Annotated in this window: 86 protein-coding genes and 1 pseudogene; 46 read left to right on the forward strand and 41 right to left on the reverse strand. The window is 72.8% G+C overall.

Going from position 1 to position 98,376, the window contains the following annotated elements; all coding sequences use genetic code 11:
• Positions 1-295: pseudogene (locus ACZ62B_RS19260) on the reverse strand (M23 family metallopeptidase); the annotation flags it as partial.
• A gap of 351 nt (positions 296-646) precedes the next feature.
• A complete protein-coding gene (locus ACZ62B_RS19265) occupies positions 647-1,909 on the reverse strand; it encodes an SLC13 family permease (RefSeq protein WP_468719260.1) in 1,263 nt (420 codons plus the stop codon).
• A 99-nt stretch (positions 1,910-2,008) separates the two neighbouring features.
• Here ACZ62B_RS19265 and ACZ62B_RS19270 point away from each other — a divergent pair, with 99 nt between their 5' ends.
• Positions 2,009-5,191, forward strand: a complete 3,183-nt coding sequence (locus tag ACZ62B_RS19270) for a sacsin N-terminal ATP-binding-like domain-containing protein (protein WP_469691274.1) — start codon at positions 2,009-2,011, stop codon at positions 5,189-5,191.
• A gap of 491 nt (positions 5,192-5,682) precedes the next feature.
• Here ACZ62B_RS19270 and ACZ62B_RS19275 read toward each other — a convergent pair whose 3' ends face one another.
• Positions 5,683-8,085, reverse strand: a complete 2,403-nt coding sequence (locus ACZ62B_RS19275) for a cation-translocating P-type ATPase (protein ID WP_469691276.1) — start codon at positions 8,083-8,085, stop codon at positions 5,683-5,685.
• Positions 8,086-8,214: 129 nt separating this feature from the next.
• Positions 8,215-8,517, reverse strand: a complete 303-nt coding sequence (locus ACZ62B_RS19280; RefSeq protein WP_344555334.1) for a DUF2530 domain-containing protein — start codon at positions 8,515-8,517, stop codon at positions 8,215-8,217.
• Between the two features lie 205 nt (positions 8,518-8,722).
• On the opposite strand from ACZ62B_RS19280, the gene ACZ62B_RS19285 reads away from it, so the two are divergent.
• On the forward strand, positions 8,723-10,174 hold the full coding sequence (locus ACZ62B_RS19285) for an NCS2 family permease (RefSeq protein WP_468719245.1): 1,452 nt from the start codon (positions 8,723-8,725) through the stop codon (positions 10,172-10,174).
• Between the two features lie 16 nt (positions 10,175-10,190).
• On the opposite strand, the gene ACZ62B_RS19290 is transcribed toward ACZ62B_RS19285, so the two are convergent.
• Complete coding sequence (locus tag ACZ62B_RS19290; protein ID WP_344555332.1) at positions 10,191-10,373, reverse strand: ribbon-helix-helix protein, CopG family; 183 nt, start codon at positions 10,371-10,373, stop codon at positions 10,191-10,193.
• A gap of 155 nt (positions 10,374-10,528) precedes the next feature.
• Between ACZ62B_RS19290 and ACZ62B_RS19295 the strand changes: the two genes are divergently transcribed.
• Genes ACZ62B_RS19295 through thpR form a run of 3 tightly spaced genes read left to right on the forward strand, consistent with a single transcriptional unit; the run spans position 10,529 to position 12,955 of the window.
• Complete coding sequence (locus ACZ62B_RS19295; protein ID WP_073934432.1) at positions 10,529-10,966, forward strand: MarR family winged helix-turn-helix transcriptional regulator; 438 nt, start codon at positions 10,529-10,531, stop codon at positions 10,964-10,966.
• Positions 10,967-10,999: 33 nt separating this feature from the next.
• Entirely contained in the window at positions 11,000-12,367 is a 1,368-nt protein-coding gene (locus tag ACZ62B_RS19300) for an MFS transporter (protein WP_344555331.1), read from the forward strand.
• A 15-nt stretch (positions 12,368-12,382) separates the two neighbouring features.
• Positions 12,383-12,955: an RNA 2',3'-cyclic phosphodiesterase gene (gene thpR / locus ACZ62B_RS19305; protein ID WP_344555329.1), complete on the forward strand. Its 573-nt coding sequence runs from the start codon at positions 12,383-12,385 to the stop codon at positions 12,953-12,955.
• A 127-nt stretch (positions 12,956-13,082) separates the two neighbouring features.
• Here the strand turns inward: thpR and ACZ62B_RS19310 are convergent, their stop codons facing one another.
• The 3 genes from ACZ62B_RS19310 to ACZ62B_RS19320 all read right to left on the reverse strand — a co-directional run bounded on the left by ACZ62B_RS19310 (position 13,083) and on the right by ACZ62B_RS19320 (position 15,492).
• The gene (locus ACZ62B_RS19310; RefSeq protein WP_468719259.1) at positions 13,083-14,072 is read right to left on the reverse strand and encodes an aldo/keto reductase; all 990 of its coding nucleotides are present in this window, start codon (positions 14,070-14,072) and stop codon (positions 13,083-13,085) included.
• Positions 14,073-14,102: 30 nt separating this feature from the next.
• Positions 14,103-14,705 carry a Uma2 family endonuclease gene (locus ACZ62B_RS19315; protein WP_468881049.1) on the reverse strand — a complete coding sequence of 201 codons (603 nt, stop codon included), beginning with the start codon at positions 14,703-14,705 and terminating at the stop codon, positions 14,103-14,105.
• Positions 14,706-14,814: 109 nt separating this feature from the next.
• Positions 14,815-15,492 carry an SGNH/GDSL hydrolase family protein gene (locus ACZ62B_RS19320; RefSeq protein WP_344555323.1) on the reverse strand — a complete coding sequence of 226 codons (678 nt, stop codon included), beginning with the start codon at positions 15,490-15,492 and terminating at the stop codon, positions 14,815-14,817.
• 98 nt (positions 15,493-15,590) lie between these two features.
• Here ACZ62B_RS19320 and ACZ62B_RS19325 point away from each other — a divergent pair, with 98 nt between their 5' ends.
• Positions 15,591-16,568 (forward strand): WD40 repeat domain-containing protein, encoded by a 978-nt coding sequence (locus ACZ62B_RS19325; protein ID WP_344555321.1) that lies wholly within the window; start codon positions 15,591-15,593, stop codon positions 16,566-16,568.
• Here ACZ62B_RS19325 and ACZ62B_RS19330 read toward each other — a convergent pair whose 3' ends face one another.
• Positions 16,569-17,360 carry a TetR/AcrR family transcriptional regulator gene (locus ACZ62B_RS19330; protein ID WP_344555319.1) on the reverse strand — a complete coding sequence of 264 codons (792 nt, stop codon included), beginning with the start codon at positions 17,358-17,360 and terminating at the stop codon, positions 16,569-16,571. It abuts the gene before it with no gap.
• Positions 17,361-17,446: 86 nt separating this feature from the next.
• Here ACZ62B_RS19330 and ACZ62B_RS19335 point away from each other — a divergent pair, with 86 nt between their 5' ends.
• The 4 genes from ACZ62B_RS19335 to ACZ62B_RS19350 all read left to right on the forward strand — a co-directional run bounded on the left by ACZ62B_RS19335 (position 17,447) and on the right by ACZ62B_RS19350 (position 21,011).
• Positions 17,447-18,409: an ATP-binding cassette domain-containing protein gene (locus tag ACZ62B_RS19335; protein ID WP_344555317.1), complete on the forward strand. Its 963-nt coding sequence runs from the start codon at positions 17,447-17,449 to the stop codon at positions 18,407-18,409.
• Positions 18,406-19,227 carry an ABC transporter permease gene (locus ACZ62B_RS19340; RefSeq protein ID WP_344555315.1) on the forward strand — a complete coding sequence of 274 codons (822 nt, stop codon included), beginning with the start codon at positions 18,406-18,408 and terminating at the stop codon, positions 19,225-19,227. The genes ACZ62B_RS19335 and ACZ62B_RS19340 overlap by 4 nt, the downstream gene beginning before the upstream one ends.
• 597 nt (positions 19,228-19,824) lie before the next feature.
• Positions 19,825-20,796 carry an RICIN domain-containing protein gene (locus ACZ62B_RS19345; RefSeq protein ID WP_469691286.1) on the forward strand — a complete coding sequence of 324 codons (972 nt, stop codon included), beginning with the start codon at positions 19,825-19,827 and terminating at the stop codon, positions 20,794-20,796.
• Positions 20,797-20,870: 74 nt separating this feature from the next.
• Entirely contained in the window at positions 20,871-21,011 is a 141-nt protein-coding gene (locus ACZ62B_RS19350) for a hypothetical protein (protein WP_469691288.1), read from the forward strand.
• Here the strand turns inward: ACZ62B_RS19350 and serC are convergent.
• The 7 genes from serC to ACZ62B_RS19385 all read right to left on the reverse strand — a co-directional run bounded on the left by serC (position 21,008) and on the right by ACZ62B_RS19385 (position 28,155).
• Positions 21,008-22,126 (reverse strand): phosphoserine transaminase, encoded by a 1,119-nt coding sequence (gene serC / locus ACZ62B_RS19355; RefSeq protein ID WP_344555311.1) that lies wholly within the window; start codon positions 22,124-22,126, stop codon positions 21,008-21,010. The two genes, ACZ62B_RS19350 and serC, sit on opposite strands and share 4 nt — an antisense overlap.
• A gap of 125 nt (positions 22,127-22,251) precedes the next feature.
• Complete coding sequence (locus tag ACZ62B_RS19360; protein ID WP_469691291.1) at positions 22,252-23,502, reverse strand: cytochrome P450 family protein; 1,251 nt, start codon at positions 23,500-23,502, stop codon at positions 22,252-22,254.
• Entirely contained in the window at positions 23,499-24,734 is a 1,236-nt protein-coding gene (locus tag ACZ62B_RS19365) for a cytochrome P450 (protein ID WP_344555307.1), read from the reverse strand. The genes ACZ62B_RS19360 and ACZ62B_RS19365 overlap by 4 nt, the downstream gene beginning before the upstream one ends.
• A complete protein-coding gene (locus tag ACZ62B_RS19370; RefSeq protein ID WP_344555305.1) occupies positions 24,731-25,348 on the reverse strand; it encodes a GTP-binding protein in 618 nt (205 codons plus the stop codon). The genes ACZ62B_RS19365 and ACZ62B_RS19370 overlap by 4 nt, the downstream gene beginning before the upstream one ends.
• Entirely contained in the window at positions 25,329-25,676 is a 348-nt protein-coding gene (locus ACZ62B_RS19375) for a DUF742 domain-containing protein (protein ID WP_030835307.1), read from the reverse strand. The genes ACZ62B_RS19370 and ACZ62B_RS19375 overlap by 20 nt, the downstream gene beginning before the upstream one ends.
• Positions 25,673-26,080: a roadblock/LC7 domain-containing protein gene (locus ACZ62B_RS19380; RefSeq protein ID WP_004986664.1), complete on the reverse strand. Its 408-nt coding sequence runs from the start codon at positions 26,078-26,080 to the stop codon at positions 25,673-25,675. The genes ACZ62B_RS19375 and ACZ62B_RS19380 overlap by 4 nt, the downstream gene beginning before the upstream one ends.
• Positions 26,077-28,155: a sensor histidine kinase gene (locus ACZ62B_RS19385; protein ID WP_469691294.1), complete on the reverse strand. Its 2,079-nt coding sequence runs from the start codon at positions 28,153-28,155 to the stop codon at positions 26,077-26,079. The genes ACZ62B_RS19380 and ACZ62B_RS19385 overlap by 4 nt, the downstream gene beginning before the upstream one ends.
• A gap of 300 nt (positions 28,156-28,455) precedes the next feature.
• Here ACZ62B_RS19385 and ACZ62B_RS19390 point away from each other — a divergent pair, with 300 nt between their 5' ends.
• The gene (locus ACZ62B_RS19390; RefSeq protein WP_469691296.1) at positions 28,456-31,320 is read left to right on the forward strand and encodes an FAD-binding and (Fe-S)-binding domain-containing protein; all 2,865 of its coding nucleotides are present in this window, start codon (positions 28,456-28,458) and stop codon (positions 31,318-31,320) included.
• Between the two features lie 288 nt (positions 31,321-31,608).
• Here ACZ62B_RS19390 and ACZ62B_RS19395 read toward each other — a convergent pair whose 3' ends face one another.
• On the reverse strand, positions 31,609-32,061 hold the full coding sequence (locus ACZ62B_RS19395) for an NUDIX hydrolase (protein WP_344555298.1): 453 nt from the start codon (positions 32,059-32,061) through the stop codon (positions 31,609-31,611).
• Between the two features lie 337 nt (positions 32,062-32,398).
• Here ACZ62B_RS19395 and ACZ62B_RS19400 point away from each other — a divergent pair, with 337 nt between their 5' ends.
• The 12 genes from ACZ62B_RS19400 (at position 32,399) to ACZ62B_RS19455 (ending at position 44,909) form a co-directional block, all read left to right on the forward strand.
• Positions 32,399-33,355: an EamA family transporter gene (locus tag ACZ62B_RS19400; protein WP_344555296.1), complete on the forward strand. Its 957-nt coding sequence runs from the start codon at positions 32,399-32,401 to the stop codon at positions 33,353-33,355.
• Positions 33,356-33,467: 112 nt separating this feature from the next.
• On the forward strand, positions 33,468-33,830 hold the full coding sequence (locus tag ACZ62B_RS19405; protein WP_073934452.1) for a DUF6247 family protein: 363 nt from the start codon (positions 33,468-33,470) through the stop codon (positions 33,828-33,830).
• Positions 33,827-34,087: a hypothetical protein gene (locus ACZ62B_RS19410; protein ID WP_469691299.1), complete on the forward strand. Its 261-nt coding sequence runs from the start codon at positions 33,827-33,829 to the stop codon at positions 34,085-34,087. The genes ACZ62B_RS19405 and ACZ62B_RS19410 overlap by 4 nt, the downstream gene beginning before the upstream one ends.
• 140 nt (positions 34,088-34,227) lie before the next feature.
• Positions 34,228-35,022: a TIGR03084 family metal-binding protein gene (locus ACZ62B_RS19415; RefSeq protein WP_468890695.1), complete on the forward strand. Its 795-nt coding sequence runs from the start codon at positions 34,228-34,230 to the stop codon at positions 35,020-35,022.
• Positions 35,019-36,704 (forward strand): acyclic terpene utilization AtuA family protein, encoded by a 1,686-nt coding sequence (locus ACZ62B_RS19420; RefSeq protein WP_469691303.1) that lies wholly within the window; start codon positions 35,019-35,021, stop codon positions 36,702-36,704. Before ACZ62B_RS19415 ends, ACZ62B_RS19420 begins: the two co-directional genes overlap by 4 nt.
• On the forward strand, positions 36,701-38,299 hold the full coding sequence (locus ACZ62B_RS19425) for an acyl-CoA carboxylase subunit beta (RefSeq protein ID WP_344555288.1): 1,599 nt from the start codon (positions 36,701-36,703) through the stop codon (positions 38,297-38,299). The genes ACZ62B_RS19420 and ACZ62B_RS19425 overlap by 4 nt, the downstream gene beginning before the upstream one ends.
• Before the next feature lie 7 nt (positions 38,300-38,306).
• Positions 38,307-40,151 (forward strand): acetyl/propionyl/methylcrotonyl-CoA carboxylase subunit alpha, encoded by a 1,845-nt coding sequence (locus tag ACZ62B_RS19430; RefSeq protein WP_468719236.1) that lies wholly within the window; start codon positions 38,307-38,309, stop codon positions 40,149-40,151.
• Positions 40,152-40,205: 54 nt separating this feature from the next.
• A complete protein-coding gene (locus tag ACZ62B_RS19435; RefSeq protein ID WP_469691309.1) occupies positions 40,206-41,345 on the forward strand; it encodes an acyl-CoA dehydrogenase family protein in 1,140 nt (379 codons plus the stop codon).
• Positions 41,346-41,379: 34 nt separating this feature from the next.
• Entirely contained in the window at positions 41,380-42,960 is a 1,581-nt protein-coding gene (locus ACZ62B_RS19440) for a 4-coumarate--CoA ligase family protein (RefSeq protein ID WP_468890672.1), read from the forward strand.
• Positions 42,957-43,691 carry an enoyl-CoA hydratase family protein gene (locus ACZ62B_RS19445; RefSeq protein WP_344555280.1) on the forward strand — a complete coding sequence of 245 codons (735 nt, stop codon included), beginning with the start codon at positions 42,957-42,959 and terminating at the stop codon, positions 43,689-43,691. Before ACZ62B_RS19440 ends, ACZ62B_RS19445 begins: the two co-directional genes overlap by 4 nt.
• Positions 43,679-44,293, forward strand: a complete 615-nt coding sequence (locus ACZ62B_RS19450) for a TetR/AcrR family transcriptional regulator (protein WP_344555279.1) — start codon at positions 43,679-43,681, stop codon at positions 44,291-44,293. Before ACZ62B_RS19445 ends, ACZ62B_RS19450 begins: the two co-directional genes overlap by 13 nt.
• A 34-nt stretch (positions 44,294-44,327) precedes the next feature.
• Entirely contained in the window at positions 44,328-44,909 is a 582-nt protein-coding gene (locus tag ACZ62B_RS19455) for a hypothetical protein (protein WP_469691314.1), read from the forward strand.
• Positions 44,910-44,922: 13 nt separating this feature from the next.
• Here ACZ62B_RS19455 and ACZ62B_RS19460 read toward each other — a convergent pair whose 3' ends face one another.
• Positions 44,923-45,081, reverse strand: coding sequence for a hypothetical protein (locus ACZ62B_RS19460; protein ID WP_344555277.1), 159 nt, complete (start codon positions 45,079-45,081; stop codon positions 44,923-44,925).
• Positions 45,078-45,746 (reverse strand): pyridoxamine 5'-phosphate oxidase, encoded by a 669-nt coding sequence (gene pdxH, locus ACZ62B_RS19465; protein WP_344555275.1) that lies wholly within the window; start codon positions 45,744-45,746, stop codon positions 45,078-45,080. The genes ACZ62B_RS19460 and pdxH overlap by 4 nt, the downstream gene beginning before the upstream one ends.
• A 286-nt stretch (positions 45,747-46,032) precedes the next feature.
• Here pdxH and ACZ62B_RS19470 point away from each other — a divergent pair, with 286 nt between their 5' ends.
• From ACZ62B_RS19470 to ACZ62B_RS19480, 3 genes are all read left to right on the forward strand, one after another.
• Entirely contained in the window at positions 46,033-47,133 is a 1,101-nt protein-coding gene (locus tag ACZ62B_RS19470; protein ID WP_344555273.1) for a citrate synthase 2, read from the forward strand.
• Positions 47,134-47,448: 315 nt separating this feature from the next.
• Positions 47,449-47,904, forward strand: coding sequence for a GNAT family N-acetyltransferase (locus ACZ62B_RS19475; protein ID WP_469691319.1), 456 nt, complete (start codon positions 47,449-47,451; stop codon positions 47,902-47,904).
• Positions 47,905-48,057: 153 nt separating this feature from the next.
• Entirely contained in the window at positions 48,058-49,452 is a 1,395-nt protein-coding gene (locus ACZ62B_RS19480) for a PAS domain-containing protein (RefSeq protein ID WP_344555269.1), read from the forward strand.
• Positions 49,453-49,640: 188 nt separating this feature from the next.
• Here the strand turns inward: ACZ62B_RS19480 and ACZ62B_RS19485 are convergent, their stop codons facing one another.
• A complete protein-coding gene (locus ACZ62B_RS19485; RefSeq protein ID WP_468719231.1) occupies positions 49,641-50,396 on the reverse strand; it encodes an SIS domain-containing protein in 756 nt (251 codons plus the stop codon).
• A gap of 237 nt (positions 50,397-50,633) precedes the next feature.
• Here ACZ62B_RS19485 and ACZ62B_RS19490 point away from each other — a divergent pair, with 237 nt between their 5' ends.
• Positions 50,634-51,326, forward strand: a complete 693-nt coding sequence (locus ACZ62B_RS19490; protein ID WP_344555265.1) for a metal-dependent transcriptional regulator — start codon at positions 50,634-50,636, stop codon at positions 51,324-51,326.
• 528 nt (positions 51,327-51,854) lie between these two features.
• Entirely contained in the window at positions 51,855-52,733 is an 879-nt protein-coding gene (locus tag ACZ62B_RS19495) for an alpha/beta fold hydrolase (protein ID WP_469691326.1), read from the forward strand.
• 8 nt (positions 52,734-52,741) lie between these two features.
• Here ACZ62B_RS19495 and ACZ62B_RS19500 read toward each other — a convergent pair whose 3' ends face one another.
• The 3 genes from ACZ62B_RS19500 to ACZ62B_RS19510 form a co-directional block, all read right to left on the reverse strand.
• Positions 52,742-54,340 carry a transporter gene (locus ACZ62B_RS19500; protein WP_468887501.1) on the reverse strand — a complete coding sequence of 533 codons (1,599 nt, stop codon included), beginning with the start codon at positions 54,338-54,340 and terminating at the stop codon, positions 52,742-52,744.
• A gap of 5 nt (positions 54,341-54,345) precedes the next feature.
• A complete protein-coding gene (locus ACZ62B_RS19505) occupies positions 54,346-55,137 on the reverse strand; it encodes an ABC transporter ATP-binding protein (RefSeq protein ID WP_344555350.1) in 792 nt (263 codons plus the stop codon).
• Between the two features lie 113 nt (positions 55,138-55,250).
• A complete protein-coding gene (locus ACZ62B_RS19510) occupies positions 55,251-55,904 on the reverse strand; it encodes a bifunctional DNA primase/polymerase (protein ID WP_469691329.1) in 654 nt (217 codons plus the stop codon).
• A gap of 315 nt (positions 55,905-56,219) precedes the next feature.
• Here ACZ62B_RS19510 and ACZ62B_RS19515 point away from each other — a divergent pair, with 315 nt between their 5' ends.
• Together ACZ62B_RS19515 and ACZ62B_RS19520 are read left to right on the forward strand one after the other, a co-directional pair.
• A complete protein-coding gene (locus tag ACZ62B_RS19515; RefSeq protein WP_344555260.1) occupies positions 56,220-57,605 on the forward strand; it encodes a tetratricopeptide repeat protein in 1,386 nt (461 codons plus the stop codon).
• Positions 57,606-57,782: 177 nt separating this feature from the next.
• On the forward strand, positions 57,783-59,507 hold the full coding sequence (locus ACZ62B_RS19520) for a hypothetical protein (protein WP_468719229.1): 1,725 nt from the start codon (positions 57,783-57,785) through the stop codon (positions 59,505-59,507).
• 46 nt (positions 59,508-59,553) lie between these two features.
• Here the strand turns inward: ACZ62B_RS19520 and ACZ62B_RS19525 are convergent, their stop codons facing one another.
• Positions 59,554-60,867, reverse strand: coding sequence for an ABC transporter substrate-binding protein (locus ACZ62B_RS19525; RefSeq protein ID WP_344555256.1), 1,314 nt, complete (start codon positions 60,865-60,867; stop codon positions 59,554-59,556).
• A 172-nt stretch (positions 60,868-61,039) separates the two neighbouring features.
• Between ACZ62B_RS19525 and ACZ62B_RS19530 the strand changes: the two genes are divergently transcribed.
• Positions 61,040-61,486, forward strand: coding sequence for an SCO4402 family protein (locus tag ACZ62B_RS19530; RefSeq protein ID WP_085572226.1), 447 nt, complete (start codon positions 61,040-61,042; stop codon positions 61,484-61,486).
• A gap of 47 nt (positions 61,487-61,533) precedes the next feature.
• Complete coding sequence (gene purU, locus ACZ62B_RS19535) at positions 61,534-62,415, forward strand: formyltetrahydrofolate deformylase (protein ID WP_344555253.1); 882 nt, start codon at positions 61,534-61,536, stop codon at positions 62,413-62,415.
• Between the two features lie 262 nt (positions 62,416-62,677).
• Here the strand turns inward: purU and ACZ62B_RS19540 are convergent, their stop codons facing one another.
• Together ACZ62B_RS19540 and ACZ62B_RS19545 are read right to left on the reverse strand one after the other, a co-directional pair.
• Positions 62,678-63,811 (reverse strand): maleylpyruvate isomerase N-terminal domain-containing protein, encoded by a 1,134-nt coding sequence (locus ACZ62B_RS19540; protein WP_344555251.1) that lies wholly within the window; start codon positions 63,809-63,811, stop codon positions 62,678-62,680.
• Positions 63,808-64,386, reverse strand: coding sequence for a sigma factor (locus ACZ62B_RS19545; RefSeq protein ID WP_344555249.1), 579 nt, complete (start codon positions 64,384-64,386; stop codon positions 63,808-63,810). Before ACZ62B_RS19545 ends, ACZ62B_RS19540 begins: the two co-directional genes overlap by 4 nt.
• A 368-nt stretch (positions 64,387-64,754) precedes the next feature.
• Here ACZ62B_RS19545 and ACZ62B_RS19550 point away from each other — a divergent pair, with 368 nt between their 5' ends.
• The 3 genes from ACZ62B_RS19550 (at position 64,755) to ACZ62B_RS19560 (ending at position 66,757) form a co-directional block, all read left to right on the forward strand.
• Complete coding sequence (locus ACZ62B_RS19550) at positions 64,755-65,135, forward strand: STAS domain-containing protein (protein WP_344555248.1); 381 nt, start codon at positions 64,755-64,757, stop codon at positions 65,133-65,135.
• A 148-nt stretch (positions 65,136-65,283) separates the two neighbouring features.
• Positions 65,284-65,796, forward strand: a complete 513-nt coding sequence (locus ACZ62B_RS19555) for an EF-hand domain-containing protein (RefSeq protein WP_344555246.1) — start codon at positions 65,284-65,286, stop codon at positions 65,794-65,796.
• Positions 65,797-66,316: 520 nt separating this feature from the next.
• Complete coding sequence (locus ACZ62B_RS19560; protein WP_468881108.1) at positions 66,317-66,757, forward strand: ATP-binding protein; 441 nt, start codon at positions 66,317-66,319, stop codon at positions 66,755-66,757.
• Between the two features lie 596 nt (positions 66,758-67,353).
• On the opposite strand, the gene ACZ62B_RS19565 is transcribed toward ACZ62B_RS19560, so the two are convergent.
• The gene (locus tag ACZ62B_RS19565; RefSeq protein ID WP_344555243.1) at positions 67,354-68,373 is read right to left on the reverse strand and encodes a GlxA family transcriptional regulator; all 1,020 of its coding nucleotides are present in this window, start codon (positions 68,371-68,373) and stop codon (positions 67,354-67,356) included.
• A 71-nt stretch (positions 68,374-68,444) separates the two neighbouring features.
• Between ACZ62B_RS19565 and ACZ62B_RS19570 the strand changes: the two genes are divergently transcribed.
• Positions 68,445-69,761, forward strand: coding sequence for an MFS transporter (locus tag ACZ62B_RS19570; protein ID WP_468719227.1), 1,317 nt, complete (start codon positions 68,445-68,447; stop codon positions 69,759-69,761).
• Between the two features lie 168 nt (positions 69,762-69,929).
• Here ACZ62B_RS19570 and ACZ62B_RS19575 read toward each other — a convergent pair whose 3' ends face one another.
• A complete protein-coding gene (locus ACZ62B_RS19575) occupies positions 69,930-71,135 on the reverse strand; it encodes a flavin-containing monooxygenase (protein ID WP_469691349.1) in 1,206 nt (401 codons plus the stop codon).
• Between the two features lie 102 nt (positions 71,136-71,237).
• Here ACZ62B_RS19575 and ACZ62B_RS19580 point away from each other — a divergent pair, with 102 nt between their 5' ends.
• Positions 71,238-71,855, forward strand: coding sequence for a GNAT family N-acetyltransferase (locus ACZ62B_RS19580; RefSeq protein WP_344555238.1), 618 nt, complete (start codon positions 71,238-71,240; stop codon positions 71,853-71,855).
• Between the two features lie 210 nt (positions 71,856-72,065).
• Here the strand turns inward: ACZ62B_RS19580 and ACZ62B_RS19585 are convergent, their stop codons facing one another.
• The 3 genes from ACZ62B_RS19585 to ACZ62B_RS19595 form a co-directional block, all read right to left on the reverse strand.
• Entirely contained in the window at positions 72,066-72,734 is a 669-nt protein-coding gene (locus tag ACZ62B_RS19585; RefSeq protein ID WP_468719226.1) for a pyridoxine/pyridoxamine 5'-phosphate oxidase, read from the reverse strand.
• 27 nt (positions 72,735-72,761) lie between these two features.
• A complete protein-coding gene (locus ACZ62B_RS19590) occupies positions 72,762-73,187 on the reverse strand; it encodes a pyridoxamine 5'-phosphate oxidase family protein (protein WP_344555234.1) in 426 nt (141 codons plus the stop codon).
• Positions 73,188-73,426: 239 nt separating this feature from the next.
• On the reverse strand, positions 73,427-74,062 hold the full coding sequence (locus ACZ62B_RS19595; protein WP_344555348.1) for a TetR family transcriptional regulator: 636 nt from the start codon (positions 74,060-74,062) through the stop codon (positions 73,427-73,429).
• A gap of 134 nt (positions 74,063-74,196) precedes the next feature.
• Between ACZ62B_RS19595 and kbpA the strand changes: the two genes are divergently transcribed.
• From kbpA to ACZ62B_RS19610, 3 genes are all read left to right on the forward strand, one after another.
• Positions 74,197-74,934: an AfsK-binding protein KbpA gene (gene kbpA / locus ACZ62B_RS19600; RefSeq protein ID WP_344555232.1), complete on the forward strand. Its 738-nt coding sequence runs from the start codon at positions 74,197-74,199 to the stop codon at positions 74,932-74,934.
• 206 nt (positions 74,935-75,140) lie between these two features.
• Positions 75,141-77,519 (forward strand): protein serine/threonine kinase AfsK, encoded by a 2,379-nt coding sequence (afsK, locus tag ACZ62B_RS19605; protein ID WP_469691360.1) that lies wholly within the window; start codon positions 75,141-75,143, stop codon positions 77,517-77,519.
• A gap of 172 nt (positions 77,520-77,691) precedes the next feature.
• Positions 77,692-78,210: a hypothetical protein gene (locus tag ACZ62B_RS19610; RefSeq protein WP_469691362.1), complete on the forward strand. Its 519-nt coding sequence runs from the start codon at positions 77,692-77,694 to the stop codon at positions 78,208-78,210.
• A gap of 63 nt (positions 78,211-78,273) precedes the next feature.
• Here ACZ62B_RS19610 and ACZ62B_RS19615 read toward each other — a convergent pair whose 3' ends face one another.
• The 4 genes from ACZ62B_RS19615 to ACZ62B_RS19630 all read right to left on the reverse strand — a co-directional run bounded on the left by ACZ62B_RS19615 (position 78,274) and on the right by ACZ62B_RS19630 (position 82,479).
• Positions 78,274-78,420: a hypothetical protein gene (locus ACZ62B_RS19615; RefSeq protein ID WP_469691364.1), complete on the reverse strand. Its 147-nt coding sequence runs from the start codon at positions 78,418-78,420 to the stop codon at positions 78,274-78,276.
• 182 nt (positions 78,421-78,602) lie between these two features.
• Entirely contained in the window at positions 78,603-78,785 is a 183-nt protein-coding gene (afsS, locus tag ACZ62B_RS19620) for a regulatory protein AfsS (protein ID WP_469691368.1), read from the reverse strand.
• Between the two features lie 215 nt (positions 78,786-79,000).
• Positions 79,001-81,958, reverse strand: a complete 2,958-nt coding sequence (gene afsR, locus ACZ62B_RS19625; protein ID WP_469691371.1) for an SARP-family global regulator AfsR — start codon at positions 81,956-81,958, stop codon at positions 79,001-79,003.
• 125 nt (positions 81,959-82,083) lie between these two features.
• Positions 82,084-82,479, reverse strand: a complete 396-nt coding sequence (locus ACZ62B_RS19630) for a nitroreductase/quinone reductase family protein (protein WP_073934494.1) — start codon at positions 82,477-82,479, stop codon at positions 82,084-82,086.
• A 105-nt stretch (positions 82,480-82,584) separates the two neighbouring features.
• On the opposite strand from ACZ62B_RS19630, the gene ACZ62B_RS19635 reads away from it, so the two are divergent.
• The 4 genes from ACZ62B_RS19635 (at position 82,585) to ACZ62B_RS19650 (ending at position 87,081) form a co-directional block, all read left to right on the forward strand.
• Positions 82,585-82,791 carry a hypothetical protein gene (locus tag ACZ62B_RS19635; protein ID WP_468881131.1) on the forward strand — a complete coding sequence of 69 codons (207 nt, stop codon included), beginning with the start codon at positions 82,585-82,587 and terminating at the stop codon, positions 82,789-82,791.
• 104 nt (positions 82,792-82,895) lie between these two features.
• Positions 82,896-83,756 carry an LLM class F420-dependent oxidoreductase gene (locus tag ACZ62B_RS19640; RefSeq protein ID WP_344555219.1) on the forward strand — a complete coding sequence of 287 codons (861 nt, stop codon included), beginning with the start codon at positions 82,896-82,898 and terminating at the stop codon, positions 83,754-83,756.
• A gap of 46 nt (positions 83,757-83,802) precedes the next feature.
• Positions 83,803-86,391, forward strand: coding sequence for a bifunctional FO biosynthesis protein CofGH (locus ACZ62B_RS19645; protein ID WP_468881133.1), 2,589 nt, complete (start codon positions 83,803-83,805; stop codon positions 86,389-86,391).
• 126 nt (positions 86,392-86,517) lie between these two features.
• Positions 86,518-87,081 carry a hypothetical protein gene (locus ACZ62B_RS19650; RefSeq protein ID WP_344555215.1) on the forward strand — a complete coding sequence of 188 codons (564 nt, stop codon included), beginning with the start codon at positions 86,518-86,520 and terminating at the stop codon, positions 87,079-87,081.
• Positions 87,082-87,123: 42 nt separating this feature from the next.
• Here ACZ62B_RS19650 and ACZ62B_RS19655 read toward each other — a convergent pair whose 3' ends face one another.
• The 3 genes from ACZ62B_RS19655 to ACZ62B_RS19665 are packed head-to-tail and all read right to left on the reverse strand — an operon-like array spanning position 87,124 to position 88,486.
• Positions 87,124-87,477 carry a hypothetical protein gene (locus ACZ62B_RS19655; protein ID WP_344555213.1) on the reverse strand — a complete coding sequence of 118 codons (354 nt, stop codon included), beginning with the start codon at positions 87,475-87,477 and terminating at the stop codon, positions 87,124-87,126.
• A complete protein-coding gene (locus ACZ62B_RS19660) occupies positions 87,474-87,935 on the reverse strand; it encodes a prevent-host-death family protein (RefSeq protein WP_344555212.1) in 462 nt (153 codons plus the stop codon). The genes ACZ62B_RS19655 and ACZ62B_RS19660 overlap by 4 nt, the downstream gene beginning before the upstream one ends.
• A 32-nt stretch (positions 87,936-87,967) precedes the next feature.
• A complete protein-coding gene (locus ACZ62B_RS19665; RefSeq protein WP_344555211.1) occupies positions 87,968-88,486 on the reverse strand; it encodes a DUF2165 domain-containing protein in 519 nt (172 codons plus the stop codon).
• Between the two features lie 109 nt (positions 88,487-88,595).
• Between ACZ62B_RS19665 and ACZ62B_RS19670 the strand changes: the two genes are divergently transcribed.
• Positions 88,596-91,133, forward strand: coding sequence for a tetratricopeptide repeat protein (locus tag ACZ62B_RS19670; RefSeq protein ID WP_469691630.1), 2,538 nt, complete (start codon positions 88,596-88,598; stop codon positions 91,131-91,133).
• A gap of 139 nt (positions 91,134-91,272) precedes the next feature.
• Positions 91,273-92,391 carry an ADP-ribosylglycohydrolase family protein gene (locus ACZ62B_RS19675; protein ID WP_344555208.1) on the forward strand — a complete coding sequence of 373 codons (1,119 nt, stop codon included), beginning with the start codon at positions 91,273-91,275 and terminating at the stop codon, positions 92,389-92,391.
• A 116-nt stretch (positions 92,392-92,507) separates the two neighbouring features.
• Here the strand turns inward: ACZ62B_RS19675 and ACZ62B_RS19680 are convergent, their stop codons facing one another.
• From ACZ62B_RS19680 to ACZ62B_RS19690, 3 genes are all read right to left on the reverse strand, one after another.
• The gene (locus ACZ62B_RS19680) at positions 92,508-94,064 is read right to left on the reverse strand and encodes a sodium:solute symporter family protein (protein ID WP_344555207.1); all 1,557 of its coding nucleotides are present in this window, start codon (positions 94,062-94,064) and stop codon (positions 92,508-92,510) included.
• A gap of 219 nt (positions 94,065-94,283) precedes the next feature.
• Positions 94,284-96,161, reverse strand: coding sequence for an MFS transporter (locus ACZ62B_RS19685; RefSeq protein WP_469691380.1), 1,878 nt, complete (start codon positions 96,159-96,161; stop codon positions 94,284-94,286).
• Between the two features lie 121 nt (positions 96,162-96,282).
• Positions 96,283-98,376, reverse strand: a 2,094-nt coding sequence (locus ACZ62B_RS19690) for a D-alanyl-D-alanine carboxypeptidase (protein WP_469691382.1), incomplete at its 5' end; no start/stop codon positions are given.

The raw sequence follows: 98,376 nt of genomic DNA on the forward strand, positions 1-98,376 counted from the left end.
CGGTCGGGACGGCGTAGTCCTGGCCGCTGTGCTTGTGCGCCCACATGCCGCCGTTCTGGGCGAAGCTCGCGGACAGCTTGTAGCTCTTGACCGGGGAGACCCAGGAGGCGGTCGCCTTCTTGGCGGCGGCCTGCGCCTGGGCGGTGGTGGTGGCGCCGGGCGCGGCCGTGTTCTCGGCGGCGACCGCGGCCCCGACTCCCAGGACGACCGTGGCGCCCATGCCGGCGGCCAGGACGGCCGCGCGGGTCTGGGTCAGGGACGTGCGGGGGAGACGGGACGTGACGCGCTGGAGCATGGAGACCTCATGGGTGAGGGGACAGGGAAGCCATCGGCGGAACGGGTCCGTGCCGCGCTGGCCGTTCCTTGGTAACCGGAACCGGACAGAAGCCGCAAAGGTGTGACCTACGACGAAAGGTCGTACATCGGGCGTGAGACGCACGTCTCTTGACCGGTGGGTCCGGACGGGGCGGAACCCCCCATTTCAAGCTGATCGATCAGCCCTGCGCCCCAAATGTCCCTTTTGGATTCAACCGCTTTTCCACTATTCCGGGTAGTACCGGACAGAGCGCCTGTGCCGCTTGTCACCGGGAGCCCGATCCGGGGACTGTCCGAATGTGGCGTGGGTCTCCGGTGTCCCCGTCCGGAATCACCCGCCCAGCAGCTCCAGCGACCCCCACAGCGCCACCGTCGACGCCACCAGCGCCGTCGGGACGGTGGCCAGGCCCAGCAGCGTGAAGCGCTTCAGGCTGACCTCGTGGGCGTGGTGGTGGGCGATGCGGCGCCACAGGAGGGTGGCCAGGGAGCCCGCGTAGGTGAGGTTCGGGCCGATGTTGACGCCCAGCAGGACCGCGAGGACCGCGCCGGGGCCGGACGGTGCGGCCAGGGGGACGAGGGCGAGGACCGCCGGCAGGTTGTTGATCAGGTTGGCGAGCAGTGCCGCCAGGCCCGCGATGGCCAGGAGAGCGGGGAGGGACGTGCCGTCGGGGAGGACCGCGCCGAGCGCGTCGCCCAGGCCGTGGTCCAGGACCGCCCGTACGACCACGCCGAGGGCGAGGACGAAGGCGAGGAACGGCAGGTCGGCCGCGCGGAGGATCGCCGCCGGGGTGGTGCGGCGGCGCGACAGGGCGCGTACGGCCAGCACCGTCGCGCCGGCCGCCGCCGCCCACGCCGGGTCGACGCCCAGCGCGGACGCCACGGCGAACCCGGCGAGCGTGGCGGCCACCGTCACCAGGGCGAAGAGCGGCGGCTTCGCCGGCTTCTCCGGCACCTGAGGAGCGGTGGGCGCCGTGTCCAGGTCGGCGGCGAAGAAACGGCGGAAGACGGCGTACTCCACGGCGATCGCCGCCAGCCACGGCAGGGCCATCAGCAGCGCGAAGCGGGTGAAGCCCAGCCCCGTGGCGGTGAACGCGAGCAGGTTCGTCAGATTCGACACCGGCAGCAGCAGCGACGCCGTGTTCGACAGGTGCGCGCCCGCGTAGACGTGCGGGGCCGGACGGGCGCCCATACGGGTGGCGGTGGCGAACACCACCGGCGTCAGCAGCACCACGGTGGCGTCCAGACTGAGCGCGGCGGTGATCAGCGAGGCGAGGGCGAAGACCGCGCCCAACAGCCTGCGCGGCCGGTGGCGGGACCAGCGGGCCATCCAGCTCCCGCAGGCGTGGAAGAGGCCCTCGTCGGCACAGAGCTTGGCCAGCACCAGCACGGCGGCGAGGAAACCGAGCACCGGCCCGAGCCGGACGGCCTCCTCGCGCACCGCCTCCAAGGGGATCGCGCCGGTCGCGATCACGACGCCGGCCGCGGGCACCGCGAACGCCGCCTCCGGCCAGCGGAAGGGACGGACGACGGCACACACCAGCACCACGGCCAGCGCGGCGACGGACAGCGATTCGAGCAGCACGGTCCTGATCATCCACAGGGGGCGGCGGGACGTGGACACCGCGTCGCCGGAATGTCGCGGGGCGGTACCTTCGACCTCACGCCGATGTGGGGCCGATGAGGAGAGATGAACGTGAGCAAGTTCGTACGGCCCGCCGCCGAGGGTGCCGATCCGTTCGGTACGGCGCGTCTGCGGCGTGGGGTCCTGGACGCCTGGGTCACCAGCCCCGCCCGTTTCCGCGAGGACGCCAACGCCGAGGAGGACCTCGTCCTCGGCGGCTACCGGGACCGCCTCGTCGTCGAGCTCGCCCAGAACGCCGCCGACGCCGCAGCCCGGGCCGGCGTACCGGGACGGCTGCGGCTCACCCTGCGCGACGGGGTCCTCGTCGCCGCGAACACCGGGGCCCCGCTGGACGCGGCCGGTGTCGAGTCGCTGTCCACGCTGCGCGCCTCCGCCAAGCGGGACGCGCCGGACCGGGCCGTGGGACGCTTCGGCGTCGGCTTCGCCGCCGTCCTCGCCGTCACCGACGAGCCCGCCGTCGTCGGACGGCACGGCGGGGTCCGCTGGTCGCTGGCCGAGGCGCGGGACCTCGCGGGCGACACCGCACGGCACAGCCCAGGGCTCGGGGACGAGATCCGGCGGCGTGACGGGCACGTACCCCTGCTCCGGCTGCCGTTCGCCGCCGAGGGCACCGCGCCCGGCCCGTACGACACCGCCGTCATCCTCCCCCTGCGCGACACCGCCGCCGCCGACCTCGCCGAGCGGCTGCTGAACGCCGTCGACGACGCCCTGCTGCTCACCCTGCCCGGCCTGGAGGAGGTGGTCGTCGAGATCGGGGACGCGGAACCCCGTACCGTGAGCCGCCGCACCGACGGCGCGCTCACCGTCGTCGAGGACTCCCGCGAGGGCACCACCCGCTGGCGCACCGCCGCCGCACACGGACCGCTCACCCCCGAGCTGCTCGCCGACCGGCCCGTCGAGGAGCGGCTGCGCCCGTACTGGTCGGTCACCTGGGCCGTCCCCGTGGACACCGACGGCACCCCCGCCCGGCCCCGCACCAGCCCCGTCGTGCACGCGCCCACCCCCAGCGACGAGCCGCTCGGCGTGCCCGCGCTGCTCATCGCCTCCTTCCCGCTGGACTCCACCCGCCGGCACGCCGCCCCCGGCCCGCTCACCGACTTCCTCGTGCAGCGCGCCGCCGACGCCTACGCCGGGCTCCTCGCCGACTGGCGCCCGGTGACCGCCGGGATCATCGACCTCGTGCCGGGCCCGCTCGGCAAGGGCGAACTGGACGGCGCCCTGCGCCGGGCGGTCCTCGAACGGCTGCCCCGTACGTCCTTCCTGCCGCCCGCCGTCGAGCAGGCCGAGCAGGCCGAGCAGGCCGAGCGGCACGACGAATCCGAGCTGCCGCGGTCGCTGCGGCCCCGTGACGCCGAGGTCGTCGAGGGCGCGGGCGCCGACACCGTACGGGTGCTGGCCGAAGTCCTCCCCACCCTGCTGCCCGCCGGTCTCGAACGCCGCACGGAGCTGCGCACGCTGGGCGTCGCCCGGGTCCCGCTCACCGACGCGGTCGACCGGCTGGCCGGACTGGAGAAGTCCCCCGAGTGGTGGTGGCGGCTGTACGACAGCCTCGCCGGGGTCGACCCCGACCGGCTGTCCGGACTGCCCGTGCCGCTCGCTGGGGGTACCTCCCAGGCTTTCGGCTCTGGGGGAGGGCGGACGACCATCGGCCCCCGGCAGGTGCTGCTGCCCGGAGCGGAGGCCACCCGGATCGACCCCGAGGTGCTGGCCCGGCTCGGGCTCAAGGTCGCCCACCCGGACGCCGCCCACCCCCTCCTGGAGAAGCTGGGCGCGCTTCCCGCCACCCCGCGCGCCGTCCTCACCACCCCGCAGGTGCGGGCCGCCGTCGCCGCGTCGCTCGACGACGAGGGTCCGGTGAACTGGGAGGAGGAGGACACCCCGGACGCCGAGGAACTCGCCGATACCGTGCTCGGTCTGGTGCGCGACGCCGCCCTCGAACCCGGTGACGAGCCGTGGCTGGGTGCCCTCGCCCTCCCCGACGAGGACGGCGAACTCTCCCCGGCCTGCGAGCTGGTCTTCCCCGGCGGACCGTTCGCCCAGGTCATGCGCGAGGGCGAACTCGCCTCCGTGGACGGCGAACTGGCCGACAGGTGGGGCGAACAGCCGCTCGCCGCCTGCGGGGTCCTGGTCGACTTCGCGCTGATCCGCGCCACCGACGTCGTCCTCGACCCGGACGAACTGGAGCCGCGCGAAAGCGACTTCGCCGAACCCGACGACGCGGGCCTGCTCGACGCCGTGGACGTGTGGAGCGAGGACGTCCTCGACCGCTTCCCGGACAGCCCCGTCCCGCCCGTCGCCACCGAGATCGTCGCCGTGCGCGACCTCGACCTCGTGGACGACGACCAGTGGCCGCGGGCCCTCGCCCTGCTGTCCCGGCCCCCGCTGCGCGACGCGCTCGTCCAGCCGGTACGGATCCTGCTGCACGACGGCACCCACGAGGTCGTACGGCCGTACACCGCGTGGTGGCTGCGCGGGCACCCGGTGATCGGCGGGCGCCGCCCCGCCGGACTGCGCGCGGCCGGCGGCGACCCGCTGCTGCGGGGCCTGTACGACGAGGCCGACGCGACCGGGTTCGAGGACGAGCAGGTGCTGCGGGCGCTGGGCGTACGGACCTCGGTGGCCGCGTTGCTCGACGAGCCGGGAGGCGCCGCCGAACTGCTGGACCGGCTCGCCGACCCCGACCGGCCGGTCACGGCGGCCCAGTTGCACGCGCTCTACGGGGCGCTGGCGGAGCTGGATCCCGAGCAGGTGACCCTGCCGGACGATCTGCGGGCCGTGGTCGACGGGCGGGTGGAGGTGGTGGACGCCGCGGACGCGGTGGTCGTCGACTCGCCCGATCTGCTGCCGTTCACGTCCGGTGTGCCGCTGCTGCCGGTGCGGCCGGCGCGGGCCGCCGAACTGGCCGAGCTGTTCCAGGTGCGGCGGCTGAGCGAGTCCGTCACCGGGGAGGTGGACTCCGAGGGCACGGAGCACGACGTACCGGAGCCGGTGCGGGTGCTGCTGGGGTCGCGGACCCCGGCCGTGTACGTGGAGCACGAGGAACTCGTCGTCGACGGTGTGGAGATCGACTGGCGGCTGACGAACGACGGCGTGCTGCACGCGGCGACGCTGGAGGGTGTGGCCGCGGGCCTCGCCTGGGCGGCGGGCCAGTGGCCCCGCCGCTTCGAGGTGGCGGCCCTGCTGGAAGACCCGTCCCGGACGGAGGAACTGGCCCGCGACCGCTGGTTCGACTGAACGACGACTTGCCGCGCAGTTCCCCGCGCCCCTGGGGGTGGTCCGGCCCGTGGTCCCGTGCGGGTGCGTGGTGGCTTGTCGCGCAGTTCCCCGCGCCCCTGAGGGGGTGTCCTGCCGTGGTCCCGTGCGGGTGCGTGGTGGCTTGTCGCGCAGTTCCCCGCGCCCCTGAGGGGGTGTCCTGCCGTGGTCCCGTGCGGGTGCGTCGTGGTTGCTCGCGCAGTTCCCCGCGCCCCTAGGGGGTTGCGAGCACTGCCAGCCGATACCTGCACCCCCACCGGCCCGCGGGGACATTCGGCCGGTGCGCCCCTGTAGGGGCGCGGGGAACTGCGCGAAGAACCCCCACCGGCCCGCGGGGGTGTTCGGCCGGTGGCCCCTGTAGGGGCGCGGGGAACTGCGCGAAGAACGCCCACCGGCCCGCGGGGGTGTTCGGCCGGTGGGCCCTGTAGGGGCGCGGGGAACTGCGCGAAGGACTCGCTACGCAGCCGCAGGCGTCACGCCGGGACCCGCCGGTCCACCCACCGCCACAAGAACTCCAGCACCCCCGCCGCAAAGACCGCGATGCCGATCGCGACCCACGGCATGGTCATGCCCACCAACCGCAACGCGAAGAACTCCTGCAGCCACGGCACCACCAGCACCACCAGGAACCCCGCCCCCATCGCCGCCACCAGCCCGATCCGCCACCACGTGTACGGCCGGGCGATGATCGCCAGTACCCAGATCGAGATCAGGAACAGCGTCAGCGTCGCCGCGCTCGTCTCCGCCTCCAGCGCGCCCGCACCGGTGTAGTACTCCCGCGCGACCAGGTACGACGCGAACGTCGCCAGCGCGGCCAGCACCCCGCCGGGGATCGCGTACCGCATGACCCGCCGTACGAAGTTCGGCCGCGCCCGCTCCTTGTTGGGGGCGAGCGCCAGGAAGAACGCCGGGACCCCGATGGTGAGCGTCGACAGCAGGGTCAGATGGCGCGGCAGGAACGGGTACTCCACCTGCGAGACCACCACCAGCACCGCCAGCAGCACCGAGTACACCGTCTTCACCAGGAACAGCGTCGCGACCCGGGTGATGTTGCCGATCACCCGCCGCCCCTCCGCCACCACCGACGGCAGCGTGGCGAAGCTGTTGTTCAGCAGCACGATCTGGGCGACCGCCCGCGTGGCCTCCGAACCGGAGCCCATCGCCACGCCGATGTCCGCGTCCTTCAGCGCCAGCACGTCGTTCACGCCGTCCCCGGTCATCGCGACCGTGTGGCCGTTCGACTGGAGCGCGCCCACCATGTTCCGCTTCTGCTGCGGGGTGACCCGCCCGAACACCGTGCCGTCGTCCAGCGCCTTCGCCATGCCGTCCGGGTCGGCGGGCAGCCGGCGCGCGTCCACCGCCGTACCGGACAGGCCCAGCTTGGACGCGACCGCCCCGACCGACACCGCGTTGTCCCCGGAGATGACCTTGGCCCGTACGTCCTGCTCGGCGAAGTAGCGCAGGGTGTCGGCCGCGTCCGGGCGCAGCCGCTGCTCCAGCACCACCAGCGCGGCCGGCCGTACGCTCTCGGCGGCCGCGGGGTCGTCGACGTCCACGCCGTCGCGGGCACGGGCGAGCAGCAGCACCCGCAGCCCCTGCTCGTTCATCCGCCCGGTCTCGGCCAGCGCCGGGTCGCCGGGGTCCAGCAGCACGTCGGGCGCCCCCAGCAGCCAGGTGACGGACTCGCCGCCCGCGCCCTCCTCGAACGTCGCGCCGCTGTACTTCCGGGCGGAGGAGAAGGGCAGCGTGTCGGTGAGGCGCCGGCCCCCGCCGTCCGGGTACGCCTCGATGATCGCCTTCAGGGACGCGTTGGGACGCGGGTCCGCCGCCCCCAGCGCGCCCAGCACCCCGCGCACGTACGTCCCGTCGCCGTCGCCGAGCACCCGCAGCTCGGTGACGTCCATGCCGCCCTCGGTGAGCGTGCCCGTCTTGTCCAGGCAGACCGTGTCGACGCGGGCCAGTCCCTCGATCGCCGGCAGCTCCTGCACCAGGCACTGCTTGCGGCCCAGCCGGATCACCCCGATCGCGAAGGCGACGGAGGTGAGCAGCACCAGCCCCTCGGGGACCATCGGCACGATCCCGCCGACCGTGCGGGCGACGGAGTCCTTCAGCTCGTTGTCCTTGACCACCAGCTGGCTGATGATCAGGCCGATCGCGGTCGGGACCATCATCCACGTCACGTACTTGAGGATCGTGGAGATGCCCGAGCGCAGCTCGGAGTGGACGAGGGTGAACCGGGACGCCTCCTCGGCGAGCTGCGCCGCGTACGCCTCGCGTCCCACCCGGGTCGCCTGGAAGGAGCCGCCGCCCGCGACGACGAAGCTGCCGGACATGACCTGGTCCCCGGGCCGCTTCACCACGGGGTCGGCCTCGCCGGTGAGCAGCGACTCGTCGATCTCCAGGCCGTCCGCCTCGGCGCACACCCCGTCGACGACGACCTTGTCGCCCGGCCCGATCTCGATCAGGTCGTCCAGCACGATCTCGGAGGTGCCGACCTCCGCGGCCCTCCCGTCCCGGCGCACCGTGGGCCGTACCTCGCCGATCACCGCGAGGGAGTCGAGGGTCTTCTTCGCCCGCCACTCCTGGACGATGCCGATGCCGGTGTTGGCGAGGATCACGAAGCCGAACAGGCTGTCCTGGATGGGCGCGACGATCAGCATGATCACCCAGAGCACGCCGATGATCGCGTTGAACCGGGTGAAGACGTTCGCGCGGACGATCTCGGTGAGGGACCGGCTGCTGCGCACCGGTACGTCGTTGACCTGTCCGCGTGCCACCCGTTCGGCCACTTGCGCGGCCGTCAGCCCGGTCACCGGCGAGGTGACCCCGGCGGGGTGTTCGGCATCGATCCGGTCGCCCGCCTCGAGATGCGTCATGCATTCGACGGTACGTGCGGATTCAGGGGTTCACCCCCCGATGGCCGGAAGATCCGACCGGGGTAGGAGGGCCGTCGGGGCGGTCGTAGTGCCGTGGTCGTACGGCGGTGGCGCCCGGGCCCGTCGGGCTCAGTCGGCCGAGGGGGCGGGGGAGCGGTCCGGTTCCGGCGTCCCGTCGGCCGACCGGGCCCGCTTGATCGCGGCGTCGCGCCTGCGGACGTACCAGATGCCGATGAAGCCGAGTCCGCCGCCGGCCAGGCAGGTCCACAGCCACCAGGTGTGGCCGTGGTCGTCGAACCAGCCGTAGAACGGCAGCTGCACCAGGAACAGGACGAACCAGATGATCGTGCCGCCGACGATGGTGGCGACCACGGGGCCCTCCAGGGGCTCCGGCGCCTCGTGCTCGGGGGATCCCGAAAAAAACCCGGCCATGCGGACAGCTTACGAGGGGTTCCGCGTGTGACGGGGACCGCGTGGACCACGTGACGGGGACCGCAGGGAGCCACGCGGGTCTACGCGCGGAGATAGCGTGGACGGCGTTATATCTTCATACTGAATCCGTTTGTCTCTGACCACTTTCATTCGTAGAAAACACCAAAGGGCTTCGGGGGGCGCCCACCGGTGATGAGGTCCCCGCATGTCCCCGTCGGCCACGACCAAGGCCCCCACCCCCGAGCAGCCGGGGTCCGGTGCCGCGTCCGGCGCCCTCGACCGCTACTTCCGGATCTCCGAGCGCGGCAGCACCCTGTCCCGTGAGGTCCGCGGCGGTTTCGCCACCTTCTTCGCGATGGCGTACATCATCGTGCTGAACCCGATCATCCTGGGCAGCGCGAAGGACATGTACGGCCATCAGCTCGACAACGGCCAGCTCGTCACCGCGACCGCCCTGACCGCCGCGTTCACCACGCTGCTCATGGGCGTCATCGGCAACGTCCCGATCGCGCTGGCCGCCGGTCTGGGCATCAACTCGGTCGTCGCGCTCCAGCTCGCGCCGCGCATGTCGTGGCCGGACGCCATGGGCATGGTGGTGCTGGCCGGCTTCATCGTGATGCTGCTGGTCGCCACCGGTCTGCGCGAGCGCGTGATGAACGCCGTCCCCTACGGTCTGCGCAAGGCCATCGCCATCGGCATCGGCCTGTTCATCATGCTGATCGGCCTGGTCGACGCCGGGTTCGTCTCCCGCATCCCGGACGCCGCCCACACCACCGTCCCGCTCCAGCTCGGCGGCACCGGTCACCTCACCGGCTGGCCGGTCCTCGTCTTCGTCCTCGGCGCGCTGCTCACGCTGGTGCTGATCGCGCGCCGGGTGCCCGGCGCGATCCTCATCTCGATCGTCGCGATGACGGTCCTCGCGATGATCATCAACGCCGTGGCCGACATCCCCTCCTGGGGCCTGACGACCCCCGAGTGGCCCGGCAACCCGGTCGCCACCCCCGACTTCGGCCTGATCGGCGAGGTCAGCCTGTTCGGCGGCTTCGAGAAGGTCGGCGTGCTGACCGGCATCCTGTTCGTCTTCACCGTGCTGCTGTCGAGCTTCTTCGACGCGATGGGCACGATCATGGGCGTCTCGGACGAGGCCAAGCTGACCGACGCCCAGGGCCAGATGCCCGGCGTCAACAAGGTCCTGTTCCTCGACGGCGTCGGGGTCGCCGCGGGCGGTGCCGCCTCCGCCTCGGCCACCACCGCCTTCGTGGAGTCCACGGCCGGCGTCGGTGAGGGCGCGCGCACCGGCTTCGCCAACGTCGTCACCGGCTCCCTGTTCGCGGTGGCGCTGTTCCTCACGCCCATCGCCACGATGGTCCCGTCCCAGGCGGCCACCCCGGCGCTGGTCGCGGTGGGCTTCCTGATCCTGGCCGGTTCGATCAAGGAGATCGACTGGGCGGACCACACGATCGCCATCCCGGCCTTCGTGACGATGGTGATGATGCCGTTCACCTACTCGATCACCAACGGCATCGGCATGGGCTTCGTCACCTTCGTGGTGCTGCGCCTGGCGGCCGGGCGCGGCCGGGAGGTCCCGGCGGCGATGTACGTGGTGTCGGCGGTGTTCGCCTTCTACTACCTGATGCCGGCGCTGGGTCTGACCTGACCGTGCCCGCGGGGGCTCACGTGACCCCGTAGAACTTCTCCGTCTCCTCGACGGCGGTCCGGAACCGCTGGTCGAAGTCATCGCGCATGAGCGTCCGGACGACATAGTCCTGGACGCTCATGCCGCGTTTCGCGGCGTGTTCCCGGAGCCGTTCGAGCAGTTCGTGGTCGATACGCAGGCTGAGCACGTCGGTCCCCATGCCCATGAGGGTCCCTGCACACCACGGTGCGCCGCGCCGCGATTCGCGAATGGATCACTCGTACGGGTGATACGGCGTGACGGTGGCGGGAGTCACGGGCGCGTACGTGCCTTCCGGGTGGTATTTAGCGAGAGTAATGAGTTACGCTAAAGAACATGCCGGACTTCAGCCATGGCGACGACGCAGCCGCCGTGAACGCCCTCCGATCCGCCGTGATGCGGCTGTCCCGTCGGCTCAAGCACCAGCGCGTCGACGAGTCCCTCAGCCCCACCGAGATGTCGGTGCTGGGCACCCTGGCCCGCTGCGGCCGGGCCACCCCGGGCGAGCTCGCCCGCAAGGAGCACGTCCAGCCGCCGTCGATGACCCGCATCGTGGCCCTGCTGGAGGCCAAGGGACTGGTCCGCCTGGAGCCGCACCCCGACGACCGCCGCCAGAAGGTCGTCACGCAGACCGAGCGGGCCGAGGCGATGCTCGAGGAGAGCCGCCGCAAGCGGAACGCGTTCCTGGCCACGCTGGTCGAGGAACTCGACGACGACGAGTGGGCGAAACTGCGCGCCGCCGCCCCCGTACTGGAGAAACTGGCACACATCTGAACACAGCAGCAGCAAGCCAGGAGGCGAACCCCTTTGAGTACGGGATCCGGAGCAGCTTCCGCCCCCGCACCTGACCCCCACGACACCCTGCCCGCCCCCGACACCACCCCCGCCCGCAAGACCTCGATGTTCGCCTCGCTGAGGGTCAGGAACTACCGCCTGTTCTTCATCGGCCAGGCCGTCTCCAACATCGGCACCTGGATGCAGCGCATCGCCCAGGACTGGCTGGTGCTCAGCCTCACCGGCTCCTCGGCCGCCGTCGGCATCACCACGGCCCTGCAGTTCCTGCCGATGCTGCTGTTCGGCCTGTACGGCGGTGTCCTCGTCGACCGCCTGCGCAAGCGCCCCACGCTGCTCGTCACCCAGACCGCGATGGCCCTCACCGCCCTCGCGCTCGCCGCCCTCACCCTGACGGGACGGGTCGAGGTCTGGCACATCTACGTCGCCGCCTTCGCCCTCGGTCTGGCGACCGTCGTCGACAACCCGGCCCGCCAGTCCTTCGTCTCCGAACTCGTCGGCCCCGGCCAGCTCCAGAACGCGGTCAGCCTGAACTCCGCGAACTTCCAGTCCGCCCGCCTGGTCGGCCCCGCCGTCGCGGGCCTGCTGATCACCGGCGTCGGCACCGGCTGGGCGTTCCTCCTCAACGGCCTGTCCTTCGTCGCGCCGCTCGCCGGCCTGATGATGATGCGCGCCCGCGAGCTGCACGCCGTCGAGCGCGCCCCGCGCGGCAAGGGACAGCTCCGGGAGGGCCTGCGCTACGTCACCGGACGGCCCGAACTGCTCTGGCCGATCGTCCTGGTCGGCTTCATCGGCACCTTCGCCTTCAACTTCCCCGTCTACATCTCGGCCTTCGCCGACGACGTCTTCCACGGGGACGCGGGCGTCTACAGCATGTTCAACACCCTGATGGCGGTCGGCTCCGTCTCCGGCGCCCTGCTCGCCGCCCGGCGCGGCACGGCCCGGCTGCGGCTGCTGATCCTGGCCGCGCTGGCCTTCGGCTCGCTGGAGATCGCCGCCGCCGCGTTGCCGCAACTGTGGATGTTCGCCCTGGTCATGGTCCCGCTGGGCCTGTTCTCGATGACGGTCAACGTCACCACCAACACCAGCCTCCAGATGGCCACCGACCCGGCGATGCGCGGCCGCGTCATGGCCCTCTACATGATGGTCTTCCTCGGCGGAGCCCCGGTCGGCGCCCCCGTCGTCGGCTGGATCACCGACACCTACGGCGCCCGCGTCGGCTTCGCGACGGGTGGCGCGGTCGCGGTGGCCGCGGCGGTCGTCATCGGCCTGATCCTGGCCAGGGTCGGCGGCCTGCGCCTGTCGGTGGGCTGGCACCGGGGCCACCCCAGCATCCGCTTCGTACGGCGTGAGCGCCAGGAAGCCCTGGCTCCCGCGGTCTGACGGCAGACTGGCCCCATGAGACTCTTCGCCGCCGTGCTGCCCCCCGTGGAAGTGGTCCGTGAGCTCGCCGCCGAGGTGGCTCGGTTGCGGAGGCTGCCCGGCGCGGACGGGATGCGGTGGACCGAGCGGGCCGGGTGGCACTTCACGCTCGCCTTCTACGGCGAGGTCGACGACGAACTCGTACCGGAGCTGACGGCGCGGCTGGGGCGGGCCGCGTCCCGGACCGAGCCGTTCCGGCTGGCGCTGCTCGGCGGCGGCCAGTTCGGGCACGGCAGGGCGCTGTGGACCGGTGCGGAGGGGGATCTGCGCACGATGCGGCTGCTGGCCGAGCGGGCCGAGGCGGCGGCGCGGAAGGCGGGCGTGCCGATGGACGAGCACCGCCGCTACAAGGCCCACCTGACGGTGGCCCGCAGCCGGGACGCCGTCGACGTACGGCCGTACGTGGAGGCCCTGCACGCGTTCCGCAGCCGCATCTGGACCGTGGACGAGGTGGTGCTGGTGCGCAGCAACCTGCCGACGTCCGGGGTGCCGGGCGAGCAGCCCCGCTATGAGGCGGTCGCCCGGCGGGCGCTGGGCGCGGCCGGTTAGGCTCGATGGCGTGGACCCGAAGACCCGTAACCGGATCATGGCCGGTGCGCTCGTGCTGATGTTCGTCGTGGTGGCGCTGGCGGCGGCACTGGGCAATTAGCGCCGCCGCCCGCCCCCGTGCGCGCCGCTACCAGGCGAAGGCCTCAGGCGACGGCCCCGGACCCGGGAAGATCTCGTCCAGTGAGGTCAGCAGCTCCTCGCTCAGCTCCAGCTCGACCGCGCGCAGCGCGGAGGCGAGCTGCTCGGCCGTGCGCGGACCGACGATCGGGCCGGTCACGCCGGGCCGGGTGAGCAGCCAGGCCAGCGCGGCCTCGCCGGGCTCGACGCCGTGCTTGTCGAGCAGGTCCTCGTACGCCTGGATCCGCGCGCGGCCGGCGGGATCGGCGAGCGTCTCGGCGGCCCGCCCGGAGGCACGGCGCACGCCCTGGGCCTCCTTCTTGAGCACACCGCCCAGCAGCCCGCCGTGCAGCGGCGACCACGGGATGACCCCGAGCCCGTAGTCCCGCGCGGCCGGGACGACCTCCATCTCGGCGCGGCGCTCGGCGAGGTTGTACAGGCACTGCTCGCTGACCAGGCCGATGGTGCCGCCGCGCCGGGCGGCGATCTCGTTGGCCTGGGCGATCTTGTAGCCGGGGAAGTTCGAGGAACCGGCGTAGAGGATCTTGCCCTGCTGGACCAGGACGTCGACCGCCTGCCAGATCTCCTCGAACGGGGTGCTGCGGTCGATGTGGTGGAACTGGTAGACGTCGATGCGGTCCGTCCCCAGCCGCTTCAGGCTGGCGTCGACGGCCCGGCGGATGTTCACCGCGGACAGCTTGTCGTGGTTGGGCCACGTCTCGCCGCCGACGGTCATGTTCCCGTACACCTTGGTCGCGAGGACCACCTTGTCGCGGCGCTCGCCGCCCTTCGCGAACCAGTTCCCGATGATGCTCTCGGTACGGCCCCTGCTCTCGCCGCCGTACGTGTTGGCGGTGTCGAAGAAGTTGATGCCGGCGTCCAGCGCGGCGTCCATGATGGCGTGGCTGTCGCCCTCGTCGGTCTGCGGACCGAAGTTCATCGTCCCGAGGACGATCCGGCTGACCTTGACTCCCGTGCGTCCGAGCTGCGTGTACTTCATGGTCGTCAAGCCAACGGCTTGGAGTGCGCTCTATGCAAGGGGGGACCGGTCCCGGGGGAAGGCGCTGGTGTTCACGGTCAGGTCGGCCACGGTGCCGGTCAGATCGATGTCGTCGCCGAAGTCCACCCGCGTCCGCGTGACGTAGTCGCCGTTCTTCGGGTCGGTGTAGACGTAGCAGCGGCCCTGGTAAGGGTCGACGATGACGTAGAGGGGCACTTCGGCGGTCGCGTAGGCGGCCTTCTTCGGGCCGTAGTCGTTGGCGGCCGTGCCTTCGGAGATGACCTCGAAGACGAATTCGACGTCCTCGTAGCGCCAGTGGCCCTCGTCGTCCTTCTCGGCGGAATCCCGGAGCATGGCCACGTCGGGGCAGAGGCCGTTCTCGTGGCCCGGGAAGTCGATGCGGACGTCCGAGAACACCTGGACATCCATCCCGAACCTGTCCTCGACGGCCCGCACGATCCGACGGATGATCCCCCAATGAGTGTCACGCTGCGGTGTCATGTAGACGGTGCCCCCGACGATCTCGACCCTGAATCCTTCGGGGACGGGCATCCGCTCCAGCCGCTCGAACCACTCGTCCAAGCGCTGCGTGTTGACGTCGGCCATGGCGATCCTGTCTTCAAGGACGGTCATCGTGGCGCTCCTCCCCGGCCGCCCACGGACGAGTGCGGCCGCGCGGTACAACGATACGCACGGCGCGCAGGACACGGGGCGGGGCGCATATGCCAGAACTCCCCGGCAGCTACGCCGCCCCGTACGGCCCGCCCAGCCCCCACTCCCGCCACATCGCCTCCGCGAACGCACCCGCGATCCTGTGCTCGCCGCTCTCGTTGGGGTGCGTGCCGTCGTACGTGTCCGTGTGGAAGTCGTACGACGCCGGCGGCGGGACCAGCAGCAGGGGCGAGCCCGCGTCGTCCAGGTCGGCGACCGCCTTCGCCAGGAGTTCGTTGAAGTGGGCGACCTGTTCGGCGAAGGTCGGGTCGGCCTCCACCCGGATGTTGCGGATCACCGGCATGACGGCCACGCGGACGCGCGGGTTGGCCGCCCTCGCCCCGGCGATGAAGGCACGGACGTTCTCCGCCGTCTGCTCGGCGTTCGTGTAGAAGCCCAGGTCGATCAGGCCCAGCGACACCAGCAGCACATCCGCGCGGCAGGAGCGCACGGTCTCGCCGATCAGCGGGGCCATGTGCTGCCAGCCCTCGCCCCAGCCGGCCAGGTGGGCGCGCGGGAAGTCGGGATCGGCGTACGCGTACGAGGTGGGGGCGTCCGTCACCGGGTCGTGCAGCGTCTCGCGCGGGCCGACCAGCGTGAAGGGACCGCCGTACGCCGTGCACAGGTGCTGCCACAGCCGGTAGCGCCAGGTGTGTTCACCCGCGCTCCCGATCGTCATCGAGTCACCTACGGGCATGAACCTGAGCACACGGTCATCATGGACGATCGATCCGGCCGCCGCGATCCGTCGCGATGTGAGTCCGGACACCCACCGTGAAGTGCGCTGATTAATGGCACTCTTGGCACATGCGCCGACCCTTCGCCCTGATCGCCGCGACCCTCCTCACGGGCGCGCTCGCCGTGCCCGTCGCCTCCGCAGCCGACGGCGACGAGGGCTTCACCATCAAGGACCCGCGCATCACCGAGTCCAGCGGACTCGCCGCCTCCCGCCTCCACCCCGGCGTCTACTGGACCCACAACGACCAGGACGAAGGGCCCTACCTGTACGCCGTCGACGGCGGCACCGGCGAGACGGTCGCACGCGTCGCGCTCTCCGGCGTCGGCACGCCCCGTGACGTCGAGGCGATCGCCGTCGGACCGGGCAACCGGATCTTCGTCGGTGACATCGGGGACAACCTCGGCGGTACCTGGCCCCACGTGTGGATCTACGAGCTGCCCGAGCCGACGGAGCTGAAGGACCAGACGGTCCGGGCGACGCAGTACGTCGTGAAGTACGAGGACGGTCCCCGCGACGCGGAGTCGATGGTCGTCCACCCGAAGACCGGACGGGTCTACATCATCGACAAGAACGAGGACGGCGGACACCTCTACGAGGGCCCGGAGAAGCTCTCCGCCTCCGGAACGAACGTCTTCCGGCCCACCGTCCCCGTCGGCCTCTGGGCCACCGACGCCGCGCTCTCCCCGGACGGCGAACGGCTCGCCGTGCGCGGCTACCTCGGAGGCATCTGGTACGACTGGAACGGCGGAAAGATCCGGCGCGGGGGGCGGATCAGCGTGCCGCTGGGGCAGGGCGAGTCCGCCACCTACACCACCGACGGCAGGAAGCTGCTGCTCGGCATGGAGGGTGTCGAGAGCCCCGTCAAGGCCGAGGACGCGCCCGGACCCGACGGAGAGCCGGGTGGTGCGGGCGCCGAGGGCGGGAAGAGCGGTACCGGGAGCGCCGCCGACGACGGCACCGGGGGCGACATCAAGATCGGCGCCGCCGCGGCGGCGGCCCTCCTCTGCGTGCTCCTCTTCCGGCTGCTGCGCCGCCGCAACCGCTGATCAGCCGTCCGATCCGCCGCCCCGCCCCTCCGGGGACCGCCCGGCGACGAACACCTCCAACCCGTCCAGGATGCGCTGCAACCCGAACTCGAAGTGGTCGAAGCCGGTGCCGAAGGTGTCCTCGGACAGCCCGGCCAGGACGGGGTAGCGCCCGCTGAGCATCGCCTTCTCCAGGGCCGGCCGCTGGGCCTCCCAGAACTGCGCGTCCGTCAGCCCGGAGCCGCGTTCGGCCTGTTCCTGGTAGAGCTGGGTCCGGGCGGCCCCGACCACGTATCCGTCGATCATGATGATCGCCGACAGCAGCTCGGGGTCGGACAGGCCCATCGGCTTGATCCGGGAGAGCACCTTCTCCATGCCGTCCAGCGCGCTCGGGCCGAGGACCGGGCGGGACTGGTTGACCTCCATCAGCCACGGGTGCCGGCGGTAGAGGGCGAGGGTGGCGTGGCCGAGGGCCTCCAGCGCCGCGCGCCAGCCGCCGTCGCCGAGGTCCGCGGGGTCCTGTGAGGGGCGCTGCACCCGGTCCAGCATCAGGTCGAGCAGCTCGGCCTTGCCGGGGACGTAGCGGTACAGGGACATCGTGCCGGTGCCGAGTTCCGTGGCGATCCGGCGCATCGACAGCGCGCCCAGCCCGTCCCGGTCCGCGACGTCGACGGCGGTCTCCACGATGCGGTCCAGCGTCAGCCCCGGCTTCGGCCCCCGGCTGGGCCGCGGGCCGGTGTCCCACAACAGGTCGAGGGTGCGGGCGATGTCGCCGCCGCCACTGGTCTCCGTACCGCCCGAACCGCTGCTCATGGAGGCAGTTTAAAACCGCCCGCGAAAACTGGGTACGGTGTACGCGCAATCGGGTACGGTGTACCCAGTTCTTGGAAGGGGGACTCATGGACGACGGCTACGCGGTCCGGGCGGAGGGCCTGGAGAAGCGCTACGGCGAGAAGCGCGCCCTCGACGGCTTCGACCTCGCCGTCCGCGAGGGCACGGTGCACGGACTCCTCGGGCCGAACGGCGCCGGCAAGACCACCGCCGTGCGCATCCTGTCGACGCTGATCCGGCTCGACGGCGGCCGGGCCACGGTCGCCGGGCTCGATGTCACCCGGCGGGCGCGCGAGGTGCGGGCGCGGATCGGGCTCACCGGGCAGTACGCGGCGGTGGACGAGGTGCTCACCGGGCGGCAGAACCTGGAGATGTTCGGCAGGCTGTTCCATCTGGGCGGCAAGAGGGCCGCGGCGCGGGCGGTCGAGCTGCTGGAGCGGTTCGACCTGACCGACGCCGCCGACAAGGGCGTGGGCGGTTACAGCGGCGGCATGCGCCGGCGCCTCGACCTCGCCGCCTCGATGATCCTCGCCCCGTCCGTGCTCTTCCTGGACGAGCCGACCACGGGACTCGACCCCCGTAGCCGCGGCGAAGTCTGGGAATCCGTACGGGCGCTGGTGGCGGACGGTACGACCGTGCTGCTGACCACGCAGTACCTGGAGGAGGCCGACAGGCTGGCCTCCCGGATCACCGTCATCGACCAGGGCCGTGCCATCGCCGACGACAGCCCGGACGGGCTGAAGAACCTGGTCGGCGGCGACCGCGTCGAGGTCGTGGTCGCCGAGCGCTCCGACATCCCGCGCGCGGTGAAGGTGGTCGCGCGGGTCGCCGAGGGCGAACCCGAGACGGACGACACCGAGTTGCGGGTGCACGCGCCCGTGACCGACCGGGTGGCCGCGCTCACCGAAGTGGCGCGCACCCTTCAGGACGAGGGCGTACGGGTGGAGGACCTCGGACTGCGCAGGCCCAGCCTCGACGACGTGTTCCTGCGCCTGACCGGACACCGCACGGAGAAGGAGGCGGCGGCGTGAGTGTGCTCGACCCGACCGGCCCGGCCACGCACGGCCGCACGTACTGGGCGTTCGCGGACTGCTGGAACATCGTCCGCCGGGGCCTGACCCACTACCAGCGCCAGCCCGTCAACATCGCCTGGCAGCTGGGCTTCCCGATCCTGTCGGTCCTCCTCTACGGCTATGTCTTCGGCAGCGCGATGAAGGTGCCCGGCGGCGGGGACTACAAGGACTTCCTGATGCCGGGCATGTTCGTGATGACCATGGCGTTCGGCTTCATCAACACCGCGACCGTCGTCGTCCACGACTCCACCAAGGGGGTCATCGACCGCTTCCGCTCCATGCCGATGTCCCCCTCGGCGGTGGTGTCCGGGCGCGGGGTGACCGATCTGGTCATCGCCTGCGCGGAGTTGGGCATCCTGGTGCTGACCGCGCTCGCCATGGGGTGGCGGCCGGACGGCGGCTGGGGCTTCCTGGCGGCGTTCGGGCTGCTGCTGTGGCTGCGGTTCGCGCTGATCTGGCTCGGCGTCTGGCTGGGACTGCTGGTGCCCAACCCGGAGGCGGCGGGCGGGCTGTTCGCGGTCGCGTTCCCGCTGACGATGATCTCCAGCATCTTCGTCGCCCCGCAGCTCATGCCGGACTGGCTGGGCTGGGTGGCGGCCTGGAACCCGATCTCCTCGACGGCCGCGGCGACCCGCGACCTGTTCGGCACGCCGGTCGGCGGCGGCGACTCCTGGGTCGAACAGCACGCCCTGCTGATGGCGGGGGTGTGGCCGCTCGTACTGACGGCGGTCTTCCTGCCGCTGGCGGTGCGCAGGTTCCAGCGGCTCAGCCGGTGAGCTTCGGCTTTTCGGGGGTGCTTCGGACATGAAGAACGCCCTCCTGCTTCCCGGCGTCCGGGAAGCAGGAGGGCGGGCTCGGCGAGGATGTCGCGGCCGGCCTCGCTCTTGATGGATCTCGCCGACGCCGCCGATACGAAAGAATACGGTTGCCCCACTCCACCGGAGCCACCCACTCCTGGTGGGGCCCGACTTTCGACAAGTCACCGCGGTGATCGAGGTCCGACACTCGGACCGGGTTGTGGTCGAGCAGCCCCGTGAAGTCCGCACTGTCGTCACACACACCGGCGCCGCACCAGGGCGCGCGCAGCCCGGCGGACAGCCGAAGGTCCCTTCCCGGGGTGAACGGCGCTTCCCGGCACGCCGGTTCACCGTGCAACGCCGCCGCTGCCTTCGTCGGACACGGGCAGGATTCCATCACCAATGTGCTTAAACTGGCAACGATGATCAGGAAATGATCTGTCAGGTGTTCGCGGAGTATGCGAGGACCGCAGTCGGCCCGGAACGGGCCTGGGCCCCACCGCAACCGCACCGCTCGCCCTCTCCCGGAACGCGGGTTCCGGGCGCACTCGACCCCTGCACGAGGAGTACGGCAGAATGCCGGAACTGCCCAAACGGAACACAGGCCAGGACCGACGCGTGGACTTACCACCGGACAGACCTTCCGGTGTCAACGACGCGGCGAAGCTGGCGGCAGCCCGTGCCGCTCTCGCCCGTGCGGCTACGGCTCACCGAGCCGACATCGAGGACGGCAAGGCAACTGCACGACCGGAGCCGCCCGTCAGTATCACCGGCCGCGACGAATCCGCCACTGGCCCGGCGGCGGCACCGGACGACAGCCCTCGGTCCGGTCCACGCCGCCCACCCGCGAAGTGGATCGCCATCGCCTCCGTGGCCGTCGCGGTGGTGATCGCCGGAGCGGTCGTCACGATCAGCGGGTCCCAGGGGGAGGACGATCGGCAGTCCAACGTCGCGGGCGAGCCGTACCAGTCCGATGCGAACGAACCCGAAGTCCCCGATGTGGAACCGTCTTTGAGCGCTTCGGCGAGCGCGGCCGCGTCGTCTCGGCCTCCTTCCACCGGCTCCCCCACGCCCTCCGGCCGGGAAACGGAACCGGGTACGGACAAGGCGGCGAAGAACGACGCGGAGCCCACCGTGAGCAAGGCGCCGGACAAGGACGGAACCGGCCGGGCAGGCGGCTCGGCTCCCGACCCCGGGAGGGCGCTCGCGGTCGAAGCCTCCGGCAACTGCCTGACAGGCGCCGGTTCGGGGTCCGAACTCGTGGTCGCGGCCTGCACCGGCGCAGCCTCCCAGTCGTGGAACACCGGGTCCAACACGGCACTCCAGCAGGGTGACCTCTGCGCGACCGTCACCGGCACCGAGGACCGCGCGCCGGTGGTCCTCGCACCGTGTGACCAGTCGGCAGCTCAGCGGTTCAGCCTGTCGGGAAAATCGTTGCTGTCCGCGTCGAGCGGCAAATGCCTGGACCTCTTCGGAGGGGCGTCCGGCACCCAGGTGGTGCTCTGGGAATGCAACGGCCGTGACAACCAGCGGTGGAGCACCACCTGACCACTGCGCAGGGAGGGCCGGCCGCCGGCCCGCAGGCCCAGGCGGTCGGCGGGCCCCCGGGCACACCGGTCCCGATGTGCGGGACCTGGCTGGACCGCTCCCCGAGCGCGGCGGACGCCGAGGAGTTGTTCGTCGAGGAGCAGGGCGTGCGGATGAGCGAGGGGCGCCCGGTGGATCGTCCACCGGGCGCCCCTCACTCGCGTACGACCGTCTAGAGCTGCTCGATCACGTAGTCCACGCACTTCGTCAGGGCCTCGACGTCCGCCGGGTCGATCGCCGGGAACATCGCGACGCGGAGCTGGTTGCGGCCGAGCTTGCGGTAGGGCTCGGTGTCGACGATGCCGTTGGCGCGCAGGACCTTGGCGACGGCGGCGGCGTCGACCTCGTCCGTGAAGTCGATCGTGCCGATGACCTGGGAGCGCTTGGCCGGGTCGGTGACGAACGGGGTGGCGTGCTTGGACTCGTCCGCCCAGGCGTACAGGCGGGTCGAGGAGTCCTTCGTACGGGCCGTGGACCAGGCGAGGCCGCCCTGGCCGTTGATCCACTCGAGCTGCTCGTTGAGCAGGAACAGGGTGGCCAGCGCCGGGGTGTTGTACGTCTGGTTCTTGCGGGAGTTGTCGATCGCCGTGGGGAGGCTGAAGAACTCCGGGACGTGGCGGCCGGAGGCGTGGATCCGCTCGGCGCGCTCGATCGCGGCCGGGGAGAACACGCCGATCCACAGGCCGCCGTCGGAGGCGAAGGACTTCTGCGGGGCGAAGTAGTAGACGTCCGTCTCGGCGATGTCGACCGGGAGGCCGCCCGCGCCGGAGGTGGCGTCCACCAGGACGAGGGAGCCCTCGTCGGCGCCGGCGACGCGCTCGATGGGCATGGCGACGCCGGTGGAGGTCTCGTTGTGGGTGAAGGCGTAGACGTCCACGCCGGCTTCGGCGGCCGCCTCGGGGTGCGTGCCCGGGTCGGCGGAGACGACCGTGGGGTCGGCGAGCCAGGGGGCGAGCTTCGCGGCCTTGGCGAACTTGGAGCTGAACTCGCCGAAGGTGAGGTGCTGCGACTTGTTCTCGATCAGGCCGTGGGTCGCGACGTCCCAGAACGCGGTGGAGCCGCCGTTGCCGAGGATCACCTCGTAGCCGTCGGGGAGCCGGAACAGCTCGGAGATGCCCTCGCGCACCTTGCCGACCAGGTTCTTCACCGGGGCCTGGCGGTGGGAGGTGCCGAGCAGGGACGTGCCGGTCGCGGCCAGGGCGTCCAGCGCCTCCGTCCGCACCTTGGAGGGACCCGCGCCGAAACGTCCGTCGGCGGGCTTGATGTCAGCGGGAATCTGGATATCAGCCACGACCGGAGCCTAGCGGCTGCGGGAAACCCCGGCGAAACATCGTCCGTCCGCTGAGACGGGGAGCGAGTGAGGACGAGACGGGTGGCGGACGGGCCGGGGGGAGGTCCGGCCGCCACCCGCGCCGGTCACCCGCCGAGCTTCACCGGAAGCTCGAACAGGTCGTTCTGGGTGACCACCGGCTTGTTGCGCAGCTCGCTCGCCGGGACCGCCAGGTCCAGCTTCGGGAAGCGGGCGTACAGGGCCGGAAGCGCCACGCCCGCCTCCAGGCGGGACAGGGCCGCGCCGGGGCAGACGTGCGGGCCGTGGCCGAAGGAGATGTGCCGGTTGGTGATCTCGCGGGTGATGTCGAAGTCGCCGGCCGTCGGGCCGTGCGCCTGCTCGTCGCGGCCGATCGCGGCGTACGACACGATCAGCGCGTCACCCGCCGGGAGGACCTTGTCGCCCACCGGTATGTCCTCGGTCGCGAACCGGATCAGCACGTGGGACGTCGGCGTGGCGTACCGCAGCGTCTCCTCGACCACCGCCGACCAGTCCGCCTCGCCGGACAGCACCAGTTCCCGCTGCTCGGGGTGGAGTGACAGGTTGGCCACCGCGTTGACGATGAGGGAGATCGTCGTCTCGTGGCCGGCCGCCACCATGAGCTGGAGCGTGGCGACGATCTCCTCGTCGGTGAGGCTGTCGCCGTCCTCCGACGCCTGGATGAGCGCGGAGGTCAGGTCGTCGCCCGGGTTCTCACGCTTGTGCGCCACCGTCTCGGCCATGATCCCGGCCAGCTCGGTCAGCGTCGCGACGACCTCCTCGGGCGGGGTCTGCGTGGAGAAGAACTTCTCGAAGAGTTCCTTCAGGCGCGGCAGCCGCTCCTCCGCGAGACCCATCAGGTCGGCGATGACGTACATCGGCAGCGGGTAGGCGAACGTCGCCTTCAGGTCCACCGTGTCGCCGGGCTGCGCGGCCACCTGGTCCAGCAGACCCTCGGTCAGCTCCGTGATCCGCTCCCGCATCCGCTCCACCCGGCGCGGGGTCAGCGCCTGCGCGACCAGGGTGCGCAGCCGGCGGTGGTCGGAGCCGTCCACGGTGAGCATGGAGCGGGGCGGGTTGGCCAGCCCGATCAGCGGCCAGTCGGGGGCGATCTCGCCGCGCTGCCAGGCGGTCCAGACGTTGATGTCCTTCACCACGCGCGGGTCGGTGAGCAGCTTCTTCGCCTCGGCGTGGTGGGTGACCGCCCACACCGGCACGCCACCCGGCAGCGTCACGGCGGCCAGCGGCCCGGCGGCCCGCAGCGCCGCGCTCTCCCCGTCCAGGTCGGAGACGAAGGGGTCGAGGGGGATACGGGTCTGTCCGGTGTCGGTCGTCATGGTGTCCGTACCAGCCGTCATGCGAGCGAGCCTCCAAGGGCGGGAGTGGGTGTGAACGTGACCGGGAGTTCGGACAGTCCGCGCAGCCACGGCGACGGGCGGCGGGTCAGCTTCGCGGCCGGCACCGCGAGGTCGATGTCCGGCAGCCGGTCCAGTACGACCTCGATGCCGGTCCGGGCGATCACCTCGGCGATCTCCTGCGCCGGGAACGGGCAGCGGTGCTCCCCGTGGCCGAAGGAGAAGTGCGCGCTGTTGCCGCCGGTCAGCGCCGAGCCGTCGGTACGCACCTGGGGGTCGGAGTTGGCGCCCTGCAGGCCGAGCAGCAGCATGTCGCCGGCGCGGACGCGGCGACCGCCGAGCTGGGTGTCGCGGGACGCCCAGCGGGCGGCCACGTTCTGGGTCGGCGTGTCCTCCCACAGCACCTCGTTCATCGCCTCGGCGATGCTGTTGCGGCCCCCGAAGAGGGAGGCGGCGAACCGGGCGTCGGTGAGCATCAGGTGCAGCGAGTTGCCGATCCAGTCGGCGGTCGGCTGGTGTCCGGCCGCCATCATCACCATCAGGTCCTGGCCGATCTCCTCCTCGGTGAAGCCCGAGGTGTCGGCGAGCATCCGGGACACGACGTCCTCGGCGGGCGTCTCCTTCCGGGAGGCCACCAGCTGCGTCATCGACGTGAACAGGTGGGTCTGGCCGGCGAGGGCCCGCTCCCGCCCGTCGATCATGTCGTTGAGGGCGGTGACCAGGGCCGGGCCCTCCTCGTCGGAGAAGCCGTAGAGCCGGGCCAGCACCCGCACCGGCAGCAGCATCGCGAACTCGCCGATCAGGTCGGCGGTGCCCTTGGGACAGATGCCGTCGATCAGCTCGTCCGCGAACTTCTCGGCGAACCCGCGCAGTTCGAACGGGTCGACCGCCTCCAGCGCGTTCCCCAGCATCCCGGCCCGCTCGCGGTGCCGCTCGCCGACGGTGTAGAGGATCGACGGCTGCTTGCGGCCGATCATCGGCAGCAGCGGCCAGTCGTCGGGGATGTTCTCCCACTGGTTCCACAGGTCGGAGTCGCGGCTGAACAGCACCGGGTCGCCGGTGATCTGGTGCAGCTCGCGGTAGCCGAGCACCAGCCACGCCGGCGCGTCCCCGTCCAGCACCACCGGGACGACGCTGCCGTGCTCGCGCCGCATCTCCCGGTACACGCGGGACGGGTCGTCCTGGAGCAGGGACCCCTGGAAACGGACGGCGTTGGGGACGGAGGCGGGACTCACACCAGCTCCTGACGGGGGGCTCGGGCCGGGTCGGCGTACAGGGCCTGGATGTGCTCCACCAGTGTGATCAGCACGATCTTGCTGGACTCCCGGGAGCGCGCGTCGCAGTTGACCAGCGGCACGTGCGGGTCGAGGTCGAGGGCCTCGCGGATCTGCTGGGGGGTGAAGGTGGCGCCGCCGAAGTCGTTGCACGCCACGATGAACGGCGTGCCGTGCTTCTCCAGCCGGTCGATGGCGTACCAGGAGTCGTCGATGCGCCGGGTGTCGACCAGGACGACCGCGCCGAGCGTGCCGGAGAACAGCCGGTCCCACAGGAACCAGAAGCGCTCCTGCCCGGGCGCCCCGAACAGGTACAGCACGTTGCGGGTGTCGAGGGTGATGCGGCCGAAGTCGAAGGCGACGGTGGTCGCGGTCTTGCCGCTCACCCCGCTGGTGTCGTCGACGGCCTCCCCGGCCTGGGTCATCGTCTCCTCGGTGTTGAGGGGACGGATCTCGCTGACCGAGCGGACCATCGTCGTCTTGCCGGCGCCGAAGCCGCCCACGACCACGATCTTCAGGCCGTTGTCGGCCGACGCGTCCAGCGGCGTACGCGTCTCAGAGGTTGCGGAGTCCAACGAGCACCTGCTCCAGGATGTCGGGGTCGGGTACGGCGGCCTTGCGGGGGTGACGGGCGCTGACCCGGCCCGCCGCCTGCAGGTCGGAGAGCAGGATCCGGGTGATGCTCACGGGCAGCTTCAGCTCGGCCGCGATCTCCACGACCGCCGTGGGGCGTTCGGTCAGCCGCAGGATCGCCGCGTGCTCGGACTGCATGCCGGGCACCGGATCGCACTCGGCGACGACCAGGGTCACCAGGTCGAAGGGGTTGTCGGGACCGGACCGGCTGCGCCCCCCGGTGAGGGTGTAGAGCCGGTCGGGGGAGTCGTCCCTGCCGGGCCTGCTCATGAGGTGCGGGGCCGGGCGGTCAGGTGCTCGCCGAGCTGCTCGACGAGTTCGCTCATGTTGTGCCCGACGAGCCCGGCGTCCGCGTCCTCGGTGGTGACGACGGCCAGGTGCGCGCCCTCGCCGGCCTCCACGATGAACAGCACACCGCCGTAGAACTCGGTCATCGCCGAGCGCACGCCGCCGCTGCCGTCGCCGAACTCGACGGACGCGCCGTGCGACAGCGACTGGATGCCGGCGGCGATCGCGGCGAGCTGGTCGGCCTGGTCGGCGGAGAGCTCCGGGGTGCGGCACAGTTTCAGGCCGTCACGGGAGAGCACGAGCGCGTGCCGTGCGCCCGGCGTTCGCTCCAGCAGGCCCTCTATCAGCCAGGTGAGCTTCTCGTCGGCGGTCGTCGTGCCGGTCATGAGGTGGGGTCGCCTTCCGGGGTCGCGGGGGTGGGTCGTGCTTCGGGGGTCTGGTCGGCGGTGGTGCCGGTGTCCGGGGCGGCCGCGTCGTCCGGGGTGGGCGGGCGGACGGCCTGGCGGAAGCTGCTGAAGCGGGCGGTGCGCGCCTTGGTCTCCTCGGCGGTCGGGGCGGGCCGGGGCGTGGTGTCACGGCCGCTCGGACGCGTGCGCTCCGCCTCGGCGAGGGTCCGGCCCCGGCGGCGGCGGGGCAGCACGAGGGGCGGGGCGTCGGCGGTCCGGTCCGGGGACTCGTGGGTCGGCACCGGGTCGGGGTCGAGGTCGGCGCCCGCGCGGGAGGCCGCGTAGGAGGGGGCGGGGCGGGTGCTCCCGGGGGGCGTCGGGCGGTCCGCCGGGGTGGTACCGGTGCCGGTGCCGGTGCCGGTGTCGCTTTCGCCCGCGCCGCCGTGGCTGGTCTCCGGTTCCGGCCGGTCGGGGGCGGCGCCCGCGCGGTGGTCGCGGCGCTGGGGGAGACCGCCGGACGCCTCGTCCGCCGGGGCCATCGGGGCCTTCAGGGCTTTCGGGGCCTCGGAGCCGAGTGCCTCGACGAGTGCGGCGGGGGTCGCGGGGACGGACGGAGCACCGGCCGGAGCGGTGGTGCGGGGCGCCGACGCGGTGCTGCCGCCGGTCGCCGCGGCTCCCGCCGCCGGGGCCGTGGGCGCGTCCGGCGGTACGAGGATGTCCTGCGGGACGAGCATCAGGACGCCCGTGCCGCCGCGGGCCGAGGGCCGGTAGGAGACCCGGAGCCCGTACCGCCGGGCCAGCCGGCCGACCACGCCGAGCCCGAGCCGGGTGCCGGTGAGGCCGCCGAGCCCGGCGGACTCGCCGGAGACCGCTCGCTCGGCGCGACGCAGCTGCGCCTCGCCCATGACGAGCCCGCTGTCCTCGACGGAGACGATGACCCCGGCCGGGACCTCCTCGACGTACACGTGGACCTCGGCGGTCGGCGGCGAGAAGTTCGCGGCGTTGTCGAGGAGTTCGGCGAGCGCGTGCATGACGCCCTCGGCGGCGTGCCCGGCGACCGCGGTGTCGCTGGCGGAGTGGACCCTGACCCGCTGGTAGCCGCTGATCCGGCCCATGGCGCCGCGCAGGATGGACTCCATGGCGATGGGCCGGGCCCAGCGGCGGCCGGAGCGGGCGCCGGTGAGGACGGCGACGGAGTCGGCGAGCCTGCCCGCCTGCGCGGTGCGGTGGTCGAGGTGGAGCAGGTCGGCGAGGACCTCCTCGTCGTGGTGCTTCTCCTCCATCGCGCGCAGGTCGGCGAGCATGCCGGTGGAGAGGGCCTGCATGCGTCCGGCCGCGTTGGCGGTCGCGGACAGCGCGGCGGCCCGGGCGCCGTCGGCCTCGCGCAGCCGGGTGGTCAGCCGCGCGATCTCCGCGGTGAGCCGGTCCCGGTCGGCCTCGAACCGGTCCCGCTCCTCGGACAGCCGGTCGCGCTCCTCCGCGTGGTCGCGGGCCGTCCGGGCGGTGTGGGCGCCGTGTTCCTCGGTGATGAGGCGCAGTTTCTCGGCGTGTTCCTCGGCGAGCCGCTTCAGCGCGGCGGCGTGGTCGTCCGTGAGCCGGGCCCGCTCGTCGGCGTGCTCCCGCGCCAGGCGGGCGGTGTCGGCGGCGTGCTGTTCGGTGAGGCGGTCGCGCTCCGCGGCCAGGGTCTCGGCGAGGTGGGTGCGCTCCTGGTCCAGCTCGGCCGACAACCGGGCGCGTTCACGGTTGAGTTCACCGGTCAGCCGCTCGTGCTGGCGGCGGGACTCCTCCGCCAGCCGGGCGCGTTCCTGGAGCAGCCGGCCGACGTCCTGGGTGACGGCGTCCAGCCGAGCCCGGGCGGCCCGTGCCGACAGGACGGTGTACGTGGCCACCGTGGCGGCCGCGCACAGGAGCACGGCGGCGATCGTCCCGACCACGGTGACGGAGCCGATCGCCTCGTCCGGGGCGAGGAAGAGGGCGGCGAGGACCCCGGTCGCGGTGACCGCCGCGGTGAGTACCGGGACGGGCAGCAGGCTGCGGGGGGTGGGGCGGTCGCCGGGGAGCAGGGGGGAGGTCATCAATCAGGGTCCTCGGTCGTTTCCTCGGTCAGTCCGCGGGCGTGCACCGTCGTGTCTGCGCGGCCCTCGGGCGGTTTCACGGGAATGCCGGACTCGGTTTTCGGGGTCGCTTTCGAACGAGGCCGACAACTGCGCGCAACTCGCGGTCACTATATGAGAGTTCGTGTTCGACTTGGGAAGATTCCGCTTCCGTTTTCGTCAATCACCCCATCCCGGGCGCATGTCGGGGTCTTCCGCGACGCGGTGGGACGCGGGGGCGCCGTCTCCTGCGCCCGGCCTCCGCGGAGGCATCCTGAGGGCATGACGGATCACCGGGAACTGCTGACCGGACTGCGGGCGGCCGTGCGTGGCGAGGTCGACTTCACCGCGACCGCACGGGCGCTGACCACGATGGACGCCTCCAACTACCGCCGGGTACCGCTCGGCGTGGTGGCCCCGCGGGACGCCGACGACGTGGCGGCGGCGCTGTCGGTGTGCCGGACGTACGGCGTTCCCGTGGTGCCGCGCGGCGGCGGCACGTCGATCGCGGGGCAGGCGACCGGCACCGGTGTGGTGCTCGACTTCACACGGCACATGAACCGTCTGCTCTCCCTCGACCCCGAGGCGCGCACGGCCGTCGTCCAGCCGGGCCTCGTCCTCGACCGCCTCCAGGAGGCCGCCGCGCCGCACGGACTGCGCTTCGGGCCGGACCCCTCCACCCACAGCCGCTGCACCCTCGGCGGCATGATCGGCAACAACTCCTGCGGCTCCCACTCGGTGGCCTGGGGCACGACGGCCGACAGCGTGCGCGAACTCGCGGTCGTCACCCCGCGCGGGGAACGTCTGCGCCCGGGACGGGGCTGGGCGGGCGCCCCGGCCGGGCTGCGGGACCTCGTGGACGGCGAACTGGCCCGCCTGCGCACGGCCTTCCCCGACCTCCCCCGCCGCATCTCCGGATACGCCGTGGACGCCCTGCTGCCCGAGAAGGGCGCGGACGTCGCCCGCTCCCTCTGCGGCTCGGAGGGCACGCTGGGCGTGCTCACGGAGGCGGTCGTGGACCTCGTACGGGCTCCCCGCGCGCGGGCGCTCGCCGTGCTGGCGTACGCGGACGAGAGCGGGGCCGCGGAGGCGGCGGCGGGGCTGCTGGAGCACGGCCCGCTGACCGTGGAGGGCATGGCGGCGGACCTCGTGCCGTCCACGGAGGACCTCCCGCGCGGGGGCGCCTGGCTGTTCGTGGAGACCGGCGGGGACACGGAGGCGGAGGCACGCGCGCGTGCGGAGACGATCGTCCGCGCGGCGGACGTCGTGGACGCCCTGGTGGTCACCGACCCGGCGCGGCAGCGCGCGCTGTGGCGCGTCCGAGAGGACGCGAGCGGTACGGCGACGAGGATGCCCGACGGTACGGAGGCCTGGCCCGGCTGGGAGGACTGCGCGGTGCCGCCCGCCCGGCTCGGCGCGTACCTGCGCGACTTCCGGTCCCTCATGGCGGACCACGGGCTGCGCGGCACCCCGTACGGGCACTTCGGGGACGGCTGCATCCACGTCCGTATCGACTTCGACCTGCTGACCGGGCCGGGCGTCGCCCGCTTCCGGCGCTTCTCGGAGGAGCTGGCCGACCTGGTCGTGGCGCACGGCGGCTCGCTCTCCGGCGAGCACGGCGACGGGCAGGCCCGCGCGGAGCTGCTGCCGCGCATGTACGGCGCTCGGACGGTCGCCCTCTTCGAACGCGTGAAGGCCGTCTGGGACCCGGACGACCTGCTCAACCCCGGCATGCTGGTCCGCCCCGCGCCGCTGGACGCCGGCCTCCGCTTCTCCGTCCTCCCGCGCGAACCGGTCGACGTCGCCTTCGGCTACCCCGCCGACGGCGGCGACTTCTCTGCGGCGGTACGGCGCTGCGTGGGCGTCGCCAAGTGCCGTACGGCGTCCGTGTCGGGGCCGGCGGTGATGTGCCCGTCGTTCCGCGCGACGGGCGAGGAACAGCACTCCACGCGGGGGCGCGCCCGCCTGCTGCACGAGATGCTCGCGGGCGAGCTGGTGACCGACGGCTGGCGCTCCACGGAGGTACGGGACGCGCTGGACCTGTGCCTGTCCTGCAAGGGCTGCCGCTCCGACTGTCCGGTCGAGGTCGACATGGCCACGTACAAGGCGGAGTTCCTGCACCACCACTACGCGGGCCGTCGCCGCCCGGCCGCGCACTACGCGATGGGGTGGCTGCCGGTGTGGCTGGGCTGGGTCGCGCGGACGCGGGCCGCGGGGGCGGTGAACGCCCTGGCCTCGGTGGGTCCGCTCGCGAGCGCGGCAAAGCGGCTGGGCGGGATCGCGGGGGAGCGGGAGATCCCCCGGGTGGCGGGGGAGACGTTCACGCGGTGGTGGCGGGGGCGGGGAGGGCCCTTCGGCGAGGGCGAGCTGGTGGTGCTCTGGCCGGACACGTTCACCGAGCACCTGTCGCCGTCGGTGGGCCGAGCGGCGGTACGCGTGCTGGAGGCGGCGGGTCTGCGGGTGGCGCTGCCGCCCACACTGCGGCCGGGGAGCCGCCCGGTGGGCGACGCCCGCAGCCGCTCGGCCCTGTCCCTGCTGACGGCCCGCAGGGGCCGGGTCTGCTGCGGCCTGACGTACATCTCCACGGGCCAGCTCGACCGCGCCCGCGCGGTGTTGCGCCGCACCCTCGACCTCCTGGAGCCGGTCCTGGCCACGGACGCCCCGCTGGTCGTCCTGGAACCGAGCTGCGCGGCGGCCCTGCGCACGGACGCCCCGGAACTCCTCCACGACGACCCCCGCGCGGCGCGGCTCGCCGCACGGGTGCTGACCTTCGCGGAAACCCTGGAGCGGCACGCCCCGGACTGGACCCCGCCCGTGCTGAACCGCCCGGTCACCGGCCAGACCCACTGCCACCAGCACGCGGTGCTGGGCGAGGCCCCCGACCGCCGACTCCGCGCGGCGGCCGGCCTCACCGGCGAACCGGCGGGCGGCTGCTGCGGCCTGGCGGGCAACTTCGGCTTCGAGAGGGGCCACTACGAGGTCTCGTCCGCCTGCGCCGAGGACCAGCTCCTCCCGTCGGTGCGCGAGGCCCCGGAGGACGCGGTGGTCCTGGCCGACGGCTTCTCCTGCCGGACGCAGTTGGAGCAGCTGGCGGGCGTACGGGGACGGCACCTGGCGGAGGTCCTGGCGGCCGCCCTGGAGAAATAGGCGAGCAGTCGCCGCCCCGGTGTCCTTGACGCGCTCAATTGAGCCGCCCCAGCCTCCGCCCCCGGCTCTCCGCCACCCGCAGCGCGTCGCCGACGGCACCTGCCCGCCGCGTACGCGCGTCCCCTCCGTCGTGCAGCTCACGGCGGAGTTCGGGATCGCCGACGCGACAGCACACAAGGTGCTCCGGGCGTTGCGTGAGGAAGGACCGACCTGCACGGAACCCGGCCTCGGGTCCTTCGTCGCCGAGCGGCCTGAGACGTAAATCCGCGTGTACGGGCTCGACGTCCGTCAGGGCGCCGTCTCGCCCCGTACCAGCGGCCCGCACACCGGCTGGGCGCCCTCCGGGAGGTCGTCCGGTGCGCACCAGCGGGCCTCCAGGATCTCGAAGGGGTCCAGGCGCAGTTCGCCGCCCAGCAGGCGGGCCTCGTAGGCCACTTCCACACGCGTACGGAAGCCACTGTTCAGCATCACCAGGCGACCCACCTCCACGTCGAGGTTCGTCTCCTCCTTGACCTCGCGCACCACCGTCGCCCGGAAGTCCTCGCCCTTGCGGGCGAAACCGCTCGGCAGGCCCCACTGGCGGCCCGGGGGCCACATCCGGTGCTTCAACATCAGGACCCGCCCCTCGTCGTCGCGCACGACGCCGGTCACGCCGACGACGAACTTGGCGTTCAGGAACCACATGACGCGGCTCTGGAAGGGGCGCAGGAGCCGCCAGAGACGGGCAAGGAGTCGTCGCACGGGACCTCGGGAGATGTGGTGGGGCGGGCATCGGCGTTCGCCATGGGGACGGTACCCGCCCCGGTGTTCGGCCGACCGGCCGCTCCTTTCCCCGGCGTCGGCCTCCGCGGCTCGACCCGACGCCCGGCTTCCCGCCCGTCCCGGTCCGTGAGGAGCGGGGTCCGCATGACGGAATCGAGTTGACCCGGGCGGGGAGGGGGACTCATCGTCAGGCACATAGATGCTTTACGGTCCTGTCCTGAAGGGTTGAAGGCCATTACTCTGGACTGGAGAGTTCAGTGTGATGCACTATGCCCGGCAGGAGTCCGCTCCCCGTACCGAGTCCCCAGGAAGCCCCGTGACCATCCCCAGCGCAGCCACGCCGTCCACCGCACCCGGTACGGGGCAGCCCGGCCATGTGTCCGCCCCGGCCGGCGCCCCGCGCGGACGGGGCTCCCTCGGGCCGGTCGGGCTGGTGCTCGCCGGTGGGATCTCCGTGCAGTTCGGCGGGGCGCTGGCCGTGACGCTGATGCCGCGGGCCGGTGCGCTCGGGGTCGTGACGCTGCGGCTGCTGGTGGCGGCGCTCGTGCTGATGGTGCTGTGCCGGCCGAAGCTGCGCGGGCACTCCCGCGCCGACTGGGGCACGGTGATCGTCTTCGGCGTCGCCATGGCGGCGATGAACGGCCTCTTCTACCAGTCCGTCGCCCGCATCCCGCTCGGCCCGGCGGTCACGTTGGAGGTCCTCGGCCCGCTCACGCTGTCCGTACTGGCCTCCCGGCGGGCGGTCAACCTCGTGTGGGCCGCCCTGGCCCTCGCCGGTGTGTTCCTCCTGGGCGGCGGTGGCTTCAGCAGTCTCGACCCGCTGGGTGTGGTCTTCGCACTGGGCGCCGGCGCCATGTGGGCGGCGTACATCGTTTTCAGCGCGCGTACGGGGCGCCGCTTCCCGCAGGCGGACGGTCTCGCCCTCGCGATGGCCGTGGCGGCGGTCCTCTTCCTGCCGCTGGGCCTCGTCGAGTCCGGAACGAAGCTCCTCGACCCGACGGTCCTCGGCCTGGGCGCGGCGGTCGCGGTGCTGTCCTCCGTCCTCCCGTACACCCTCGAACTCCTCGCCCTGCGCCGCCTGCCCGCCTCCACCTTCGCGATCCTGATGAGCCTGGAACCGGCCCTCGCCGCGGCCGCCGGCTTCCTCATCCTCGACCAGGCCCTCTCCGCCACGGAGGCCGCCGCCATCGCCCTGGTCATCGCGGCGAGCATGGGGGCGGTGCGGACGCAGGTGGGGCGGGGGAGGGCGAAGGGGGCGGGGGCCGTCTCCTGACGATCGCCGGGCGCGGCGAGGCGCGTCAGGGCTAGAGTCGCTCTCGTCTCTCGAAACAACCGGCCTCGTCGCGTGACCGGCACGTCCCCGGAGACACGAAGGGAACAGCGCCATGAGCGTGCAGCACAGTGAGACCGTCGGCGATCGTCCGCTGATCCCTCGCCCCGAGCGGACACCGGGCGCCCTGCGAGCCGCCTGCACGGTCGTCGCCCCTGGCCTTCTGGCGGCGTACGACCAGGCGAAGGACCAAGCGCTCGCGGAGGCCGTGGAGCACGGTTCGCTCAAGCCGGTACACGCTTACCTCAGCCATTGGGCCGCTCTGATCGAGATCGAGCGCCACCCGGCCATGGCCCAGGCCTACCACCGCGCCGAGTACCTCGCCCGGATCGCCACTACGGCGGACGAGGCACGCACACATCTGGCGACGGCGAGTTCCCTGTACCGCGACGCCGCCAAGGCGGTGCACGCGGAGTGACCTGGCGTTGGGGATACGTCCCCGACGAGGAGACCGTCGCGGACGGTGCTCCGCCGGAATTCCTCGGCGAGGTGAAGAAGGCGGCTGACGAACTGGTCAGAGCGGCGGAAGCGCTCTACCTTCACGGGCCCACGTACCAGGGAATGGACGAAGGGGCGAAGCACGCCTTCGTCTCCGGCGGATTCTTCGTCTACATGGTCACGCCACGTTCGGAGCTGGTCACCATCTGGCAGGTCACGCCCGATCCTCTCGCCTGACGGCTCGGCGGGAGGGAGTGGCCGGTATCCGGGCGGCCGGAAAATTCATGCAAGCATGCTTGCTTGTTTATGGTCCCGCTGCCATGCTCCACGCAACCGCGCCGCACACCGCCGTGTCCGTGTACCGAGGGGAGCGCCTCGTGGCCGATCCGACGCCCGTGATCGACGATCTGCGTGAGGAGAGCGAGGAGCTCGACCGGCTGGTGGCCGGACTCGACACCGAGCAGTGGGCGCTGCGGACGCCCGCCGCCGGCTGGACCCTGGCCCATCAGATCGCCCACCTCGCCTGGACCGACCGCTCCGCGCTGCTCGCCGTCACCGACCCGGACGGGTTCCGGGCGCTGGTGGAGAAGGCCCTCGCCGCACCGCGCACCTTCGTCGACGAGGGTGCCGAGGAGTACGCCCGGTCCGCGCCCGCCGAGCTGCTCGCGCGGTGGCGGGAGGGGCGTGCGGCGCTGGAGAAGGCGCTGCGGGAGGCTCCGGCCGGGGCGCGGTTCCCCTGGTACGGGCCGCCCATGTCGGCCGCCTCCATGGCCACCGCCCGTCTCATGGAGACCTGGGCCCATGGACAGGACGTGGCGGACACGATCGGTGTGACGCGGCCACCCGGCGACCGGCTCAGGCATGTGGCCTGGCTCGGGGTGCGGACCCGGGACTTCGCCTACGGGACGCACGGGCTCACCCCGCCGACCGACCCCTTCCGGGTCGAGCTCGTCGGACCGGGGGGTGAGGTGTGGGCGTACGGTCCCGAGGACGCGCCCCAGCGGGTCACCGGGCCCGCGCTCGACTTCTGCCTCCTCGTCACCCAGCGCGCCCACCGCGCGGACCTCGCCCTCACCGCCGACGGCCCCGACGCCGACCGCTGGCTGGACATCGCCCAGGCCTTCGCCGGGCCGCCCGGTGGTGGACGCCCGTCGAAGGAGGGCACCCGGTGACCCTGCGCGTCGGGAACTTCTCCGGCTTCTACGGCGACCGCTTCGACGCCCCGCGCGAGATGCTCACCGGCGGTGAGGTCGACGTCCTCACCGGCGACTACCTCGCCGAGCTGACCATGCTCATCCTCGCCCGCGACCGGCTGAAGGATCCCTCCGCCGGGTACGCGCGCACCTTCCTGCGGCAACTGGAGGACTGCCTCGGACTCGCCCATGAGCGGGGGGTGCGCATCGTCACCAACGCGGGTGGGCTGAACCCCGCCGGGCTCGCCGACGCCGTACGCGCCCTCGCCGGCCGGCTCGGCATCCCCGTACGGGTCGCCCACGTCGAGGGCGACGACCTCACCGCGCGGTACCCCGGCAGCCTCGCCGCCCACGCCTACCTCGGCGGGTTCGGGATCGCGGAGTGCCTCCGCGCGGGCGCCGACGTGGTCGTCACCGGGCGGGTCACCGACGCGGCCCTCGTCACCGGGCCCGCCGCCGCCCACTTCGGCTGGGCGCCGACGGAGTACGACCGGCTCGCGGGGGCCGTCGTCGCCGGGCACGTGCTGGAGTGCGGGGCGCAGGCTACCGGCGGGAACTACGCCTTCTTCGGCGAGCGCGACCCTCGTGATCTCCGGCGGCCCGGATTCCCGCTCGCCGAGATCCACGCCGACGGCGGCAGCGTCATCACCAAGCACCCCGGCACCGGCGGCTTCGTCGACGTCGGCACGGTGACCGCGCAGCTGCTCTACGAGACCGGCGGCGCCCGGTACGCCGGGCCGGACGTCACCGCGCGCCTCGACACCGTGCGGTTGCGGCAGGACGGGCCCGACCGGGTGCGCGTCGAAGGCGTCCGGGGAGAGGCCCCGCCGCCCACGCTCAAGGTCGGGCGCAACCGGATCGGGGGCTTCCGCAACGAGGTCGTGTTCGTGCTCACCGGGCTCGACATCGAGGCCAAGGCCGACCTCGTGAAGGAGCAGATGAGCGACGCGCTCGCCAAGTCGCCGCCCGCCGAGGTGCGCTGGGAGCTGGCCCGCACCGACCGGACCGACGCCGGCACCGAGGAGACCGCGAGCGCGCTGCTGCGTCTGGTCGTACGGGACCCCGCGCAGGAGGCGGTCGGGCGGGTGCTGAGCGGGGCCGCCGTCGAGCTGGCGCTGGCCAGCTACCCCGGATTCCATGTGATGGCGCCACCGGGCAAGGGCTCCCCCTATGGGGTCTTCGAGGATGTGTACGTCCCCCATGGCGACGTCGACCATGTGGCCGTCCTCCACGACGGACGCCGTGTCGCCGTGGACGCACCTCACGACACCGCCGTACTCGCCGATGCACCGGACCGCCCCGCGCTCCCCGAGCCGCTGCCCACGGGACCCACGACAAGGGCTCCCCTCGGCCTCGTCGCCGGCGCCCGCAGCGGCGACAAGGGCGGGAACGCCAACGTCGGCGTCTGGGTCCGCTCCGACGACGCCTGGCGGTGGCTCGCGCACGAGCTGACCGTCGAGCGGCTGCGGGAACTGATCCCCGAGGCCCGCGACCTGCCCGTCACCCGGCACGTCCTGCCCCACCTGCGCGCCCTGAACTTCCTCGTCGAGGGGATCCTCGGCGAGGGCGTCGCCGCGCAGGCCCGTTTCGATCCGCAGGCCAAGGCGCTCGGCGAATGGCTGCGCTCCCGGCACCTCGACATCCCGGAGGCCCTGCTTTGACGGTCCTCGAATCCGCCCTGAACACGGCCGACCCGGAGTACCGCGCGCACCGCGACGCCATGCTCGCCAAGCTGGCCGAACTCGACGCCGAGCACGCCAAGGCCCTCGCGGGCGGCGGCGAGAAGTACGTCGAACGGCACCGCACGCGCGGCAAGCTGCTCGCCCGTGAGCGCATCGAGCTGCTCCTCGACCCCGACACGCCCTTCCTGGAACTCTCCCCGCTGGCCGCGTGGGGGAGCGACCACACCGTCGGCGCCTCGCTCGTCACCGGCATCGGGGTCGTCGAGGGCGTGGAGTGCCTGATCACCGCCAACGACCCGACCGTGCGCGGCGGCGCGAGCAATCCGTGGTCGCTGAAGAAGGCCCTGCGCGCCAACGACATCGCGCTCGCCAACCGGCTGCCCGTGATCAGCCTCGTCGAGTCCGGCGGCGCCGACCTGCCCTCCCAGAAGGAGATCTTCATCCCCGGCGGCGCGATCTTCCGGGACCTCACCCGGCTCTCGGCCGCCGGAATCCCCACCGTCGCCGTCGTCTTCGGCAACTCCACCGCCGGAGGGGCGTACGTCCCCGGCATGTCCGACCACGTGATCATGGTCAAGGAACGGGCGAAGGTGTTCCTCGGCGGCCCGCCGCTGGTGAAGATGGCCACCGGGGAGGAGAGCGACGACGAGTCCCTGGGCGGCGCCGAGATGCACGCGCGCGTGTCGGGCCTCGCCGACCACTTCGCCGTCGACGAACCGGACGCGCTCCGCCAGGCCCGCCGGGTCGTCGCCCGCCTCAACCACCGCAAGGCCCACGACGACCCGGGACCGGCCGCACCGCCCGAGTACGACGAGGACGAACTCCTCGGCATCGTCCCGGGCGACCTCAAGATCCCCTTCGACCCGCGCGAGGTCATCGCGCGGATCGTCGACTCCTCCGACTTCGACGAGTTCAAACCCCTCTACGGCACCAGCCTCACCACCGGCTGGGCGGCTCTCCACGGTTATCCCGTCGGCATCCTCGCCAACGCCCAGGGGGTCCTCTTCAGCGAGGAGTCCCAGAAGGCCGCCCAGTTCATCCAGCTCGCCAACCAGCGCGACATCCCGCTGATCTTCCTGCACAACACCACCGGCTACATGGTCGGCAAGGAGTACGAGCAGGGCGGCATCATCAAGCACGGCGCGATGATGATCAACGCGGTCTCCAACTCCCGCGTCCCCCACCTGTCCGTCCTCATGGGCGCCTCCTACGGCGCCGGCCACTACGGCATGTGCGGCCGCGCCTACGACCCCCGCTTCCTCTTCGCCTGGCCCAGCGCCAAGTCCGCCGTCATGGGCCCGCAGCAGCTCGCCGGCGTGCTGTCGATCGTCGCGCGGCAGTCGGCGGCGGCGAAGGGACGGCCGTACGACGACGAGGCGGACGCGGCGCTGCGCGCCATGGTGGAGCAGCAGATCGAGTCCGAGTCGCTGCCGATGTTCCTGTCCGGGCGGCTCTACGACGACGGCGTCATCGACCCGCGCGACACCCGCACCGTCCTCGGCCTGTGCCTGTCGGCCGTCCACACCGCGCCCTACGAGGGCGCGCGCGGCGGCTTCGGCGTCTTCCGGATGTGAGGGACCGATGATCACTTCCCTGCTGATCGCGAACCGGGGCGAGATCGCCTGCCGTATCGCCCGCACCTGCAGTGAGTTGGGGATCCGAACCGTCGCCGTGCACTCGGACGCCGACGCGAACGCCCGCCACGCGCGCGTGGCGGACACCGCCGTACGGCTGCCGGGGTCGGCGCCCGCCGACACCTACCTGCGCGGCGACCTGATCGTGAAGGCCGCCCTCGCGGCCGGCGCGGACGCCGTGCACCCCGGCTACGGCTTCCTCTCCGAGAACGCCGACTTCGCGCGAGCCGTCCGGGACGCGGGCCTGGTGTGGATCGGGCCGCCCCCGGAGGCGATCGAGGCCATGGCGTCCAAGACGCGCGCCAAGGAGCTGATGGGCGTCGAGCCCCTGCGGGACGTCACCGAGTCCGACCTGCCGGTGCTGGTGAAGGCGGCGGCGGGCGGCGGCGGACGCGGGATGCGCGTCGTACGGCGCCTCGCGGACCTGGACGGCGAACGGGACGCCGCCCGCGCGGAGGCCGCGAGCGCCTTCGGCGACGGCGAGGTGTTCGTCGAGCCGTACGTGGAGGGCGGCCGGCACGTCGAGGTGCAGGTGCTCGCCGACACGCACGGCACCGTGTGGGCGCTGGGCACCCGCGACTGCTCCCTCCAGCGCCGCCACCAGAAGGTGATCGAGGAGGCTCCGGCGCCCGGCCTCACCGGCCCGCTCACCGAGGAACTCCACGTCCTCGCCGTACGCGCCGCGCGTGCCGTCGCCTACGTCGGCGCCGGGACCGTCGAGTTCCTCGTCGCCGACGGCCGGGCGCACTTCCTGGAGATGAACACCCGCCTCCAGGTGGAGCACCCGGTGACGGAAGCCGTGTTCGGCGTGGACCTCGTCGCCGAGCAGATCCGCGTCGCCGAGGGCCACGCGCTGGGCGACGGGCCGCCCCTCCCGCGCGGACACGCCGTCGAAGCCCGCCTCTACGCCGAGGACCCGTCCCAGGAGTGGGCACCGCAGACCGGCCGCCTGCACCGCCTCGCCGTCCCCGGCGCCGTACGCCTGGACACCGGCTACACGGACGGCGACGACATCGGCGTCCACTACGACCCCCTGCTCGCCAAGGTCGTCGCCCACGCGCCCACCCGCGCGGAGGCGATCCGCAAGCTGGCCTCCGCCCTGGACCGCGCGGTGATCCACGGCCCCGTCACCAACCGGGACCTCCTCGTCCGCTCCCTGCGGCACGAGGAGTTCACCGACGGGCGCATGGACACCGGGTTCTACGACCGGCACCTGCCCGCACTGACCACCCCCGCCCCCGACCCGTACGCCCCGCTCGCCGCCGCCCTCGCCGACGCCCACGGCCGCTCCCGCTTCGGCGGCTGGCGCAACGTCGCCTCGCAGCCGCAGGTCAAGCGGTACGCGATGGCCGGCGAGGAACACGAGGTCCGCTACCGGCACACGCGCGACGGCCTCGCGGCCGACGGCGTGCAGATCGTCCACGCCGACGCGGGGCTCGTGATCCTGGACGTGGACGGCGTACGCCGCCGCTACGAGGTCAGCCGCTACGGCGACCGCGTCCACGTCGGCACCACCGCCCTCACCGCCCTGCCCCGCTTCCCCGCCCCCGCCACCCAGCACGCCCCCGGCTCCCTCCTGGCCCCCATGCCCGGCACGGTCGTCCGCATCGCGGAGAACCTGACCGAGGGAGCACCGGTGGAGGCCGGACAGCCCCTGCTGTGGCTGGAGGCGATGAAGATGCAACACAAGATCACCGCCCCGGTCACGGGAACCCTCGGCACCCTCCGTGTGACACCGGGACAGCAAGTGGAGGTCGGCACCCTTCTGGCGGTCGTGGAAGCAACCCCTTAGGGGCGCGGGGAACTGCGCGACCAGCCACACACAACCCGCAGTCGAAGGAGCCACATGACCACCCTCATCGAATCCGAAGAGCACAAGGCCCTCCGCGAAGCGGTCGCCGCGTTCGCGAACAACCACCCCCGAACCCCCGGCACCGACAACCGCCTCTTCTGGCAGGAAGCCGCCAAGCTCGGCTACATAGGCGTCAACCTGCCGGAGGCGTACGGCGGCGGAGGCGGCGGCATCGCAGAACTCTCCCTCGTCCTCGAAGAGATGGGCGCCGCCGGCAACCCCCTGCTGATGATGATCGTCTCCCCGGCGATCTGCGGCACCGTCATCTCCCGCTTCGGCACCGAGGCCCAGAAACGGGAGTGGCTGCCCGCCCTGGCCGACGGCAGCCGCCTGATGGCCTTCGGCATCACCGAACCCGACGCCGGTTCCAACAGCCACCGCATCACCACGACGGCACGCCGCGACGGCGCCGACTGGCTCCTCACCGGCCGCAAGGTGTTCGTCTCCGGGGTCGACATCGCCGACGCCACCCTCGTCGTGGGCCGCACCGAGGACGCCCGCACCGGGAAGCTCAAACCCTGCCTGTTCATCGTCCCGCGCGACGCCGAGGGCTTCCAGCGGCGCCCCATCGACATGGAACTCAACGCCGTCGAGAAGCAGTTCGAGCTGGTCCTCGACGACGTACGGCTGCCCGCCGACGCGCTCGTCGGCGACGAGGACGCCGGTCTGCTCCAGCTCTTCGCCGGCCTCAACCCCGAACGCGTCATGACGGCCGCCTTCGCGATCGGCATGGGCCGCCACGCACTCGCCCGCGCCGTCGAGTACGCGCGTGAACGCACCGTCTGGAACGCCCCCATCGGCTCCCACCAGGCGATCGCCCACCCCCTCGCCCAGGCGCACATCGACCTCGAACTGGCCCGCCTGATGACGCAGAAGGCCGCCCACCTCTACGACGCCGGTGACGACACGGGCGCGGGCGAGGCCGCCAACATGGCCAAGTACGCGGCGGCCGAGGCCTGTGTGAAGGCCGTCGACCAGGCCGTGCACACCCTCGGCGGGAACGGCCTCACCCGCGAGTACGGGCTCGCCTCGCTGATCACCGCCGCGCGCGTGTCCCGTATCGCCCCGGTGAGCCGGGAGATGATCCTCAACTACGTCTCCCACCAGACCCTGGGCCTTCCCAAGTCGTACTAGGCCCTCATGGCCCCTCGGCCGTCCTGGAGGAACCATGTTCCGAAGCGAGTACGCAGACGTCTCCCCCGTAGAACTCCCCATCCACGACGCGGTGCTCGCGCGGGCCGCCGAGTTCGGCGGCGCCCCGGCACTGATCGACGGCACCGACGGCACCACCCTCACCTATGAGCAGGTGGACCGGTTCCACCGGCGGGTCGCCGCCGCCCTCGCCGAGGCGGGCGTGCGCAAGGGGGACGTGCTCGCCCTGCACAGCCCCAACACGATCGCCTTCCCCACCGCGTTCTACGCGGCCACCCGCGCGGGCGCCTCCGTCACCACCGTGCACCCGCTCGCGACCGCCGAGGAGTTCGGCAAGCAGCTGGGGGACTGCGCGGCCCGCTGGATCGTCACCGTCTCACCGCTGCTGGAGACCGCGCGGAGGGCCGCCGAACTGGCCGGCGGGATCGAGGAGATCTTCGTCTGCGACAGCGCGCCCGGACACCGCTCCCTGATCGACATGCTGGCCTCCACCGCGCCCGAGCCGGTGGTCGGCATCGACCCGGCCGAGGACGTCGCCGCGCTGCCGTACTCCTCCGGCACCACCGGTGTCCCCAAGGGCGTGATGCTCACCCACCGGCAGATCGCCACCAACCTCGCGCAGCTCCAGCCGCTGATCACGGCGGGCCCCGGCGACCGCGTCCTCGCCGTGCTCCCGTTCTTCCACATCTACGGCCTGACGGCCCTGATGAACGCCCCGCTCCGGCAGGGCGCCACCGTCGTCGTCCTGCCGCGCTTCGACCTGGAGACGTTCCTCGCGGCCGTCCAGAACCACCGCATCACCGGCCTGTACGTGGCCCCGCCGATCGTCCTGGCCCTCGCCAAGCACCCGCTGGTCGACCGGTACGACCTGTCGTCCCTGAAGTACGTCGTCAGCGCCGCCGCACCCCTGGACGCGAGCCTCGCCGCCGCCTGCTCGCGGCGGCTCGGGCTGCCGCCCGTCGGGCAGGCGTACGGCATGACGGAACTGTCGCCGGGCACCCACGTCGTCCCCCTGGACGCCATGAGCGACGCGCCTCCCGGCACCGTCGGCAAGCTCATCGCCGGCACCGAGATGCGGATCGTCTCCCTCGACGACCCCGGCAAGGACCTCGGCCCCGGCGAGTCCGGCGAGATCCTCATCCGCGGGCCGCAGATCATGAAGGGCTACCTCGGCCGCCCCGACGCCACCGCCGCGATGATCGACGAGGCCGGCTGGCTGCACACCGGCGACGTCGGCCACGTCGACGACGAGGGCTGGCTCTTCGTCGTGGACCGGGTGAAGGAACTGATCAAGTACAAGGGCTTCCAGGTCGCCCCCGCCGAACTGGAGGCGCTGCTCCTCACCCACCCCGGCATCGCGGACGCCGCCGTCATCGGCGTCTACGACGAGAACGGCAACGAGGTCCCGCACGCCCACGTCGTCCGCCAGCCGTCCGCCCCGGAGCTCTCCGCGGGCGAGGTCATGGTGTACGTCGCCGAGCGCGTCGCCCCGTACAAGCGCATCCGGCACGTCACCTTCATCGACGGCGTCCCGCGCGCCGCCTCCGGAAAGATCCTGCGCCGCGAGCTCCGCGCGGCGCACGAGGAGCCCTCGTGACCCTGATCGGCCGCACCCGCGCGCGGGGCGTCGAGACGCTCCGTCTCGACGCCCCGGAGCGCCGCAACGCCCTGTCCGCCGCCCTCGTCGGCGAACTGGCCGCCGCGCTCGCCGACGCCGGTGAGGACACCGGCGTCCGCGCGGTGGTCCTCACCCACACCGGCAACACCTTCAGCGCGGGCGCCGACCTGCGCGACCCGCCCGCGCCCGAAGCGCTGGTGGGCCTGTTGCGGCAGATCGTCGAACTGCCCAAACCGGTCCTCGCGCGGGTCACCGGGCACGTCCGCGCGGGCGGCCTCGGCCTGCTCGCCGCCTGTGACGTCGCCGTGGCCTCCCGCGCGGCGACGTTCGCCTTCACCGAGGTCCGCATCGGGGTCGCGCCCGCCGTGATCTCGCTGCCGCTGCTGCCCCGCACCGACCCGCGCGCCCTGACCCGCTACTACCTCACCGGCGAACGCCTCGACACCGCCGAGGCCGCCCGCATCGGCCTGCTCACCGCCGCAGGCGACGACGTGGACGAGGTCCTCGCGCCCATCCTCGACGGCCTGCGCAGATCCGCCCCCGAAGCCCTGGCCGAGACGAAACGGCTGCTCACGGCTAGGGTGCTGGAGACCTTCGACCGGGACGCGGCCGACCTGACCGCGCTCTCGGCGCGCCTCTTCGCCTCCGCCCACGCGCGCGAGGGAATGACGGCCTTCCTCGAACGACGGGATCCGGAATGGGTGGTGTGAGCACGGCCGACCGTGCGGAACGAGTCCCCAAGCAGGACCGCAGCCGGGCCACCCGGCAGCGGCTCCTGGAGGCCGCCGTGGCCTGCCTCGCCGAGCACGGCTGGGCGGGCTCCACGGTCTCCGTCGTCGCCGAACGCGCGGGCGTCTCCCGGGGGGCCGCCCAGCACCACTTCCCGACCCGCGAGGACCTCTTCACGGCCGCCGTCGAGTACGTCGCCGAGGAGCGCTCCACCGCCCTGCGCGCCCTCTTCCCGGAGGGCGCCGCGGCCGGCGACCGCCGCGCGGTGATCGCGGCGCTGGTCGACCTCTACACCGGCCCCGTCTTCCGCGCGGCGCTCCACCTCTGGGTCGCCGCCTCCAACGAGGAACAGCTGCGCCCGCGCGTGACCGAGCTGGAGCTGCGCGTCGGCCGCGAGTCCCACCGCATCGCCGTCGAACTCCTCGGCGCCGACGAGTCCCGCCCCGGCGTCCGCGAAACCGTCCAGGGCCTGCTGGACATGGCCCGGGGCCTGGGCCTCGCCACCCTCCTGACCGACGACGGGGCCCGCCGGGAACGGGTGGTGGCGCAGTGGGCGGTGCTGCTGGACGAGGCGCTGGGCTGAGGGCGTTGTCAGTGGCGGGGCCTACGGTTTCCGCATGGGTGATCACTTCCAGACGATCGTCGACCTCGACGCCGGTGCCGACGAGGCGGCGCGGCTCGCCGACCGCGCGGTCGCGTGGCTGGTGGCCGAGGGCATCGTCCTCGCCGAGCGCACCGGCTGTGTCCTCGGCGAGCCGCTCGGGCATCCGCCCGGTCCGAACTGGCACCGGGCCGTGGCGGAGGAGGACGCCGACCGGGAGCCGTCGGACGGACTGGCCGTGGAGGTGGGGCGCACGGTCTTCGACAGCGGCCAGGGCGAACCGGAGGCGGTGACCTGCCCGCGCTGCGCCGTCACCACGCCCCTGGTCACCGGCGGCTGGGAGCCGATCGACGAGATCTGGCAGCCCTTCGGCGACGCCATGGACGAGTGGCAGCGGACCGGATCGGCGGAGGTCGCCTGCCCGGCCTGCGCCGAGCCCGTCCCGCTCCCCGAGTGGCGCTGGGCCGACGACTGGTTCACCTTCGCCCACCTCGGCTTCAAGTTCTGGAACTGGCCCGAGTTCACACCGGAGTTCCAGTCCCGGTTCTCCCGCGCTCTCGGCGGCCACCGCACCAGGCTGGTGTGGGGCAAGCTGTGAGGCCCCGCCCGCCTCACGCTCGTTCGCGGGCCTCGCGCACCTCACGGAGCGCGTCGACGACGCCGTCCGCCGTGACCTCGGCGCGTACAGCGATGGCCCGGGCCTCTTCCGCCGCCTCGGGCGGTGACAGCGCCGCTTTTTCGCCCGGCCCGCCGGGTGCCTGCTCGTTCACGGGCTCAGCCGCTCCACCCGCCAGGTCCCGCCCGTCTCGGTGACGTACCGCAGGCGGTCGTGCAGGCGGTTCTCCCTGCCCTGCCAGAACTCCACCGACTCCGGGACCACCCGGAAGCCGCCCCAGTGAGGCGGTACCGGTACCCGCTCGTGCTCCGGGTAGCGGGCCGTCAGATCGGCGTACGACGCGTCCAGCTCCGCGCGGCCGCCGATCACCGACGACTGGCCGCTGGCCCACGCGCCGAGCTGGGAGCCGTGTGGGCGGGTGCGGAAGTAGGCGGCCGTCTCGTCGCGGCCGGTGCGGCGCGCGGTGCCGGTGACGATGACCTGCCGGGCCATCGGGTGCCAGGGGAAGAGGAGCGAGACGTGCGGGTTCTCCGCCAGGTCGCGGCCCTTGCGGGAGTCGTAGTTCGTGTAGAAGACGAACCCGTCGTCGTCGAAGTGCTTCAGCAGCACCGTGCGTGAGCTGGGCCGGCCCGCCGCGTCCGCCGTCGAGACGATCATGGCGTTCGGTTCGAACAGCCCGCCGTCCGTCGCGGCCTGTTTGAACCAGCGCGCGAACTGTTCGACGGGGGTGGCGGCCAGGTCGGTCTCGGAGAGCCCCTCGGTCCGGTACTGCTTGCGCATCGAGGCGAGATCGAAGGGGACGGCGTCTCGGTCGGTCACGCCGCCATCCTGCCGTACGCGCGCGGCCCCCGGGAGTGCGGTGTCCTTCGTCACGTGGTGGCACTGAGTGCCGCGAACTCTCCCCAAAGATGGCACTCGGGGATATCGTGCTGCCACTGATCCGGTTGGGTGACCGCCAGCCGGGCATCACAGGGGTGACGTCCCGGACCGCGAGCCCGTTCGACACGGACCGTGGATCCACCGGACGTCCGCCCACGCTTCTGCCGACACATGGTCGTCCCACCCCACAACACCATCTGTCACCCACCTCACGAGGAGCCGCCAGATGTCCGACTTCGTACCCGGGCTCGAAGGAGTCGTCGCGTTCGAGACGGAGATCGCCGAACCCGACAAGGAGGGCGGCGCCCTGCGGTACCGGGGCGTCGACATCGAGGATCTGGTCGGGCACGTCTCCTTCGGCAACGTGTGGGGGCTGCTCGTCGACGGGGCGTTCAACCCCGGACTGCCGCCCGCCGAGCCGTTCCCGATCCCCGTGCACTCCGGCGACATCCGCGTCGACGTGCAGTCCGCGCTGGCCATGCTGGCGCCCGTGTGGGGCCTGAAACCGCTCCTCGACATCGATGCCGAGCAGGCCCGCGACGACCTCGCCCGCGCCGCCGTCATGGCCCTGTCCTACGTCGCCCAGTCCGCGCGCGGCCAGGGCCTGCCCATGGTGCCGCAGCGCGAGATAGACAGGGCCGAGTCCATCGTCGAACGCTTCATGATCCGCTGGCGCGGTGAGCCCGACCCCAAGCACGTCGCGGCCGTCGACGCGTACTGGACGTCGGCCGCCGAGCACGGCATGAACGCCTCCACGTTCACCGCCCGGGTCATCGCCTCGACCGGCGCGGACGTCGCGGCGGCCCTCTCGGGAGCCGTCGGCGCCATGTCGGGGCCGCTGCACGGCGGCGCCCCCTCGCGCGTGCTGGGCATGATCGAGGAGATCGAGCGCACCGGGGACGCCGAGGCGTACGTGAAGCAGGCCCTCGACAAGGGTGAGCGCCTCATGGGCTTCGGCCACCGCGTCTACCGCGCGGAGGACCCCCGCGCCCGCGTCCTGCGCCGCACCGCCCGCGAACTCGGCGCCCCGCGCTTCGAGGTCGCCGAGGCCCTGGAGAAGGCCGCCCTGGCCGAGCTGCACGCCCGCCGCCCCGACCGGGTGCTCGCCACCAACGTGGAGTTCTGGGCGGCCATCGTGCTGGACTTCGCGGAGGTCCCGGCGCACATGTTCACCTCGATGTTCACCTGCGCCCGTACGGCGGGCTGGTCGGCGCACATCCTGGAGCAGAAGCGCACGGGCCGCCTGGTCCGGCCCTCGGCCCGCTACGTCGGGCCGGGCACGCGCGACCCGCGCGAGATCGAGGGGTACACGGACATCGCCCGCTGAGGAAAGGCCCCGAAACGCAGGCGACCCGCGAGTCTGGTTCCTCCCTGGGGAGGAGCCGGCCGGACGTTACCGGCGACTCGCGGGTCGGGTGACTGCGTTGGGTTAGGCCGGCTGCGTGTATCTCGCACACGCTGGCCCGGCGCCGAACCGAGTACGACGGCGGGCCACTAGCCCGCAGCCACCTCTTCCGTCCGGTTGTCATACATCTGCCGAACCACCTCCTTTCCGAAGTACTGCCACCCTAAGAAGCGATCGGCGCCGTATCAACCACTTTTTTTCGTTGACCCCCGCGCGGGGGCGCGGTTGGCTTGCCGGATGAGTGATCTTCGTATCGACGTCGTGGACGGCGACGCCATGCTGGAGCAGTGGCGGCACGTCCACAACGTGATCGTGCCGCCCGCCGCGATGACACCCGACGAGGTGCGGGAGCGGCTCACGCGCGGGTACCGGCTGGAGAACGCGTACGACGGTGACGTGCTCGTCGGCTGCTCGACGGTGCGGCCCCCGCAGGGCGAGGAGGCCGTGGCGACCGTCATCGCGCGGGTGCTGCCCGGGCACCGGGGCAGGGGGATCGGCGCGGCGCTCTACGAGAAGGGGCTGGCGCACGCGCGCGGGCTCGGGGCCGGAGCGGTCGAGACCGTGGTGCTGGCGGCCAACGCGGAGGGGCTGCGGTTCGCCGCGGCGAAGGGTTTCGTCGAGCGGGAGCGGTACGTGCTGGACGGCGAGCGCGACGAGTGGGTCGACCTGCGGCTGGTGGCTTCCGCCGCGTAGGGAGAGCGGCCGCTTCGCGGGAAGGCGACCGCGTACAACGATTCTCTCAATCTTGCGGGAACCCGATGTGCGCTGAGTCACGTTCAAGTTGAATGATTGCAAGTGAGTGAACCGTCGTGCCGTACGTGCGGACGCAGCCTGCAGGGGGTCCAGGTGAGTGCTTCCCGGCGTAGTGGGACCACCGACGAGCTGGGGCCGGACGAGCCCGAGCCCGCGCGGGAGGGGTCGGACGGCTCCGACCTCCTCGCCGCGCTGCTCGACGGCATGGACGCCGCCCTGTGCGCCTTCGACGCGGACGGGACGGTCACGCACTGGAACCGTGAGGCGGAGCGGATCCTCGGCTGGAGCGCGGAGGAGGCGGTGGGCCGGGCCGGGTTCGCCGGGTGGGCCGTGCGCAGCGCGGACGCCGAGGAGGTCGAGGCGCGGCTGATGTCGGCCATGGACGCGCCGGGCCGGCAGGTCAACGAGTTCGCGCTGCTGACGAAGGACGGCGGCCGGGTGCTGGTGCGGACGCAGTCCGCGGCCGTGCGCGGGCCGGACGGCAAGCCGGCGGGGGTGTACTGCGCGTTCAGCGAGGTGCACGCGCAGATCGACCTGGAGCGGTCGATCGCGCTGAGCGAGGCGCTGCTGGAGGACGCGAGCTGGGGTGTCGTCCTGGTCGACGCGGACCTGCGGCCCGCGGTGGTGAACGCGCACGCCGCGCGGGCGCTGGGGGCGGGGCGCACGTCGGTACTGGGCCGGCCGCTGGGGGAGCTGCTGGCGCAGGGCGTGGAGGAGCTGGAGAGCGCGCTCACCCATGTCCTCGCGGAGGGCGCGCCGCCCGCGCCGGCCGAGCTGTGGGTGAGTGTGCGCACGCCGGAGGGCGAGCGGCGGCGGTGCTGGCGGAGCGGGTTCGTGCGGCTGTCGTCACCGCTGGCGGAGGAGCCGGTGCCGCTCGGGGTCGGCTGGCTGTTCCAGGACGTGACCGAGGCCCGGCAGGGCGAGCAGGAGGCGTCGCTGCTGCGGTTCCGCGCGCAGCAGCTGCACCGCGCGGCGCGCGCGGCGGCGGAGTGCGAGGATCCGGCGGAGGCGGCGACGGTCCATCTGGACTTCGCGCTGGCCGGGTTCGCCGATCACGCGCTGATCGACCGGGTGGCCGACGGCGCGGAGGACGTCGAACGGGTGAGGCTGGTGCGGATCGCCGCCACGCCGTCCGGTGCGCCGGGGCCGAGCAGGCTCGCCGGGCGGGCGGGGCTGCCGGTGCGGTACGGGGAGGGGCATCCGGCGGTGCAGTGTGTGGAGCGGGTCGGGACGGTGCGTGCGGATGTCGGGTCCATGGGGGCCGAGGAGGCGCGGGCGTGGGCGCTGGCCCGGCAGTGGCCGGGGGACGCGGTGCACGCCTTGTGCGTGGTGTTGCGCAGCCGGGGGCGGACGCTTGGTGCTGTGACGTTTCTGCGGGGGGTGGGGCGTAGCGCGTTCGAGCGCTCCGACGCGATGTACGCGGAGGACGTGGCGGTCCGCATCGCCACGGCCCTGGATCTGGCGGGGCTTCTCGGCGACGACCGCTGACATGTGTCTCTCGCCCCCGCCGCCCTTACCCGTCCCCTCCCGGGGGCGCTGCCCCCGGAACCCCCGCTCCTCAAACGCCGGAGGGGCTGAATCCCAGCCCCTCCGGCGTTTGAGGAGCGGGGTCTGGGGCGGAGCCCCGGGTTCGGGACGGGAAGGGGCGGCGGGGGCGAGGAAACCGTCGTCCCGGGTCAGTGGCGGTAGAAGATCCGGTCGCCGTACTCGTCCATGATGCGGGCGTTCCATTCGTGGCCGCCGTCCACGTTGCCGGAGCGCAGGAGCGGAGGCTCGATGCCGCGGTCGGCGAGGACCGCCGCCGCCGTGGCCATGACGGACTGCAGAAGCGCCGTGGTGACCACCGTGGACGCGGGAGCGAAGGGCGCCGGCACGTTGTCGAGGGTGAGCTCCGCGTCACCGACCGCGATCCGGGAGTCCAGCACGAGATCGCAGTGGTCCTTCAGGAACGTCCCGGAGGGGTGCCGGGACGTCGTCTGCGCCGCGTACGCCACCGACGTCACGCCGATCACCCGTACGCCCCGTTCCCGGGCCTTCAGGGCCATCTCCACGGGCAGCTCGTTGCGCCCGGACAGCGAGATGATGATCAGCGCGTCACCCGCGCGGAGGGGTGAGGAGTCGAGCACGACGCCCGCGAGGCCGCCGACCCGCTCCAGGGCGGAGCCCAGCGTGGCCGGCATCACGTCGACGCCGACGACCCCCGGGACGACGAGCAGGTTCATCAGGGCGAGTCCGCCGGCCCGGTAGACGAGGTCCTGCGCGGCCAGCGAGGAATGCCCGGCGCCGAAGGCGAAGAGCCGGCCGCCGTCCGCGACCGTGTCGGCGAGCAGCGTGCCCGCCGCCGCGACGGACTCGGCCTCCTCGTCGCGGATCCGCTGCAGCAGGTCGATCGCGGCGTCGAGGAACCGGTCGGCCGGCGTGCGGTCGCTCATGCGGCATCCCTTCGGGCACTTCGTGCAGGAGTGTTGCGGATCACCGTGCGGTCTGGACCAGTGTCGTGTCAATACGGCGCCCGGCGGCGGGGTTTCCCCTCCGGGCGGCCCCTCGTTTCCACTGCGCGGCCCGGTTGTCGGTCCTATGCGTCAGAATTGGTTCCTGGGCCAGCGCACGCGCCGGTGAGCCGTCCAGCCTCCGGCAGAGCCATCCGCAGATCTCATCGAGGGGCATGTATGTCCGGACTGATCGACACCACGGAGATGTATCTCCGCACCATCCTCGAGCTGGAGGAGGAAGGTGTGGTCCCCATGCGCGCCCGGATCGCCGAGCGGCTCGACCAGAGCGGCCCGACGGTCAGCCAGACGGTGGCGCGGATGGAGCGCGACGGCCTGGTGTCCGTCGCCCCCGACCGGCACCTGGAGCTCACCGACGAGGGTCGCCGACTGGCCACGCGCGTGATGCGCAAGCACCGCCTCGCCGAGTGTCTCCTGGTCGACGTGATCGGCCTGGAGTGGGAGCAGGTCCACGCCGAGGCCTGTCGCTGGGAGCACGTGATGAGCGAGGCCGTCGAGCGCCGCGTGCTGGAGCTGCTGAGGCACCCCACCGAGTCGCCGTACGGCAACCCGATCCCGGGCCTGGAGGAGCTGGGCGAGAAGGACGGGGCCGACCCGTTCCTGGACGAGGGCATGGTGTCCCTGGCCGACCTCGACCCGGGCGCCGAGGGCAAGACGGTCGTGGTGCGCCGGATCGGCGAGCCGATCCAGACGGACGCGCAGCTCATGTACACGCTGCGCCGGGCGGGCGTGCAGCCCGGCTCGGTGGTCAGCGTGACGGAGTCGGCGGGCGGGGTGCTGGTGGGCAGCAGCGGCGAGGCGGCCGAGCTGGAGTCGGAGGTGGCCTCGCACGTGTTCGTCGCCAAGCCCTGACCGACCGGCGGGCGGGGCGGGACACCGGGGGCCGGGCGGGCGGTTCGCGCCCGCCGGTGTGAGGTGTGAACGCGCCGAATCCGAGATCCACTGCGGCGAATCGCAGCGCTCACCGGATTCGCGTGCGAGGCTGTCGCGTGAGGCATATGACCTGAGTGGCTCTGGCCGGGCCGACAGCGATGTCACCCCGGCAGGGGAGGGGCGGGACGATGTGCCGTGACCACGTGAGGAGCCCCGGCGCCGCACGGCGCCGGGGCCTGTCCTCCCCTGTGCTGACCCGGAGCCCCGAGCTCTCAGGGTCATTCCCCTCGGACCGTTTTCCCCGAGCGGTCCGCCTCCCGATGAAGATCTCCCCCGGGCCGCGGCGATCAATCCCCGCGGGGGGTCACTCGAACGAGGGGTGTTGCCGGGCAAGAAGCCATTTTCGAATCTTCATTCGATAATCTGCGGGCAGTGGTAACAGGCGGCAACAGGCAGGGCCAGTACACAGGCAGCGGGCAGGCAGCGAGCTTGGGGGGTGCCAGGACCATGGCGCGACGCATCGACGTGACCGGGGCGGACGGCGTACGGCTCGCCGCCTGGGAGTTCGGCGACCCGCCCAAGAACGGGGCCGACCCGGCGGAGAGCGCCGCGCAGAACGCCCCCAGCGTGCTGTTACTGCACGGCCTGATGGGCCGCGCCTCGCACTGGGCGTCCACCGCCCGCCGGCTCTCCGGGCGGTACCGCGCGGTCGCCCTCGACCAGCGCGGCCACGGCCGCAGCGACAAGCCCCCGCAGGCCTCCTTCACCCGTGACGCCTACGTCGACGACGCCGAGGCCGCCCTGGAACAGCTCGGCCTCGGCCCCGCCGTCCTCATCGGCCACGCGATGGGCGCGCTGACCGCCTGGCAGCTCGCCGCCAAGCGCCCCGACCTGGTGCGCGGGCTGGTCATCTGCGACATGCGGGCCTCCGCCCTCGGGGCCGCCTCGCAGCGCGAGTGGGCGGAGTGGTTCAAGGCCTGGCCGGTCCCGTTCGCCACGCTCGCCGACGTACGCAAGTGGTTCGGCGAGGACGACCCCTGGGTGGAGCGGCCCAACCCGGCCCGCGGCGCGTTCTACGCCGAGGTGATGGCCGAGTCCCCGGACGGCTGGCGTCCGGTGTTCGACCCGGACCAGATGCTCCGCTCCCGCGAGACCTGGGTCTTCGACGCGCACTGGGAGGAACTGGCCCAGGTGCGCTGCCCCGCCCTGGTGGTCCGCGGCCTCGACGGCGAGCTCGGCCGCGCGGAGGCACAGGAAATGGTCCGCGTCATGCCCCACGGCCGGTACGCGGAGGTCGCCGACGCCGGCCACCTGGTCCACTACGACCAGCCGGAGACCTGGCTCACGGCGATCGAACCTTTCCTGGACTCACTGGACGACCGCTGACCGCCGGCTCACCCCTTGCTCACCGCCGTCAGGATCTCCGGCAGCCGGCGGGCCGTCTGCGGGGCCGCCAGCCGCAGGCCGAGGAACGTCAGGGCCGCGCCGTACGCCGTGCCCACCGGCAGCAGCAGCCACAGCCGGTCGTCGCCACCCTCGGCGACGTTCAGCCAGACGGTGAGGGCGATGACCGGGACGCACAGCACCGCCGCCGCGACCATGCCGCCGAAGATGGAGATCCAGGCCAGCCCCACCTGCCCCGGGGCGACGTTCTTGTGGCCCTCCTGCGGGATGGAGTACGGGAAGCGGGCCGAGGTCCACGCGCCCGTCGAGAGCATCGCGCCGAGCAGCGCGAAGGACAGGCCCAGCGCCTCCGGCAGCCGCGCCCAGTCGCCCAGCATCGCCGTCGTCAGCACGGTGACGAGCGCGGCGTACGGCAGGGTGACCAGCAGCAGCGCCAGCGCGCGGGCGCGCAGCTCGACGTACGCGTCCCGGGTCGACGAGATCGTCATCGCGACCATCCAGAACGCCGAGGTGTCCTGCCCGAACTGGTTGTACATCTGGAGGCCGAGCATCCCGGCGGCGAAACAGGCGAAGTAGACCGAGCCGGTGCCCTGCCAGGCGTTGAACACCGGCACGATCAGCCCGATCGCCAGCGAGGTCACCCACGCGGCCTTCGTCTTCGGATCGCGCCAGACGTAGCGCAGGCTGCGCTCCATGGCCGTACCCGTGCGGCCCGGCGGCAGCAGCCGGGACAGGCCCGTCGACGACCGGTCGCGGACCGCCGTGTCCCCGGCCGCCTGGAGGGTGGAACCGTCCGGCGAGGTCATCAGCCGCGTCAGGGACCGCGACCACAGCGCGAGCAGCCCCGCCAGCGCCGCCGCGCTCAGCGCCAGTTGCGCCAGCGCGACCCCGTACGCCCCCTCGCCCGCCGTGTGCACCGCGGCGACCGCCGACGCCGGCGGGAACCACCGCAGCACGTCCGCCGCCGGGTCGAGCTGCTCCAGGCCGGAGGAACCCAGCCGCTGCGCCCCGAAGTTGACCACCTGCGCCCCGACGGCGATCACCAGCCCGCTGAGCACCGCGAGGTCCCGGCCCCTGCGGCTGGTGAGCAGCCGTACGTTGGCGGTGGCCACCGCCCGCGCGAGCGCCACGCACACCAGCAGCGCCAGCGGCACGGCGAGGACGCCCACCGCGAACGCCGCCCCGCCGTGCGCGACGGCGATCACGGAACCGGCGAGCAGGCACAGCGTGAACAGCGGCCCGATACCGACCAGCGAGGACACGAGCAGGGCCCGCACCAGCGGCCGCGGCCGCAGCGGCAGCATCACCAGCCGGGTCGGGTCGAGGGTCTCGTCGCCCCCGGGGAAGAACAGCGGCATCACCGCCCAGCCGAGCCCCAGCACCGCCACGAGCAGCACCACCAGCGACTCGACGTGGCCGAAGCCGCGCAGCGCGATCAGCCCGAGCAGCTGCAGCGCGGCGAACAGCAGGACGACGACGGCGGAGGCGATGTACGCGGCCTTCCGCCCGCCGGACTGCCGCAGCCCGTTGCGCAGCAGGGACAGTTTCAGCCGGACGAAGACGGAGGTGAGGGCGGCGGGAGTGCTCACGGCGCTCACCGGGACCCCCCGCCCAGCCAGTCCAGATCCGAACCGGCGTCCCGGCTGTCCGCGCCGACCAGCTCCAGGAACGCCCGTTGCAGCGAGGGCGCGTCCCCGCGCACCTCGGCGAGCGGACCGTGGGCGCGGATCCGGCCGGCGGCCATCACGGCCACCCAGTCGCACAGCGACTCGACGAGCTCCATGACGTGGGAGGAGAACACGACCGTGGCGCCGGACGCCGTGTACCGCTCCAGGACACCCCGGATGGTCTGCGCGGAGACCGGGTCGACACCCTCGAACGGCTCGTCCAGGAAGAGGACTTCGGGATTGTGCAGCAGGGCGGCGGCGAGCCCGGTCTTCTTGCGCATGCCGGTCGAGTAGTCGACGACGAGCTTGTGCTGGGCACCGGCCAGATCGAGGACGTCGAGCAGCTGCGTGGCCCGCTTGTCGACCTCGGCACCGGGCAGCCCCCGCAACCGCCCCGTGTACGCGAGCAGTTCACGCCCCGACAGCCGCTCGAACAGCCGCAGACCCTCCGGCAGCACCCCGATCCGTGCCTTGACCTCCACCGGGTCCCGCCACACGTCGTGCCCGACGATCTCGACGGTGCCCTGATCGGGCCGCAGCAGCCCGGTCACCATGGACAAGGTGGTGGTCTTCCCGGCCCCGTTGGGCCCGACCAGCCCGACGAACCGCCCCGCGGGCAGCTCCAGATCGATCCCCCCGACCGCGACCTGTTCCCCGAACCGCTTCCAGAGCCCCCGCACACGCACGGCGCTGACACCCACCACGTCTCCCTCCGTCAGCCGAAAGCCTACGGGGAGTGCAGCGCCCTGAAGGGGCGCGGGGAACTGCGCGATCAGCCGCGACGGCGCCGCAGTCGCCAATGAACAGCAACCACGCACAACACATAGGCGCCCTACCGATCCCGGCCGCACGCATACGCCAACGGCGAGACCAACTCCTCCACATCCGGCAACCACCGGTTCACAGCCGTGGGCCGGCAGGCCCACTGCACGGCCCCCCGGCACCCGACCCGCGTAGGCGGCGCGGCCACGTACGCCCCCTCCCCGAGGACCGTCAGGTCGAGCGACGACAACGACCACCCCAGCTTGCGCAGCAACTCCGGCACCTTCGCCGAAGCCCCGGGCAGCACGAAGAACTCCATCCGCCGGTCCGGCGTCACCGTGACCGGCCCCAGCGTCAGCTCCATCCGCTCCATCCGCGCGAGCGCCAGGAACCCCGCCGTCTCCGGCACGGACACCGCGTCGAACGTCCGCCCGGTGGGCAGCAGGACCGACGCGTCCGGCTGCTTCTGCCACATCCGGCGGGCGACGGTCGCGCTGCCGGTCGCCTGGGCCGCCCAGTCCGGGCGGGCCGGGTGCGCGCCGGGCGAGGGGCACGCGGCGTCACCGCACGAGCAGCGCTGCACCCCCTCGACGGCCTCCAGCCAGGTGCCCGGGAACACGTCCCAGTGCCGCTCCTCGGCGTAGCGAACGGCGGTGTCCAGCAGCGATTCCCCGCGCTGCTTCGGGATCTGTACGGCGTCGGCGCCCGCGATCGTCTCTTCCATGATGAACACAACTACGGCCGTCACCAGGGGTTACGCCCGCGCGCATGCGCGGGGGAGGAGCACCGGTTCCGTGTCCGGGGCGCATGGGTGCATCCATGGGGGCGCGCGGGAGGATCCGCGTCCCCCGGTGGGTAACCAGGAGGGGGGCCGGCATCCGCCGTTACCCCGGCAATCCTCACATGTCCCGCATTGTCGGTACTTCGACGGGGCATTGATCTTCCCGGCCGTATGTGTCGCCGGGACGCGAGACGTACGGCCGCGGAAGACACGTCAACTCGGTGCGTGGCAGGGCACCGCAGCCTCAGGGGGTACGCCATGGCCGCAAGGCCTCTCGTCGCGCGGCAGCCGAACGAACGGCTGCAGGCGCTCATCCAGGAAGCCGGATGCTCCAACGCCGGGCTGGCCCGCAGGGTCAACATGTGCGGCGCCGAGCACGGCCTCGACCTGCGCTACGACAAGACGTCGGTGGCGCGCTGGCTGCGCGGGCAGCAGCCGCGGGGCCGGGCGCCGGCGATCATCGCGGAGGCACTGGGCCGCAAACTGGGCCGTACGGTCACGATCGACGAGATCGGCATGGCCAACGGCAAGAACCTCGCCTCGGGCGTCGGCCTCCAGTTCTCGCCGACGGTACTGGGGGCCATCGAGCAGGTCTGCGAGCTGTGGCGCAGCGACGTGGGCCGGCGGGACTTCCTGTCCGGGTCCTCCGTCGCCGCCTCCGCGCTGGTGGAGCCCAGCCGCGACTGGCTGATCTCCGCGCCCGACGGGCAGGTGGCGCGCTCCGCCGGGCCCCGCGTGGGACAGTCCGACGTGGCGGCCGTACGGTCCATGACGCAGGCGCTGGTGGACCTGGACCACCAGTACGGCAGCGGGCACGTGCGCCCGGTCGTGGTCCACTACCTCAACAGCGTCGTCTCGGGGCTGCTGGCGGGGTCGTACCGCGAGGCCGTGGGGCGCGACCTGTTCGCGGCGGTCGCGCGGCTGACCGAACTCGCCGGGTACATGGCCGTCGACACCGGGCAGCCGGGCCTCGCCCAGCGCTACTACATCCAGGCGCTGCGGCTGGCGCAGGCGGCCGGGGACCGCGGGTACGGCGGGTACGTGCTCGCCGCCTCCATGAGCCACCTGGCCGCGCAGCTCGGAAACCCGCGTGAGATCGCGCAGTTGGCGCGCGCGGCGCAGGAGGGCGCGCGGGGGCGCGTGACACCCCGCGCGGAGGCGATGTTCCACGCGGCGGAGGCGCGCGGGCACGCGCTGATGGGCGACGCGCACGCCGCGCAGACGGCGGCGGGGCGCGCGGTGAGCGCCATGGAGGCCGCCGACCCGGCCTCGGGCGACGACCCGGTGTGGATCGCGCACTTCGACGAGGCCTATCTGGCCGACGAGTTGGCGCACTGCCACCGGGACCTCGGCCAGGCGGACGCCGCCGCGCGGTGCGCCCGCCAGGCGCTGGACGGACACCCGGCGTCGCGGGCGCGGCGGCGGGCGATCGGCCTCGTGCTGCTGGCCACCGCGCAGGTGCAGCAGCGCGAGATCGAACAGGCCTGCAGCACGGGCCTGAAGGCGGTGGAGCTGCTGGGCGGGCTCCGCTCCGACCGGGGCGCCGAGTACCTGGAGGACCTCCAGCAGCGCCTCGAGCCGTACCGGGAGGAGTCGGTGGTACGGGAGTTCGGGGCGCGGATGGAGCTCCGGACGGCGGCGTGACGTCCACGAGGTGACGGGCAGGGGCGAAGGGGGTGACGCAAGCGGGTTGCGGTGACACGGTTTTGTTACCGCGCTCACAGGGCAGGAGGTCAGGTCCTGTGCTGCGTGGCACCGGGCTCCGGGGACCCGGTAGCGTGAGCCGACGATTCACAAGGTCCCCCATTGGTAGGAGTCCCGGTGACGCAGAGTGGACAGGGCGAGGAGCCCTCGGCGCGCCCCGCGCGCGAAGGCATCGTGCTGCCCTCCGACGGTGGTGAACCCCTGCTGCCGGGCGTGACGGCCGGACCGGCCGCCCCCGGCGGCAGCGCGGGCGGCCGGACCTCCGGCGGAGAGTTCCCCGCCTCGGCCCCGCCCGGCGGCCAGACCTGGGGCACGCCGTGGGGTCCCGGGCAGCAGGACCCGGCCGCACCGACCGGCCAGGACTGGCAGTCCCCGTCCGACGGACAGTGGGGCACCCCGGAGCCGTCCCCGTGGGGCGCGCAGAACCCGCCCGCCCCGGCCCACGGAGGCGGCCCCGGCCCGCTCCCGCCCGAGGGCGCGCAGACCCACGGCGGCCACCCGCCGTACGGCGCGAACGGTGCCGCACCGCTGCCCGAGTCCGCCGGATACGGCGGCCACCCGGGACCGAACGGCCCGGCCGCCCCGTACGGCTCCGCCGCCGGATACGGCGGGAACACCCCGCCCGACCCGCACGGAAACGTTCCGCACGGCGCCGCCGGGCCCTACGGCGGCGCTCCCGCCCAGAACGGCTACGGCGCCCCCCACTACCCGCCGGCCGCCGCGCCCGACGGGTCGGAAGGGGTCACCCAGTACATGCCGCCGGTGCCCGCCGCCGCCGGCGGCGACGAAGGGGCGACGCAGCTCATACCCCCGGTGAGCCCGGGCGCGCTGCCGCCCGAGATGCCCGCCCACGGCTCCGAGGCGGGCGGCTACCCGGGCATGCCCCCGCAGAACGCGCCCGGCGCGGGACACCTGCCGCCCGCAGGCGGTCCCGACGCCGAGGCCACCCAGTACATCGCCCCCGTCACCGACCAGCCCCCCGGGCAGCCCTACGGCACCCCGCCGCCCGGTGACGGCAACCGGCAGCCGCCCGCCGAGTTCGACAACCTCTTCCGCGACGACGCCGCGGGACCGGCCGGATCCACCCAGCAGCTCCCGCGCGTCGACTACGGCCCGCCCGCCCACACCCCGCCCGGCGGTCCGGCCGGCCCGGTCGGACCCGCCGCCCCGACCGGCGGCCGGGGCGGACGCGGCGGTGGCCGCACCGGCTCGCGCGTGCCGCTCATCGCGGCGGTCGGCATCGGTATCGCTGTGCTCGGCGTCGGCGCGGGCGCGCTGATCGGCAGCCCGGGCGGCGACGACGGCGGCGACGACAACCAGAACGTGTCCGCCACCGCGCCCGCGAGCGCGGAGGCCTCCGCCTCCGCCTCCCCCTCCGTCGACCCCGCCCGTGAGCAGGCCGTCGAGCTGGACAAGCTGCTGGCCCACAGCGGCAACAGCCGCACCGCCGTGATCAACGCGGTCGCCGATGTGAAGGCCTGCCGCGACCTCGGCCAGGCGGCCAAGGACCTGCGGGAGGCGGCCGGGCAGCGCACCCAGCTCGTGACCGACCTCTCCGGCCTGGCCGTGGACAAGCTGCCGGACCACCAGGCGCTGACCACCGCGCTCACCAAGGCGTGGCAGGCGTCGGCGTCGGCCGACAACCACTACGCCGCCTGGGCCGACCAGGTCGCCGGCAACAAGAAGCTGTGCAAGAAGGGCCAGGCCCGTTCCACCGGCCAGACCCAGGCCGGCAACCGGGCCAGTGGCACGGCGACCGCCGAGAAGAAGGCGGCCGCCAAGGAGTGGAACGAGATCGCCAGGCAGTACGGCCTGACCGAGCGCCAGCCGACCCAGCTCTGACCGGGCACTGAGAACCCGCGGTCGCGCCCGGGCGTGACCGCGGGTGTCAGCCCAGATCCGCGTCCCGCAGCGTCTTCGTCACATCGGTGAAGCCCTTGCGGGCCGCGACCAGCCGGCCGTCCCGGACCACCTGCAGGGTCACGTTCGCGTTGACCAGGCGGGGGAAGCCGACGGCGGCGAGTTCGTCCTGGAAGTTCCACCGCAGGGTGGGGGTGAGCCCGCCCGTGGTGACCTTCAGTCCGCCGTCCAGTGCCCCGCTCACCGTGTCGGCGCTCACCTCGCCGTCGCCCAGCGACTCGACGACCTGCTTGAACACGGTGTAGGCGATCCAGGTGGTCTGCACCCCGGCGTCCGCGGCGTCGATCCGGTTGTCCCCGAACGCCTCCTTCTCGATCACCTTCTTCATCGGGTCCCAGAGCGGGTCGCCCGCCGCCGGGTACCAGCCGGTGACGTACGACCCCTCGTACGGCCCCGACGCCCCGCCGGACGCGTCGATCGTGCTCTGGTCGACGCTGCCCAGCACGGTCGCGGTGCGCACCTCGGGATAGTCGGCGCGGGCCCGCCGGAAGGAGTCCATGAAGGTGCCCGTGCGGTCGCCGAGGGCGGGCACCACACAGCCCTGCTCGGCCGTGTCCGCGGTGGCGCGCTCCAGGGCCTGCCGTGCCTGGCTCTCGTACGAGGTGGCGTCCTCCGCCGCCCGCTGGTCACCGGAGCGCGCGTGCCCGCCCGCCGCCAGGCCCGAGTCGAGCAGCGGGGGGAGCTGGTCGCCCACGATGGTGTCGGGCCGGATCAGGGTGACCGGCCCGCAGCTGTCGGCCAGGGTGCGGCCGAGACCGGCCAGCAGCACCGGCTGGCCGCCGTTGACGGGGTAGGACAGCGGGCTGGTGAACTCGTTGGTGGTGATGCCGTAACCGCCGATGTACGGGATTCCGGCGCCCTCCAGGGCGGGCATGAAGGAGTCGGCGTACTGGCTGTAGGAGCCGACGACCGCGACGGCGTTCTCCTGCACCGCGCGCCGGGCGCACCGCGCGGCGGCCACGGTGTCGTTCTCGTCGTTGCAGGTCAGTACGGTGAGCCGGCGGCCGTTGATACCGCCCTGGGAGTTGATCCAGCGGGCGTACGCTTCGGCGAACGCGGGCATGCCGGGCTTGTTGGTGGCCTTGGTGTCCTGGGGCGCCCACGTCATCACGGTGATGGGGCCGTCGTCCCCGGAGCCCCCCGTGGCACCGGGGACGATCCCGCACCCGGCGGCGAGCGACGCGCACGCCACCAGCGCGCCCGTGGTCAGGGCGCGGGCCCTGACGGGCCGGTGGAGGAGGCGGGGGAGGAGAATGCTGCGGATGCGTCGCCTGCCGGTCATGTCCCCGCACGATTCCGCCACACGGCCAACCCCGGAGTGACCCTTGGTCAACGGGCGGTGACGCCGAGGTGAATTGCGGGGTCCCGTATGACTCGTGTGGCGCGGAAACGTACGATCGACGATCGTGCAAGGTTCGGAGAACTCTTCCCGTCGCGGCCGTCGCTCCTCCACCATGGGCGGCATGCCACTCAACGACATGCCGTGGTGGCGCTGGCGCAGCAATGTGCGCTCCGCGCTGCACATGCTCTCCGACCCCGCCTTCCAGCGGGGCGTCTGGCTGGCCGGGGTCGACGGCTACGGCGACGTCACCGACGCCGTCTACCGGCTGGTCGAGGACACCTGGCTGGACAACTGGTCCGCCGAGAAGTACGTCGGCACGATCTTCCGCGACTCCCAGGAGGCGGCGCTCGTCGACACCGCGGTGCTGCGCGTGCTGCGGATCATGCACCAGGTCGGCCCGGACGCGCCGGTGGCCGCCTACCTGGAGCACGAGGGGTGGCCGGAGGCGGTGCGGGCCGCGCGGGACGCGCACGTGCGGATGGCGGCGAGCGACGGCGACGACCCCGACGCGCCGCCGAGCACCCTCGAGGTGCTGCGGATCGTGACGCGGTCCGCGTAGCGGGACGGTCGGCCGGCCGTGACCGCGCGTGTGGGACCCTTTTCCGCATGAGCGAGCAGTCCACCCGAACCGCAACCCCCGCCGACCAGTACGTCCTCACCCTGTCCTGCCCCGACAAGCAGGGCATCGTGCACGCCGTGTCGAGCTACCTCTTCATGACCGGCTGCAACATCGAGGACAGCCAGCAGTTCGGCGACCACGACACGGGTCTGTTCTTCATGCGCGTCCACTTCTCGGCGGACGCCCCGGTGACCGTGGAGAAGCTGCGGGCGAGCTTCGCGGCGATCGGTGACTCCTTCCACATGGACTGGCAGATCAACCGGGCCGACGAGAAGATGCGCATCCTGCTCATGGTCAGCCGGTTCGGGCACTGCCTGAACGACCTGCTGTTCCGCGCGCGGACCGGCGCGCTGCCGGTGGAGATCGCCGGGGTGGTGTCCAATCACACCGACTTCGCCGAACTGGTGGCTTCGTACAACATTCCCTTCCACCACATCCCGGTGCCGAAGGACGGCAAGCCGGAGGCCGAGGCCCGGCTGCTGGAGATCGTGCGCGAGGCCGACGTCGAGCTCGTCGTCCTCGCCCGCTACATGCAGGTCCTCTCGGACGACCTGTGCAAGCAGCTCTCGGGGCGGATCATCAACATCCACCACTCCTTCCTGCCGAGCTTCAAGGGCGCGAAGCCGTACCACCAGGCGCACGCGCGGGGCGTGAAGCTGATCGGCGCGACCGCGCACTATGTCACCGCCGACCTCGACGAGGGGCCGATCATCGAGCAGGAGGTCGAGCGGGTGGGGCACGATGTCACGCCCGAGGGGCTCGTCGCGATCGGGCGGGACGTGGAGTGCCAGGCGCTGGCGCGGGCGGTGAAGTGGCACGCGGAGCGGCGCATTCTGCTCAATGGGCGGCGGACGGTGGTTTTCGCCTGACAGCTCGGTTCACCCGGTTCGTCGGCGGGTGCGGTGTGCAGGGGGTTGTTCGCGCAGTTCCCCGCGCCCCTGGAGGGGGGGCGATCTCGCCGTCTCCCCGCGCGGGTGGTCTGTGGCTGGTCGCGCCCGCGCGGCGGAGCCGTATGTCGATACAGTCCCGCGCCTCTGTAGGTACGTGCAGTGGACGTACCTACAGGGGCGCGGGGAACTGCGCGACCAGCCCCCACACACCCGCAGCCGCCGACGAAACGGAATCCCGCCCCTACATCCGGCTCATGCTCGCCGCCGCGAACAGCACGTCCCTGATCGCCTCGCGGTCGCCGACCTGCCCCACCGCGGCCTCTCGCGGCGGGACGTGTCCCGCCGCGAGCCTGCAGAACTCCGCCCCGTCCAGCGCGACATGCGCCACCTCGTGCTCGGCCGACCCCTTCGCCGCCGGAGAGTCCAGCGGGATCAGCCACTCGCCTCCGCCGGACCCCTCGATCTCCAGCCGCAGGCTGCGCCCCGGCTCCCCGGCGGCGACCAGGTGCCGCTCCACGGGGGAGGCCAGCCCGTGCAGCCGGCGGTGTTCGAGGACGGCCGGCAGCATCCGTGCGGCCAGGTCGACGATGCGGTGCAGATGCCGCCCGGAGGGCGGGTCGTACGGGTAGTCCACCGCCTCGGCGATGTCCTCCGCGTGCACCCAGCACTCGAAGGCCCGGTCCAGCATCGCGTCGTGCAGCGGCAGTTCGTAGTCGCCGTACGACACCGGCAGCCGCCCGGTGCCGTCGTCCGTGAAGGACACCGTCCGCACGAGGTCGTGGCTCTGCTTCCGCCAGGGCGCCCGCACCGCCCGGGTGGGCGGGAAGCGGGCGGCCCGCCAGTACGCCTCGGTGCGGTCCGACGGGGTGGGCCGGGCGGCCGTGGCGTCGCCGAGCGGGTCGTCGAGGCCGAGGGCGACCGCGACCAGCCCGTCGACCGCCAGCAGGTGCGCGATGACCCCGGCGACGGTGGTACGGCGGCTGCTCGCCTCGTCGGACTCGTACCAGCGCAGCCGCACCGGCGCGTGCCACTCGGAGTCGCCGAAGTCCTGGAGCAGCGCGTCCAGCCGCGCGGTCTCGGCGTCGTACGCGGCGGCCCACTCCGGCACGGGGACGCGGGGCGGGCGCCGTTCCAGACAGGCCTCCAGGACGCGGGTGCGCAGGCCGGGGTCCAGGTCCAGGCTCTCGGGCCGCTGGAGCAGGCCGACCGCCTCGCGCAGCCGCAGCGCCTCGTCCGCGCAGGGCCCGCAGGCGCCGAGGTGCTCCTCGACGGCGTCCGCCTCCGCCTGCGCGCAGGCGGCCAGCGCCCAGGCACCCAGCAGCGACTTCAGCACGTGGTGTTCCAGCACGAGCGGTCCGGCCCGGTGCTCGCTCACGCGGCGCCCCCGATTCCGGGCGGGGCGCCCGGGGCCCCGGTGTCGTGCGCGGTGGCCAGCAACTGCAGGCCGAGGCGGAGCCGGCGGCGGGCCTCGTCGTCGGTGACGCCCAGGTCGGCGGCGGTCTGGCGGTAGTCCCGGCGCTGGAAGTACGCCAGCTCCAGGGCGGCCCGCAGGGGTGCCGGCATGGACTGGACGATGTAGTCGGCGCGGGCCGCCACCGAGGCGTGCCGCACCGTGCGCTCCAGGTCCTCCGTGGTGCCGGGGCCGCCGCGGGCGAGCGCCGCGGTCTCCGTGGTGCGCAGCCGCCGTACGGCCAGCAGGCTGGTCAGCTCGGCGAGCCAGGTGCGCAGGGGTTCCCGCGCGGGGTCGTAGGAGTCCGGGTGTTCCCAGACGTGGGCGAAGACGTCACGGGTGACGGCGTCGGCGTGTTCGTCGCCGACGACGCGGTGGGCGAGGCCGTGCACGAGCGAGGCGAACCGGTCGTAGAGCTCACCGAGCGCCGCCGCCTCCCCGCGTGCGAGCCGCTGCTGCATCCTGCGGTCCCAGCGGGGCGGTACGTCCGTTGTCGGCATGCGGCCCCTCACCCCCTGTTCCTTCCCGGTCCCGGGTCGGTCGGTGCCCGGTTCCGGTGTGGCCTGCGACCCCAAGAATGTAGTCGGCGCGCAGGAGGGCGCACGCCCCTTTATGGCAATGTGCGCCCCTGGAGGAGCCGCGGGTGGTAAGGGGCCGCCCGCCCACGTCGGACACCGTCCGGGCCGCACCTGCCCACCTCCGCACCGATCGGAACCGATCGAATCAGATCGAAGGCGACTAAAATAAGCCCTTTCTGTTCGGTATCCGTTTCTCGGCTCGCGTTTCAGGGAACGGCCGGTGGGCAGCCGCGCTGCGAGGAAGCGTAGGGACTTCTTCCGTTTCGGTGGGCGATCGGCGAGCGAGGGGCGTGGTGGTGACCTTCAAAGTGACCGACGGGGAGCACGGCGAGTGGACCGTGCTCCGGGTCTCGGGCGAACTGGACCTGGTGACGTCCCCGGTGCTGCGCCAGCGGGTGCACGACGTGGTGGCCGAGGGCAGGCACAGCCTCGTCCTCGACCTCTCCGAGGTGTGGTTCTGCGACTCCAGCGGGGTCGGCGTGCTCATAGCCTCCCGCCGGCTGCTCCGCTCCTGCCGGGGCAGCCTGCGGCTGATCCTCCCCGCGCGGGGGGCCGCCGACGGCAGTCACGTCAACAAGGTGCTCGGCGCCCTCGGGGTCCGCCGGCTCTTCGAGATCCACCCGGACGTCCCCTCCGCGGTCGACGAGGACTCCCGCCCGCTGTCGGCGTGACGCCCCGCGCGGGCGCTCGCACGTGTCACACGCTTGTCCCGTTATTCCCCCGGTCTTGGTCCAGGCGTCGTTTTCCGGCTCCCCGGCGGTCCTCCACCACGTACGCTCCCAGCGAGACGACCCACTGACCTAAGGCGGCCTGAGAGACATGGTCACCAGCGAGTACGAGCGCAGGATCGCGGCCCGCTTCGCGGGCTTCGACCAGGACGGCAACGGCTACATCGACCGCGAGGACTTCAGCGGAGCGGCCAAGGCGCTGCTCGCCGAGTTCGACGTCGCGGCCCGCTCCGACCGGGGCCAGGCCCTGTACATCGGCGCGGAGGCGTTCTGGCAGGGCATGGCGGGGATCGCGGACCGCGACGGCGACCAGCGCATCACGCGCGAGGAGTTCGTGAACGGCGCGGTCAAGCGGTTGCGGGACAACCCGGACCGGTTCGCCGAGATCGCCCGCCCCTTCCTGCACGCGGCGCTCGCCGTCGCCGGCACCGGCGGGGACGGCACGGCCGGCGTCGAGGACACCGCGCGGGTCCTCAAGGTGCTCGGCGTCCCCGAGGACCTCGCCCGTACGGCCGCCGCCGCGCTGGACTCGGACGGCGACGGCAGGATCGGCGAGGAGGAGATCGTCCGGTCCTTCGCCCGCTACTTCACCGTCCCCGAGTAGCTCCGGCGGCCGCGGTGGCCCTGGCGGCCCCGGTGGAACCCCTCCGCGCGGATGTCACGGATCGTGGCATTTTCATGATCACGGAGGGTTGATACCGGCTTGTGTCCTGTGCGGCACTCGTCACGGCCCGGAGTCGGACGTCCGCTCCGGTACCTTGTGTGGGATGCGAGTGGTCCCGCGTACGCACCGCGCCGGAGTCGCCCCCGAGGCGACTCCGTACCGGCCGGTGCCTGCGACTTCCCGCCGGGTGGCCAGGCGAAACGCCGGCGCCCGTTCGACTTCCCGCGGCGAGCGTCGCACAGTATGCCGTACGTGTACTCCTTCGCGCTGGAATATGCCCGAAGCGCTTGTTGGGGTGACTGTACGTCAACCAAGCTGTCCCACAAGGGATTCACGTTCCGTGACCCCTGTCCCGGCCGTTGTTCTGGCCATGCAGAAAATGGCTACGATCGTGGCCCTCGTGAGGCGCGAGTCCAAGTGTCCGCCGGTTCGGATGGTGTGAGCGGTGCAGGTGCTTCAAGTGCAGCTGGAGATCCGGCCCGACCCCGCTGAGGTGGGACGGGCCCGTCGGTGGGCCCGTTCGCGGCTGGCCGGTTCGGGCATAGGGGCCGACGAACCGCTCGCCGAGACCCTGATCCTGCTCGTCTCGGAGCTCGTCACCAACGCCGTGGTGCACACCGGCCGTCCGGCCGTGCTGCGGCTCTCCCTGCCGGGGGAGGACGCCGGGGAGGCCACCGTCCGCCTGGAGGTGACCGACCGCAGCGAGCGGGCGCCGGTGCCGCGCTGTGTGGACGGCGAGGCGACGGGCGGGCGCGGGCTCGCGCTGGTGGACGGGCTGGCGGATCGGTGGGGGTGGAGTGCGGAGGGGGCCGGCAAGCGGATCTGGTGCGAGTTGGATCGCTGCGGCCAGGTCTCCGACGGGGCGCCGGCGTGTGGTGGGTTGGCTTACGAAGCGGTGTAGTGCACGCGGGGCGCGTGTTGTGTGGGCGCGCAAGAGCTCGGGGTGCCGGGTCGTGTGGCGGGTGCGGGTCGGTTGTGGTTGATCGCGCAGTTCCCCGCGCCCCTTTCTTTGCGCAGTTCCCCGCGCCCCTTGGGGAGTTGTCCGTGCCCTTTTGGTGCGGTTCCCTGCGCTTCTGAATGCGCGGCCCCGCCCCCCTGCAGGGGTGCGGGGCACAGGTGCACGGTGGGTCGGTCGGGCGGGTGGGGGTGTGGTGGGGTGCGCCGGGTGTGCTTCCGTGCGCGGTGCCGGTCGACAGGGCATATGCCCCAAGCGGGTCATTGTCGCCCGAATCGGTGTTGACGTGCCGTGACCGTTTGATCACTCTGTTCGTCAGCGATTCGCCGCGAGGGGACGGCGAGGGCTCGACGACGGGAGCCCTCGACGAGTGTGGGTCGTGATTCGGCGTCGGTTCCCTCAGGGCCGGGGGGAACCCGGGCGGGAGCGCCGAAGCCGAAGAGCGGTGCGGCGCCGCCGTGCTCGGGGCGGACGGCGCCGCACCGCCACCGCCGGCCGGGTCCCCGGTTCTCCACAGCCTGTGGGCGACCTCCCGCCCGCCCTCAGGCGGACGCGGCCGTGCCGGCCCGGAAGGTCCGCCGGTACGCCGTCGGCGTCACCCCCAGCGCCGCCTGGAGGTGCTGCCGCATCGACTGGGCCGTGCCGAAACCGGCGTCGCGGGCCACCTGGTCCACGGACAGGTCGGTGGACTCCAGCAGATGCCGGGCCCGCTCCACCCGCTGCCGGGTCAGCCACTGCCCCGGACTGACACCGGACTCCTCCCGGAAGCGGCGCGTGAAGGTGCGTACCGACATCGCCTCCCGCGCGGCCATGTCGCGCAACTGGATCGGCTCGTGCAGCCGGCCCAGCGCCCACGCGCGGGCACCGCTCGTGGAGGACTGCTGCGGATCGGGCACCGGCCGCTCGATGTACTGCGCCTGCCCGCCGTCCCGGTGCGGCGGTACGACCGTACGGCGGGCCACCTCGTTGGCCACGACGGTGCCGTGGTCGCGTCGCACGATGTGCAGGCACAGGTCGATCCCGGCCGCGACGCCCGCCGACGTCAGAATGTCTCCGTCATCGACGAACAAAACGTCCGGGTCGACCTCGATCCGCGGGAACAGCCGCTGGAGGCGCTCGGAGTCGGCCCAGTGGGTGGTGGCGGGCCGGCCGTCGAGATACCCGGCGGCGGCCAGGACGTACACGCCGGTGCAGATGGAGGCGAGCCGGGTGCCGGGGCGGATGCGGGCGAGGGCGGCGGCCAGTTCGTCGGTCAGCTCGCCCCGCTCGAACACCGGGCCGAGCTCGTAGGACGCCGGGACGATCACCGTGTCGGCGGTGGCCAGGGCCTCGGGGCCGTGGGCGACGTGGATGGCGAAGTCGGCGTCGGTCTCCACCGGCCCGGGCGGCCGGACCGAGCAGGTGATCACCTCGTACAGGCGCCGCCCCCGCCCGTCCTTCGGGCGGCCGAAGATGCGGTGCGGGATGCCCAGTTCGAAGGGGAGCAGCCCGTCGAGGGCGAGGACGACGACGCGGTGGGGCCGGAAGTCGGCGGATGCTGGGGAGGGCTCGACCGGATCCATGGCCCGATCCTAACGAATGCTGTCCTTCGGGCCACTCGTTGCGGCGGGCCCGATCCCGGAAGCTCTATGGCGTGACCCAGACAAGCGAGACAGCCGCCGTCGTGGAGCCGCCCGCGAGCGGCCCGAAGCCGACCCGCACCCGCGTGCACCGCGCGTGGTTCGTCGCCGCCGTCACCTTCGTGACGATCATCGGTGCCGCCGCCTTCCGTTCCGTACCGGGCCTGTTCATCGACCCGCTGCACGAGGAGTTCGGCTGGTCGCGCGGGACCATCGGCGCGGCGGTCTCCGTGAACCTCGCGCTGTACGGCCTCACCGCGCCGTTCGCGGCGGCGCTGATGGACCGCTACGGCATCCGGAAGGTGGTCGCGGTCGCCCTCAGCGTGATCGCGCTCGGCTCGGGCCTGACGGTGTGGATGACGGCGCCCTGGCAACTGCTGCTGTGCTGGGGCCTGCTGGTGGGGCTCGGCTCCGGTTCCATGGCGCTGGCCTTCGCCGCGACCGTCACCAACCGCTGGTTCACCGAGCGCCGGGGCCTGGTCACCGGCATCCTCACCGCCGCGTCCGCCTCCGGGCAGCTGATCTTCCTGCCGCTGCTGTCCTGGATCGTCTCGCGGTACGAATGGCGGCCGGCGGCCGTCACCGTGGCGCTCGCCGCGCTGGCCGTCGTCCCGTTCGTCTGGCTGCTGCTGCACGACCATCCGGCCGACGTGGGGGTGAAGCCGTACGGGGCCAAGGAGTTCGTGCCGAAGCCGGAGCCCGTCCCGGGGGCTGCCCGGCGCGCGCTGACCGTACTGTTCTCGGCGGTGCGGACGGGGCCGTTCTGGTTGCTCGCCGGGACCTTCGCGATCTGCGGCGCCTCGACCAACGGGCTGATCCAGACCCACTTCGTGCCCGCGTCCCACGACCACGGTATGCCGATCACGACCGCGGCGTCCCTGCTGGCCGTCATCGGCGTCTTCGACGTCGTCGGGACGGTGGCGTCCGGATGGTTCACGGACCGCTTCGACGCGCGCCGGCTGCTCGCGGTGTACTACGCGCTGCGGGGGATCTCGCTGCTGTTCCTGCCGATCCTGCTGGCGCCGAGCGTGCATCCGCCGATGCTGTTCTTCATCGTCTTCTACGGGCTGGACTGGGTCGCCACCGTGCCGCCGACGCTCGCGCTGTGCCGTGAGCACTACGGCGAGGACAGTCCGATCGTGTTCGGGTGGGTGCTGGCCTCGCACCAGGTGGGCGCGGCCGTCGTCGCCTTCCTCGGGGGTGTCGCGCGGGACAGGTTCGGGTCGTACGACGTGGTCTGGATCGCGTCGGGGGCGTTGTGCGCGGCGGCGGCGCTGATGGCGCTGGTGATCCGGCGGCGGCCGGCTCCCCTCGCGACGGCGGTCGCCTGAGGGGTCGGGGCGGGGCGGGGGGTGTCGCGCAGCCCGGCGTTCGCGGGGTGCCTCCCCCACTCTCGGCTTCTCCCCCACTCTCGGCTTCGCTCGAGCGGGGGGACCCCCATCGCCCTGGGGGTACCTCCCAGGCCCTTTAGGCACTGGGGGAGGCACGACTGCCCGCAGCTAGGCGGGGAGTCGGGAGGCTCCCCCCGTGCGGGCCACCGCTCGGGCTATCCGCTGCGCGTCCAGCGCCAGTTCGCGAAGATTGCCGCTGATCGGATTGGTGAACCCCGTGAAGTAGAGGCCGGGCGCGCCGGCCGGGGTACGGCCGCCGTGGACGACCGGCCTGCCGCGGTCGTCGAGGACGCCGAGCCCGCCGACCAGCCCCTCCAGACCACGCTCGTACCCCGTGGCCGCCACGACCGCGTCCGGACCGACACGGTCACCGTCCGCCAGGACGACCTCGCCCTCCTCGAAACCCTCCACCGCGGCCACGACCTCCACCGCCCCCTTGCGCACGGCGTCGACGAGACCGACGTCCTGCACGGGGACGGCTCCCTCCCGCACCCGGCTGTAGAGCCCGGAGTCGGGACGCGGAAGCCCCCGGTCCGACAGGTCCGGCAGCGCCACCCTCGCCTGGACCCGGCACAGCCGGTCGACGAGGCCGACCGGCAGCCGGCGTACCAGGACACCCGAGTACTGCGCGGGCCAGCCCGCGGTCGAGCGGCGCACGATGTGCGGAGGGGTGCGCACCGCGAGGCGCACCCGGGAGGCGCCCCCCTCCACCAGGTCCACGGCGATCTCGGCACCCGTGTTGCCGACGCCCACGACCAGCACGTCCCGGCCGGCGAAGGGCTTCGCGTCGCGGTACTCGGACGCGTGCAGGAACTCGCCGGTGTACGTGTCCCGGCCGGGCCAGTCGGGGACGCGGGGCGTGTGGTTGAAGCCCGTCGCGACGACGACCGCCGCGCCGGTCAGTTCGCGGCCCCCGGTGGCGTGCAGCAGCCAGCCGGTGCCGTCGGGGGTGCGCTCGACCCGGGAGACCTCGACACCGGTGACGATCTCCAGGCGGTGGTGCTCGGCGTACTTCTCCAGGTACCGGACCACGTCGTCACGGGCCACCCACCGCCCGAACCGGCGCGGCATCGGCAGCCCGGGCAGTGCGGACAGGCGCCGGGTGGTGTGCAGGCGCAGCCGGTCGTAGTGGCGCCGCCAGGAGTCCCCCACGCGGCCGGAGCGCTCCAGGACGACGGCCCGCACCCCCCGGGCGCGCAGGGCGTACGCGACGGCGAGTCCGCCCGGGCCGCCGCCGATGACGTAGACGGGGCGGTCCGCCCGGTTCGGCGCGGTGGGCTGCGCGGACGTGGAGGAGTCGGAGGAGTCGGCCATGAGCGCGAGCGTAATCACGCCCCTGGTTGATGGGTATCGGTCAAGACCGGAATTGGTTGCGGATTGATCACGCGTGAGGGGATCGCGAGTTTGAATGTCCCCATGTCCTCCTCACGCGAGCACACCCCGCCCCGGTCACTTCCCGAACTGCGCGGCCACGGCCTGCGGCTGCGTCCCTGGGACCCGGGGTCCCGAGCCGATGCGGAGGCGTGGCTGCGGGGCCTCACGGACCCGGAGTTCCAGCGCTGGAACACTCCGATCCGGCCGGTCACCGATCTGGACGGTGCCCGGGAGTCGCTGCGCCGGGGCGCGCAGCGCGACGCGGACGGCACGGGGGCGTCCTTCCGGATAGCCGACGCCGGCAGCGGTACGGTCCTGGGGCACGTCGGCCTCGCCGACATCCATCCGGCGCTGCGGCGGGGCACGGCGGGCTACTGGGTGCTCCCCGAGGCGCGCGGCCGGGGCGTCGCCACCCGGGCGCTGCTGCTCACCGCCCGCTGGGCGCTCACCGGACTCGCCCTGCACCGGCTGGAGCTGGACCACGCCGTCGGGCACGAGGCGTCCTGCCGGGTCGCCGAGCGCTGCGGGTTCCGCCACGAGGGGACGATGCGCGGCGCGATCTTCGAGGCGGGCCGCCACGACGCCTTCCGCGACGCCCACCTGCACGCCCGCCTCGCGACCGACCCGGAACCCGCCTTCCCGACCACGGGGACTCCCTGACCCGGCCCTGGACTCTCCGCCGGTCCGGAGTCGTGCGTGCCGTCGTGACGCGTTCCGTGACACCTGCTTTGCGACCGGTCCGGAGCCCGTCGTTCACGGCGTCAGGGGCTGTCCGCCCCGGGTCTGGGTTCTCCGCCGGTGCGGAGAGTCGTGCGTGCCGTCGTGACGCGTTCCGTGACACCCGCCTCGCGACCGGCCCGGAGCCCGTTCTCACGGCCACAGCGATTCCCTGACCCAGTCCTCCTCCGCCCCGCGCCGGTAGCGGAGTCGTACGTGTCGTCGTCGGGGCTCGCCCTGGAAGAACTCCACCTCGTCCGCCCGCAGCCGGTACAGGGTCCAGGACGGGGCCGGGGTGTCCGGTGCGTGCCGTGCTCGTCGCCATGCCGCCTCCGAGGCTCGTGCGAGGTCCTCCGATGACCCGAGGACCTCGCTCTGCCTGCCGGTCAGCGCGGCCGCCAGCGCCCCGGTGGAGCGGGCGCGCAGGTCCGCCTGCGCCTCCTCGGGCGGGGCCGTCCCGACGGGGCCGCGTACCCGTACCTGGCGGCCCAGCACCGGCCAGTAGAAGGCCAGCGCGGCGTACGGGCGTGCGGCGAGGTGGCCGCCCTTGCGGCTGTGCGCGTGGGTGGCGAAGGACCAGCCGTCGTCGTCCGCGCCGTGCAGCATCACGATCCGTACGTCCGGCAGCCCCCGCGCGTCCGCCGTGGCCAGGGACATGGTGTGCGGCTCGGTCTGGCCGGCCGCCACGGCCTCGGCGAACCACCGGGTGAACAGCGGCAGCGGTTCGGCGGGCGCGGCGGCCGGGTCGAACGCCGGCAGGTCGGTGACCTGCGGGTCCCACACCCGCAGCGACCTCAGCAGTTCATGAAGATCGGGTTCCATGCACCGATTGTCGGGCGCCCGGCGGGCTCACACCGACCCGAGGTCCGACGACACCCACCGCTCGGGCCGCATCCGCACGACGACCTGCTCGCCGTGGTTCTTCCAGGAGAAGTCGACGTACTCCTCGACCTTGCCGGCCGGCAGATAGCGCGCGGAGATCTCCCGCAGCTGCTCGATCGTGGCCGGGGTGGTGTCGAGCACCGGCCCCTCGACCGAGACGTAGCGGATGGTGGGTTCGAGGCGGTCGACCATGAGGGAGAACCGCCCCGCCGCGCCGATCAGCAGGTTCTTGCGCGAATCCAGACCGGTCATGATCCATACGTCGCCGCCGGGCGCGTACTGGTACCAGATCGGCACGGTGAGCGGGGCGCGGCCGTCCCCCGCGTCGACCGCCAGCGCCGCGACGTGCGGCTCGGCCAGGAACTGTTCGCGCTCTTCGCGGGTCAGGGCCATTCCGGGTTCCTCCTGCGGCGTGTGCGTCGGACGTTCACTCGGTCGCTCGGGGCCGCTCGGGCCTGCGATCGGCTCACCGGGACACAACGCCGGGCGGACGGTGCCGTGTTCCCCGTTCCCCCGCGCCGCGCGGAAAGCGACGGGCGGCGGCCCACCGGAGTGAACCACCGCCCGTCTGACAGGACTTGCAGAACCGCGCACCGGTGTGGACCGCCGGGCGCCTACTTCAGCCGCTTCACCTATTTCGCAGGCTTCTTGCCGGTGACCCCCAGGTGCACCAACAGGGCCAGGTTCGGTTTGAGTTCCGCCTGCTTCACGCCCCAGGAGGAGAAACCTTTCTGATGGGAGGCGACGGCCGCGAGCATGGCCACCAGCGAGCCGGCGATCGCCGCGGGGTTCACGTCCTTGTCGATCCGCCCCTTGGCCTGCAGCTCGGCGACGGAGTCCGCCAGCGAGTTGTTCACGGAGTTCAGGATCTTCATACGGATCTTGTAGAAACGTTTATCCCCCTCGGCCGCACCGAGGTCCACGACCCGCAGGATCGCCTCGTTGTCCCGCCAGAACTCCAGGAAACCGTCGACGAGTTCCTGCGCCGTCTGCCAGCCGGCCTTCCCCGCCCAGGAGCGGCCCTCCAGCAGCTCGCTCAGCCCGGCGCTCTCGGCGGCCGTGCGCTCGGCGATCTCCAGGACGGCGCCCTCGACGTCCGGGAAGTACTGGTAGAAGGTCGCGGGCGAGGTGCCCGCCTTCCGTGCGACATCGATGACTTTGACGTCCCGGTAGGGGGAGGAGCTGAGCATCTCGCTGAGGCAGTCGAGCAGTTTCTGCCGGGTCGCCTGCCCACGCCGGCCGGCCACACGGCCGTCGACGGTACGCACTTGTCCTGTCATGCCGTCAGCTTACCGACGGGTGATCCGAGCGCGATTCGGCCGACTGCAAATGGGGTGTGCGGGTCCGTGGAAGCTGGTGTGCCTGGTCTGCGGCCCGCGGGCGACACGGTTACTTTGGCGGCATGGCCGAAAACAGGGCATCGGGGCACAGGGCGTCGGAGTACCCGGAGGGCACCCCCTGCTGGGTGGACGCGCAGCTTCCCGACGTGGAGGCGGGCAAGCGGTTCTACGGCGACCTCTTCGGCTGGACCTTCGAGGACCAGCCCCAGGGAACCGTGCGGGCGTCGAAGGACGGCGCCCCCGTCGCCTCCCTCGCGCACAAGACGGACGGCCGGCTGCCCACCGTGTGGACGGTGTCCTTCGCCACCCCGGACGCCGGGGCGCTGTGCCGGCGGATCCGCGCGGCCGGCGGACAGGTCGTCTCCCCGCCGGTGCCCTTCGGCGACCTGGGCGTCACCGCGCTCGTCACCGACTCCGAGGGGGCGGTGTTCTCCCTCTGGCAGGGCACCGGGACCCCCGGCTTCGGGCGCCGCCGCGAGCCGGGCACCTTCGCCTGGGTGCAGCTCTACACACGGGACACCCAGGCGGCCAACACCTTCTACGGCGGTCTCTTCCACGACGCCCTGTTCGGCCCGGACGCCGACCCCGACTTCGGCCGCGCGCCGGTCTCCGACGTCTTCCCCGCCGAGATGCCGCCGCACTTCCTCGTCCACTTCGCCGTCGAGGACCCCGGGGCCGCCATGGAGGAGGTGGTCCGGCTCGGCGGCCGGGTCCAGGTTCCGCCCTTCGAGACGTCCTACGGCACGGCGGCCGTGGTCACCGACAATCAGGGGGCGTCCTTCGCACTGCTGCACCGCTGAGTCACCGCACCACCGAACCGCCGAGCCGTTTCCACCCTCTGTGTCGTATGAAAACCTGGACACCCTATTTGTCGGTCGGTTCGCAACCGGGGGCGCGGACAGGAAGAATCGGGGTGCGTGCCGCCACGGCGGTGGGGTGGTGAGACGCTGCACTTCGATCGCGGGCACAGGTGGTGGCGCGATTCGTACGGGGAGGTGGCAGGCAAGTGGTGGATCAGCTGACGCAGCACGATCCGCGGCGTATCGGGCCGTTCGAGGTGCTGGGACGGCTGGGAGCCGGCGGCATGGGGCTGGTCTATCTCGCGCGCTCGGCGTCCGGGCGCCGGGTGGCGATCAAGACGGTCCGGACCGAACTGGCCGAGGACCAGCTGTTCCGGGTCCGCTTCACGCGCGAGGTCGAGGCGGCCCGCGCGGTCTCCGGTTTCTACACGGCGGCCGTCGTGGACGCCGACCCGCGCGCCGCCGTGCCGTGGCTGGCCACCGCGTACGTGCCCGCGCCCTCCCTCGAGGAGATAGTGAACGAGTGCGGGCCGCTCCCGGCGCAGGCGGTGCGCTGGCTCGCGGCGGGCGTCGCGGAGGCGCTCCAGTCGATCCACGGCGCCGGACTGGTCCACCGCGACCTGAAACCCTCCAACGTCCTCGTCGTCGAGGACGGCCCCCGGGTGATCGACTTCGGTATCGCCTCCGGCGTCTCCAACACCCGGCTGACGATGACGAACGTCGCCGTCGGCACCCCCGCCTACATGTCCCCGGAGCAGGCCAAGGACTCCCGCAGCGTCACCGGCGCGAGCGACGTGTTCTCGCTCGGCTCGATGCTGGTCTTCGCCGCCACGGGACATCCGCCGTTCCACGGCGCCAACCCGGTCGAGACCGTCTTCATGCTGCTGCGCGAGGGCCCCGACCTCGACGGCCTCCCGGACGAGCTGCGCCCGCTCATCGAGGCCTGCATGCAGATGGAGGCGACGGCCCGGCCCAACCCGGCCGACCTCCAGGCCCAGCTCGCCCCGCACCTCTTCGGCTCCGGCTCCGACGACAGCGGTACGGCGTCGGCGTGGCTGCCCGAGCGGGCGGTGAGCCTGATCGAGACGCGGCGCGGCGGCCGGACGACCGTCCGGCCCGCGCACGGAACCGGCCGCAGCGCCGGCGGCGGGGCCCGCCCCCACGTCCCTCCGCCGCCCCGGCACGACCCGGTCGTCCCGCCGCCGCCCCCGTCGATGCCCGCGCCGGTGGGCGCCCCCACGGGCGCCCCCGACACCGGTCCCGTACGGCTGGCGGGCGCGATGGTGCCCATCGGACCCGGCCCGCGCGTCGCCGACACGCGCGCGGCCGCCGTCAAGGCACCCCCGCCGGCCGCCGCCCTGGCCGCCACCTGGTCCAAGCCCCGCCCCGGCGTCAACGGCGCCGACCCGGCCGTACCGGCACCCGCCGCGCCCGCCGCGCCGCCGGACCAGCCCGGCGGCTGGCGTCCGTGGCGCTTCCGCATGTCCAACGACGTCTGGGGGACCCCCGCCGTCGACGGCGACCTCGTCTACGTCACCTCCTTCGAGGTGCACGCCCTCGACGTCGCCACCGGCCGGCGCCGCTTCAAGACCCGCGACGTCGCCTGGTCGATGGCGGTCGCCGACGGACGTATCCACGCCTCCGACGGACCCACCCTGTTCGCCCTCGACGCCCGCGAGGGCGGCGACCTGTGGCGGCTGTCCACGGACGCCTGGGTGTACTCCCTCAAGGCCGACCGCGGCACCGTCGTCACCGGCACGCGCGGCGGTGGCGTCCAGGCGTGGGAGGCGTCCACCGGCCAGAAGCTGTGGGAGATCAGCGGCTGCCAGACCGACTTCGAGTCCCCCGAGGCCGGCCCCGCCGTCCACGAGGGCACGGTCTACGTCTGGCAGGACGCCCGCCTGCGCGCCCTCGACGCCCGCACCGGCGACGAGCGCTGGTCGTACCCCATCGGCGACGCGGCCTCCTGCGGCGGCGTCCCGGTCCGGGTGACGCACGCCCCCGACGGCTACGCCTACGTCTGCGCCGGCACCCGCGTCCTCGCCCTGGAGGTCACCTCCGGCCACGTCCGCTGGCACTTCGAGGCCCCGGCGGTCTTCCTCGCCCCGCCCGCCTTCGTCCCCGGCCCGGCGGTCACCGGCGGCGGCCTCTACCTCGCCGACTACCTCGGCACGGTCTACGCCCTCGACGCCACCGACGGCCGAGACCGCTGGCGCATCGCCACCGAGTCCCGCGCCTCCGTCGACCCGGTCCTGGTCGCCGCCGGCCACGTCCACGTGGGCAGCGGCAAGGGCCTGTACACGCTGGACGCGGTCACCGGCACGCCCAAGTGGCGCTTCCAGTCCGGCGGCGAGATCGTGGGCGCGCCCGCGGTCGCGGAGGGCCGCATCCACTTCGGCTCCAGCGACCACCTGCTCTACACCCTGAAGGCCGACGACGGCCGCCTGAGGTGGAAGCTGGCGACCGGCGGCGAGATCACCGGCTCCCCGGTGGTCCGGGACGGCGTGGTGTACGCGTGCAGCAAGGACCGCTGCGTGTACGCGCTGGACGCGGAGAAGGGGACGGGGACGGCGCGGACGGCGTGAACCCCGCTCCTGCGGACGGCCGTCGTACCGGGTGCACGGAAGGGTTGTCGGACGGCGGCCGTCGCTGCGGGGAGCGGCGGCCCGCCGCTCCCACCGCAGACGCTACGCCGGGTACGCGACGGTCGCCAGGCGGTGACATGCTCGTGACACGTAGATCGATAGCCTGAGGGCCATGAATCCTCGGGGGAACACACTCAAGCTCACAGCGGTCTCGGCACTCGTCGTCCTCACCCTCACCGGTTTCTCGACCGGCCGCGGCCACGGCGGCGGCAGCGACGACGGGGGAGGCGGTTGCAGCAGCTCGAGCCAGGATCACGACTCGTCGTCGGGCTCGGGCGGCGGCTCGTACCGCGACCACGACGATGACGACGACACCTCGGGCAGCGGCGGGGACGGCGGCGGAAGCGCTTCCTCGTCCGAGCAGGGCGCCCTGGTGAACCTGGTGGACTGCGTCTCGGAGGAGACCCCGTACGCCACGGTCGAGGTCACCAACCAGAACACCGCGGACGGCGTCTTCACCGTCACCGTGAGGTTCGAGGACGAGACCGGCGCGGAGGTCCTCACCCGTTCCCAGGACGTCGCCGTACCCGGGACCGGGACGGTGCCGGTCCGGGTGGAGATCGGCGACACGGACGTGACCCGGATCACCACATGCGAACCCGACACGATCGCCGAGCCGGCCGGTACGTAGATCACGGCCGCACGACGATGGGGCCGAGGTTTCCCTCGGCCCCATCGGTGGTTGGGCGGTGAGTCAGGGAGCGTGGCTGTCGAGCGGCACTGCGACGCTGTCCTGCGGGCTCACCGGGGCGTGGTGGTCGGCCAGCGCCGGGCTCGCGACGATCCCGGTGATGCCGAGGGCCAGGGCGATGGTGGCGAGAACCTTCTTGGTGCGGGTCACTGGGACTCCTGTCGCGGGAGAGCAGATCCGTACGGGGAGTGACATTAGGACGAGTGCAGCCAGTTGTTCGAGTGATTCGAACGGTTCGAGTCAAGGATTGACCAGAAACCCGTGCAGACGCACGTCGGCCGCGACGGCTCCCCCTCCGCGCCGCCGCGGCCGATCCCCGTGCGGGAAAAGGTCTACTTGCCGTCCAGGTCCAGGGCGGGCGGGGCGGGCATGGCGTTCTCCATCGTCGTGATGGTCTCCTTGGCCGGCCCGCTGGGCATGGCGTTCTCCAGCGTGGTGACCTCCGCCCCCTCTGCGGGCGGAGCCGGCATGGCGTTCTCCTGTGTGGTGACGTCCGCGTCCTTCTTGTCGCTCATGTGCTTTGTTCCTCTTCTGTAGTAACGAGGGAGGAACGCCCGTTCGGAAGCTTCCCCCGAAGGCTTCCGAACGGGCGTTTCGGAGCCGCACATTAGCCGGTTGCGTCTCCTGTCGAACCGTCTGCCCCCCGACGCGACGGTTGACGGGTAAGAGAATGCCGGGCGGGGATAAACGAATGCTGAACGCTCCGGTGGCACGGCAGGAGATGCGCTCGTCACGCCGCAGCGGCCGACGTGAGCAGGGCCCGTACCTCGGCCGCCTCCGCCGCGCCGTTCTGCTCGTAGAGGCTGAGCGCCTCGCGCCAGCAGGCCGTGGCCCGGTCCGCCTGCCCCAGCATGGACAACGCCCGCCCCAGGAGCGTCAGGACGTTGCCCCGCATCCGGTCGCCGCCGATGCAGCCCAGCGCGAGAGCCTGTTCGGCGTGCTGCGCTGCTGGTGCCGGGCGATGGGCGGCCAAGTGCACCTCGGCGATCCGGAAGTTGGTCGCTCCTTCCCAGAGCCGCTGTCGGTGATCGCTGAAGATGCAGAGGGCATCGGAGAACTGGCTCAGGGCCTCGGCGTGGCGGTCGGCCCTCGTCAGGGCGACACCCAGGGCGAAGTGGCCGTTCGCGAGGCGCACTGTCCGGCCGATCTCGGTGTGCACCGCGAGGCCGCGCTCAGCGATCTCGACCGCCATCGCGACGTTGTCCATGCCCAGGTGAGCACGGGAGAGGTTGCCCAGGCTGGTCGCTTCGCAGGGGCGGTTGTCGGCTGCCCGGAACCCCTCGATGGCCTGTTCGAAGAAGGGCTTGCCGTCCGCGAACCGGCCCTGGTGAAGGCAGAGCAGCCCGAGGCTGTTGGCCACCCAGCTAACGGCGGTGGCGTCCTGCACGGAGCCCGCCAGTCCCATGGCGATCCGGGCCTGCTCCTCCGCTTGCTGAACGCGGCCTGAGACCAGGAGGACATCGGAGAGCGCCGTCCGCGCCCTGCCCTCCGCGCGTGTGTCCGCCGCGGACTGTGTGGCGTCGCACATCGCCCGGGCGGTTGTCTCGTACTGGTGGGAATTGGCTCCTGACTCGGTCAAGTCCTTGGCCGCCAGGAGCAGATCGACGGCGCGTCGCAGCCTGGTACTGCCTGCGGCCTGTCGTACGCAGGACAGCAGTGCCGAGGCCTCGGTGTACAGCCAGTCGAGGGCTGCGGTCCCTTCGGTGAACCGCAGCCCCGGATACTCGGTCGCCTCCAAGTGGTCCACCAACCGGTCCCCCGGCCGTTCGATCGCGTACACCCCCGCCGCCGTCGCCAGATAGAAGTCCAGCAACCGCGACAGCGCAGCCCCCCGCTCGCTCGGCGGCTGCTCGTCCCTCTCCGCGCACGCACGCGCGTAGAGCCGCACCAGGTCGTGGAACCGGTACCGCCCCGGCGCCGCCGACTCCAGCAGGGACGTGTCCACCAGGGACTCCAGCAGGTCCTCCGTGTCCTCCACGGGCAGGTCCAGCACCGCCGCTGCCGCCGCGAGGGAGATGTCCGGGCCGTCCGCCAGGCCCAGCAGCCGGAACGCGCGGGCCTGGGCCGGCTCCAGCTGCCCGTAGCCCAGCTCGAAGGTGGCCTTGACCGCCAGGTCGCCCGCCTGGAGTTCGTCCAGGCGGCGGCGTTCGTCCGCGAGTTTCGCCGCCAGGACCGAGACCGTCCAGGTGCGCCTCGCCGCCAGGCGGGACGCCGCGATGCGGATCGCCAGCGGCAGGAAGCCGCACGCCGCCACCACGTCCAGGGCGGCCTCGCGCTCCGAGGCGACCCGCTCCTCGCCGACGATCTTCGTGAAGAGGGACAGCGCCTCGTCCGGTGACATCACGTCCAGGTCGATCAGGTGCGCCCCGGCCAGGCCCACCATCCGCACCCGCGACGTCACCAGCGCCGCGCAGCCCGCCGTCCCCGGCAGCAGGGGCCTGACCTGCGCCGCGTCACGCGCGTTGTCCAGCAGGACCAGCACCTTGCGGCCGTCCAGGACCGAGCGGTACAGCGCCGCCCGCTCCTCCAGCGAGTCCGGGATCGCCGAGTCCGCGGTGCCGAGGGCGCGCAGGAAGGAGCCCAGGACCGTCTCCGGCTCCGCGGAACGGGATCCCGCGCCCTGGAGGTCGGCGTACAACTGGCCGTCGGGGAAGGCCGACCGCGCGCCGTGCGCCACGTGCACCGCCAGCGTCGTCTTGCCGACGCCGCCGATGCCGGCCAGCGCCGACACCGCCATCACCCGGCCCTCCGCGCCGGACGCCGACGCCAGTACGTCGCCCAGCTCCCGTACGAAGGACGCGCGGCCCGTGAAGTCCGGCACCGTCGCCGGGAGCTGGGCCGGGCGGACGGGGGCCGTCACCGGTTCCGCCATGGGGGCCGAGGGTTCCGCGAGGCCCGGGTCGGCCTGGAGGATGCGTTGCTGGAGGTCCCGCAGGTCCGGGCGCGGGTCGACGCCGAGTTCGTCGGCGAGGAGGCGGCGGGTGTCCGCGTACACCGCGAGGGCCTCCGCCTGGCGGCCGCTGCGGTAGAGCGCCAGCATCAGCAGTTCCCGCAGCCGCTCCCGCAGCGGGTGCGCCGCCGTCAGGGCCGTCAGCTCCGAGACCGCCTCCGCGTGGCAGCCCTGCTCCAGGTCCATGTCGAGGCGGGACTCGAGCAGTTGGAGCCGCCATTCCTCCAGGCGGACCCGCTGGGCCTCCGCGTACGGGCCCGGCACCCCGGCCAGCGTCTCGCCGTCCCACAGGGACAGGGCCCGGCTCAGTACTTTCCGCGCGTGGCGCAGGTCCCCGGTGTTGCGGGACTTCTCCGCCTCCGCCGCCAGCTCCTGCGCCGCCGCGAGGTCCAGCGCGCCCTCGCCGAGCCCGCGCACCGCGTAGCCGCCGGACTCGCTGACCAGCACCCCGGGGTCCAGCACCTTCCGCAGCCGTGAGGCGTACGTACGCACCGCCGCCAGTGCCTGGGAGGGGGGTTCCTCGCCCCACAGGGCGTCGATCAGTTCGGCCGCCGTGGCCGTACGGCCCTCGCGCAGCAGCAGGGCGGCGAGCAGGGCACGTTGCTGGGGGCTGCCGGTGGCGACGGGCTCGCCGTCGCGCCAGGCGCGCACCGGGCCGAGCACGCCGAAGCGCAGCGCCCCGGGCTCCGTCGAGGAGCCGGGACGCCGCTGCTCCGGTCCTCGCGGCACACTGTCCATGCAGTCCCCCTATGCATCCTGAGCAACTACGCCAGTTTGCCTTGTTCATGGCAGATGCGTCAGCCGTGCGAGACGGCGATCACACGGGGAGCGGCGGGCCGTCACCGGGCCCACACGGTTCGTCCTCAGTCGTCCAGGTCCACCCGCACCGTCAGCAGCCCCGCCCCGAAGGCCCGCACGGCGGCGCTGTTGAAGCGGGGCAGGGTGCGCAGCCGGGCCAGGGGGTCGTCGTCGGGCAGGAGACGGGCGGTGCCGGTGTGCCAGCGGCCCCGGACGCGCACCCGTACCCGGGGGTCCGCCTGGATGTTGCGGACGTACTGCGACCGTTCGCCGAACTCCGACACCAGCCAGAACGAACCGCCGACCCGGCGCCCGCCCACCGGGGTCCGGCGGGGCAGGCCGGAGACGCGGCCCGTGGTCTCCAGCAGGGTCTGGAACGGCATCCGGCGCAGGACCGGATTCCCGATCCGGCGCTGGAACGCGGTGGCCGCCCGGTATTTGCGTTCGGCACGAGAAGTCATCGTGCCGTGAGCCTACCGGCGGCCGGGGAGGAGGGGACCGGTGCTGTGCGACCTTTGTACGGAGCGGCGAACCGCCGTGCGGGAGAAGGGAATCGGCAGCAGACCATGAGATTCGCCTGGTTCGTCTGGGTCGTCCGGCACATCAACGAGTTCGGTTTCAGCCATGGCCTCCTGAAAGGCGCGATCGGAACGGTCGCCGTGCTGCTCACGGCCGTGCTGCTCGGTTTCGCGCTGCGCCGCCACCGGCCGGCCGACCTGGCCGTCGGCGGTGTCACGGCGGTCGCGGGGATCGGCTGGCTGGCCTTCCACTGAGCGGAGGGAAGCGGAGCCGCGAGAGGGTTCCGACCGGTCGGTATGGACAGGGAGGGTGCGCACGGGTATTGATGGGTCAGCCGTCCGCGTACGAAAGGCCGCTCATGCGCATCGCCGTCACGATCTTCCTCACCGACGAGACGATCACCCCGGTCCGGCTCGCCCGTGAGCTGGAGCAGCGCGGGTTCGCCGGGCTGTATCTGCCGGAGCACACGCACATCCCCGTCGAGCGGACCAGCCCGTACCCGGCGGGCGGGGAGCTGCCGAGGGAGTACGGCCGCACCCTCGACCCCTTCGTCGCGCTCGGCCAGGCCGCCGCCGTCACCGAGCGGCTGGGGCTCGGCACCGGCATCACGCTCGCCGCGCAGCACGACCCGATCGACCTGGCCAAGCAGGTCGCGACCCTCGATCACCTCTCCGGGGGCCGGTTCACGCTCGGGCTCGGCTTCGGCTGGAACGTGGAGGAGGCCGCCGACCACGGCGTGCGGTGGCGCACCCGGCGTGAGCTGGTCCGGGACCGGATGGGGCTGATGCGGGCACTGTGGGCGGAGGAACCGACGGCGTACGAAGGGGAGTTCGGGAGCGTGCGGGCGAGCTTCGCGTACCCCAAGCCGGTGCGGAAGCCGCGCGGTCCGGTGATCGGGCCGCGCACGCTGGTCGGCGGGGCGGCGGGGCCGAAGCTGTTCGGGAACATCTGTGAGTACGCCGACGGCTGGCTGCCGATCGGCGGGCGGGGCCTGACGGAGGCGCTGCCCGTGCTCCGTACCGCCTGGGCCGACGCGGGCCGCGATCCCGGCGCCCTCCAGGTCGTGCCGTACGCCGTGCGTCCCAGCGCGGGCAAGCTGGCCCACTTCGCGGAGCTGGGCGTCGAGGAGGTCGTGGTGCAGCTTCCGCCGGAGGGGGAGGCGGGGGTGCTGCGGGCGCTGGACGCTTTCCAGACATTCGTGGACGGGGAAGGGGCCTGACGCGGACGGGCGAAGGTCCTGATCACGCCGAACGTATGCTCAAAGGATGACGACTTCCGCGACCACCGGAACCGGCGGCCCCACCGAGAACTCCCTGCGGCGCGCCCTCAGACGCGCCCGGGACGGCGTCTCCCTGGACGTCTCCGAGGCGGCGGTCCTGCTCCAGGCGCGCGGTGAGCACCTTCAGGACCTGTCCGCGTCGGCCGCCCGGGTGCGGGACGCGGGGCTCCGGGCGGCGGGGCGGCCCGGTGTCATCACGTACTCGAAGAGCGTCTTCGTCCCGCTGACCCGGCTGTGCCGGGACAAGTGCCACTACTGCACGTTCGTCACCGTGCCCGGCAAGCTGCGCCGGGCCGGGCACGGGATGTTCATGTCGCCGGACGAGGTGCTGGACATCGCCCGCAAGGGTGCCGCGCTCGGTTGCAAGGAAGCCCTCATCACCCTCGGCGACAAGCCCGAGGACCGCTGGCCGGAGGCGCGCGAGTGGCTCGACGCGCACGGCTACGACGACACGATCGCGTACGTCCGCGCGATCTCCATCCGGATCCTGGAGGAGACGGGACTCCTCCCGCACCTCAACCCGGGCGTCATGACCTGGACCGACTTCCAGCGGCTCAAGCCGGTCGCGCCGTCGATGGGCATGATGCTGGAGACCACCGCGACCCGTCTGTGGTCCGAGCCCGGCGGCCCGCACCACGGCTCCCCGGACAAGGAACCGGCCGTACGGCTGCGGGTCCTGGAGGACGCGGGCCGCTCCTCGGTCCCCTTCACGTCCGGGATCCTCATCGGCATCGGGGAGACGTACGAGGAGCGCGCCCAGTCGCTGTTCGCGCTCCGCAAGATCTCCCGTGCCCACCACGGCATCCAGGAACTGATCATCCAGAACTTCCGCGCCAAGCCGGACACCGCGATGCGCGGCATGCCGGACGCGGAACTCGACGAACTGGTCGCCACGGTCGCCGTCGCCCGGCTCGTCCTCGGCCCGTCCGCCTGCCTCCAGGCGCCGCCGAACCTGGTCGACTCCGAGTACGGGCGGCTGATCGCGGCCGGGATCGACGACTGGGGCGGGGTCTCCCCGCTGACCATCGACCACGTCAACCCCGAGCGGCCGTGGCCGCAGATCGAGGAACTGGCCGAAAGGTCCCGGGCCGTCGGCTTCGAGCTGCGCGAACGCCTCTGCGTGTACCCCGAGTTCGTGCGGCGCGGCGAGCCGTGGCTGGACCCGCGGCTGCGCCCGCACGTGGCCGCGCTCGCCGACCCGGAGACGGGTCTGGCCCGTGCGGACGCCGTGGTCGAAGGCCGGCCGTGGCAGGAGCCGGACGAGGCGTTCACCGCGACCGGCCGCACCGATCTGCACCGCACCATCGACACCGAGGGCCGCACCGGCGACCGCCGTGAGGACTTCGACGAGGTCTACGGCGACTGGGACGCCCTGCGCGAGGCCGCCGCCCCCGGCATGGTCCCCGAGCGCATCGACACCGACGTCCGCGCGGCCCTGCGCACGGCCGCCGACGACCCGACGAAGCTGACCGACGCGGAGGCGCTGGCGCTGCTGCACGCCGACGGTCCCGCGCTGGACGCGCTGTGCCGGGTCGCGGACGACGTCCGCAAGTCGGTGGTCGGCGACGACGTGACGTACATCGTCACCCGCAACATCAACTTCACCAACGTCTGTTACACCGGCTGCCGCTTCTGCGCCTTCGCGCAGCGCCGCACCGACGCGGACGCGTACACGCTCTCGCTCGACCAGGTCGCCGACCGCGCCCAACAGGCCTGGGACGTGGGCGCGGTGGAGGTCTGCATGCAGGGCGGCATCCATCCCGACCTGCCCGGCACGGCGTACTTCGACATCGCGAAGGCGGTGAAGGAACGCGTCCCCGGCATGCACGTGCACGCCTTCTCCCCGATGGAGGTCGTCAACGGCGCGACCCGCACCGGCATGTCCATCCGTGAATGGCTCACGGCGGCGAAGGAAGCCGGCCTGGACACCGTCCCCGGCACGGCCGCCGAGATCCTCGACGACGAGGTCCGCTGGATCCTGACCAAGGGCAAACTCCCGGCGGCGACCTGGACCGAGGTGATCACCACCGCCCACGAGCTGGGCATCCGCTCCTCCTCGACGATGATGTACGGCCATGTCGACCAGCCCCGCCACTGGCTGGGCCACCTGCGCACCCTGGCCGGCATCCAGCAACGGACCGGCGGCTTCACGGAGTTCGTGACCCTCCCCTTCGTGCACACCAACGCCCCCGTCTACCTGGCCGGCATCGCCCGCCCGGGACCGACGGTCCGCGACAACCGCGCGGTCACCGCGATGGCCCGTCTCCTGCTCCACCCGCACATCCCCAACATCCAGACGAGCTGGGTGAAGCTGGGTGCGGAGGGCGCGGCGGAGATGCTGCGCTCCGGCGCGAACGATCTCGGCGGCACGCTGATGGAGGAGACGATCTCGCGGATGGCGGGCTCGTCGTACGGTTCCTACAAGTCGGTCAAGGACCTGATCGCGGTCGCGGAGGCCGCCGGCCGCCCGGCGAAGCCCCGTACGACCCTGTACGGCGAGGTGCCGGAGGAGCGCCGTCGTGCGGCGGAGGCGTCGGACGGACACCTTCCGGAGCTGCTGCCGGTACTGGACTGAGACGGACCGGGGAAGCGCGGGTACTGGCAGTAGGATGATCCGACCCGCGTTCGATCGGGACCCGCGGCCTTCGGACCGGAGCCCGCGGCCTTCGATCGGGACCCGTAGCTGAGGAGATGCGTACCGGTGCCTGCCCGTCTTCCCTCGTGGGCCTGGGTGACCGGGCTGACCACGGGGGCGATCGCCGCGGTGGTGGTCCTGGCCGTCCAGGCGGACCAGGGGACGAAGCCCGTCGCCGCCACGACCCGGCCGAGCGCGTCGGCGACGGCGGACGCGAAACCGTCCGCGAAGCCGGAGGAGAGGAAACCGGCGGTCCCGGCCGACTCGGGCGCCGGCCGCCGGATCGTCTACTCCCTCGGCGAGAAGCGGGTCTGGCTGGTCGACGCCAGCGACACCCCCCGCCGCTCCTTCGCGGTCTGGCCGGGCACGGTCGCCCCGGACCCCGGCACGTACACGATCGGCAAGCGCACCCCGGCCACCACCGGCAGCGACGGCGTCCCGGTCGAGCACATCATGTACTTCGCCCAGAAGTCCGGCGTCTTCATCGCCTTCTCCAACGCGGTCGACGGCTCCTCGCCCCCGCCCGCCGAACCGGACGCGCAGACGGGCGGCATCCGCATCACCAAACCCGACGGCAAGGCCCTGTGGACCTTCGGCTCGGCGGGCACGACGGTCCGGGTCGTCGAGTAGCCGCGTCGGAGGGCGAAACACCGGTCGCGACAACGTGCGTGGCTACTCGGTGTCCTTCGGGTGGCGAGTGGACGCGTACACGAAATGAACCGTGTGGCGCGCCTCGTCGACGAGGTAGCGGACGCGGCCGCCCGCTGTCACCTCGTACTCCCACTGAGGGTATTCCCGGCCTCCGAGGACGGCCCTGGCCAGCCGGCCGCGGAGCGGGTGCTGACGGTCGAGGTCCGCTCGGGACAGGGGATCACGGCGCAGAGCGTCGAAGCAGCGGCGTGTGTTGCCCGGAGCCTCCGCGCCCAGTTCGCCCCACCCCTTTGCTGCCTCGTTGCTCGCGAACCGCAGGCGCCATTCACCGTCCATGGGCGGCGGAGCGACGTCATCACCGCGCTTCGGGCTCACGGTGCCGTCACCTCGCCGTGGTCCTCGTCGGGCCATGGGCGAGTGAGCTGTGCCGTGAGCTCGGGATCGGCGAGGATGCGGGCCGTCGCGCGCCATTCGACGACGAGGCGATGAAGATTGCCGTGGACGTCCAGCTGGGCCGCGTCGTGCGTGGCGTCGATGAGTTCGGTCACGAACTCCTGCGACTCCTCGGCATTCAAGTGGCGGACCCACGGGAAGACCGACGGCAGCGCGCGCAGTATGGCCCGCTCGCCGGCGTCACTGCGCACGAGGGCGGCCAGGAGACGGGCGGTGATGTCCGCCGTCTCCTCGCGCTGCTGGTCATGGCGGGCGGTGGTCAGGTAGAGGTCCTCGCCGTCCCGACGCGTGACGTGCACGCGCTGCGTCCGGTCGAGTGTCTCGGCGACCCGCTTCGAATTCTTCGAGAGCTCGGAAAAGGCAACCGTGGGAGTGGACACGACTCGACGGTACTTCGGAATGTGTTCCGAAGTCAATCGGGGCGGTGACCGGATCGCCCGCCCTGCTGGACCGGCAGGTGGTTGACCAGCAGGACCACGCCGCTGAGGACGAAGACGCGCAGGGCCGCGTCCAGGCCGTTCCAGTCCTCCGACTGCCACATCGCGAACCACTCGCCGCCGATCGCCATGAAGCCCGCGCCGAACAGGAGCATGACCATCAGCAGGCCGTAGGTGGAGACGCGGCGGGCGCGCGCGTGGTCGGGGCGGGTCCAGAGCCAGGTGCCGTAGGCCAGGACCAGCGCGGCGGCCGTCTCCCAGACGATGATCGCGACGTACGCGGCGTCCTGCACGCCCTCGTTCGTGATCGCGCGCCACATCAGGTCGTCGTCCTTGAACGTGGTGTCCATGGCGAGGACATGCCGTACGAAGTCCTGGTTCGTCCCGAAGTCCGTGATGTTCCCGAAGGCGACCAGCGCCATGTAGAGGGCGACGGAGGCGGTGAGGAGGGTGGCGGTGAGGGGCAGTGCGCCGCGTGGGGTTGTGGTGGGCATGGCGGTTCCATTCCCCGTACGGCAGCCCGTACCCCGGGGAGTTGAGCCAGAATGAGGTCGGTCGGGACACGGGCGAGGGGACGTACGAGTGGCGCAGGCACGGCTGTCCATGCAGCAGATCGCCCAACGGCGCAGACGCGCCGGACTCGTCGCCCGCGATGCCGAACGCGAGCTGTTCCGCGGGAACTTCGACCTCCCGCCCGAGGACGAACGGCACCGCTTCCTGTTCCACGTGCACGGCGACGCGGGCGTCGGCAAGACCTTCCTGGTCCGGGAGTTCGAGCAGATCGCCCGGGAACGAGGGGCGCTGACCGCGTACGTCGACGAGAGCGCGGGCAGCGTGCCCGAGGTGCTGGCCGCGGTGTGCCGTCAGGCCGCCGACCAGGGGCACCGCTTCAAGGAGCTGGACAAGCTCCTGCTCGCGCACCACGAACGGCGCCACGAGGCGGAGCTCGCCGCCCTCGCCGCCCTGGACCCGGCCCCGGAGGCAGGACCGTCGGCGGGCAGCATGGCGGTCGCCCGTGCGGGACTGGCCGGGCTCGGACTGATCCCGGGCGTCGGTGCCTTCACCGGGGCCGTCGATCCGGGCCAGCTCGCCCAGGGAGCCGACCGGTTGCGGACCGCCCTCGGCGCGCGGTTCCGCAGCCACGAGGACGTGCGGCTCGTCCTCTCCCCGGAGAGCGTCCTCACCCCGGTGCTGACGAAGGAGCTCGCCGACGCCGCCTCCGCGGTCCCGTGGATCGTGCTGTTCTTCGACACCTACGAGCGGACCGGTCCGTTCCTCGACGGCTGGCTGCACGACGTCATGACGACCGGCCGGCACGGCGCCCTGCCCGCCACCGTGGTCGTCGTGACCGCGGGCCAGCGCCCCTTCGACACCGCTCTCTGGGGCGGCTTCGCGGATTTCGTGACCGCGGTGCCGCTCGAATCGTTCACCGACGCGGAGGCGCGTGCCCTGCTCGCCGACCGGGGCGTCACGGCGGAGCCGGTCGTCACCGAGGTCCTGCGGCTCACCGGCGGCCTTCCGGTCCTGGTCTCCACCCTCGCCGAGACCCGCCCCACCGGGCCCGACGACGTCCACGACCCGAGCGCGACGGCGCTGGAACGGTTCCTGAAGTGGGAGCGGGAACCCGCGCGCAGGGCCGCCGCGGTCTGGGGCGCGCTGCCGCGCTGGCTGGACGCGGACGTGTTCCGGGCGGCGGCCGGCTGCCCGGAGGAGCAGCGCGACGAACTGTACGACTGGCTGACCGGGCTGGCGTTCACCGACGAACGCGCGGCCCGGCTGCGCTACCACGACGTCGTACGCGCCCCGATGCTGCGGTGGCAGCGCACCCGCTCCCCGCGCGAATGGGCGGACCGGCACCGGCACCTGGCGGTGACGTTCCGCCGGTGGCGTGAGGAGAGCGAGGCCGGGCGGAGCGCCGGGGAACTGTGGGCGGACGAGGAGTGGCGGGAACTGCGGCTGGCGGAGTCGTACCACCTGCTGTGCGCCCGGGATCCCGGGGCGCCGCGGCTGGTGATCCGGGACCTGGCCGAGGCCTGCGAGCAGAGCGAGGCCGCGGCCGAGCGGTGGGTGCGGCTGCTGGGGGACGCGGGCCGGGACGCGGACCTGGCGATGATGGCCGGCTGGTGGCGGGAGCTGTCCGAGGCGCTCGGGGAGGGCGGCCCGGGAGCCGTACTGGACCGGATGCTGAGCCATGTGCCCGTACCGCCCGCCGATCACCCGGCGGGCGGCGGCCTCACGTCACGGTGGCGTCCTGTGACGCCGCGGCCGGTGTTCCAGGACGACGCCGACCTGCTGGGTGACCCGTGGCCGCGGCCGGACCCCGGGTCCGCCGGCCCGGGGGTACCCGTCACGGGCGTCGACGCGGGGGCCCACGCGGGCGTGGCGGAGGCGCGCGGCGGGAGCGACGAGAGCGGCGAGCCGGCCGTGCCGGGCACGGGTGAGATGGACCTCGGCGCCGCGCTCTCCTCCTCCCTGGCGGCCCGGCTGCACCGGGGCAGAGCCGTCCTGGCCGCCGCCCGGGGCGACTACCCGGCCGCCGTCGCCCAGCTGGGACACGCGGTCCGTCTGGCGCCCCGGGACGCCGGCCTCTTCGCCCTGAGGGGCGAGTACCGCCGCGTCCTGCGCCACCACTCGGCGGCGGTGCGGGACCTGCGCGAGGCCCTCACCCTGGACCCGGGGCACGCCTACGCCTGGGCCTCCCTCGGTGCCACCCGCCTCGCCCTCGGCGCTCCGGCCGCCGCGCTCATCGCCCTGGACCGCGCCCTGGAACTCGAACCGGACTACACCTGGGCGCTGATCCGCCGGGCCCGTGTGTGGCGGGAACTCGGCGAACCCGGACGCCGGCTCGCCGACCTCGACCGTGCCGTCGCCCTGCAGCCCGACTCGCCCTGGGCGCACTGCGAACGCGGCGACGCGCTCCGTACCGCCGGGCGCGACGAGGAGGCGCTCGTCGCGTACGACCTCGCCCTGACCCTCGACCCCGAGTACCGGTCGGCGTACGCGAGCCGGGGCGTGTCCCGCTTCAACCTCGGCCACCCCGCCGAGGCCCTGGCCGACCTGGACCGCGCCCTGGAACTCGACCCCTCCTACACCTGGGCGCGCACCCAGCGCGACACGGTCGTACGACACCGCGACGGCTGAAATCCCCCACCTCGACCACTTCCGATCACTCACTTCACACGCCTCACACCCCGCGTACCGATCTGCCCCCTGAACCGACCGTCCCCGTTCGATTACAGTGCTGGCACCGCACATACGGACGAGGTCCCGGGAGGTCGGGGTGGGCGGTACTGCCGGGCCCGTGTGGGGGCGGCGCGAGCAGCAGGACTTCCGCAGCCGGGTGCGCGGGACGCTGCTCGGGGTCGCCCTCGGGGACGCGCTGGGCGCGCCCGTGGACGCGATGACGGCCGACGGGATACGACAGGCGCACGGCGCGGAGGGACTCACCGGGCTCGCCCCCGCCCACGGCCGACGCGGTGCCGTCACCCACCACACCCAGCTCACCCTCTTCTCCGTGGACGGCCTGATCCGCGCCCAGGTGCGGCGCGACACCGGCGCCTGGCACCCGCCGACCGATCTGCACCGTGCGTACCTGCGCTGGGCCACCACCCAGCGGGACTGGGGCCCGGACGAGCGGCGCGAGGACGACGGCTGGCTGGCGCGCGAGGAGTGGCTGTACGCCCGCCGGGAGCCCGTCCGTACGCTGCTGCTCGGGCTCGGCGACGAGACCATGGGGACGCCGGCGGCGCCCAAGAACCCCGGTGAGGCGGGGCCCGAGGCGGCGGCCCGGTCCGCGCCGTTCGGGCTGCTCGTCGGCTGGGAGCCGCAGCTCGTCGCGCAGCTCGCCGTGGAGTGCGCGGCGCAGACCCACGGTCATCCGGTCGCCTGCCTCGCGGCGGGCGCGTACGCCGCGATCGTGCACGCGCTGGCCCGGGGCGAGAGCCTGGACACGGCGGTGCAGCGGACGCTCGCGCTGCTGGCCGCGCGGCCGGGGCACCAGCCGGTGTCGGACGCGCTCCAGCACGCGCTGGGCGCCGTACGGCAGGGGATGCCCACCCCGCAACGGGTCACCGAGCTGGTCGGCAACGCCACCGCCGAGGGACTGCTCGCCGCCGCCGTGTACTGCGCGCTGGTGGGGGAGGACGTACGGCAGGGGCTGTGCCTGGCCGTGAACCACGACGGGCCCAGTGCCGCCGCCGGGGCGCTGACCGGCGGGCTGCTCGGGGCGCTGCACGGCGAGACGGCCCTCCCGCCGGCCTGGCTGGCCGAGCTGGAGGGCCGCCCCACGATCCTGGAACTCGCCGACGACTTCGCGATGGAGATGACGCAGGGCGCTGCGCTGCACGGGCCCGCGGGGTCTTCGGCGGCCTGGCTGGCGCGGTATCCGCGGGGGGCCTGAGCTGGGGGTTTTCGCGCAGTTCCCCGCGCCCCTGCAGGGGCGCGGGGAACTGCGCGTGGGGGTCTGGGGGCGAAGCCCCCAGGGACGGGAAGGGAAGGGGCGGCGGGGGCGGAGAACTACGCCTGATCCCGCACCGGTGCAGGAGACGGCACCGCTGCCGCGGCAGCCGAGTCGTCGTCGCCGTCCGTGTTCACACGCTCGATGATCGCCATCCGCTCCGGCGTGTCCTCCGGCTTCACGTACCCGATCAGCACGTACAGGACCAGCGAGACCGCCAGCGGGATGGAGACCTGGTACTCCAGCGGCACACCGCCGTCGACGGCCCAGTGGATCGGGTAGTTCACCAGCCAGAAGGCCAGCAGCCCCAGCCCCCAGCTCGTGAGCGCCGCCGTCGGCCCGGAGCGGCGGAACGGCCGCAGCAGACCCAGCATCATCGGGATGGCGATCGGGCCCATCAGCCCGGCCACCCACTTGATGACGACCGTGATGATGTCCTTGAAGGTCGGCGAGTTGACCTGCGTCGCGACGGCCATGGACAGGCCGAGGAAGACCACCGTCGTCACGCGGGCCGCGATCAGCCCCGAGCGGTCGCCCCACAGCCGCGCCCGCTTCGACAGCACCGGCGCCACGTCACGGGTGAAGACGGCCGCGATGGCGTTGGCGTCCGAGGAGCACATGGCCATCGTGTGGGAGAAGAAGCCGACGATGACCAGGCCCAGCAGGCCGTGCGGCAGCAGTTGCTCGGTCATCAGGGCGTAGGAGTCGGAGCCGTCCGCCTTCTGGGACTCCACCAGCAGCGGCGACATCCACATCGGGAAGAACAGGACCACCGGCCAGACCAGCCACAGCACCGCCGACAGCCGCGCCGAGCGCTCCGCCTCGCGGGCGTCGGGGGTGGCCATGTAGCGCTGGGCCTGGTTGAGCATGCCGCCGTTGTACTCGAACAGCTTGATGAACAGGAACGCCAGCAGGAAGACCGTGCCGTACGGTCCGACCAGCGGCTCCCCGTGGCCCTGGAGCTCCGGCTCGTCCCACGCGCCGAAGAACCCGCCGTGGTCGCCGAGTTCGACCACCACCGCGACGAACATCGCGACACCGGCGAGGAGCTGGATGACGAACTGGCCGAGTTCGGTCAGCGCGTCCGCCCACAGGCCGCCGATGGTGCAGTAGACCGCCGTGACGACGCCGGTGATGAGGATGCCCTGGTTGAGCGAGACACCGGTGAACACCGACAGCAGGGTGGCGATGGCCGCCCACTTCGCGCCCACGTCCACGATCTTCAGCAGCATGCCGGACCAGGCCAGCGCCTGCTGCGTCTTCAGGTCGTAGCGGTTCTTCAGGTACTCCAGCGGCGAGGCCACGTGGAGCCGGGAGCGCAGCCGGTTGATCCGCGGGGCGAACAGCTTCGACCCGATGGCGATGCCGAAGGCGATGGGGAACGACCAGGTGACGAAGGACGTGACGCCGTACGTGTACGCGATGCCGGCGTAGCCGGTGAACATCACCGCGCTGTACCCGGACATGTGGTGGGAGATGCCGGAGAGCCACCAGGGCATCTTGCCGCCGGCCGTGAAGAAGTCGCTGACGTTGTCCACGCGCTTGTGGGACCAGATGCCGATACCGACCATCACGGCGAAGTAGCCGATGAGCACCGCCCAGTCGAGACTGTTCATGTCCCCCCTTCCAGGGTCCGCCTTGTGAACTCCACTCAGCTGGTTGGCACTTCGCCTGAGCGGGGTAGGGACGAGGAAGGCCGCGAAGTGCCCGCTCATCGTGGGCGGGGTGGCGCGGGCACGACAAGAAACCGTCGAGTCAAGAGGAAGTAAAAATGTTCGGCTAGCTGACCCTCGTTCATAATCATGAACGAGGCCGGAGGGGCGGGAACTCCGGGATCAGCGCAGCTCGTCCGGGCAGGCGGTGCCCCGCTCCCCCCACTTGTACGGAGCCGCCAGGCGGTACGTCCCTGGCTGGGGCGCGAGCAGCGTCGTCCACTTGTCGCCGTTCTCGTCCTCCTCCGTCTCCATCAGGCAGCCGTGGACGTTCTCGTACGTCCTCGGCTCGCCCTCCGGGCGGTCCTCCGACTCCTCCGTCTCCTGCGGGGGGTCCAGCGCCTTGCCCTCGGAGTCGACGAGGCCCAGCCACGGCGAGTACGGGACACGGATCAGGACCCGGCCCGCCTTCTCCACCCGCAGCGTCCACTCGCCCTGCTCGGCCCGCTCCACGACCGTGTTCGGCTCCGCCAGCGGCGTCGGCTCGTTCACCGCGAAGAGCTGCCAGTTCGCGTCGCCCCAGATCTGGCTCAGATACGGCAGCCCGCGCTGCACCAGCTCCCGCTCCCGCTGGCCGCCGTCACCGTCCGGCTCGTCCTTCGGCAGCACCACGAAGTGCACGCCCCAGCGCTTCAGCCACTCGCGGTAGTTCGCCGAGTTGAGGGTGTCGTCGTAGAAGAGCGGGTTGCGCTCCATGTCGGCCTGCCGGTTCCAGCCCCGGGCCAGATTGACGTACGGGGCGAGGGCGGACGCCTCGCGGTGCGAGCGGGCCGGGACGACCTCCACGCGGCCCCGCTCGGCGCCGACCTCCTGGAGCTCGTTCAGCAGCGGCGCCAGCTCGCGCGCCCAGGACGCCCGCGGCGTGGTGCGCACGACGTCGTCGACCGTCTTGAAGCCGATCCAGCCGGTGAAGCCGACGAAGGCGACGACGATCGCGTACCACTTGAGGGTCTTCGGCACCGTGAACGGCAGCGCCGCCACCAGCACCACCCCGCCGAACAGCATCGCCAGCCGGGTCATGTTCGACCCGATCTGCGAACTGATCAGCCAGACCAGCACGAGCCCCAGCCCGTACACCGCGGCCGTGATCCGTACGGTCCTCCACTCCACGGGGACCAGGACGTACACCAGGACCGAGTACAGCAGCGGCAGGACCACCGAGCCGATGCCCATCGGCTGGGTCCCCGAGAACGGGAACAGCCACGCCGACACCGCCACCACCGCACTGGGCGCGAGACCCAGCGCCCACGCCCCCGGCCGGCGCTTCTGCAGGAACAGCGCCACCGCCACCAGGCCCACGAACAGTCCCGCGACCGGCGAGGCCATCGTCGCCAGCGCCGCCAGCGGGGCCGCGCACAGGGCCTTCGCCCAGCGCTTGTAGCGCCAGCGGTGGGGCCAGCAGAAGACGACGGCGACCGCGCCGAGCGCGAACATCGTGCCCAGCCCGTACGTCACCCGGCCCGAGGCGGCGTTGCACAGCAGCGCGAACACGCCCGCGAGCGCCGCCCACAGGGGGTTGCGCACCGCCCGGCTGCGCATCAGCACCAGCGTCAGCAGGCCCGCCGACACCGTGCCCGCGATCATCATCGTGGTCCGCACCCCGAGGACCGACATCAGGTACGGCGACACCACGCTGTACGACACCGGGTGCATGCCGCCGTACCAGGCGAGGTTGTACGCGGAGTCCGGGTGCCGGCCGACGAACTCGGCCCACGCGTCCTGCGCGGCGAGGTCGCCGCCGCTGTTGGCGAACGTGAAGAACCAGACGATGTGCAGCAGGCCGGCGAGGGCGGTGACGGAGAGCGCCGGGTGCCGCAGCATGCGGGCGCGCACGGCGAGGACGGCGGTCATGAGTCCACCGGGGGTGCCGGAGGCGCCGGGGGCGCCCGGGCCGTCGTCAGGCCCCTCGGGTGTCCGCCGTGTCCCGGCCGACGGTATTCGCGGGCCGGATTCCGGGTCCGGATCGGCGTCGTCGGCGCGTGTCGGCTCCGCTGTGGCCACCTGAAGGCACTCCCCGTGTCCCGTTTCCTTGCCTGTTACCTGCCCGTTTCGTGACGCTAGCACGCAGTCAGGCGGCCGTCGCCCGGGTGGGCGGCGGCCGCCTGACTCGTACGTCCCCGGGTCAGGAGAGACGCGTCAGCCTGTCCGTGAAGCCGGGCTCCACGAGGTCTTCCTGCAGGGCGACCGGCACCTTGACGGCACCGCTCGATCCGTCACCGACGGTGAGCGTGCCCACCTTCGCGCCGGCCTTCGCGGTGTGCGGCAGGTCGTCCCCGGCGAACGTCAGCTTCACCGACAGCCCCGCCCAGCCGACGGCCTTGACGTCCTCGGTGACGGCGACGGGCGTACGGCCGCCGAGACCGTCGTCCACGTACCCGACGACGTCGCCCTTCTTCAGGATCTTCGTCGAGGTCAGCGCCTCCTGGGCGGCGCGCAGCGCGGGCTTGCTGACCTCGTTGACCGTCTTCAGGATCGACGGGCCCTTGTGCTGGCCGAGGATCGCGCCGACGACGATGACCGTCTGACCGTCCACCTCCTTGCGGCCGGCGAAGAGCAGGTTGCCGCCGGCCTTGGTGGTGGAGCCGGTCTTGATGCCGATCGCGCCCATGGTGTAGGGCAGCTCGTTGTAGTTGGTCCAGTACTTCCCGGTCGGGTCCGTCCAGCTGGCCGCGCTGGTGATGGCCACCATGGCCGGGATTCTCATGGCCGCGATGCCGAGCTTCGTCTGGTCCTCGGCGGTGGAGACGGTGGTCGCCTTCAGCCCCGAGGGGTCGGTGTACGTCGTGTCGGTCATCCCGAGCTCCTTGGCGGTGTCGTTCATCTTCTTGACGAACGCCTCCTCGGAGCCCGCGTCCCAGCGCGCCAGCAGACGCGCGATGTTGTTCGCGGAGGGGACCATGACGGCCGACAGCGCCTGCTTCTCGGTGAGGAAGTCGCCGGCCTTGACGGTGTTGAGCGTGGACTCGCCGTCCTTGTCGTAGCCGCCCTCCTCCTCCGCCTTCGCGTCGACCTCGATCTTCGGGCCTTCCTCACCGGGCTTCAGCGGGTGCTCGCGCAGGATGATGTACGCCGTCATGGTCTTGGCGACCGAGCCGATGGCGACCGGCTTCTGCTCACCGAAGTGGTCCATCGTGCCGATGCCGTCGCCACTCATCCAACCCTGGCCCTCGTCCGGCCAGGGCAGCTTCACCTGGTCGCCGTCGAAGGCGTGGGTGTCCTCCGCGGTGAGCACCAGGGCGGGGGCCGGCAGCGGGCGTACGGCCTGCGCGATCGCAAAGACGATCACGAGGAGCACGACCAGCGGCGCCCAGATCTTGATCCGCCGCACGGCCGTCCGCAGCGGGGTCTGCGGGGGCGGCGGGGTGTTGGTCAGCTCGGCCAGCAGGTCCAGCGGCGGCCTGGGCGGCAGCGGCTGCTGGGTGGTCCGCTCGGGACCGACCTGCGGGAGCGAGGTGGTGGGCCCGGTGGGGGCGACGGGAGCGGCGGAGGCGGCGGGCGGCTTGTGCCCACCGAGGTCGTCGTCCCGCTTGAGCGCGACGAACTTGCTGGTCCGCTCGGCCTCGGCGGCGGCCCCGCGGCGCACGTCGCCCAGCTTGAGCATGGTGGTGGGCTGGTCGACGGCGGGCGCGGAGGGCCGCCCGGTCCGGAACACGGCGGTCGGCTGGTCGACGGGGCCCTCGGCCTTCGGCGGCCCGTCCTCGGCGGCGCCGGCCGCCGACGGCCCGTCGTCCCCGGGCTCGTCCTCACCGGGCCGGCCGTCCTCGGTGGCCTCCTGGGCCTTCGCGACCGGCTTCCCGTCACCGCCTCCGGACGAACCCGCCTCGGAGTTCCCCTCGCCCGAACCGGCGGGGGCGGCGGCCTTCGCCGCACCGGCGCCCGGCACGTCGTCCTGCGCGGTGTCCTCGGACCCGTCCTCGCCGGGCGCGTCCGCGCCCTTTCCGGTGCCCTCGGCTTCGTCCTCGTCGCCCGCGGCGGCGGCCTCGGGAGCGTCCGTGTCCGTCCCGGCGTTCCCGGGCTCCTCCTCGGCGCGGGACGCGTCGCCCGCGGCCCCGGGAGCGTCCGTGTCCGTCCCGGCGCTCTCGGACCCGTCCTGGTCGCGGGAGGCGCCGACCGCGGGCTTCGGCGCGCCCGTGCCGGTCCCGGCGGCGGCGTGCGCGGCGCTCTCGGGCTCGTCCTGGCCGTGGGAGACGTCCGCCCCACCCCGCGACTCCCCGGC

Source organism: Streptomyces sp. NPDC053426 (assembly GCF_055585405.1).

Bases quoted from the DNA above. Each gene is read 5' to 3' on its own strand.
- ACZ62B_RS19265 (WP_468719260.1), bottom strand. From the start codon at position 1,909: ATGATCAGGACCGTGCTGCTCGAATCGCTGTCCGTCGCCGCGCTGGCC.
- ACZ62B_RS19275 (WP_469691276.1), bottom strand. From the start codon at position 8,085: ATGACGCATCTCGAGGCGGGCGACCGGATCGATGCCGAACACCCCGCC.
- ACZ62B_RS19280 (WP_344555334.1), bottom strand. From the start codon at position 8,517: ATGGCCGGGTTTTTTTCGGGATCCCCCGAGCACGAGGCGCCGGAGCCC.
- ACZ62B_RS19285 (WP_468719245.1), top strand. From the start codon at position 8,723: ATGTCCCCGTCGGCCACGACCAAGGCCCCCACCCCCGAGCAGCCGGGG.
- ACZ62B_RS19290 (WP_344555332.1), bottom strand. From the start codon at position 10,373: ATGGGGACCGACGTGCTCAGCCTGCGTATCGACCACGAACTGCTCGAA.
- ACZ62B_RS19295 (WP_073934432.1), top strand. From the start codon at position 10,529: ATGCCGGACTTCAGCCATGGCGACGACGCAGCCGCCGTGAACGCCCTC.
- thpR (WP_344555329.1), top strand. From the start codon at position 12,383: ATGAGACTCTTCGCCGCCGTGCTGCCCCCCGTGGAAGTGGTCCGTGAG.
- ACZ62B_RS19310 (WP_468719259.1), bottom strand. From the start codon at position 14,072: ATGAAGTACACGCAGCTCGGACGCACGGGAGTCAAGGTCAGCCGGATC.
- ACZ62B_RS19315 (WP_468881049.1), bottom strand. From the start codon at position 14,705: ATGACCGTCCTTGAAGACAGGATCGCCATGGCCGACGTCAACACGCAG.
- ACZ62B_RS19325 (WP_344555321.1), top strand. From the start codon at position 15,591: ATGCGCCGACCCTTCGCCCTGATCGCCGCGACCCTCCTCACGGGCGCG.
- ACZ62B_RS19330 (WP_344555319.1), bottom strand. From the start codon at position 17,360: ATGAGCAGCGGTTCGGGCGGTACGGAGACCAGTGGCGGCGGCGACATC.
- ACZ62B_RS19335 (WP_344555317.1), top strand. From the start codon at position 17,447: ATGGACGACGGCTACGCGGTCCGGGCGGAGGGCCTGGAGAAGCGCTAC.
- ACZ62B_RS19345 (WP_469691286.1), top strand. From the start codon at position 19,825: ATGCCGGAACTGCCCAAACGGAACACAGGCCAGGACCGACGCGTGGAC.
- ACZ62B_RS19350 (WP_469691288.1), top strand. From the start codon at position 20,871: ATGTGCGGGACCTGGCTGGACCGCTCCCCGAGCGCGGCGGACGCCGAG.
- ACZ62B_RS19360 (WP_469691291.1), bottom strand. From the start codon at position 23,502: ATGACGGCTGGTACGGACACCATGACGACCGACACCGGACAGACCCGT.
- ACZ62B_RS19375 (WP_030835307.1), bottom strand. From the start codon at position 25,676: ATGAGCAGGCCCGGCAGGGACGACTCCCCCGACCGGCTCTACACCCTC.
- ACZ62B_RS19380 (WP_004986664.1), bottom strand. From the start codon at position 26,080: ATGACCGGCACGACGACCGCCGACGAGAAGCTCACCTGGCTGATAGAG.
- ACZ62B_RS19385 (WP_469691294.1), bottom strand. From the start codon at position 28,155: ATGACCTCCCCCCTGCTCCCCGGCGACCGCCCCACCCCCCGCAGCCTG.
- ACZ62B_RS19390 (WP_469691296.1), top strand. From the start codon at position 28,456: ATGACGGATCACCGGGAACTGCTGACCGGACTGCGGGCGGCCGTGCGT.
- ACZ62B_RS19405 (WP_073934452.1), top strand. From the start codon at position 33,468: ATGAGCGTGCAGCACAGTGAGACCGTCGGCGATCGTCCGCTGATCCCT.
- ACZ62B_RS19430 (WP_468719236.1), top strand. From the start codon at position 38,307: ATGATCACTTCCCTGCTGATCGCGAACCGGGGCGAGATCGCCTGCCGT.
- ACZ62B_RS19435 (WP_469691309.1), top strand. From the start codon at position 40,206: ATGACCACCCTCATCGAATCCGAAGAGCACAAGGCCCTCCGCGAAGCG.
- ACZ62B_RS19440 (WP_468890672.1), top strand. From the start codon at position 41,380: ATGTTCCGAAGCGAGTACGCAGACGTCTCCCCCGTAGAACTCCCCATC.
- ACZ62B_RS19450 (WP_344555279.1), top strand. From the start codon at position 43,679: ATGGGTGGTGTGAGCACGGCCGACCGTGCGGAACGAGTCCCCAAGCAG.
- ACZ62B_RS19455 (WP_469691314.1), top strand. From the start codon at position 44,328: ATGGGTGATCACTTCCAGACGATCGTCGACCTCGACGCCGGTGCCGAC.
- ACZ62B_RS19470 (WP_344555273.1), top strand. From the start codon at position 46,033: ATGTCCGACTTCGTACCCGGGCTCGAAGGAGTCGTCGCGTTCGAGACG.
- ACZ62B_RS19475 (WP_469691319.1), top strand. From the start codon at position 47,449: ATGAGTGATCTTCGTATCGACGTCGTGGACGGCGACGCCATGCTGGAG.
- ACZ62B_RS19485 (WP_468719231.1), bottom strand. From the start codon at position 50,396: ATGAGCGACCGCACGCCGGCCGACCGGTTCCTCGACGCCGCGATCGAC.
- ACZ62B_RS19490 (WP_344555265.1), top strand. From the start codon at position 50,634: ATGTCCGGACTGATCGACACCACGGAGATGTATCTCCGCACCATCCTC.
- ACZ62B_RS19495 (WP_469691326.1), top strand. From the start codon at position 51,855: ATGGCGCGACGCATCGACGTGACCGGGGCGGACGGCGTACGGCTCGCC.
- ACZ62B_RS19510 (WP_469691329.1), bottom strand. From the start codon at position 55,904: ATGGAAGAGACGATCGCGGGCGCCGACGCCGTACAGATCCCGAAGCAG.
- ACZ62B_RS19515 (WP_344555260.1), top strand. From the start codon at position 56,220: ATGGCCGCAAGGCCTCTCGTCGCGCGGCAGCCGAACGAACGGCTGCAG.
- ACZ62B_RS19525 (WP_344555256.1), bottom strand. From the start codon at position 60,867: ATGACCGGCAGGCGACGCATCCGCAGCATTCTCCTCCCCCGCCTCCTC.
- ACZ62B_RS19530 (WP_085572226.1), top strand. From the start codon at position 61,040: ATGGGCGGCATGCCACTCAACGACATGCCGTGGTGGCGCTGGCGCAGC.
- purU (WP_344555253.1), top strand. From the start codon at position 61,534: ATGAGCGAGCAGTCCACCCGAACCGCAACCCCCGCCGACCAGTACGTC.
- ACZ62B_RS19545 (WP_344555249.1), bottom strand. From the start codon at position 64,386: ATGCCGACAACGGACGTACCGCCCCGCTGGGACCGCAGGATGCAGCAG.
- ACZ62B_RS19555 (WP_344555246.1), top strand. From the start codon at position 65,284: ATGGTCACCAGCGAGTACGAGCGCAGGATCGCGGCCCGCTTCGCGGGC.
- ACZ62B_RS19565 (WP_344555243.1), bottom strand. From the start codon at position 68,373: ATGGATCCGGTCGAGCCCTCCCCAGCATCCGCCGACTTCCGGCCCCAC.
- ACZ62B_RS19575 (WP_469691349.1), bottom strand. From the start codon at position 71,135: ATGGCCGACTCCTCCGACTCCTCCACGTCCGCGCAGCCCACCGCGCCG.
- ACZ62B_RS19580 (WP_344555238.1), top strand. From the start codon at position 71,238: ATGTCCTCCTCACGCGAGCACACCCCGCCCCGGTCACTTCCCGAACTG.
- ACZ62B_RS19585 (WP_468719226.1), bottom strand. From the start codon at position 72,734: ATGGAACCCGATCTTCATGAACTGCTGAGGTCGCTGCGGGTGTGGGAC.
- ACZ62B_RS19590 (WP_344555234.1), bottom strand. From the start codon at position 73,187: ATGGCCCTGACCCGCGAAGAGCGCGAACAGTTCCTGGCCGAGCCGCAC.
- kbpA (WP_344555232.1), top strand. From the start codon at position 74,197: ATGGCCGAAAACAGGGCATCGGGGCACAGGGCGTCGGAGTACCCGGAG.
- ACZ62B_RS19610 (WP_469691362.1), top strand. From the start codon at position 77,692: ATGAATCCTCGGGGGAACACACTCAAGCTCACAGCGGTCTCGGCACTC.
- afsS (WP_469691368.1), bottom strand. From the start codon at position 78,785: ATGAGCGACAAGAAGGACGCGGACGTCACCACACAGGAGAACGCCATG.
- afsR (WP_469691371.1), bottom strand. From the start codon at position 81,958: ATGGACAGTGTGCCGCGAGGACCGGAGCAGCGGCGTCCCGGCTCCTCG.
- ACZ62B_RS19630 (WP_073934494.1), bottom strand. From the start codon at position 82,479: ATGACTTCTCGTGCCGAACGCAAATACCGGGCGGCCACCGCGTTCCAG.
- ACZ62B_RS19635 (WP_468881131.1), top strand. From the start codon at position 82,585: ATGAGATTCGCCTGGTTCGTCTGGGTCGTCCGGCACATCAACGAGTTC.
- ACZ62B_RS19640 (WP_344555219.1), top strand. From the start codon at position 82,896: ATGCGCATCGCCGTCACGATCTTCCTCACCGACGAGACGATCACCCCG.
- ACZ62B_RS19645 (WP_468881133.1), top strand. From the start codon at position 83,803: ATGACGACTTCCGCGACCACCGGAACCGGCGGCCCCACCGAGAACTCC.
- ACZ62B_RS19665 (WP_344555211.1), bottom strand. From the start codon at position 88,486: ATGCCCACCACAACCCCACGCGGCGCACTGCCCCTCACCGCCACCCTC.
- ACZ62B_RS19670 (WP_469691630.1), top strand. From the start codon at position 88,596: ATGCAGCAGATCGCCCAACGGCGCAGACGCGCCGGACTCGTCGCCCGC.
- ACZ62B_RS19680 (WP_344555207.1), bottom strand. From the start codon at position 94,064: ATGAACAGTCTCGACTGGGCGGTGCTCATCGGCTACTTCGCCGTGATG.